This is a genomic window from Vibrio sp. 1F263 (assembly GCF_041439035.1).
GTDB lineage: Bacteria > Pseudomonadota > Gammaproteobacteria > Enterobacterales > Vibrionaceae > Vibrio > Vibrio tasmaniensis_A.
The window spans coordinates 1-115,343 of record NZ_JBGONI010000005.1 but is presented as its reverse complement, the minus strand read 5'-3'; the positions used below and the strand labels follow the sequence as shown (position 1 = coordinate 115,343).

Annotated in this window: 105 protein-coding genes and 2 pseudogenes (1 of these 107 running past the window's edge); 53 read left to right on the top strand and 54 right to left on the bottom strand. The window is 44.0% G+C overall.

The genetic code is table 11. The annotated features are described in order from the left end of the window. A pseudogene (locus ACED25_RS05165) lies at nt 1–674 on the bottom strand (LysR family transcriptional regulator); it reaches 251 nt to the left of the window's first position. Between the two features lie 127 nt (nt 675–801). On the opposite strand from ACED25_RS05165, the gene ACED25_RS05160 reads away from it, so the two are divergent. Beyond that, entirely contained in the window at nt 802–1,239 is a 438-nt protein-coding gene (locus ACED25_RS05160; protein ID WP_135383515.1) for a carboxymuconolactone decarboxylase family protein, read from the top strand. A gap of 105 nt (nt 1,240–1,344) precedes the next feature. On the opposite strand, the gene ACED25_RS05155 is transcribed toward ACED25_RS05160, so the two are convergent. From ACED25_RS05155 to ACED25_RS05145, 3 genes are all read right to left on the bottom strand, one after another. Further along, nucleotides 1,345–2,130 (bottom strand): hypothetical protein, encoded by a 786-nt coding sequence (locus tag ACED25_RS05155; protein ID WP_135383514.1) that lies wholly within the window; start codon nt 2,128–2,130, stop codon nt 1,345–1,347. A gap of 80 nt (nt 2,131–2,210) precedes the next feature. After that, a complete protein-coding gene (locus ACED25_RS05150) occupies nt 2,211–3,785 on the bottom strand; it encodes a hypothetical protein (RefSeq protein ID WP_371694795.1) in 1,575 nt (524 codons plus the stop codon). Nucleotides 3,786–4,005: 220 nt separating this feature from the next. After that, nucleotides 4,006–4,935 carry a LysR family transcriptional regulator gene (locus ACED25_RS05145; protein WP_012601267.1) on the bottom strand — a complete coding sequence of 310 codons (930 nt, stop codon included), beginning with the start codon at nt 4,933–4,935 and terminating at the stop codon, nt 4,006–4,008. 353 nt (nt 4,936–5,288) lie between these two features. Here ACED25_RS05145 and ACED25_RS05140 point away from each other — a divergent pair, with 353 nt between their 5' ends. From ACED25_RS05140 to ACED25_RS05075, 14 genes are all read left to right on the top strand, one after another. After that, nucleotides 5,289–5,969 carry a hypothetical protein gene (locus tag ACED25_RS05140; RefSeq protein WP_371694794.1) on the top strand — a complete coding sequence of 227 codons (681 nt, stop codon included), beginning with the start codon at nt 5,289–5,291 and terminating at the stop codon, nt 5,967–5,969. 67 nt (nt 5,970–6,036) lie between these two features. Beyond that, a complete protein-coding gene (locus ACED25_RS05135) occupies nt 6,037–6,735 on the top strand; it encodes an ABC transporter ATP-binding protein (protein ID WP_371694793.1) in 699 nt (232 codons plus the stop codon). Then, nucleotides 6,723–8,021 carry an ABC transporter permease gene (locus tag ACED25_RS05130; RefSeq protein WP_371694792.1) on the top strand — a complete coding sequence of 433 codons (1,299 nt, stop codon included), beginning with the start codon at nt 6,723–6,725 and terminating at the stop codon, nt 8,019–8,021. Before ACED25_RS05135 ends, ACED25_RS05130 begins: the two co-directional genes overlap by 13 nt. Next, on the top strand, nt 8,014–8,808 hold the full coding sequence (locus ACED25_RS05125) for an outer membrane lipoprotein-sorting protein (protein WP_371694791.1): 795 nt from the start codon (nt 8,014–8,016) through the stop codon (nt 8,806–8,808). Before ACED25_RS05130 ends, ACED25_RS05125 begins: the two co-directional genes overlap by 8 nt. A 9-nt stretch (nt 8,809–8,817) precedes the next feature. Next, nucleotides 8,818–10,110: a hypothetical protein gene (locus tag ACED25_RS05120; RefSeq protein ID WP_371694790.1), complete on the top strand. Its 1,293-nt coding sequence runs from the start codon at nt 8,818–8,820 to the stop codon at nt 10,108–10,110. Further along, nucleotides 10,110–11,144, top strand: coding sequence for a sensor histidine kinase (locus tag ACED25_RS05115; RefSeq protein WP_371694789.1), 1,035 nt, complete (start codon nt 10,110–10,112; stop codon nt 11,142–11,144). The genes ACED25_RS05120 and ACED25_RS05115 overlap by 1 nt, the downstream gene beginning before the upstream one ends. Nucleotides 11,145–11,216: 72 nt before the next feature. Then, nucleotides 11,217–12,059, top strand: a complete 843-nt coding sequence (locus ACED25_RS05110; protein ID WP_371694788.1) for a LytR/AlgR family response regulator transcription factor — start codon at nt 11,217–11,219, stop codon at nt 12,057–12,059. A 212-nt stretch (nt 12,060–12,271) separates the two neighbouring features. After that, entirely contained in the window at nt 12,272–15,034 is a 2,763-nt protein-coding gene (locus ACED25_RS05105) for a M16 family metallopeptidase (protein WP_371694787.1), read from the top strand. 326 nt (nt 15,035–15,360) lie between these two features. Then, nucleotides 15,361–18,141, top strand: coding sequence for an insulinase family protein (locus tag ACED25_RS05100; RefSeq protein ID WP_371694786.1), 2,781 nt, complete (start codon nt 15,361–15,363; stop codon nt 18,139–18,141). A gap of 290 nt (nt 18,142–18,431) precedes the next feature. Beyond that, the gene (locus ACED25_RS05095) at nt 18,432–18,914 is read left to right on the top strand and encodes a hypothetical protein (RefSeq protein WP_371694785.1); all 483 of its coding nucleotides are present in this window, start codon (nt 18,432–18,434) and stop codon (nt 18,912–18,914) included. A gap of 273 nt (nt 18,915–19,187) precedes the next feature. Next, nucleotides 19,188–20,987, top strand: a complete 1,800-nt coding sequence (secD, locus tag ACED25_RS05090; RefSeq protein ID WP_371694784.1) for a protein translocase subunit SecD — start codon at nt 19,188–19,190, stop codon at nt 20,985–20,987. 2 nt (nt 20,988–20,989) lie between these two features. Continuing rightward, nucleotides 20,990–21,928: a protein translocase subunit SecF gene (secF, locus tag ACED25_RS05085; protein ID WP_017102207.1), complete on the top strand. Its 939-nt coding sequence runs from the start codon at nt 20,990–20,992 to the stop codon at nt 21,926–21,928. A 232-nt stretch (nt 21,929–22,160) separates the two neighbouring features. Next, nucleotides 22,161–23,027: a 23S rRNA (adenine(2030)-N(6))-methyltransferase RlmJ gene (gene rlmJ, locus ACED25_RS05080; protein ID WP_012601255.1), complete on the top strand. Its 867-nt coding sequence runs from the start codon at nt 22,161–22,163 to the stop codon at nt 23,025–23,027. Nucleotides 23,028–23,629: 602 nt separating this feature from the next. Continuing rightward, on the top strand, nt 23,630–23,974 hold the full coding sequence (locus tag ACED25_RS05075) for a type II restriction endonuclease (RefSeq protein WP_371694783.1): 345 nt from the start codon (nt 23,630–23,632) through the stop codon (nt 23,972–23,974). 48 nt (nt 23,975–24,022) lie between these two features. Here ACED25_RS05075 and dcm read toward each other — a convergent pair whose 3' ends face one another. Beyond that, a complete protein-coding gene (gene dcm / locus ACED25_RS05070; protein WP_371694782.1) occupies nt 24,023–25,405 on the bottom strand; it encodes a DNA (cytosine-5-)-methyltransferase in 1,383 nt (460 codons plus the stop codon). 52 nt (nt 25,406–25,457) lie between these two features. Here dcm and ACED25_RS05065 point away from each other — a divergent pair, with 52 nt between their 5' ends. The 5 genes from ACED25_RS05065 to ACED25_RS05045 all read left to right on the top strand — a co-directional run bounded on the left by ACED25_RS05065 (nt 25,458) and on the right by ACED25_RS05045 (nt 33,079). Further along, nucleotides 25,458–27,308, top strand: a complete 1,851-nt coding sequence (locus ACED25_RS05065) for a DEAD/DEAH box helicase (protein ID WP_371694781.1) — start codon at nt 25,458–25,460, stop codon at nt 27,306–27,308. Next, nucleotides 27,305–28,894: an ATP-binding protein gene (locus ACED25_RS05060; RefSeq protein ID WP_269335351.1), complete on the top strand. Its 1,590-nt coding sequence runs from the start codon at nt 27,305–27,307 to the stop codon at nt 28,892–28,894. Before ACED25_RS05065 ends, ACED25_RS05060 begins: the two co-directional genes overlap by 4 nt. Further along, nucleotides 28,891–29,814 carry a hypothetical protein gene (locus ACED25_RS05055; RefSeq protein WP_371694780.1) on the top strand — a complete coding sequence of 308 codons (924 nt, stop codon included), beginning with the start codon at nt 28,891–28,893 and terminating at the stop codon, nt 29,812–29,814. Before ACED25_RS05060 ends, ACED25_RS05055 begins: the two co-directional genes overlap by 4 nt. A 303-nt stretch (nt 29,815–30,117) precedes the next feature. Beyond that, the gene (locus tag ACED25_RS05050; protein ID WP_371694779.1) at nt 30,118–31,815 is read left to right on the top strand and encodes an AAA family ATPase; all 1,698 of its coding nucleotides are present in this window, start codon (nt 30,118–30,120) and stop codon (nt 31,813–31,815) included. After that, nucleotides 31,802–33,079 (top strand): LlaJI family restriction endonuclease, encoded by a 1,278-nt coding sequence (locus ACED25_RS05045; protein ID WP_371694778.1) that lies wholly within the window; start codon nt 31,802–31,804, stop codon nt 33,077–33,079. Before ACED25_RS05050 ends, ACED25_RS05045 begins: the two co-directional genes overlap by 14 nt. Before the next feature lie 127 nt (nt 33,080–33,206). On the opposite strand, the gene ACED25_RS05040 is transcribed toward ACED25_RS05045, so the two are convergent. From ACED25_RS05040 to ACED25_RS05030, 3 genes are all read right to left on the bottom strand, one after another. Continuing rightward, complete coding sequence (locus tag ACED25_RS05040) at nt 33,207–34,316, bottom strand: alkene reductase (RefSeq protein ID WP_371694777.1); 1,110 nt, start codon at nt 34,314–34,316, stop codon at nt 33,207–33,209. A 52-nt stretch (nt 34,317–34,368) separates the two neighbouring features. Next, complete coding sequence (locus ACED25_RS05035; RefSeq protein ID WP_371694776.1) at nt 34,369–35,577, bottom strand: MFS transporter; 1,209 nt, start codon at nt 35,575–35,577, stop codon at nt 34,369–34,371. Between the two features lie 91 nt (nt 35,578–35,668). Continuing rightward, entirely contained in the window at nt 35,669–36,352 is a 684-nt protein-coding gene (locus ACED25_RS05030; RefSeq protein WP_135383502.1) for an SDR family oxidoreductase, read from the bottom strand. 116 nt (nt 36,353–36,468) lie between these two features. Between ACED25_RS05030 and ACED25_RS05025 the strand changes: the two genes are divergently transcribed. From ACED25_RS05025 to ACED25_RS05015, 3 genes are all read left to right on the top strand, one after another. Next, a complete protein-coding gene (locus ACED25_RS05025) occupies nt 36,469–37,392 on the top strand; it encodes a LysR family transcriptional regulator (RefSeq protein ID WP_371694775.1) in 924 nt (307 codons plus the stop codon). Between the two features lie 218 nt (nt 37,393–37,610). After that, the gene (locus tag ACED25_RS05020) at nt 37,611–38,285 is read left to right on the top strand and encodes a response regulator transcription factor (protein WP_139683619.1); all 675 of its coding nucleotides are present in this window, start codon (nt 37,611–37,613) and stop codon (nt 38,283–38,285) included. Then, nucleotides 38,269–39,555 (top strand): sensor histidine kinase, encoded by a 1,287-nt coding sequence (locus ACED25_RS05015; protein WP_371694774.1) that lies wholly within the window; start codon nt 38,269–38,271, stop codon nt 39,553–39,555. The genes ACED25_RS05020 and ACED25_RS05015 overlap by 17 nt, the downstream gene beginning before the upstream one ends. Nucleotides 39,556–39,601: 46 nt before the next feature. Here ACED25_RS05015 and ACED25_RS05010 read toward each other — a convergent pair whose 3' ends face one another. The 5 genes from ACED25_RS05010 to nagE all read right to left on the bottom strand — a co-directional run bounded on the left by ACED25_RS05010 (nt 39,602) and on the right by nagE (nt 44,591). Continuing rightward, nucleotides 39,602–40,120, bottom strand: a complete 519-nt coding sequence (locus ACED25_RS05010; RefSeq protein WP_371694773.1) for a hypothetical protein — start codon at nt 40,118–40,120, stop codon at nt 39,602–39,604. A gap of 555 nt (nt 40,121–40,675) precedes the next feature. Then, nucleotides 40,676–41,134 (bottom strand): GNAT family N-acetyltransferase, encoded by a 459-nt coding sequence (locus ACED25_RS05005; RefSeq protein WP_162924253.1) that lies wholly within the window; start codon nt 41,132–41,134, stop codon nt 40,676–40,678. A gap of 461 nt (nt 41,135–41,595) precedes the next feature. Then, nucleotides 41,596–42,036 (bottom strand): hypothetical protein, encoded by a 441-nt coding sequence (locus ACED25_RS05000; protein WP_371694772.1) that lies wholly within the window; start codon nt 42,034–42,036, stop codon nt 41,596–41,598. Nucleotides 42,037–42,180: 144 nt separating this feature from the next. Continuing rightward, a complete protein-coding gene (locus ACED25_RS04995; protein WP_122046522.1) occupies nt 42,181–42,666 on the bottom strand; it encodes a lecithin retinol acyltransferase family protein in 486 nt (161 codons plus the stop codon). A 446-nt stretch (nt 42,667–43,112) separates the two neighbouring features. Next, nucleotides 43,113–44,591, bottom strand: coding sequence for an N-acetylglucosamine-specific PTS transporter subunit IIBC (nagE, locus tag ACED25_RS04990; protein ID WP_371694771.1), 1,479 nt, complete (start codon nt 44,589–44,591; stop codon nt 43,113–43,115). Between the two features lie 238 nt (nt 44,592–44,829). Between nagE and ACED25_RS04985 the strand changes: the two genes are divergently transcribed. The 4 genes from ACED25_RS04985 (at nt 44,830) to ACED25_RS04970 (ending at nt 47,627) form a co-directional block, all read left to right on the top strand. Then, entirely contained in the window at nt 44,830–45,222 is a 393-nt protein-coding gene (locus ACED25_RS04985) for a GFA family protein (RefSeq protein WP_371694770.1), read from the top strand. 29 nt (nt 45,223–45,251) lie between these two features. Continuing rightward, entirely contained in the window at nt 45,252–45,719 is a 468-nt protein-coding gene (locus tag ACED25_RS04980) for an OsmC family protein (RefSeq protein ID WP_371694769.1), read from the top strand. A 122-nt stretch (nt 45,720–45,841) separates the two neighbouring features. Next, entirely contained in the window at nt 45,842–47,074 is a 1,233-nt protein-coding gene (locus ACED25_RS04975) for a MalY/PatB family protein (RefSeq protein ID WP_371694768.1), read from the top strand. Nucleotides 47,075–47,282: 208 nt separating this feature from the next. After that, nucleotides 47,283–47,627 carry a ribosome recycling factor family protein gene (locus ACED25_RS04970; RefSeq protein WP_371694767.1) on the top strand — a complete coding sequence of 115 codons (345 nt, stop codon included), beginning with the start codon at nt 47,283–47,285 and terminating at the stop codon, nt 47,625–47,627. 144 nt (nt 47,628–47,771) lie between these two features. Here ACED25_RS04970 and ACED25_RS04965 read toward each other — a convergent pair whose 3' ends face one another. The 16 genes from ACED25_RS04965 to ACED25_RS04890 all read right to left on the bottom strand — a co-directional run bounded on the left by ACED25_RS04965 (nt 47,772) and on the right by ACED25_RS04890 (nt 60,467). Next, nucleotides 47,772–48,011: an RNA-binding protein gene (locus tag ACED25_RS04965; RefSeq protein ID WP_004732698.1), complete on the bottom strand. Its 240-nt coding sequence runs from the start codon at nt 48,009–48,011 to the stop codon at nt 47,772–47,774. Between the two features lie 112 nt (nt 48,012–48,123). Next, a complete protein-coding gene (locus ACED25_RS04960) occupies nt 48,124–48,798 on the bottom strand; it encodes an SDR family NAD(P)-dependent oxidoreductase (protein WP_371694766.1) in 675 nt (224 codons plus the stop codon). A 268-nt stretch (nt 48,799–49,066) separates the two neighbouring features. After that, the gene (locus ACED25_RS04955; RefSeq protein WP_017061275.1) at nt 49,067–49,330 is read right to left on the bottom strand and encodes a hypothetical protein; all 264 of its coding nucleotides are present in this window, start codon (nt 49,328–49,330) and stop codon (nt 49,067–49,069) included. A 252-nt stretch (nt 49,331–49,582) separates the two neighbouring features. After that, on the bottom strand, nt 49,583–50,125 hold the full coding sequence (locus ACED25_RS04950) for a DUF3833 domain-containing protein (RefSeq protein WP_371694765.1): 543 nt from the start codon (nt 50,123–50,125) through the stop codon (nt 49,583–49,585). Beyond that, on the bottom strand, nt 50,122–50,709 hold the full coding sequence (locus ACED25_RS04945; protein WP_171314214.1) for a chalcone isomerase family protein: 588 nt from the start codon (nt 50,707–50,709) through the stop codon (nt 50,122–50,124). Before ACED25_RS04945 ends, ACED25_RS04950 begins: the two co-directional genes overlap by 4 nt. A 3-nt stretch (nt 50,710–50,712) precedes the next feature. Next, the gene (locus tag ACED25_RS04940) at nt 50,713–51,234 is read right to left on the bottom strand and encodes a DUF2878 domain-containing protein (RefSeq protein ID WP_017082959.1); all 522 of its coding nucleotides are present in this window, start codon (nt 51,232–51,234) and stop codon (nt 50,713–50,715) included. Next, complete coding sequence (locus tag ACED25_RS04935) at nt 51,212–52,492, bottom strand: class I SAM-dependent methyltransferase (RefSeq protein ID WP_371694764.1); 1,281 nt, start codon at nt 52,490–52,492, stop codon at nt 51,212–51,214. Before ACED25_RS04935 ends, ACED25_RS04940 begins: the two co-directional genes overlap by 23 nt. Before the next feature lie 105 nt (nt 52,493–52,597). Beyond that, complete coding sequence (locus ACED25_RS04930) at nt 52,598–53,404, bottom strand: DUF1365 domain-containing protein (protein WP_371694763.1); 807 nt, start codon at nt 53,402–53,404, stop codon at nt 52,598–52,600. After that, complete coding sequence (locus ACED25_RS04925; RefSeq protein WP_371694762.1) at nt 53,401–54,672, bottom strand: NAD(P)/FAD-dependent oxidoreductase; 1,272 nt, start codon at nt 54,670–54,672, stop codon at nt 53,401–53,403. Before ACED25_RS04925 ends, ACED25_RS04930 begins: the two co-directional genes overlap by 4 nt. Before the next feature lie 2 nt (nt 54,673–54,674). Beyond that, a complete protein-coding gene (locus ACED25_RS04920) occupies nt 54,675–55,406 on the bottom strand; it encodes an SDR family NAD(P)-dependent oxidoreductase (protein WP_371694761.1) in 732 nt (243 codons plus the stop codon). Then, nucleotides 55,406–55,837 (bottom strand): nuclear transport factor 2 family protein, encoded by a 432-nt coding sequence (locus ACED25_RS04915; protein ID WP_371694760.1) that lies wholly within the window; start codon nt 55,835–55,837, stop codon nt 55,406–55,408. Before ACED25_RS04915 ends, ACED25_RS04920 begins: the two co-directional genes overlap by 1 nt. Nucleotides 55,838–55,851: 14 nt before the next feature. Next, complete coding sequence (gene phrB, locus ACED25_RS04910; RefSeq protein ID WP_371694759.1) at nt 55,852–57,297, bottom strand: deoxyribodipyrimidine photo-lyase; 1,446 nt, start codon at nt 57,295–57,297, stop codon at nt 55,852–55,854. Further along, entirely contained in the window at nt 57,294–58,241 is a 948-nt protein-coding gene (locus ACED25_RS04905) for a DUF523 and DUF1722 domain-containing protein (RefSeq protein ID WP_004732716.1), read from the bottom strand. The genes phrB and ACED25_RS04905 overlap by 4 nt, the downstream gene beginning before the upstream one ends. A gap of 144 nt (nt 58,242–58,385) precedes the next feature. Beyond that, entirely contained in the window at nt 58,386–59,096 is a 711-nt protein-coding gene (locus ACED25_RS04900; protein ID WP_102561835.1) for a ChrR family anti-sigma-E factor, read from the bottom strand. Further along, nucleotides 59,089–59,736, bottom strand: a complete 648-nt coding sequence (locus tag ACED25_RS04895; RefSeq protein ID WP_017077063.1) for a sigma-70 family RNA polymerase sigma factor — start codon at nt 59,734–59,736, stop codon at nt 59,089–59,091. The genes ACED25_RS04900 and ACED25_RS04895 overlap by 8 nt, the downstream gene beginning before the upstream one ends. Nucleotides 59,737–59,846: 110 nt before the next feature. Next, nucleotides 59,847–60,467: an LON peptidase substrate-binding domain-containing protein gene (locus tag ACED25_RS04890; protein ID WP_269335382.1), complete on the bottom strand. Its 621-nt coding sequence runs from the start codon at nt 60,465–60,467 to the stop codon at nt 59,847–59,849. Between the two features lie 310 nt (nt 60,468–60,777). Here ACED25_RS04890 and ACED25_RS04885 point away from each other — a divergent pair, with 310 nt between their 5' ends. The 5 genes from ACED25_RS04885 to gltS all read left to right on the top strand — a co-directional run bounded on the left by ACED25_RS04885 (nt 60,778) and on the right by gltS (nt 66,732). Next, the gene (locus ACED25_RS04885) at nt 60,778–61,164 is read left to right on the top strand and encodes a tautomerase family protein (RefSeq protein ID WP_029223927.1); all 387 of its coding nucleotides are present in this window, start codon (nt 60,778–60,780) and stop codon (nt 61,162–61,164) included. A gap of 259 nt (nt 61,165–61,423) precedes the next feature. Next, the gene (locus ACED25_RS04880; RefSeq protein ID WP_371694758.1) at nt 61,424–62,602 is read left to right on the top strand and encodes an O-antigen ligase family protein; all 1,179 of its coding nucleotides are present in this window, start codon (nt 61,424–61,426) and stop codon (nt 62,600–62,602) included. Nucleotides 62,603–62,680: 78 nt separating this feature from the next. Continuing rightward, on the top strand, nt 62,681–64,645 hold the full coding sequence (locus tag ACED25_RS04875) for an acyltransferase family protein (protein ID WP_371694757.1): 1,965 nt from the start codon (nt 62,681–62,683) through the stop codon (nt 64,643–64,645). A 187-nt stretch (nt 64,646–64,832) separates the two neighbouring features. Then, nucleotides 64,833–65,189: a YibL family ribosome-associated protein gene (locus ACED25_RS04870; protein WP_009846095.1), complete on the top strand. Its 357-nt coding sequence runs from the start codon at nt 64,833–64,835 to the stop codon at nt 65,187–65,189. Between the two features lie 316 nt (nt 65,190–65,505). Then, entirely contained in the window at nt 65,506–66,732 is a 1,227-nt protein-coding gene (gene gltS, locus ACED25_RS04865; protein ID WP_371694756.1) for a sodium/glutamate symporter, read from the top strand. A gap of 99 nt (nt 66,733–66,831) precedes the next feature. On the opposite strand, the gene norW is transcribed toward gltS, so the two are convergent. The 4 genes from norW to ACED25_RS04845 form a co-directional block, all read right to left on the bottom strand. Next, a complete protein-coding gene (norW, locus tag ACED25_RS04860) occupies nt 66,832–68,001 on the bottom strand; it encodes an NADH:flavorubredoxin reductase NorW (protein WP_017085007.1) in 1,170 nt (389 codons plus the stop codon). Nucleotide 68,002: 1 nt separating this feature from the next. Then, complete coding sequence (norV, locus tag ACED25_RS04855) at nt 68,003–69,508, bottom strand: anaerobic nitric oxide reductase flavorubredoxin (RefSeq protein ID WP_371694755.1); 1,506 nt, start codon at nt 69,506–69,508, stop codon at nt 68,003–68,005. A 475-nt stretch (nt 69,509–69,983) separates the two neighbouring features. Next, on the bottom strand, nt 69,984–70,640 hold the full coding sequence (locus ACED25_RS04850) for an NAD(P)H-dependent oxidoreductase (protein ID WP_017107057.1): 657 nt from the start codon (nt 70,638–70,640) through the stop codon (nt 69,984–69,986). A 324-nt stretch (nt 70,641–70,964) separates the two neighbouring features. Continuing rightward, nucleotides 70,965–71,831 (bottom strand): hypothetical protein, encoded by an 867-nt coding sequence (locus tag ACED25_RS04845; protein WP_009846100.1) that lies wholly within the window; start codon nt 71,829–71,831, stop codon nt 70,965–70,967. 565 nt (nt 71,832–72,396) lie between these two features. Between ACED25_RS04845 and ACED25_RS04840 the strand changes: the two genes are divergently transcribed. From ACED25_RS04840 to ACED25_RS04830, 3 genes are all read left to right on the top strand, one after another. Continuing rightward, a complete protein-coding gene (locus ACED25_RS04840; RefSeq protein ID WP_371694754.1) occupies nt 72,397–74,289 on the top strand; it encodes a PTS mannitol transporter subunit IICBA in 1,893 nt (630 codons plus the stop codon). A gap of 191 nt (nt 74,290–74,480) precedes the next feature. Next, nucleotides 74,481–75,629, top strand: coding sequence for a mannitol-1-phosphate 5-dehydrogenase (locus ACED25_RS04835; RefSeq protein WP_065679363.1), 1,149 nt, complete (start codon nt 74,481–74,483; stop codon nt 75,627–75,629). Between the two features lie 50 nt (nt 75,630–75,679). Next, on the top strand, nt 75,680–76,216 hold the full coding sequence (locus tag ACED25_RS04830; protein ID WP_017100724.1) for an MltR family transcriptional regulator: 537 nt from the start codon (nt 75,680–75,682) through the stop codon (nt 76,214–76,216). Nucleotides 76,217–76,248: 32 nt separating this feature from the next. Here the strand turns inward: ACED25_RS04830 and ACED25_RS04825 are convergent, their stop codons facing one another. The 4 genes from ACED25_RS04825 to ACED25_RS04810 all read right to left on the bottom strand — a co-directional run bounded on the left by ACED25_RS04825 (nt 76,249) and on the right by ACED25_RS04810 (nt 78,772). Continuing rightward, nucleotides 76,249–76,665 (bottom strand): hypothetical protein, encoded by a 417-nt coding sequence (locus tag ACED25_RS04825; protein WP_009846104.1) that lies wholly within the window; start codon nt 76,663–76,665, stop codon nt 76,249–76,251. A 32-nt stretch (nt 76,666–76,697) separates the two neighbouring features. Then, nucleotides 76,698–76,973: a hypothetical protein gene (locus ACED25_RS04820; protein ID WP_009846105.1), complete on the bottom strand. Its 276-nt coding sequence runs from the start codon at nt 76,971–76,973 to the stop codon at nt 76,698–76,700. Between the two features lie 103 nt (nt 76,974–77,076). Beyond that, nucleotides 77,077–77,877, bottom strand: a complete 801-nt coding sequence (nagB, locus tag ACED25_RS04815) for a glucosamine-6-phosphate deaminase (protein ID WP_102248809.1) — start codon at nt 77,875–77,877, stop codon at nt 77,077–77,079. Between the two features lie 541 nt (nt 77,878–78,418). Further along, the gene (locus tag ACED25_RS04810; RefSeq protein WP_017097795.1) at nt 78,419–78,772 is read right to left on the bottom strand and encodes a DUF413 domain-containing protein; all 354 of its coding nucleotides are present in this window, start codon (nt 78,770–78,772) and stop codon (nt 78,419–78,421) included. A gap of 156 nt (nt 78,773–78,928) precedes the next feature. Here ACED25_RS04810 and ACED25_RS04805 point away from each other — a divergent pair, with 156 nt between their 5' ends. Continuing rightward, a complete protein-coding gene (locus tag ACED25_RS04805; protein ID WP_102248810.1) occupies nt 78,929–79,819 on the top strand; it encodes a LysR family transcriptional regulator in 891 nt (296 codons plus the stop codon). Between the two features lie 214 nt (nt 79,820–80,033). Here the strand turns inward: ACED25_RS04805 and ACED25_RS04800 are convergent, their stop codons facing one another. Beyond that, on the bottom strand, nt 80,034–80,237 hold the full coding sequence (locus tag ACED25_RS04800) for a hypothetical protein (RefSeq protein ID WP_017082971.1): 204 nt from the start codon (nt 80,235–80,237) through the stop codon (nt 80,034–80,036). A 236-nt stretch (nt 80,238–80,473) separates the two neighbouring features. Here ACED25_RS04800 and ACED25_RS04795 point away from each other — a divergent pair, with 236 nt between their 5' ends. The 3 genes from ACED25_RS04795 (at nt 80,474) to ACED25_RS04785 (ending at nt 83,012) form a co-directional block, all read left to right on the top strand. Then, nucleotides 80,474–81,922, top strand: coding sequence for an AlkA N-terminal domain-containing protein (locus ACED25_RS04795; RefSeq protein ID WP_371694753.1), 1,449 nt, complete (start codon nt 80,474–80,476; stop codon nt 81,920–81,922). A 25-nt stretch (nt 81,923–81,947) separates the two neighbouring features. Further along, complete coding sequence (locus ACED25_RS04790) at nt 81,948–82,430, top strand: methylated-DNA--[protein]-cysteine S-methyltransferase (RefSeq protein WP_017100726.1); 483 nt, start codon at nt 81,948–81,950, stop codon at nt 82,428–82,430. A 198-nt stretch (nt 82,431–82,628) separates the two neighbouring features. Continuing rightward, the gene (locus ACED25_RS04785; RefSeq protein ID WP_065679366.1) at nt 82,629–83,012 is read left to right on the top strand and encodes a hypothetical protein; all 384 of its coding nucleotides are present in this window, start codon (nt 82,629–82,631) and stop codon (nt 83,010–83,012) included. Nucleotide 83,013: 1 nt separating this feature from the next. On the opposite strand, the gene nhaD is transcribed toward ACED25_RS04785, so the two are convergent. After that, nucleotides 83,014–84,453 (bottom strand): sodium:proton antiporter NhaD, encoded by a 1,440-nt coding sequence (gene nhaD / locus ACED25_RS04780; RefSeq protein ID WP_012601208.1) that lies wholly within the window; start codon nt 84,451–84,453, stop codon nt 83,014–83,016. Nucleotides 84,454–84,878: 425 nt separating this feature from the next. Here nhaD and ACED25_RS04775 point away from each other — a divergent pair, with 425 nt between their 5' ends. From ACED25_RS04775 to ACED25_RS04760, 4 genes are all read left to right on the top strand, one after another. Next, the gene (locus tag ACED25_RS04775) at nt 84,879–85,616 is read left to right on the top strand and encodes a nucleoside recognition domain-containing protein (RefSeq protein ID WP_009846112.1); all 738 of its coding nucleotides are present in this window, start codon (nt 84,879–84,881) and stop codon (nt 85,614–85,616) included. Then, nucleotides 85,616–86,083 carry a YjiG family protein gene (locus tag ACED25_RS04770; RefSeq protein WP_004737023.1) on the top strand — a complete coding sequence of 156 codons (468 nt, stop codon included), beginning with the start codon at nt 85,616–85,618 and terminating at the stop codon, nt 86,081–86,083. Before ACED25_RS04775 ends, ACED25_RS04770 begins: the two co-directional genes overlap by 1 nt. A 666-nt stretch (nt 86,084–86,749) precedes the next feature. Then, a complete protein-coding gene (locus ACED25_RS04765) occupies nt 86,750–87,136 on the top strand; it encodes an MAPEG family protein (protein ID WP_009846114.1) in 387 nt (128 codons plus the stop codon). A gap of 8 nt (nt 87,137–87,144) precedes the next feature. Next, nucleotides 87,145–87,675: a hypothetical protein gene (locus tag ACED25_RS04760; RefSeq protein ID WP_017100729.1), complete on the top strand. Its 531-nt coding sequence runs from the start codon at nt 87,145–87,147 to the stop codon at nt 87,673–87,675. 107 nt (nt 87,676–87,782) lie between these two features. On the opposite strand, the gene ACED25_RS04755 is transcribed toward ACED25_RS04760, so the two are convergent. Further along, nucleotides 87,783–88,418 (bottom strand): START domain-containing protein, encoded by a 636-nt coding sequence (locus ACED25_RS04755; protein WP_009846116.1) that lies wholly within the window; start codon nt 88,416–88,418, stop codon nt 87,783–87,785. A 245-nt stretch (nt 88,419–88,663) separates the two neighbouring features. Further along, entirely contained in the window at nt 88,664–89,140 is a 477-nt protein-coding gene (locus tag ACED25_RS04750; protein ID WP_371694752.1) for a YHS domain-containing (seleno)protein, read from the bottom strand. Nucleotides 89,141–89,250: 110 nt separating this feature from the next. Here ACED25_RS04750 and ACED25_RS04745 point away from each other — a divergent pair, with 110 nt between their 5' ends. Continuing rightward, the gene (locus ACED25_RS04745) at nt 89,251–90,090 is read left to right on the top strand and encodes a cupin domain-containing protein (RefSeq protein ID WP_371694751.1); all 840 of its coding nucleotides are present in this window, start codon (nt 89,251–89,253) and stop codon (nt 90,088–90,090) included. Nucleotides 90,091–90,251: 161 nt separating this feature from the next. Here the strand turns inward: ACED25_RS04745 and ACED25_RS04740 are convergent, their stop codons facing one another. After that, complete coding sequence (locus ACED25_RS04740; protein ID WP_371694750.1) at nt 90,252–91,292, bottom strand: acyltransferase; 1,041 nt, start codon at nt 91,290–91,292, stop codon at nt 90,252–90,254. Nucleotides 91,293–91,415: 123 nt separating this feature from the next. Next, a complete protein-coding gene (locus ACED25_RS04735) occupies nt 91,416–92,372 on the bottom strand; it encodes an AEC family transporter (protein ID WP_009846120.1) in 957 nt (318 codons plus the stop codon). Nucleotides 92,373–92,534: 162 nt separating this feature from the next. Here ACED25_RS04735 and ACED25_RS04730 point away from each other — a divergent pair, with 162 nt between their 5' ends. Both ACED25_RS04730 and ACED25_RS04725 read left to right on the top strand, forming a co-directional pair. Beyond that, nucleotides 92,535–93,128 (top strand): TetR/AcrR family transcriptional regulator, encoded by a 594-nt coding sequence (locus ACED25_RS04730; RefSeq protein WP_004732750.1) that lies wholly within the window; start codon nt 92,535–92,537, stop codon nt 93,126–93,128. A 239-nt stretch (nt 93,129–93,367) separates the two neighbouring features. After that, nucleotides 93,368–94,216, top strand: a complete 849-nt coding sequence (locus ACED25_RS04725; RefSeq protein WP_371694749.1) for an alpha/beta hydrolase — start codon at nt 93,368–93,370, stop codon at nt 94,214–94,216. Between the two features lie 137 nt (nt 94,217–94,353). On the opposite strand, the gene ACED25_RS04720 is transcribed toward ACED25_RS04725, so the two are convergent. After that, the gene (locus tag ACED25_RS04720; RefSeq protein ID WP_371694748.1) at nt 94,354–96,888 is read right to left on the bottom strand and encodes a glycosyl hydrolase family 18 protein; all 2,535 of its coding nucleotides are present in this window, start codon (nt 96,886–96,888) and stop codon (nt 94,354–94,356) included. 400 nt (nt 96,889–97,288) lie between these two features. Continuing rightward, entirely contained in the window at nt 97,289–97,753 is a 465-nt protein-coding gene (locus ACED25_RS04715; protein WP_065679371.1) for a DUF2850 domain-containing protein, read from the bottom strand. 383 nt (nt 97,754–98,136) lie between these two features. Here ACED25_RS04715 and ACED25_RS04710 point away from each other — a divergent pair, with 383 nt between their 5' ends. Continuing rightward, nucleotides 98,137–98,418: a pyrimidine/purine nucleoside phosphorylase gene (locus tag ACED25_RS04710; protein ID WP_009846125.1), complete on the top strand. Its 282-nt coding sequence runs from the start codon at nt 98,137–98,139 to the stop codon at nt 98,416–98,418. A 217-nt stretch (nt 98,419–98,635) separates the two neighbouring features. On the opposite strand, the gene ACED25_RS04705 is transcribed toward ACED25_RS04710, so the two are convergent. Continuing rightward, nucleotides 98,636–99,508: a pirin family protein gene (locus ACED25_RS04705; protein WP_102257670.1), complete on the bottom strand. Its 873-nt coding sequence runs from the start codon at nt 99,506–99,508 to the stop codon at nt 98,636–98,638. Between the two features lie 158 nt (nt 99,509–99,666). Here ACED25_RS04705 and ACED25_RS04700 point away from each other — a divergent pair, with 158 nt between their 5' ends. Then, on the top strand, nt 99,667–99,948 hold the full coding sequence (locus tag ACED25_RS04700; protein WP_009846127.1) for a hypothetical protein: 282 nt from the start codon (nt 99,667–99,669) through the stop codon (nt 99,946–99,948). Here the strand turns inward: ACED25_RS04700 and ACED25_RS04695 are convergent. Further along, nucleotides 99,945–101,135, bottom strand: a complete 1,191-nt coding sequence (locus ACED25_RS04695; protein WP_102257705.1) for a GGDEF domain-containing protein — start codon at nt 101,133–101,135, stop codon at nt 99,945–99,947. The two genes, ACED25_RS04700 and ACED25_RS04695, sit on opposite strands and share 4 nt — an antisense overlap. A 334-nt stretch (nt 101,136–101,469) precedes the next feature. Here ACED25_RS04695 and ACED25_RS04690 point away from each other — a divergent pair, with 334 nt between their 5' ends. Continuing rightward, entirely contained in the window at nt 101,470–101,808 is a 339-nt protein-coding gene (locus ACED25_RS04690; RefSeq protein WP_135383472.1) for a DUF1840 domain-containing protein, read from the top strand. 113 nt (nt 101,809–101,921) lie between these two features. Continuing rightward, complete coding sequence (locus ACED25_RS04685; protein ID WP_371694747.1) at nt 101,922–104,837, top strand: alkaline phosphatase family protein; 2,916 nt, start codon at nt 101,922–101,924, stop codon at nt 104,835–104,837. Between the two features lie 44 nt (nt 104,838–104,881). Here the strand turns inward: ACED25_RS04685 and ACED25_RS04680 are convergent, their stop codons facing one another. The 4 genes from ACED25_RS04680 to ACED25_RS04665 all read right to left on the bottom strand — a co-directional run bounded on the left by ACED25_RS04680 (nt 104,882) and on the right by ACED25_RS04665 (nt 108,633). Next, on the bottom strand, nt 104,882–105,406 hold the full coding sequence (locus tag ACED25_RS04680) for a GNAT family N-acetyltransferase (protein WP_269336855.1): 525 nt from the start codon (nt 105,404–105,406) through the stop codon (nt 104,882–104,884). Nucleotides 105,407–105,502: 96 nt separating this feature from the next. Then, a complete protein-coding gene (locus ACED25_RS04675) occupies nt 105,503–105,760 on the bottom strand; it encodes a YdcH family protein (protein ID WP_009846137.1) in 258 nt (85 codons plus the stop codon). 422 nt (nt 105,761–106,182) lie between these two features. Then, nucleotides 106,183–107,172 (bottom strand): rhodanese-related sulfurtransferase, encoded by a 990-nt coding sequence (locus tag ACED25_RS04670; protein ID WP_371694746.1) that lies wholly within the window; start codon nt 107,170–107,172, stop codon nt 106,183–106,185. A gap of 312 nt (nt 107,173–107,484) precedes the next feature. Beyond that, nucleotides 107,485–108,633, bottom strand: a complete 1,149-nt coding sequence (locus ACED25_RS04665) for a PLP-dependent aminotransferase family protein (protein WP_371694745.1) — start codon at nt 108,631–108,633, stop codon at nt 107,485–107,487. Nucleotides 108,634–108,748: 115 nt separating this feature from the next. Here ACED25_RS04665 and ACED25_RS04660 point away from each other — a divergent pair, with 115 nt between their 5' ends. Both ACED25_RS04660 and ACED25_RS04655 read left to right on the top strand, forming a co-directional pair. Next, nucleotides 108,749–109,618: a GyrI-like domain-containing protein gene (locus tag ACED25_RS04660; RefSeq protein WP_017085035.1), complete on the top strand. Its 870-nt coding sequence runs from the start codon at nt 108,749–108,751 to the stop codon at nt 109,616–109,618. Nucleotides 109,619–109,641: 23 nt separating this feature from the next. Beyond that, the gene (locus tag ACED25_RS04655; RefSeq protein ID WP_371694744.1) at nt 109,642–109,884 is read left to right on the top strand and encodes a hypothetical protein; all 243 of its coding nucleotides are present in this window, start codon (nt 109,642–109,644) and stop codon (nt 109,882–109,884) included. A gap of 130 nt (nt 109,885–110,014) precedes the next feature. Here the strand turns inward: ACED25_RS04655 and ACED25_RS04650 are convergent, their stop codons facing one another. The 3 genes and pseudogenes from ACED25_RS04650 to ACED25_RS04640 form a co-directional block, all read right to left on the bottom strand. Next, nucleotides 110,015–112,870 (bottom strand): FAD-binding and (Fe-S)-binding domain-containing protein, encoded by a 2,856-nt coding sequence (locus ACED25_RS04650; RefSeq protein ID WP_371694743.1) that lies wholly within the window; start codon nt 112,868–112,870, stop codon nt 110,015–110,017. Between the two features lie 168 nt (nt 112,871–113,038). Then, a complete protein-coding gene (lldD, locus tag ACED25_RS04645) occupies nt 113,039–114,178 on the bottom strand; it encodes an FMN-dependent L-lactate dehydrogenase LldD (protein WP_017083007.1) in 1,140 nt (379 codons plus the stop codon). A gap of 249 nt (nt 114,179–114,427) precedes the next feature. Then, nucleotides 114,428–115,081: pseudogene (locus tag ACED25_RS04640) on the bottom strand (L-lactate permease); the annotation flags it as partial. An 83-nt stretch (nt 115,082–115,164) separates the two neighbouring features. Here ACED25_RS04640 and ACED25_RS04635 point away from each other — a divergent pair. Next, nucleotides 115,165–115,343, top strand: a 179-nt coding sequence (locus tag ACED25_RS04635; protein WP_371694838.1) for a transposase domain-containing protein, incomplete at its 3' end; no start/stop codon positions are given.

Sequence of the window (115,343 nt, the reverse complement as noted above, 5' to 3'; positions counted from 1 at the left end):
AAAAGAGGTGAGCCGCCTTTTGATATCAAATTGCCTGTCACTAACACTTTTTTGTTAACTGCATTTTTCTTAAAGTACCAATAGTTTTTTTGCCGTTCATGGCTTATCAGCAAACAGTTGTGATCTTGCAACTCTTCGGGTTTATCGATAGTTCCGTACTTTTCAATATACGACGGGGCTGCGACCAATGATGCGTTATTGGTCAGTAGATTACGAGCCTTGAGTCGACTGTCTTGTGGTGTACCAATACGGATAGCGACATCAATATTTTCACTGTTTAGATCGACCACGTTGTTATCCAGCTCTAACTCAACTTGTATTTTAGGGTACCGCTCAAGGAACTCTGGAATTAATGGAGTAAGGCACAGGTTACCAAAGCTTTCAAAAACGGAAACTCGCAGTACCCCTTCAGGGGGGCCTTGATCACCTTGCATTTCTTCTAACAATCTATTGCTATCTTGTAATATTTTGGCCGATTGTTGGTGAAAATATTGACCTTCTTCAGTCAGCATTAGTTGTCGTGTACTGCGTTTAAAAAGCGAAGATTTAATCTTACTTTCCAAGTTATCTATATTTCGTGCGACCGAAGAAGGAGCCATATTGAGAGCTCGGCCTGCCTGAGAAAAGCTTCCAGACTCCACGACTTGGTCAAATATTTTGATTAGCTCTAACATATGCCCACCTTTGCGTTTTGCGCATAACTAATTCGCATAATATGTGTATTCTGCTTATATTTCGAATTGTGCACAATGGCTCCGTCGCATTGATAGCGATATTCATTAATCAAATATAGGTGCCAAAATGTTAAAACGTATCGACCTCGCTCAAGTTCAACCTGACGCTTTAAGTGCAATGCTGTCTATCGAAGGCTATTTATCTGACGTGGCGTTATCGAGTGAACTAAAAGAGATGATTAAAATCAGAGCGTCAATCATCAACAAATGTGCTTACTGTATTCAAATGCACACAGCTGAAGCGTTGAAGACCGATACCTCTCAGCAAAAACTGTTTGCTCTCGCAGCATGGCAAGAGTCGCCACTCTTCAATGACACTGAGCGCGCAATTTTGACTCTAACGGATGAAATGACGCTGATTTCGAATTCGGGTGTTTCGGATGCGACTTATCAGCAATGTCTAAGCTTATTAGGAGATGAATTACTCGCACAGTCTATGATGCAAGTAATCATGATTAATGCTTGGAATCGCTTTGCACTTGCCACAAAAATGACTCACGGATAAAAATTAAAATCAGAACAAGTCCATGTAACTGAAGATCAAAAAAGGTTACAGGCTCTTGTGAGCTTGTAGCCTTCTAAATTAATTAGTTCTAGTGCTTTTTGTATATTAGAAATCAAAAGAAAGGCTGAAATCCCAGTAATTCCAATCTGAATTATTTAAATCAAAATGATGCGATAGATACGGTTTTACACCCCATAGATTGAGTGTGAAACCAAGGTTAATGTAGCTATCGGCCTGACTCTGTGTTTCACGATAATCATAGTCAATGTTTTTGAATGATAACTTATTGTAGTGCTGTTTATCATGGCCATATGAAGTTGATAAATTTAGCCAGTTATTAACTTCGTAGCTCGCACCAACTAACTTGTTCAAATAGATACGCTCGTGCCTGATTCGCGTATCCCAATTTGAACTTGAGAGATCTTGTCGATCGATGTATTGAGCGTCAAAGTTTGAGAAGAAAACGGTGTTTTGGTATTTGAAAGCTGAAAATATACCCGTGGTGTACACTCCCGTTTTATCTGTATTTCCACCAATGGAAGCTGATACCTCATTGTAGACTTCATCAAATAAGAAGAACGAATACCCGAGTCCTATATCACCAAATTGGTCGGAGTCGACGGAACCAAATAAACGCCATTCATCATTGATATTGTGGGATGCATTAAGTGTAAAGACGTATTGGTTTGAATAGTCGCCTAAGAAGTTACTTTGGCTCATGGTGACGTCGAATGTTTGATTTACAAATTCGACATAGTCAAACGTGTCATCGGTATTTGATGCTATGTGGGTAGCAGTATAGGGTTCGGCACTGTAGGCGATGTTACTCGCGACTAAAATAGAAAGTGGAATAGTGAAAAAAATTACGTTGCGAAAGGCTTGTATAAGCAAAACAAATGTCTCGGTAAATGATGTCCCTATTATGGATAGAAGTAAGCCCTGTATCGGTCAGGGCTTACTGTTCATTTAAATTAGCCGCGAGCGTTCATTACGCGGTTTTTAAGTTGTTGAATGTTTTTCTTAAAGTTAGGGTTTGAACCAATGTGGCTCTTGATGTTGTCGACGGTTTGTTGAGCTACATCATTCAAGTAAATACCATCAATTCGACCTGACTCTCTGTCGACTGTAATGTGAATTTCACCGCCTTTAGTTGATTCGATGTAACCACCATCTGTACTGATGTCACCAGTGATGTGATTGACTAGCTTTCCGTTTTCGTCGTAAACCTTCACACCATCGTTATGGTGACGCTCATCAATGACGTAACCATCGATTGCATCGTGTGTTGTAATCATCCAAACGTTGTCACCTACTTTAGCTAACTGACGGCCATTGTCAGCGTCTGGCGTTGCTTCAATTGGGTTTGTTGGGTCGATTTGAATCGGGTGACCTAGTGTTGGTTTCCATTCAGTTACAAGGTTGTGGTCGCTATCACGAACGTAAACCGTGCCGTTTTCAATGCTCAAGTAGCCATCGACTTCACCGTGAGTCGATACTTGCCACATGTTGTCTGCAATTTGGTCAACTTGACGGCCATTGTCAGCATCTGGCGTTGCTTCAATTGGGTTTGTTGGGTCGATTTGAATCGGGTGACCTAGTGTTGGTTTCCATTCAGTTACAAGGTTGTGGTCGCTATCACGAACGTAAACCGTGCCGTTTTCAATGCTCAAGTAGCCATCGACTTCACCGTGAGTCGATACTTGCCACATGTTGTCTGCAATTTGGTCAACTTGACGGCCATTGTCAGCATCTGGTGTTGCTTCAATTGGGTTTGCTGGGTCGATTTGAATCGGGTGACCTAGTGTTGGTTTCCATTCCTTCACAAGGTTGTGGTCGCTGTCGCGAACGTAAACAGTTCCGTTTACAATGCTTAGGTAGCCATCGACTTCACCGTGAGTCGATACTTGCCACATGTTGTCTGCAACTTGGTCAACTTGACGGCCATTGTCAGCATCTGGTGTTGCTTCAATTGGGTTTGCTGGGTCGATTTGAATCGGGTGACCTAGTGTTGGTTTCCATTCCTTCACAAGGTTGTGGTCGCTGTCGCGAACGTAAACAGTTCCGTTTACAATGCGTAGGTAGCCATCGACTTCACCGTGAGTCGATACTTGCCACATGTTGTCTGCAATTTGGTCAACTTGACGGCCATTGTCAGCGTCTGGCGTTGCTTCAATTGGGTTTGCTGGTGTATTTTCTACTGGGTTAACAGCGTCAATATTAGGTAAGTTACCAGGTAAGTCTGAACCGTTCGAGCCCGATGTGTTGCTTGAAGAACCACTGAATAATCCTGCAACTAATGCCGCAGAGGTCGCGCCAACCATTGCCCAACCGCCTTCACTGTCTTTCTGATATAAGTTGCCATCGACAACAGCGACAGAGCTTTCTTGTGCTTCAAGCTGAGCTAGAACCGATGCGTCAATTGCTGAAATTTGATTTTCGATCAAAGCATTAGTTTGCTTATTTGCTTCAACAACATTTACTTGCTGTGCCAATGTTCCGAATGAAATCATTGAAAGAATAGTTGTGGCTAGTATGGTTTTTTTCATTAATTAGCTTCTCAAAGAGTTTGAACGTTAGTTACGCGTCTATGCGGTTAAGTTGGCGTTCTTGCCGTTGATGAAGAGAATAATGGGTGCCGGATTTTAGTGCTAATTGCCAAAAGGAACATCGCTATTAACCAATGGTTAATAGCGATGTTTTGATTTTAAGGTGGTTCACAGAGGCATCTTTCCCTAAGAGGTTACTTACACAGATACCGTAAATAGGTTATTTATCCCAATCTTCGAGAAGTTGGGTAATGATACTTAGCAGCCATTGTTGCGTTGGGTCATTTTTATCTTTTATTGGGTAATAGACCAGTATGTCTTTTACTAAGTTCTGCTCTGTATCTATAGGGCTCAAGGCTTTAAGGTTTGGGTATCGTTCGATATGAATATACCCTGTTGAAGGGAATAAAATGTTGGTTTCAGAAATGGTTTCCAAGATCGCAGATGGGAGCTCCGAACGGAAAACGATGTTCGGTTGAAGTGTTATGTCAACCTCTCGAATAATCTTTTCAGCAAAGGATTCTTTTAAGTTCCAATCGGCAGCGATAAGCGTCGCAATTGGGTAGTTTTGAACATCGGAAAACTCAATGCGATCTTGTATGGGGTGATCTTTCCTCACATAGACTCGAAACTGGTCTTTAGTGATAAACTGGCACGCAATATCTTTCCTAGATAATGGAAGGTCGTAATTGATGCCGAGTTTACTTGTGCCTATAGAAATATCTTCTAGAGAACTCTTTGACCAGTTAACTAAATGAAGTTCAACGTTAGGAGCTTGTTGATGAATTTCAGTAAAGAGATCTTTCCCTATTGCGTGTAATAGAAATGGAGAGATCGCAATTGTGAGTTTTCCATTAAGATCACTCGGTGCAAATTCTTGAAGTGACTTGATGTTATTATTTAAAGTGTCGAAGGTTGGGGCGATCTTTTGTGCCAGGTTGTCAGAGAATGGTGTCGGGCTTAACCCTCTAGGTACTTTTAAAAATAATTGGTCATCAAAATGATGACGTAGTCGATTGAGTGACTTACTTAGTGCAGGGGCCGATACATGAAGGCGTGTTGATGCTTTTTGAAGGTTTTTTTCTTGGTAAATAACTAGGAAAGTGCGTAACAGGTTCAAATCCAAATTATTGTAAAAGTCTTTGGCCATTCTTGCCCCTTAATATTTGTATAAAACGAAATGGCAATTGAACATAACGAGGGCGTGTTGTGAGTATTATCTGTTAAACGCGTTATTGTCAATTAAGTAGTTAAGATAGCTGAAAAGCAGTTTGATTAATAATTTAATCGAGCTAAATTCGTTATGCACTTCGCTTAAAATCGCCCGCAGCATTTTTTAAGTTAATTGAAAATGCGAGATACTGGCCTTTTCATTTTTCTCTGCCCACTCACACCGCCTCTCAACCATTCACTCCTCGTAATTACCATTCGTCGCATTGATAAAACTGCATGACAAATTCTAGTTAACCTTTCAACGTCAACATTTGAAAGGGATTAGAAATCATGACTACTTCACACTCATTTAATTCAGGCTCTACCACTTCTCTGCTTAAGCGTTCATTACTGATTGCACTTGTTTCATTCGCACCCACTTTGGCGCAGGCTAACCCAAGTTCAGACGTTCTTGATATCTACAATCAAGCCGCGCAAGGCAATGAAGACTTGGTTGAGGTGGCTTACGAACGCCTGAATGACACGTTACAACAAGATGGTGCTACGCCACTGACTTTAGTTTATTTAGGAAGCACAGAAACCCTGATGGGGCGTGATGCGTTCTTACCTTGGAACAAGATGAAGTATGTGGAAAAGGGTTTGTCGACCATTGATAAATCACTGGTGCTGCTTAAAGACGAAGACCAACCGATTCATGAGCAACCTCGTGTTCAAGGGCTGCCAGATTCTTACCTGACTCGCGCTATGGCTGCGGTGACTTACACTTCTCTACCAGACATGTTTAACCATTTTGATCGTGGTTATGACTTGTTCCTCTCGTTACTCGCGGAAGATGATTTCCAACAACAACATTTCGCTGCGACCTCGTGGATTTACCGTTACGCCATTACCGCATCGATTCGTGCTGAAGACTTCGAGCAAGCACAGATGTGGCTTGAAAAAATGGAAAGTACCGATGCCGGAAACATCGAGACCATGACAGCGAAGGCCCTAATAGCCAAAGCCAAATAACAGCTGTGAAAGCTCAATTGCGGCTTGCGATAGCTTGAGAATGGATTGGTAATCAGAGGACAACGAAATGATTGAATTTAAAGATATCGGCAAAGCATATGTCACGGGCGGTCAACGTGTTGATGCATTAAACGGGGTCGATGGACATATCCAACGCGGTGAAATGGTGGCGTTATGTGGCCCGTCGGGTTCAGGGAAAAGCACACTTTTGAATATTTTGGCTTTGTTGGACATGGACTACCGAGGGCAGATCAATATTGATGGCCAACCGTATCCAGCAGAGCAAATCGCTGCTGCACGTTTTCGTCGTCAGTCGTTGGGTTTTGTGTTTCAACGCTTCAATCTGGTTCCTGTGATGACCGCGCTAGAAAACGTCGCTTATCCATTGATGTTGAACCAATGCTCGAAACAAGAACAACAGACCAGAGCTCAAGAGATGTTAGAGCGTGTTGGGCTAGGAGATTACGTTCATCACCGTCCAGACAACCTTTCAGGCGGTCAGCAGCAACGTGTTGCGATAGCCAGAGCGTTGATTCACAACCCAAGCTTGGTGATTGCCGATGAGCCGACTGCGAGCCTAGACAGTCACACTGCGAACCTTGTGATCGATATCATGAAAGAGCTCGGCCACGAAATGGGCACGACTTTTATTGTCGCAACGCACGACCCAAGAATGGCACAGCGCTGCGATCGAGTGATTGAACTTATCGATGGCCAACTGGCGCCACAAGCCGCAACTACGGAGGCGATCTCATGGGCAAGTTAACGCAAAGAATGAGCACGTTTTTACTTCCAACTTCGGTGCGTTTGGCGTGGCTTAATTTATTAAGAAACGGTCGACGCAGCCTGCTTTCGGTATTGATCATCGCGATTGCGGTATTTGCGCTGACCAGTGCGGGCGGCTATGGGCTTTACACCTATGAATCTCTGCGTGAATCGACAGCGCGAGATACTGGTCATCTTACTTTGAGCACGCCGGGATATTTTGAACAAGACGAAGACATGCCGTTGAGCAATGGTCTGGACAACGTTCAAGCGCTAACCAAGAGCATTATTGGCGACAGCGACGTGCGTGGTGTGCAGCCGCGAGTCTATTTTAGTGGCTTGGTTTCTAACGGCAGTAAGTCGACCATTTTTATGGGGACGGGTGTGAATGAGCGTGAGTTCGATATGAAAGGTCCTTTCTTAGATGTGCGCAGCGGACAAACCCTGTCGGATGTGAAATCTCCAAGATACGACAGCCAAGAGCCACAAGTAATGCTGGGAACTGACCTTGCTCGTAACCTCAAAGTTGCGGTTGGTGATTGGGTTACACTGCTTGCGACTACTAGTGATGGCGCTTTGAATGCCTTTGATTTTAAGGTGCAGGGCATCTACTCGACTGGGGTTCCTGAGCTGGATAAGCGTCAGCTGTATGTTCACATCACCACTGCTCAAGAGCTTTTGGCCTCAGACAAAGTCAGTACCTTGTCGGTGTTCCTATTTGAAACAAGCAAGACCTCGACAGTTCAACAGCGCATCCAAACTGCTTTAGATCGAAATAGTGCAAGTCAAAGCGATCAAGGCACAGAGATCGAGATTACCCCATGGCAAGATCGCGCGTTTTTCTACACCAAGGTTAAAGATCTTTACGACCGGATCTTCGGCATCATGGGCGCAGTGATGGCGTTGGTGGTGTTCGTGTCGCTGTTTAATACTATGACCATGTCGGTGACGGAACGAACTCGTGAAATTGGCACCTTGTCAGCACTCGGCAGTTACCCTTCTGAAATCGTGGCAGGCTTCTTAAAAGAGGCGGGATTGCTGGCGGTGATTGGCAGCGCGATTGGCGCTTTAGTGAGTGGTTTAGTGTCGCTGTTATTGCTGGTCGTTGATATACAGATGCCGCCACCTCCCGGCAGAACCGAAGGTTACCCACTCAACATTTACTTCTCACTGGAATTAGTTGGTTACGCCACTTTAGGTGTGCTGACGATATGTTTGCTGGCTGCTTATTTCTCTGCTCGTAAAGGTGTGAATAAGCCAATCACGGAGGCACTGGTTTATGTGTAAATTGACTCGTTCATTCAATACCTTGGGTTTGGCTTTCGCGTTGGGCTCTGTGTTGGTTCTAGCATCAACACCTAGCTGGGCCGTCGATTCACAACAAGTCACAGAGATGATCGCCAAGGCTGATAGTTACCGGTTGAACAGCGCACAAGCCTCTAAGGTAGTGTCTTTGGTGGCGTTGTATCAAGACGAGCAACTGGACAAAACCCGTGAATACAACGTCTATACAAGACCAAATCGAGAGTCGTTGGTGGTGTTCAAATCAGCCGTCGAGGCAGGTCAAAAGATGCTGATGATAGAAGATAATTATTGGCTGTTGATGCCGAAATCTCGCCGACCAATTCGTATCACACCGATGCAAAAACTGTTGGGTGAAGCTTCGGTCGGGGATATCTCGACGCTGACGTGGAGCGAAGACTACCAAGGGGAGTGGGTTGCCGAGCAACAGGTTGAGATGCCGACTGGCGAGACACTAAATACCCATCACCTAAAGCTCGCGGCGAAAACCAAGGGTGCCAGCTATCAATCGATTGATCTGTGGTTAACGGCAGATCGAGCATTCCCAGTTAAAGCGGATATGTATCTGCGTTCGGGAAAACTGGCGAAGCAAGCGTGGTTTACCGAAGGCGTGCGAGATGGATTACCAACCGTTGTGTCGATGACCTTGCTCGATAAGATTCAACCAAGCAAGAAAACCGTGATTGAGTATCGCGAAGTGATTGAACAAAGCTTGGAAGACAAATACTACAACCCTGCTTACTTATCGCGTAACAGTGTGTCTGGGCTTTAGGTGGGTGTCATGAAAGCTTCCAATCGCCGATTCCACATCAAGTCTTCAATCGCTACTTTGCTTGCTTTGTCTTGTGTGAGTAACACGATTCAAGCGGACGATCTGAGCTTGGCGTGGGATTGGCAACTCAGTGCAGAAGCGATTGAATCGCGAGAGTCGCCATTTAGCCCTTTACCATCTGATAATCGTCAGTCTTTGAATGGCTTGTTGGATCTTGAGGTTGGATATGACAATTGGCTTGGTCTGTTCGCAGTGAAAGCCAATGATATTCTAAGCAATAACCCTCAACAACAAGACGCGAGCTTTGAATCGGAATTCATTGTGCGTGAGTTGTTTTGGCAAGGTGGTGTTGAGCTGTCTAATTCTATAGTCGGTGATCACTACCTCGATGTCACTCTTGGCAAGGTTCGCCTAGATTGGGGCGTGGGTTATGGCTACCGACCTTTAGACATCATCAAGCCTTATCGCCAGAACCCAGTCGGTATTGTCGCAGAAGAGGGTGCAGGAGTGGCCTCGGCGTCACTGTTCGATATGACGGGCGAGTGGACACTGCTTTACAGTGATTCTTCGTGGACTTCTCAGGACGTGAATGAGTTCGAAAAGCAGAACCAGCAACAAGGCTTTGGGGTGCGTCGTTACAATTTAGTGGGTGATCATGAATATCAATGGATCGCCTATTATGACGATGTACGCCACGGCTTGCTTGGTGCGAGTTTGGTTTCGGTATTAAACCTCGCGTGGGAGTTTCATGGTTCGGTGGTCTATCAACGACAAAGCCTTGGCTACAGTCAACCAGACTCAATGCTTAAACCGGTTTATCTTAAAGAGCAGGGCGAGGCCTATCAAGCGTTAGCCGGATTAACATGGGCCAATGACACTGGCCATAATGTCGTTCTGGAATACTGGTTTGATAGCCGAGCGTGGAGCAACTCTGAATGGCAAAGCGCAATAGAAAGTGCAGAGTCTTTGTCGGTTAATCCAATGACAGCATCACTGGCTGGTTCTTATGCGCAAGGCTATCAACACGCCAATTTGGTTCAACACAACATCATGTTTCATTGGTCTCTGGATTCGACACATGGCTGGCTTGAAGATATCACGCCAACATTCGATGTGATGTTGTCTCCTCAAGATGGCGGTTTTATTGCGACTCAGTGGCTCAATTATCAGGCTTTAGATAATGGCAATTCATCGTTGGATTTGGAACTTGCTGCACGCTTTCTAGGTGGTAAAAGTGATTCTGCTTACGCCAGCTTACCCGATAGTCATATGATTCTCTTAAATATCAAAGGACGATTTTAATGGACACTTCTTCAAACAGTCGATTTTCATGGATTAAGAGTTTCGCGTTCACCACGCTATTTTGTGTTCTTATTGCGATTACAACCCATACGATTTGGGGCGGCGGATTAACGGTTAACCTGGCAATCAGTTTTGGCTTTGGCTACAGCGCCGTGGGTTCTTCTTTCATCTTGGTTAAGTTGTTTAAGAGGACATCCCGAACGCTTGAAGTGGGTATCTCAATGGTGATCGCGATGACCTTTGGTACCTTGAACGCGCACTATTGGTTGAATGGGTATTTCGGGGCCAATATTTCGGACCTTAAATCTGTGGTGTTGCTCGGTGTGATCTTCTGTTCGGTTTGCTATTACTATTTCTACACACGAGAGCAGCAGTTACGTGCCGATAACGAATTAGAAGTGGCCAAGCGTCGCCAAGCTGATCAAGAAAAGGTGGTGGTGCTGAGTCAGCTTAAGCAACTGCAGAGCCAAATTGAACCGCACTTCTTGTTCAACACGCTTGCGACCATCAATGTATTGATTGAGAGTGACAGCGCGAAAGCCAAGTTGATGCTCGAAAAACTGACTGACTTATTACGTGTAACTCTGAAAAACAGCCGCACTGAGCAATCGACCATCGCACAAGAGGTCGACTTGTTAGACGCTTATCTTAATATCCAAAAGATACGCTTGGGTGAGCGCTTAACGTTCTCGATTGAAACACACGAGATTAGTGATTTGCAGGTGATTCCACCGTTCTTGATTCAACCTTTGGTCGAGAATGCACTCACGCACGGCATCGAGCCCAAAGCGGCGGGTGGCCAAGTGAATATCCGTATTACTCAACAAGCCGAGCAGTTGAAGATTGAAGTGTCAGACAGTGGTGCAGGGTTGAAAATACCTTCTGCGAATACGGGGCATGGTGTTGGGTTAAGCAATATTCGTCAAAGAATCGAAACCCTTTATGGTGATCAGGCGAGCCTAACGATTACTGAACAAGCTGAGGGTGGGGTAGTCTCTACGATCTTGTTACCACTGACTGACGCAGCCGCTTAGAATTACAGACCAGAAAGCACAGAACAGTGACGAAAAATAGACGATTTACAGTGTGAATTTAAAGGACTAACCATGAACAACCCAGCAATACAGCCGAGCGTAACGGCGATTATCGCAGACGATGAAGCACTGTTAAGGCACCACCTAGACAAGAGCCTTGCTGAGGTTTGGCCGGAGCTGGAGATCGTCAGCAAGGCACAAAACGGTTTGGAGGCGATGCAGAGTATTCAGCAGCTTAAGCCCGACGTGGCGTTTCTCGATATTCGTATGCCTGAGCTGGATGGAATCTCGCTGGCGAAACAATTGAACAAGCTAGATTCGCCGCCATTGATTGTGTTCATTACGGCTTATGACGAATACGCAGTTAAAGCCTTTGAACATAATGCGATGGATTACCTGCTTAAGCCAATCAATGAAGAGCGCTTACTGGCGACATGCCAGAAGGTGCAAGCGCGTCTGTCGAGCAATCAAACACAATCAGGTATTACGCCAGAACAGCCCGATATCACGGCGTTAATGGCTCAGCTTCAACAGTTATCAAAATCGACTTCACAACAACCTCCCTATCGATCGCAGCAAAAGCACCTCACATGGCTCAAAGCCAGTGTCGGGGAAGACATCCACCTTATCGCCGTCGATGATGTTGCTTACTTCAAAGCGGAAGACAAGTACGTGTCTATATTCAAAAAAGGCCAAGGCGGTTTGCTAGAGGAGTTTATTCTTCGCGTGTCGCTAAAAGAGCTGATTGCGCAGCTTAACCCAGATGAGTTTTGGCAGATCCACCGCTCGGTGGTGGTGAAAGTGTCAGCCATTGATAAAGTGAAGAAAGGGCTTTCAGGCCAGATGTCTGCTTATGTGTCAGGAGAGAAGTTACCGATCAGCCGCGCTTCGCAAGCTCTTTTTAAAGGGATGTGAGAAACCTGTTTAAGGGAATTTAATAAATCAGTTTTAAGGGATGTGAAATCACCCGATCTATAACCTATGACTATCAGATTGTGTAATTTATAAAGTTGACAGTTTCATGCATGTTTAGATTGTCTCTCAAAATTTAAATGACTGAATTTATATGAAATTATTATGCTATTGCGATCGGATATATTGGAGGAAAGCCCTTCAAAGAGATCGTTATGAAAGCATACTATTTAGTCGTCGTATTGAGCTCCACATTGCTAGGTTGCAGCTCTACTCCTCAACAACAAACGTTATTGAAATCCGATCCATACTGGGTCAAAGGAGAGTTAGATAACGGATTAACCTACCATGTCTACCCTGACCAAGAACAACCTGTCTCGGTACGCTTACTCGTGCATGCCGGATCTTTGCAAGAGAGCGAACAACAGAAAGGGTACGCCCACTTTGTTGAGCATATGGCGTTTAATGGCAGCAAGAACTTTTCAGGAAATGAGGTGGTCGAGCTATTTGAGCAATCTGGTGCCAGCTTTGGTGCAGACTTAAATGCTTACACCTCTTACCAAGAAACCCTCTATAAGTTAGATCTACCTGACAATAAGAATTTAGATAAAGCGCTGGCTTGGTTTAGAGACATTGGCGATGGTTTATTGCTGTCCGAAGCTGAAATCGAAAAAGAGAAAGGTGTGATACTTGGAGAGTTTCGATACACGCGAGTTGAAGATAAACCTCTCTCGTTTAAGTTCTACGATCATCTGGTTGAAGGGACGACTTACCAAAGTAACGATCCTATTGGCAATAAAGAATCCGTTTCTAAAGCGAATGTTCAAGAATTAAAGAACTATTACCAAACCTGGTATCAACCTCAGTTAACCGAAGTGATTGTCTCTGGTGATATCACATTGGCAGAAGTGATCCCTTTGATTGAAGATACTTTCTCTGATTGGCAAAGAGGCACAACACCGGTTCCCGTGAAGAACACGTCAGTGGATTACAATACTCAAGATTTTGTGGCGTATGGATCTGGTGTCGAGCCACCGAGCATCGGGATAGTCATTGACCGTGGGGAAAGAGTGATACAGAGCCATGAGCAACAACATCAGCTTTGGTTAGATGATATTGCTCAACAACTTATCCAACAAAGGTTGAATTCTGACTTTGTTGACGCTGCGTTACCTGTGCAGTGGGCTGCTTCAACACCCTACTTATTAGAATACCAAAGGTATTCGATTACTACCGTCGGTTTTCCTGTTAATAGCCGAGAGCAAAGTCAGCAGCAGTTTGTTTCTACTCTCGCCTCTTTGCGTGATTATGGCGTAAGTGAATATGAGTTGGCGAGTGTGCTTCAGCAATACCAAGCGAACCTCGATGACATTCAATTAAACTGGGATCAAATGGATGCTGTGGCTCATGCTGATGGTAAATCGACAGCATTGGTGATTAACCAACCCGTTCAATCACAGCTTGATTATAAGTCGAGCTTGAAAACGTTTCTTGCGAATACGGATCTCGAGGCCGTGAATGATAACTTAGATGATTTGCTTTCCAGCCCTTATATTTTGGGGTTAGGTTTATCGTCTAAGGAAGACATGCTAGCAATGGATAACGAGCTAAAAGATGTCAGAAAAGCCTATGAAAAGAATGGTAACAAGCCACTGCTCGTTACCGCAAGTTCTGCGTTTAGCGTGCCAGAATCTCAAGGCGACATTGTGAAACAAATTCAGGTGAGTGAGGATCCTAACTTACAACAATGGACATTGAGCAATGGTATCGAGGTTTGGTATTTACGAAACCCTGAGGTGGGTAATAATGTTGGTGTTTATTATGCGAGTGAAGGTGGAAAAGCAGCCCTAGATTCTTCTTTATTTCCTGCGTCAGAGGTGGCGATTTCAGCATCGATCCGTAGTGGTGTTGGTAAATTCAGTGGATCGGAATTAAATACCCATTTGAAACGCAAAGACATCCAAATTTATTCCTTCATCAACTTTACTCATCATGGGCTGGAAATAAGCACTAAGAAAAAGACGCTCGCAGAAGGCTTAGCTGCGCTGTATACCATTGTGACCGCACCTAAAATTGACAGCGATCAGCTTGAGGCTGTGAAATCTGAATTTGCACAAGATCGCACGGCTTATCTAGAAACCCCAGTGGGTCAGTTTATGAAAATGGTTAACCATAATAGCTATCAAGATAGCAGTCGTCATATCATGCTGGAAAGTGAAGATATTGAAGCCGTGACATCTCAAGATATACTTGACGTTCAGCACCAACTCTTTCAGAAGTTAAGAGACAATACGCTTGTCATCGTTGCTGATATTAAGCCATCTGAAATTAAGCCTCTCGTACGCCAATATGTTGCTTCATTGCCATTGGAAGCCGTTGTGTCTCCTGATTATCAAGTTGCCTATAGCACTGATTCGAAAGAACGAATCGATATATCGATCAATAATGAAGACAGCAGCCAGTACTTATTGCGTATTATTTCTCAGCAAGCTCGAGAGAAAACAGCAAAGGATGTGTTCATGGACGATATGCTGCAGCGCGTGTTGTCGAGCCGCCTAACGGCTTATGTTCGCGAAGAATTAGGCTTGGATTATGCGCCTTTTGTGTATTCGGTATCTCAAGACAGTGAGCCAAGTTATGACTGGTTGGTCGGCTCTTTAGCTGCGCCTGAGAACTCAGATAAGATAGAACAGGCGATTGATAAAGTTATTGCTGAAGCCGTTAAAGGCATTTCTGAAGATGAGACTCGAACCGCTGCTAAACAGCTAGTGGCTGACCTCACGCCACTTCAATATAAGCCTACTCAACAAGCTTGGTTTATTTCACGTTACTTAATTCATGACTATGGTGTTGAGGCACTGTTTGACTTACAGGGAACGACAGATTCAATTTCTAGTAAAGATATGACGGAGTATGCTAAAGAAATTTTTGGAGATAACAGCTACCAGTTGAAGAACTTGTTAAGGCCAAAAAGTTAAGCCCATTGAGAGAGTGACCTTGTAGAAAAGTCGCTTTCAACCTTAAATCTAAGATATCGAACCTAAGCCAAATGCACCGTCATTTGGCTTTTTTATTTGGGTTAGGGTTAGTCTTTAAACTCGTTACTTTTTAATTCATCACTTTCAAGCTTGTCACTTTTAAACTAGTTACTGACTTTTAAATGCTCGTAATTTGCGCCTTATATAACTGAGTGCAATTTATAAAATAAAGATCTAGATCACAAAGATACTCATCCGGTTCAATATTAAATAATAATCGTTAACTCAAGCTGTATATTGTCGATGAATGACATTAAGAGGTTGTTATGAAAACATATTATTTAGCGACGGCAGTATGCCTTACCCTGGTTGGCTGTAGTTCAACATCAAAAACGACTGACACCTTCATCCAACCGGACCCGGCTTGGACTTCAGGCCAACTAGAGAATGGCTTTACCTACCATGTTTATCCTGATCATGAAGCGCCAGTTTCTGTTCGCTTAGTCGTACATGCAGGCTCTATTCAAGAAACTCGTCAACAAGAAGGTTATGCGCATTTTGTCGAACACATGGCATTTAATGGCAGTAAGAACTTCTCGCAAAACGATGTGATTCGCCTATTTGAAGATGCAGGTGCTAGTTTTGGGGCTGATATTAATGCCTACACCTCTTATGAAGAGACGGTATATCAGCTAGATTTACCCGATAACGTCCAATTACAGTCTGCCCTAACGTGGATGCGAGACATCGGTGATGGATTGGATCTCGCCAGTTCAGAAGTTGAAAAAGAAAAAGGTGTGGTTCTTGGGGAGTTTCGTATGGCTCACCTTGATGATAAGTCATTCCCTGAAGTGTTTTATGACCACTTTATTGAAGGTGGACCGTATCAATCTCAAGACGCATTGGGAACTAAAGAATCGGTTGTAAATGCTACTTCTCAAACCCTAAACAACTTTTACCAGACTTGGTATCAACCACAAATCGTAGAGCTTGTTGTTTCAGGTGATGTGGATATCGAAACCGTGATCCCATTAATTGAAGCGAAGTTTTCTAGTTGGCAGCGTGGTGAAACGCCTAAACCAATGAAACAGACAGTCACCACTTTCAACGAAGGTGACTATGTTGAGTATACGAAGAGAGAAGCCCCAAGTATTTCACTGACGTTTAACCGAGGTTCAAACATCATTGAAACTCACGATCAACAGCACCAACGTTGGTTGGATGAAACCTCCCAGTTATTGATTCAGCAACGACTTGAGGCGGTATTTAATGATGCGGCTTTGCCGACTCAATGGATAGCGTCAGACAGTCTTGAAATGGGTGCTCTGCTTTATTCATCTACAAGTATTGGATTCCCTGTTGGAAGTCGTGAAGTGACTCAGCAAAAGATGCTCTCGACGTTGGCATCATTGCGGGATTACGGCGTGTCGAAAGCGGAGATCGTCGGTGAGCAGCACTATTACCAAAACTTACTCGATAATATTGAGGATGACTGGGATAAAGAAGACGGTGTTGATCACGCGAACAATAAAGCAAGTGCGTTAGTGACTGGTCGAATCGTTCAATCACAGAAAGATTATCAGACCAGCATGGGAGATTTCATTTCCAACTTCAGTCTTGAAGTGATTAATGACAACATAAAAAGCATACTTTCTGGTGATTATTTCATGATCATTGGCATGAATAAGACTGAAAATAGAGCCGCAATCAATAACTCGTTAGAGAGCTTAAAAGCCACTTATAGCGACATGGGCACCGCGCCGTTGGTTGCTGCGGCGGGCGGTGCTTTTGCGGTACCGAGTTCGCAAGGCGATGTTGTGTTGGTTGAACAAGTATCTGTCGACCCATACATTCAAAAATGGACGTTAAGTAATGGCATTGATATGTGGTACTTACGTGACTCACTGGCGAATGATGATGTTGGCGTGATGTACATGAGTTTGGGTGGGAAGGCTGCTTTGGAGCCAAGCTTATACCCAGCGGTTGAGGTTGCATTGCCTACTTTTGCTCGAAGTGGTGTGGGTGATTTGACCGGTTCTGAACTTCAAGCGTACCTTGACCGTGAAAATATTCAAGCCGATTCTTTTATAGGCAATACTCGTCATGGTGTTGAATTTAATATCAAAAAAGATGGGCTAAAAGATACGTTTGCTGCGCTTTATACTTTCATAACCGCGCCTAAAATAAGTCCCGAGCAGCTAGAAGCTGTGAAGCAGGAGTTTGTACAAGGTCAAGAATCGTTCTTGAGCAGCCCTGTTGGCCAGTTTGAACGTGCAATAAACCAAAATATTTATCGTCAAGAAAGCCGTCACCTCTTTGTTAATAAAGACCGTGTTGAAGTGGTTTCTGTGGAAGATATCAGCCACCTTCATCAGCAACTGTTTGGTCAAATGAGGCATAACCAATTGGTGATCGTTGGTGATATTAATCCAAGCGTATTGAAGCCTTTGGTTCAGCAATATTTGGCTTCTATTCCATTAGAAAAAGCTCTAGTCCCTGACTTTAAGGTGGCTTACAAGCAACCATCAGAACCACGCATTGATTTAGCCATCAACAACGTGAATAGCGCGGAGTACGTCTTAAGAGTCATTGCTGAACCTAGTACTGTAACCACGGTTGAAAAAGTTGTTACGTCAAAAGATATCTTCATGGAAAGCATACTGGAACGTTTGTTAGCGACTCGCTTAGATACCTATATTCGTGAAGAGTTGAGCTTAGATTACTCGCCTTATACATTCTCAGCGTCAGCAGACAGTGAGTTGAGTAACGAGTGGGTTGTCGGTGCGATGATAGCGCCAGAGAACGTTGATAAAGTGGAAGTGGCGATTGATAAAGTGATTGCAGACCTTCTACAAGGCGTTTCTGAAGAGGAAATGCGAGCGGTTGTGAAACAGTTTGAAGCAGACTTCACGCCTCTTGAGATGAGCTCTATTGACCAAGCGTGGTATGTGTCTCGTTATCTACTTCATGGTTACGATATCGAAGCCTTGTCTCAAGTTGAGCGCGTGGCGAGATCGATATCCACTGAAGATATGAATGATCTAATACAGCGTATTTTTGGTGAGAACAGCCGTAAGGTTAAGAACATCATGCGTCCTAAAGCCTAAAGCCTAAAGCCTAAAGCCTAAAGCCTAACGTAGAGCGTGAAAACGATAGCCAAAAGTGCTTTGACAAATACCCCATTAAAGCCAAGCATTCATTGCTTGGCTTTTTGTTTTTTGACGACTTTGTATGCGTGAATACAGCGCTAGGAGGTCAGCAATTGTCAGCGTAGTGTCAAATGTGTTCGGTTGTGTTTCTAAATCAATTGTAACTTTCATAGCTGTTATATATTGTCGCAGTGTTTACCATTCAGGATTATTGTTAATTGCTTAAACTAGGTACCCGATTAGTCTTAATGTTGTTTTTACTGAGCTTTGGCTTAGTGAATTCTAACGGCTATTCGTTTCCTTCTAAGCCATTCCAAGTTCATTCGGCTCAAGAGCAATCTTCGCAGAATGAACAATCTTCCTCGATAAAACAGTGTAAACAAGCCACTACGGATAATCCGTCGAGCTACTTAGAGTGCGATAAGGTTCCGTTTGGTACCGTGCCTTATGGTGACAGTTCCAACTATCATGACACCGAGTCGAGCCTCCAAGCTGCAAACTTCAGACGTATGCTCAGTAACGAGCAAGAAAGCGTGGCCGACCTTGAGCCTGCTTATCATCTACTGATCGACTTCTCTCCCCCTTCAATACTGGCTTCTCTGCTCTTCAACACGCCGTTGTTGGATTCCAAGCAGCACTGGACCAGTATTGTGAGTTCTCCGTCCTCCCGGCTTTCTGGGTGGAAAGAGGGCAACATTCAATACTCGCATTTCCGAGAACTTCTTAGCTAATCGTTTGACCTTAAGTTGGTCGTATCGATGATCGCCTCGCGCTCATTGAACTCGCCAATTAACTCAATATAGCGACACACAATTATTAGCCTCACTATGACTCAATCAGCTTGTTTTGGTTGTGACTAGTTGTCGTTCGTGTTCGCAAAACATTAGTTATACCAATCGCAGTAAATAACTGGCCATCCTAGCTGGTTAAAACGCTCGATCACTGCTTTTTCCCGGCGCTATTTTTGAGCACGTGTTTACGGTGATTGGTAAAAAGAAGAGATCTTGACTGTGAAAAAACGCATTCCAAGAAAACAAATTAACCACTACTCAAAGTGGAAATACGTGGTGCTTATCGCCACCATCATCATCATGATTCTAAGCGCTCTACCTTCTTGGTTTGGTGAAGACGCCTCGGTTCAAATCAGTAACCGCTCTGAGCAGACGATCGACGCCACTCAAATTACTCAATACCTTGCGAGCGAAGGCATCCAAGCCAAATCAGCCTTTCAAAAAGACAAACGTTTAGTGGTGATCTTAGAAGACGCTGAGCAACAAGCGAAAGCCAAAGAAGTGCTTAATGAGCGCTTCCTCGACAACGCGACGGTTGCGCTTGCTATGGAGCCAGCAGCACCTAAATGGCTGACTGACATGGGCTTTGCACCGATTCAGTTAGGTCTTGATTTACGTGGTGGTGTGCAGTTCTTATTAGAAGTGGACATGGAACCGGTTTACCACGCACAAGCGCAAGCGATGGTCGATGAGGTGACCAGTCAGGTGCGTTATGCACGTGGTAAAGTGGTCAACAACCAAGTTCAGTTTGATTTCCGTACCGACGCCGATTTCGAAAAAGCACAAAAGCTGATTCGTGAAGAGTTCCCACATTGGCTACGTGATCGTTCAGATAAGTCACTGACGTTAACTCAGTCTGAAGAAGAGCAAAGAACGCTACGCAACCTAACCGTTCAACAAAACCTGCAAATCATGCGCAGCCGTATTGAAGAATTAGGCATCACAGAAGCATCGATTCAACGCCAAGGTGAAAGCCGTATTCGTATTGAATTGCCAGGTGTTCAAGACCCTGCAGCAGCAAAAGACGTGATTGGTGCAACCGCATCTTTGGCGTTTTACTCTGTTTACGACAATGCAACTCGTAATACTCAAACGCTAAAAGATACAGATGGTAACCGTGTCGTTGTCGCTCGCAAAGCAGTACTGAGCGGTGAACACATTATCGATGCTCGTAGTGGCATTGGTGAGATGGGCAGCGCAGAAGTAAACATTACCCTAGATTCTTCTGGTGGTAAGAAAATGTCTGAGTTTTCACGCCATAACATCGGTAAGCCAATGGCAACCGTGTACAGCGAATACAGTCGTGATAGAGCGGGCAACAGCAAGCAAGACAGTGAAGTGATCAGTGTGGCAAACATCCAGTCTCAACTGGGTAGTCGTTTCAGAATTACTGGTGCTGGCAGCTTGGCTGAAGCGCAAGAGCTTGCGTTACTGCTGCGTGCGGGTTCATTGACTGCGCCAGTGACCATCATTGAAGAACGTACTATTGGCCCATCTTTGGGTGCTGAAAACGTAACTAACGGCTTTGCTGCTTTGGCACTTGGCCTTGGCCTTACGCTAACGTTTATGGCGCTATGGTACCGCCGTCTTGGTTGGGTCGCGAACTGCGCATTGGTGGTTAACATGACCACATTGTTTGGTTTGATTGCGCTGCTACCGGGTGCGGTATTAACTCTGCCGGGTATTGCGGGTTTAGTACTGACCGTCGGTATGGCGGTAGATACCAATGTGCTTATCTTCGAGCGTATTCGAGACAAGATGAAAGAAGGGCGCAGCTTTGCTAGCTCTATCGACCGTGGTTTCGATAGCGCATTCTCGTCAATTTTCGATGCTAACGTCACCACCATGATCGTTGCTGTGGCTCTATATACCATTGGTAATGGACCGATTCAGGGCTTCGCTCTGACACTGGGCTTAGGTCTTCTAACCAGTATGTTCACAGGCATTTTTGCTTCACGAGCGATCATCAATTTGGTTTGGGGGCGTGACCAACGCCACGACGTAAGGATTTAAGCATGAGTACTTCAAAAATGACTATTTCAGACCGCTATATTTCAGATAAAAACATGACTCGCCTTCGTAAGGTGATGTCTGTGATTTCTATTGTGCTGTTCATGAGCTCTGTGATGCTGGTGGCAGTGAAAGGTTTTAACTGGGGTTTGGACTTTACTGGCGGTGTGGTTGCCGAGGTTCAACTCTCTGATCAAGTAACCAAAGATGCGTTAAAAACCAAGCTCGACACTGCTTTTCAACAAGACGTTCAAGTGGTTGGTATGGCAGAACAGGATCGCTGGACAATTCGTTACAGCCAACTGACAGACGCTCCACAGCCAAACTTAGTTGATGCTTTGTCTTCTGTGAGCGACCAAGTAAAAGTGCTTAACAGCAGCGTGGTTGGCCCTCAAGTGGGTCAAGACATGGTTGACCAAGGTGGCTTGGCGGTATTGGTGTGTTTCCTAATGATTATGCTGTACCTGAGTGTACGTTTTGAATGGCGTTTGGCACTTGGTGCTCTTGCTGCAATCATTTACGACGTGACGCTTATTTTAGGTTTGTTCGCCTTTACTCAGTTTGAGTTCAACCTGACTGTATTAGCGGCCGTGTTGGCGATTTTGGGTTACTCATTGAATGACTCGATCATCATTGCTGACCGTGTTCGTGAAATGCTGCGCGGCAATCCAAACGGTGATACTGACAACCTGCTTAACGAATCAGTTAAAGCGACCTTCTCACGCACCATGGTGACTTCAGGAACAACTCTAATTACCGTCTCTGCGCTTTGGCTACTGGGTGGCGCGGCACTGCAAGGTTTCGCTATTGCACTCGTTGTGGGTATTGTCAGCGGTACGTGGTCCTCCATTTCAGTAGGCATCACCCTACCTAAATTACTTGGATTGCAGCCTTGTCACTATCAGGTGAAACCAGTAATCGAAGTTGAGGGTGAGTATCCTTAGTTTCCTGATTGCTTAAGTTTTCTAATTAGATAGCGCTCAGCCTTAGTCCTCATTGACTAACGAGTGAGTTCAGCAAAGCCTTTCGTTTGTAGCAAGACGAAGGGCTTTATTTTTTATAAGAGTCAGTCAGTTAGTTAAAAGAGAGGCTATTTCAAAAAACAATGGATTGAGCAGGCAAGCCCTCATTATATGAAGTATGTTTATATGACGTCAGTAGAAATGAGGCAAGGTAATGGAATATCGACATCAATGTCATGTAGGCGACCACGGTGATGCACTCAAGCATCCAGTATTGAGTGCACTGGTTCAATCATTAATGCAGCAACACTCTCGCCTCAATGTTATCGACACGCATTCAGGCACAGGGTGTTATGACCTCACCACAGCGCCAAGCAATCACGCGGGTGAGTTCGCTGAAGGGGTCGGGTACTTGTGGCGAAACAAAGCTTATCTTCCTCCAGCATTCGCTTCTTTTATGTCGGTGCTGGAATACTACAATCCGAATCAACTTATCTCTCTCTATCCGGGCTCAGCAGCCATCACTTACCAACAAGGCCGCAGCCAAGATAGTTTCTATTTTTCAGACATTCAGCAAGATGAAGCTGATTTACTGCAAACTAATATTGAGACGTTACAACGTGACCTTGATGTTTCAAGCAAGCTCACTATTACTGCAGGTGATGGGCTCAAAGCGCTGCCTGATGATGTAGCAAAACACGATAATCATCACCTGATTGTTATCGATCCTCCCTATGAAACCGATTCTGAATATCTCGCAGTGATTGATGCCTTGGTTAAAGCGTATCAACAATCAGAAAAGGTATCTGCACTGATTTGGTACCCGCTTTACACGGATGACAAGAGCTCACTGATTCTGAATCACTGTGTTACTGCAGTGAAAGATGGTTTGCTGCCAAGTCCAATTAAGTCGGAGCTTCGCCTTCGAGACCCGAAAGGGGATGATCGCCTAATCGGCAGTGGTTTGTTGTTATTCAATCCACCACAAGGCATTTCAGGAATAGTCGCAGATACGCTTGATTATTTACACTGCCAACTCTCGACCAATGGTGAAGGCTATTGGCAAATGAGAAGCCTATAGATCTGATTTTTATGGGTTTTATGATGATTTTCGAGATGTAGATCGCTAAATCATTTCAATCTGTATGGTTTAAATTGACCAAACTCTAACTTTTATCGATTGATTTATCGCGATGAATCATATAAAAATAGTACATCAATGCGCACAGGTGCATACTGGCTCATAAGTTAAATAATTACCCCAATTAATATCAGATTGTGGTTTACCCCCTAAACTGCATAAGGCTCGCACTAGTCACGCGAGCCTTTCTTTTGCCTGTCGAAAATGTTTACAACAGATTCTTTTCTATTTTTATAATGACGACAATCGTAGTCATGTTAGCTCCCACTTATCGCAAACACGAAGAAAATGAAAAATGCAGGAACGTCCTTCAGTTCACTTTTTTGAAAGATGCTTACTCAGTGCTTGAGATCATTTAAGTGTTTTTAACTTTTCTCCCAGAAGCTGTAGGCTGTTTCGACAAGAGGTGCCTCAGAGTAATGCATCGAGTTCAGTGTATTAGGTTATAGAAAGAACGTTAATAAAGCATGAGGAGATGACTCTTGATATTTGCTTTAATAACCCCATCTATATGAAGGATAAAGATAAAAGGAATGATTCTAATGATAAAAGCCCTTAGCCTGAACCCTGCATGTATTAAGACACTATCAGCTGTAGAAGCTGAGCCAAACCGCTCGAATCAGCACGAGCTTAATGGTGTAGTACAGCTAAAGAGTATATTGGGTTTGTCTCGACAATCTTTTGATGCCCGTTTTTCTATTCGAGGCCAAGATGGATACGTAGCAAGCAGTGTTACTTGGTATGATGCTCGAGAAAGTCACCCGACACGTTCAGAGTACCGCCTTTACTTCCAAACTAATGAGGTTATGAACCGTGCTCAAGAAGGGAGCACTCTAATCTTAGGTTTGGATGCATCTGGGGGGTTTTGGATAGAGTTAATTGTGTAATGACCAATAAAAAAAGGTAAGCCCCTTTGGGGCTTATCTTTAATTGGCTTAGCTAGCTTGGCGTTGCTCGCCCACCAACTTTTCAGCTGCCGTTAGTGTCTTGATCATTTGCTCAGCTACGGCATGGATTACATTCATACAAACTGAGTTACCAAACTGCTGATACACTTGGTTTTGTGAAACGGCATCAACCTTAAAGCTTTCAGGAAAACCTTGTAACCTAGCGCACTCGCGTGGCGTTAGCTTGCGTGGGTTTTTATTGAGCTGGGCTTGGTCAATGAGTATCTCTGAACCATCTTTATAGTATCGAGCACTGATGGTATTCGTGTACTCACTCTCTGCATTGAAAAGTGAATAACCAAACCCGTTGCCTTTGGTCTTATGTCCTTCCTTTCGCTTTTGATGTCCTTCCCATAGTCTATCTGAAATAGTAAAACGGTCTTTACCATGCTCTGCATGATCAGCAGCCAATTCCTCTGGTGTTTGTAGGATGTCTCCAACACGTGTTGGTGTCTTTGGCGGCTCAGGCCAATTGAACATATCGCCGAAATTTACGCCTGGGAACTGGTCCTTATCAAAACCAATTATGAACACTCGCTCTCGGTTCTGAGGTGCACCAAAGTCACCTGCTCGTAATACGCGTACATCAACCCAGTAGTTCAACTCATCTTGCAACGCACGTCGTGCTTCTTCACTCATAGGCACATCTTCTGGGATCTGTTGTTCATGTTTCCCTTGTAAGATATCCATGATCGTTTTTAGTGTACGACCTTTGTCATGCCCTCTGAGCTGTTTGACGTTTTCAAGTAAAAAAGCTTTGGGTCTCTTTAATGCCAAAATTTTCTGGACCTCAAAGAACATCGTACCTCGTGTATCACTGAATCCTTGTTTTAGACCTGCTTGAGAGAAGGCTTGGCATGGAAAACCACCTAAAAGGATTTCATGATCATCGATCTCTTCAGCTGAGATCTTAGTGATATCACCATTTGGCATGTCGCCATAGTTAGCTAAGTAAGTTTTTTGGGCGAATTTATCCCATTCTGAGGTGAAAACACAATGACCGCCTAACTGCTGAAATGGGTAGCGGATACCACCAATACCAGCAAAAAGATCGATAAAACGAAAGCTTGCGTCTTCTATTTTTCCTTGTTTTAAAGGGGCATTATCGTAGAACCTTTTCATTTCATCTTCTAGGTCGATAATTTTACCCCACTTAAGAGGTGAAGGTTTATGCTCTCCAGCTTCCCAACCACGAATTGTTCGTTCGCCGTCTTTGCCTAGACCTATCAAATTTGCTAGCTCGCGCTGCCCTAAACCAAGTCTATCTCTTAACTCTTTGATATAATGGGAGGTATTCAATTTGTGCACCATATTTCTCAATTGATATCCGGTTTTTGCCCCGGTGATAGTGTGCACTGTATATTTAGACATACATAATTGCAAGTGGTTATCCGGTTTTTAACCCTGTAAACAGGAAGTGAGAATGGCTTATATAATTAAAAATGGGATGGTTGAGCACAATGATGTTTTTTTGGAAGCTGAACACCTATTTAAGCTGGGGAGAATATCAGCCAACTCTGACGGTGTTGAGGTTGGGTTAGTTATTTCTAAGCGCCCGGCTCAAATCCATTTTAAATTTGAAACAGAACCAGCCCCTAATTTTGTTTTGTTTTTTCGTGGAAAACCATTAGATAAAGAACAAACACATTCGTTGGTTAAGTATGGCTACTTCATATCTGATGGTAAAAGAGTGCATTTTGTTAGCTCCCGCATCAATGAGCACCTAGCTATCGCTTTTGGTGACTTACCGCTACCTAAGTTGATGAAACTTCTTCGTTCCTTACATTTAGAAGCGTTGATTGATGAGTTCCCAGCTCACTTAATTGAAATGCTGAGAGATAATCAGAAGAAACAAGCTCATCATGAAAAGCTATTCGTGCAATCGTTGTATCCGTATCAAGAAGAAGGGGTCAACTGGCTAAGTTTTTGTTCTGAAAACGGCGTGGGAACTATTCTTGCCGATGATATGGGATTAGGCAAGACAGCCCAAGTGATTGCGCTGTGTTGCGATGTCTTAGAGAAGAATCCTAACAGTAAAATTTTAATCGTCGTTCCAAATCCCTTACTCGACAACTGGGTTAGAGAGTTCCAGTTTTTTGCCCCAAGTATTGTTCCATACCTTCATTATGGAAAACATCGTCGTGGTGTCGCTTCCGCTTTTGATGAGCATAATGTCGTGGTTACTCCTTACACGACAATGTCTTCAGATATTACTATGTTTGAAGACATGTATTTTGACCTCGCTCTGTTTGACGAAGCGAGTATGTTAAAAAAACCTAAATCGAGCCGTTCCTTGTCTGCTCGTCGATTGAATGTTGGTGTAACCGTTGCTATGTCTGGGACCCCAGTTGAAAACAGCTTAATGGATGCATGGGCGTTAACGGACCTAGTATTTGAAGGCTTTTTAGGGGTGCAAGATAGCTTTAAGAGTCGATATGTTCATTCTGATTTGTCTGAGACACTCAATAAGAATTTAGAAGAGCTTGAGAGTAGTTTGCGTCAAATTACTTTACGCAGAATGAAAAAAGATGTGTTGGAGCAATTACCAGAAAAGCTTGATATACACACCGCCGTTTCTATGGGAGAAGTTGAAAAAGCACAGTATGAATCGTTGATTGATGAGATGCAGAGAGATAATCAAAACGGTGGTGGTGGGATCCTTCCATTAATAAATAAACTCCAGCAATTTACAGCTCACCCAGCACTTATCAACCCTACAATACCTAATGATGTTAGATCTCTTATTAAGCATAGCGCTAAGTTCGAGTTACTTATGATCCAATTGGATAAAATTGTACAAGCTGGTGAGAAGGTTATTATTTTTGCAACTTTCCAAAAGGCTATTGACTTAATACAAGGTGCGATACGCGAAAGGTATGGCATATTGCCTGGGGTTATTGATGGTCGCACACCCAATGATGAGCGTCAGCCACTTATTGATACCTTCTCTTCCTCAAAAGGCTTTGACGTTTTGTTACTGCACCCTCGAACGGCAGGTATGGGGCTCAATATTACAGCCGCAACTAATGTGATTCACTACTGCCGTCAGTGGAACCCTGCACTTGAAGAGCAAGCGACGGCAAGGGCTTGGCGAAATGGTCAAAAATTCATAGTGAATGTTTATTACATGTACTACGCAGGTACTATTGAAGAAAAGATCGATGAACGCATCCGTCTAAAGCAGCAGCTCAGTGAACGTGTTGTTTCAGTTACCGATGATAAAGAAACAGACAAGCAGATAATGCTAGAGTATTTGGAAACGTTAGGTTTATGAATCAAAAAATAGAACTACCAGAAGAAGATGATTTTCGCCCGTCAGCGGCTCGATTAGTCGAAAGTTTACGTGATACCGGTTATAGCAAAGAGGCTGCATTTTCGGACATTATTGACAATTCAATAGCGGCTAATGCAACTCAAATTGAAGTCGAACTCCAGTATATGTATGGAGAGTTCAGAGTCATCATTAGCGATAATGGTGATGGGATGTCAGAAGAACAACTACGAAATGCAATGCGTTATGGTTCGCCACGCCGTGACAATCCTAAATCGTTAGGTAAGTTCGGTATGGGGCTAAAGACAGCATCGACAGCATTTTGTCGCCGTCTTGTAGTGCTATCCCATCAGAATGGTAACAACGTCGGTCGAGCGTGGGATATAGATAAAATTATCGCTTCGGATCGCTGGGAGTTAGAAACTCCAGATGAAGATGATTATTACGATGATTTTGAGGTATTGAGTAGTTTTTCAAATACTAGCGGCACCATGATTATTTGGGAGAATATAGACCGTTTAGTTAAGTCTGGCAGTGAAAAGCAAATGCGAGAGCAGATTAAGTCTCTTGGTAAAGACCTTTCTTTAGAGCTAAGCGCAGTATTCTTCAAGTTTTTGAACTCTGGTGAAGTCACCATTTCAATGAAAGTTGGAGATAGCCCAGCCGTAAACTTAAAGGGTTGGGATCCTCTCTGCTCCCAATTTGTAACTAAGGACGGTGTGCGTTCTCGTATATTGAAAGAGAGGTCCGTACAAATTGAGGGCGATAAAAATCTTAGCTTTACCGTAAAAGGCGGTGTTATTCCTTCTCTAAATGAATTGAATTCTGATGAGCAAGACTACGTCCGTTATGGCCTCGATAATCAAGGGCTTTACATCTATCGAGAAGGTCGCCTTATCTGGCACGATGGCTGGCCACATCGTATGTATAAAAAAGAAAGTAAGATCACACGTCTTCGAGTTGAGTTGAATTTCAGCCACGAATTAGATGAAGTGTTCAGCATCGACTTTCGCAAGAGTCGTGTCATTATCCCTGCCGAAATCAGAAAAGAGTTACAGCAGCTCATTTCTCCTTGGCGTCAAGAGTTGACTAAAGGGCAAGAACGCTTAACTTCTGCAAATACTAAGCGGGCGCACGGCCCTGCCGATAAAGCGATTGATAAACATAAAAAGTACACCAAGAACTCTGAAATTAAAGTTGATGGTGACACGGTAACGATCCGCAATCAAAATCAGATGAAACCGATCGTGATTCAGGGGATTCGTGTCTATGATGACAAAGCCGTTCGTGTACATGAGGAAGATTCATTACTGGGTGATTGCTTATGGGAGCCTTCATGTGATGACGAAGGAAATACATGCGTCACCCTTGGCAAGTCACACCCTTACTTCCATAAGATGTATAACGTTTGCAAAGATAATGCCGAGGCCATGAAAGCCTTGGATATGCTGCTGTGGAGTTTATCAAATGCTGAGCACGGTGAGTTCTCTGATGCTAACAAGCATACGTTGAATGGATTTCGCCAAAAGGTAAGTCAAACACTACGCCATTTGAGTATCGAGCTTCCAGATGTGGAGGAGGATGAATGAGTTACCAATATGATCTATTCGACTTTAAACGTTATTTGAATGATAAAAACCCAAAGTATCGAGTGGACGGTCTGATTTTTTGGAAGACAACAATTCCTATTCCTATAGATTTGTTCAACCGGATTTTTAATGAATCAGATCATATTGTTACCGATTACGTTTACCAGCTAGCGGCAAGTGCTGTGGCATTTAGCCACCAAGAGCAATTTGAAAGCATCTTTGAGGTTGCAGTTACAGACCTACCTAAAGGCGACTTAAAGAAAAAGCATGTCGCCTTGCTAGATTGGCTCAATGAGCAATTACCAGAACGATCCGAAATTACCCGTATGGCTTACGAGGTCGCAGATACCTTAGGACTTGAAGCGTTCATATTCTCTACAGAAAAAGTGGCAGAAGCACTTCAACACCAAGGAAAAAAATATGCTCGTATCTTTATGCCTGAAGCGGTAAAAGCACATTACACTTTGATACTAGGTTGCGAGAGTGTTGGTACCGCTAACATGGATATGTTTGGCAATATTATTGCGGATCGTTATGGTATTTACAGAGCTGGATTTGGTGATGCTTTAGTAGCTATTTTTAATGGGTTGTTGGACTTCCGTATCCTTTGCTCTGGTCGAGGAGAGCATTTGAGCAACTACAGAATAGTTGCTCCTCTGATCGAAGATATTGATGTTCGCCTAGCTAAAACAAGTGATGGTTCGCTATGGGAACCTGGATATGAAGATGACCACTATATTACTCTAAATAATGAACACCCTCTTATACGTAACCTGTCGGAAGAGCAATCAAGGCCGTTAGCCGAGTGTCTGTTTTTTATGGGGGAGTTTGAGAACGGCCAGTTTTCAGACACCAACAAGAAACTGATAGAAAACTTACGTCAAGAGGTCTCGCGTAGCCTTTGGATTAAGCACGATTAACTTCAATGCAGCTGCCTTAGGGTAGCTGTATTTTTATTTAGGAATTAGAAAGTAATGCTTTCAAAAATTAACACGGTTGGTGAATGGTATAAGAGTGAGTCGGAGTCAAGCTGGCATTTTGATGAGTTTTCGTTTACAGAAGAGGTCAAGAGTGCTTTTAGTAACCTCGACTTGGATCTTGAGATCTTCGAGCATTCAGCTCGAATTAAGATTACAAACAATAAAAACCATTGCTATATTCCTAGCCACTACTTCCTATATGCACTAAAGCTCCAACCTTTAGTTTCTCTGCTTAGTAACTACATGGCTGTCTTTGACCAAGTAAAAAGCTCGGTAAAGACAGCAGTTGATTTTCATAATTTAATTAATAGCTCTTCACCATCAAACCCAGTATTAACCTCGTTAGATCCTTATAGCCGAGATAATTTTTTAAATGCATTCCGTTTGAAAGCTAATCGATTGGGCGGGAAAGATATTATTAACGATGACAAAACTAAAGGGAAAAAATATCGTTCACAAGATGATTTTATGAGCTCAATCTTGCTGAAAGCGTTGCCTGTCCCAGATGCAAGCTCTGGTGTACTTGGTGATTTGCTTTATGCGTTCTCCAAATCCCCATCAGCTTACCAAGCTCTTATGGATAACTACTCTCCAGCTATTCCATACCTCTTTAGGTCAACAAGTGGCGATGAGTTGATGTTTAGGATCTTATCGACACTTGGATGGCAAGGTAAATTGGATGCTGAATTAACTCCATCCTCATCAGGGTTTGCTGATTGGGGATCAATCGATAAAGCATTTTTGTTTAGACCTACCTCTATATTGGGTCACGCAGAATATGTTGAAGAGCCGATTCACTATCATTTACCTTCACACCAGTATGTATATGTTAAAACAGGCTTACTTGATACTGATGAATTAAGAGCAAGTGTCTCTGATCTTATCTCTAGGCTGTGGAACAACATGTCTATTCAGAAAGATGATGATGTGTTTTTCTTTAAGTCTTTTCTTCGCTTTGACTTGAAAGCCCCTGCATTTACCGGTGCGAGCAATAAAATCTTTTATGGTGCGCCTGGAACAGGTAAGAGCCATCACATTCATAATGTAGAGTGTGATGGTGCTAATAAAATCGTGACGGTTTTTCACCCTGACACTCAGTACAGTGACTTTGTTGGTGCCCTTAAACCTAACATGGCAACAGATGAAAACGGAAAACCCTACGTTGCTTACCAATTCCGACCAGGGCCGTTTACTAAAGCACTAATAGAAGCGAAATCTCACCCGTCTAAACATGTCTGCTTAGTAATTGAAGAGTTGAACCGAGCACCGGCAGCTGCTGTCTTTGGGGAGCTATTCCAACTATTGGATAGAGAGGATGATGGTGAAAGTACTTACAAGATTGATGCGTCAGACCCTGACATGTTGTCTTACATCAACCAATCTCTTGATAAGGTCGGTATAGCAAATATTAAACAGTTGGAAATACCGGCTAACCTTTCCTTATTAGCCACTATGAACAGTAGTGATCAGGCAGTAATGCCTTTAGATACAGCATTCAAACGACGCTGGCGTTTCAAGTTTATTGATATTGATTTTTCTCATGTCGATGTCCCAAACTACGACTTTCACTTATCAACTCAAAGTGGTGTATATAGAATTTCTTGGCCAAATTTTGCTTCAATCATTAATGATGTATTGGTTGAAGCTCACGTTGCTGAAGATCGCCTACTAGGTCCTTTCTTTGTGAAAAAAGATGAAATAGAAACAGCTGAATCGGCAAAAGAAACCCTTAGCAGTAAGGTGTTTGTTTATCTTTGGGATGATGTACTTCGTCATTTAGGGCATACAAAAATTTTCTCTTCTAAATATAAAACGTTCGGTAAATTATCAAGCGAATTCAAAAAAAATATGGCTGTATTTAATTTGTTAATTGAAGAGAAAATTGAAAAGGAAGGCCGAAAAATTGAGGTGGCTGAGGCACTAGAAAATGCAGTTGAATAATATATTGTACTTATCTGATCGTAGTTTCCTTGAAGACCCATCGATTCCTCGAAGCGTATTGGATGAGTTGCAAAATCAGGGGCTGATTGCCCCTGATATGAGGAGGATACATTTTTGTGGAGTAGTGCCTTACAGCGATGGTATAGCTGTTTTTTTACCGCGTAACCATCTTGTATCAATAGAAGATGGTGGCATTGCTGGCTATTATCTGGTCCAAGCTCTACTAAAATATTATCAAGATAAAGATAGTGGCATTTATGCTCAAGAGAACGGTACTGAAGTGATAGGTGGTCGTGCCTTATCTTTAGCGATCTCGCTCATTGATGACTATCGATCGAATGGCTTATATGTACGTCGAGTGAAAGAGAATACAGTTAATTCTGGGAAAGTTAATTGGTCGCGTACTATTGCACGTAGTTCATCATATCCGGCTAATAGTGGATCTGTTTATTTGGAATTACACTCATCTCGTGCTAAGTACCTTACACACTGTGAAACAGCGAAGATACATGCAGAGGTTGTCAAAGAATTACTATCAGATTATGGATCTTTATGGTTTGGTACTTTTTCTCATTCCGACCTGAAAGTGGAGTCTCTTGTTAGTTCCATTGGGAGTACTGAAGCCAAACTCTTATATCTTGAACAGCAATTGCAGCTTAGTTATTCTGAAAGAGATATGTTTTTGATAAAAGCCCTAATCAAATATCTTAGAGTAAAAAAGGGCAATGAGGTTAACTGTGTATTAATTGGTGTGCGTAAATTTCACAACTTATGGGAGTCAATGCTCGATCAGTGTTTGATTGGTAAATATCCAGTAAATAGCAAGTTACCTGTTCCTATCTACCAGACGAATGAAGGTGATTTTATTACCGTAGCTCAAAAAGGTCAGAGGACAGATACCGTTCTGAAGCATGAACAAGAGAACAAATTTGCAGTCGTCGACGCAAAATACTACGGCGCGACTTCACCATCGACTGCTCCTGGCTGGTCGGATTTAGTTAAACAGTTTTTCTACCAGCAGGCAATTCATGAGCTTGAAGGAAAAGATACTCCTGTATCTAATCACTTCATATTTCCAGGTAGCACGCAAAAACTAAAGTCAGCACATGTTGCAAAAAGAGGCGTTGATGTTCGTTCTGTAGATGAATGTATTCCTCGATATGCGACGATTCACTGCCACTATCAGGACCCTGTTCGATTATTAGAAGCTTATGTGAAATGTGAGAAGTTGACTCAATTAACTCAGGAAATATTCAATTCATAATAAAAAAGCCACATGACGTGGCTTTTTGTCTAGCTGCAAGAGCTAGATTTACTTTAATTTGGCAGAATTAGTCTATCATAGTTTTCAAGGGTTCGCTTTCAGTGAATATTACTCTCTAAGCATTCTTCTACGATGTAGTGTGAGACTCCGCCAGCGCTGGGTAATCGGTATAGCCTTTTTCGTTGCCGCCGAACAGAGTGGCGCCATCAAGATCGGATAGTTCACTGCCGTTTTGTAGGCGTGATACGAGATCTGGGTTAGCTACGAATGGGCGACCAAATGCGACGAGGTCGGCGTAGCCTTTGCTTAACACTTCTTCGGCGCGTTCTGGTGTGTAGCTGCCAGCGACGATGATTGTGTTAGAGAATAGTTCTCTTAGCTCTACACGGAAGCTTTCAGGTATCACAGGCGCGTCATCCCAGTCTGCTTCTGATAGGTGCAAGTAAGCGATATCACGTGCTTGCAGTTCCTTTGACGCTTCTAAAATCGTTGGCACGATGTCTGGACAATTCATGTCTTTGAAGGTGATAAACGGGGCTAAACGTACACCCACTTTATCGGCACCAATCGCATCAATGACTGCATCCACTACTTCGATTAGAAAACGAAGTCGGTTCTCGCGGCTGCCGCCATAGTTGTCGGTGCGCTTGTTTGAATTTGTTCTTAAGAATTGATCGATAAGGTAGCCATTACCACCGTGGATCTCGACGCCATTGAACCCTGCCTCGACCGCTTTTTTTGCTGATTCCGCAAAATCTTGAACCACACGATCGATATCGGCTTGGGTCATTTCTCTTGGTTGAATGCAATCCACCATGTTGCCATTTCCATTCTCATCAGAAATCCAAACTTGAGTTTCTACCGGAGCCAGTGCCGAAGGCGCGATTGGCAGTTCACCTTTTTGGAAGGTTGGATGAGATACGCGCCCCACATGCCATAGTTGGCAGAATATCGCTGCGCCTTGTTTTTTAGCGGCAGAGGTGACACCTTGCCAGCCTTTCACTTGTTCGCTTGTGTAAACGCCGGGTGTGAATGAGTACCCTTGAGAGTCATCTGAGATTTGTGTCGCTTCAGTGATGATTAGCCCTGCACTGGCACGTTGTTGGTAGTAAGTCGCCATCATTTCATTTGGCACGTTTCCAGGTTGGCTAGTGCGAGCGCGTGTCATGGGCGCCATAACCACACGGTTTTGTAGTTCTAGATCTTTGAGTTCTGCTGTTTCGAATAATTTGCTCATGGTATTTACCTTGTGTCGGTCATGTGTTGATTGATTTAGCGTGCGGTGGTCACTATTTCGATTCCGCAGGGTTGAAGATAGAGTCGTTTTGTGGCTTTTCAGCTCGGTTGGCTTTTGCAATAAGCAACAAACCAATCACTGGGACAACAACGGCTGCGAATGGAATCATTCCTGCGCCTAGTTGGCTGTCGAGTACCATGCCGCCTAAGAAGCCACCGAAGGCATTGGCCAAGTTAAACGCTGAGATATTCGCGGTTGCTGCTAGCTCTTGGCCTTCGCCACCGTGGTTCATTACTCGAAGCTGCATAGCAGGAACGTTCGCAAATGATGCAATACCAAAGACAAATGCAGCTGCAACGAATAGGATTTTGTTGTCTACCACAAGGCCAACCACCACCAATGACACGATCATCGCGATAGCCCAAAACATCGATGCTTTGCCTAAATCTTTGTCAGAAGAGCGTCCGCCCAAGGTGTTACCGATGATTAAGCCGACGCCAACAATCACTAAGATCCAAGTTACTGATTCTTGACCGTAACCCGTGATGTGCATAGCGATAGGCGCAAGGTAGCCGTAAAGCGTCATGAAGCCAGACCAAGCAAAAGCGGTGATCGCCAAGCTGATAAGCAGCATTGGATTTTTGAACGCCAACAGCTGAGTTTTGATGTCTCTCGCTTCGCTGTGACCCGTTGATTTGATAGATGTCAGGATAGAAATCATCGCAATCGTGCCAAGTGCCGCCACAGTATAGAAGGTGGTGTGCCAACCGAATTGCAAGCTCACCCAAGTACCTGCGGGAACCCCAAGAACGTTAGCGAGCGTTAAGCCAGCAAACATCTGACCAACAGCACGACCTGCCATTTTCTCAGACACTAAATTGGTCGCGACAACGGCACCTATGCCATAGAAAGGACCTTGCACTAAGCCTGCGATAACGCGGCTTGCAAGTAGAAGTGGGTAGCTAGGAGCTAAGGCTGACAAGATATTACCGATGATGAACAAAGCCATTAAGCCAATCAGTACCATCTTCTTGTTAAAACGTGCGAGGTAGATGGTTAAGATCGGGCCACCAATAACGATAGCCAATGCGTAAGCACTGATTAGGTATCCGGCTTGACCTTCGGTGATCGAAAGGGATGTGGCAATTTGTGGAAGGATGCCTGCAATAACAAACTCAGCGGTGCCGATGGCAAAAGCTGCGAGTGTCAGTATCCAAACTTGGAATGGGATCTTTTCTTTATGGATCGCTTCTGATTTCATAGTGAAGTACCTGTGTTAATTCTTGTTTGTTAGGACGTTTACATACACGCCCTAACGATTGTTCTTTGCTTCTTTGCTTCTTTGCGGAGTGTTAGCCGAGTAGAGCACCGCCATCGATGTCGATGATTGACCCCGTTACGTATGGGTTGTTAATCGCGAATAGATAACCCATTGCGATATCTTTAGCCTCTCCGACTTTGCCTGCTGGTAGGTTGTTTTTCGCGTTGTCGTACATGGTTGAACGAGCTGAGTCATCCATATTTTTGTAGGCTTCAGTCATGGTAAGGCCGGGGCTGACGGCGTTGACTCGAATCGGTGATAGCTCTTTGGCAAGCACCTTAGTTACGCTCTCTAGCGCGGCATTAATCGCGGTTTTTACGTAAGTACCAGCAACCACTTTGCGTGACAGCATGCCCGTGGTTAGTGTGATTGAGCCGTTTGGAGTCATGTAACGTGCGGCGTGCTTGGCTACGTTTAAGCTTCCCCAAAACTTGGTATCAAATGCTGCTTTTGCGTCTGCGATAGCAAGGTCTGTCACTTTTCCTGCGGGAGCGTATGAACCCGCGGTTATCACTAAGTGATCAAATGCACCGATCGATTCGAAGTATTCACAAACCGATTTCTCATTGCTGATATCAACGCCTGTGTGTCGGCTGGCAATGTGTACTGTGTTGTCTTCGTTTCTCAATTGCATTGCTAATGCTTTGCCGATACCTGATGTTCCACCAATGATGACGAATGTGTGCTTTTCTTGGTTTGTAAGTTCGTTGTTCATGTTCTGAATTCCTGCGTGTTCTGCTGATGGTTGCCATTATATTTATTCGACTAAATTTGATAATTGGTTAAAATATAAAATCATTATTCGGATTAACTGAATAGTAGGAGAGGTGGATGGACAAGTTTTCAGATATGGCGATGTTCGTGAGCATTGTTAAGCATCATGGGTTAGCTGCGGCGGGGCGAGAGTTAGGGCTTTCTCCTGCGACCATGACAGCAAGGCTTCAGGCGTTGGAAGAGCGTTATGGTGTGAAGCTGCTGAACCGAAGCACAAGACACGTGTCTTTAACTGACTCTGGGGAGCTGTATCACAAGGCGTGTCTGGAGATATTGGATAACGTCAGCGAGGCTGAAAACCTGATTCAAAATGGCGTTAAAGAGGTTAAAGGCCCACTAAAGATTGCAGCACCTAAAGACATCGGAAAGCAGTACATCCTTCCTATTCTGTCGGAATTTTGTCAGCAGTACCCAGACGTTATTCCCTATCTGTATTTGAACGATAACCTATCGAATATCGCTGAATCAGGCATGGACATCGTGATCCGTTATGGGGAATTGGTCGACAGTAGCTTGATCTCTAGACGCTTATCGCCAAGCCGACGTGTGTTGTGTGCTTCACCAGAATATCTTGCCAAGCATGGAACGCCGCTAACACCACCAGATTTGGTCGAGCACGATTGTTTGGCGATGCTGCGCAGCAATGAAGAACTTAAGACATGGCATTTCCAAGACCACGACATGAAGAAGTCGATTACCGTTGTTCCAAAGCGATTCTCAGACGATGGTGAAGTGATTCGTTACTGGGCATTAAAAGGAGAGGGCATTGCTCTTAAGTCGGTACTGGATGTACAAGACGACATCAATAACCAACGCCTTGTGACGCTACTTAATGGCTACATGAAGAACTTCAATACCTCGACGTCAGTATCGAGTGCCGACTTGAATGTGGTGTACATCAGCAAGAAGTATCAGCCTAAGCGTATCCGGTTGTTTTTGGATTATCTGTTTGATAATTTTAATGACTTGGTCGAGAAATAAGGCAGAGATTAATTATCGTTAATCTATTGAAAATGAAACCTCAATGACGATAGATCTATAGTGACTTTGAAGCTTTATTGATCAAATAAACTTTATTAACGAATTGCAGTTTACCCCCTAAGTTGCATCTGGCTCGCATTAGTCACGCGAGCCTTTCTTTTTTTGGGCGATAAGTGTTTGGTTTACGATAATATTTATCTCCGATAAAGGGGGAAGTAGTGAAAATACTAATTATCGAAGATGACACCACCACAAGAGAATTTGTGGCCAAAGGTCTTGAAGAACATGGTTATGCGGTCGACCAAGCAGAAGATGGCAAAAAAGGCTTAATGATGGCGTTAAGCTCCGAGTATCAACTGGTGATTCTTGATCGCATGTTACCGTATTTGGATGGAATGAAAGTTCTCTCTGCAATCAAAGCGACAGAAGAAAATTTACCGGTATTAATTTTGAGTGCCATGGACAGCGTGGAAGATCGCGTGAATGGCCTTCAAGCAGGAAGTGATGATTATCTGATAAAACCTTTTGCTCTGGCTGAGCTTGTTGCACGAGTAGACATCATTATCAATAGAACTAAACGTCAACCCGTTACTGAGACAAATTTGATATATGACTGCTTAGAAATCGATTTACGCGCTCATAGAGTAGTGTGTAAAAACCAAGATCTCCAATTGCAGCCGAAAGAGTTTCAACTGATTCAGTATTTCGTTGAGCACAGTGAGCAAGTTGTTTCAAGAATGCGCTTGTTTGAGGCTATTTGGAGCTACCACTTTGACCCGAAAACCAATGTCATTGATGTTCATGTCGCCAATTTAAGAAGGAAGCTTGAAGAGGCAGGTTGCCCTGATTTGCTTCATACAGTGAGAGGGGCTGGTTATGTCCTTCGTCGATGATTACTCCCTTACTCGTTCCTCTGTATTTAAGACTCTAGCCGGTTTGTTTGTGTTGGTGACAGTGATTAATGTCATCGTGATTAGGCAGGTATACAAAGACTCAGATGCGTTCCATCGGGCACAACTCATTCGACAGCTGCAAGATGAGTCATCCGAATTCAGTTATGCAGCCAATCAAAGTAAAGAGGACGTTGAAAGGTTACTTGCCGTAAAGCAAACATCCGACACTAATTTTTACTATCGCCTTTCTGAGCGAACAAGCCCTTTACTAACCACGTCTTATCCTGTTGTTTCGCTTATGTCTGAAACCGCCAACATTAGCATTGGAGATACGCATCGCTTGGTTATTGGTATTGATAGACAGGCGGTAGAAGAGTATCGAAAAACTCTAATCCCGATTGTATTTTCGGGCATTGTACTTCCTATTGCCGTTATGCTGATCGCGGCTCTGTTTTTTACGGTTCTGATCTTAAAGCGTTTAGAAAGAGTCAACCAAGCGATGAATCGAGTGCTGTGTGGTGAAAAAAGCGTAAAAATCCCTGTTTCCAAACAAGACGATGAATTTGATATTTTGGCGATCCATCTCAACTTCATGATTGAGCAAATGGCTAAAAATGAAGAGTCATTGAAGTCGTTAACAGTAGGCATGGCTCACGATATGCGCACTCCCATGGCTCGGCTAAAGTTACGCTTAGAAGAGGTATTATCGGATTCAACATTGACCGACGAACATCAAGAACAATTCTCGGCTTGCCATGATGAGTTGGAACTCATTCTATCGCTATTCAATAGCATGTTAGAGATCACTAAGCTGAATAGCGGTCAAACGTTGATCGCCACAGAGCGTGTAGATCTTGGGAAAATAGCTCAAGATGCGATCGAGTTTATCAGCCCTATTGCTGAAATGAAGCAACAGAGTTTGGTTTGTCGGCTAGACCAAGAGTGCGAAGTATTGGGTGATAAAAGCCTACTGTTTAGGGCTGTCTTCAACTTGGTTGAAAATGCAGTGAAATACACACCGGAAAAGGGCGAAATTGAAGTGGTGGTTGATTACTTTGGTGTCACGGTGGCGGACAACGGTATCGGGATATCAGATAAAGACAAGATGAATGTGTGTCGGCCTATGTTCCGTGCTGATAAAAGTAGAACGGAATTTGGCAATGGCCTTGGCTTGTCTCTGGTTGATGCCGTAGTAAAGCGTCACCATGCCCATCTTATTTTAAGAGATAACACCCCAGGGTTAAGGGCTCGTCTCTATTTTGAACGTTAACCTTAGTGGACTTTTGTAGGTTGCCCAACACCTTAATCCTTATTCGTTAGTTAAAGGCTTCCAAGGTAGCAGGTCTAAATCTCCCGTTTTTTCTACTAATGTAGATAGAGTTTATATAACTTGTCGAAATGGGGCATAAACTAGTTGATTCGAGTTTTGGCATATACTGTCGGTTCATACCGGACTCTCTCCAACGTATTCTCGTTTCATCGGCAGACAAAAACGAATCACTTAACCTTGATACATCAATTTCAAACCAAACTGTTTGTGCGCAACCACTCTTACATGGGATGAAACTATATAAAATTTCACTTACATGAGAGTTTGGTAAACGAAAATCGAATAAGCTAATTCCACCAATACTTCTTACAAACGGATGGACACGTTCCGCTTTTCCTCCCCAGCACTTTGTTTGGTCAATATCAGGTTCAGCAAGGATGACCCCTTGTCTGACTATGCTCATCGCATTCTCAATACTTGTCGAATGCCAAACTTTACCTTTTAGCTCAGTTGGTACTTTGGTTGACAATTTATAGCCTCTGTTTAGCTCAAAACCCATGTTCATTATGAACGGCTGAATACGAGTAGTACCATTCCCCTAACGAATGATATGGGCTTCTATTTCCGAGGAGCTGCCACACTTATATGGTACTTAATTGCACCGGAGGCACCATGTTAGATCATTCTTATTTCTGCGGTATCGACCTAGCTAAAAATCACTTTAGTATTCATGCAGCCGCCAACAGCACCGATCAAGGCCAACGCGATAAGAGTATCCGGATCGTATAGCTCTTTTTTTTAATACATCTAAAGCAGCAAATTGACTCATATTTACTCCTTGTACGCCGCTATTAGGTATTTTTCAAATATGCTTTGAGGTGTAGCTCAGCTGCTGACTCACAATCTAGACCTCTCAACTCAGTTATTCGAGTACTACCGTCAGGAAGGTACACTTTGAGAGTATCTCCAAAAACAGAATATGATGCAGTTACAGACTTACCGTTATGCTCGATAGTTATTTCTTCATTCATATTGCTTACCTTTAATTTTCAAATACTAAGAAGTTAAATTTTAAAAATTTACGTCATAGAGTGACACATAAAGCTCTGTTAAGTGCATGCTAATTGAGGTACTTCTGCCAATGTTGCTGACCTTTCAAAACTACCCTGTAATCTTCGTAGTCCAAAGAACTATAGAGATTTTTAGCTGCAACATTATCATTACTGACCTCTAGTGTGATTTTGAGGTAATCATTATCACGACAATACTGTTCGATACCATTCAGTTGCGCCTTGCCAACACCTTTACCACGAAAGCTATCCGACACCATAAAGTCATGGATATTCATCACCCTTTGCGCACGATAAGTTGAGAACGACTCAAAACAAACCGCAAAACCGGCAGGCTTGTTGTCGACAAAACTGATGAATCCGTGGAAATAAGGCAATGCAAACAGCTGAGCAATTACGGAGGGATCTAGTTCAACTGAGAATCCAGATAGATACTCTCTGAATAAAGTTTCGAATATACCTTTATCCCCAATGCTTTCTGTTTCGATACGACTCGTTGTGATTTTCATATTTATTTCCACCAAAGCACATAACACCTGCATAAAACGAGAACAAGCCATACTCTTGTAACAATGGTCACTCACTGGAGTAACCCCATGACTTAAAATGCCACAAACCCTTTAAAAACAACATTTACCAACTTGAGGCAGCAAGGTGAACGACCCGAGACAAATTGATGCTGATTCTAGTGCAGTTCGGCGCTTCACCACCTATGAACTCTAGTCGTTATCATGAGATACCACGTGTCGGAGTAACTCGTCCCACATAGCCGAAAGAAACGAAAAATAACTAGCTGGTTGATAAGATTGCTATCGCAACCTCATCTTGGCCTCGCTCGCCTTGAGAAAAGCCTCAAAGCGATGTGCCCTTCAAATGCAATTGTACAATTTACTTAATAAAGTGGCTTCGGGCTTGTTCAACACTCGGGATTTAGTGTTGGCTGCGCAACACCCTAATCCTTATTTATTAGCTATGTAGTCAATTTTTTCAATTTAGCCTCTTTAACTAGCCTTTTACTTTCTAGTTTAGCAATCGCCTCTTGATAGTTTTTAAGGTTGTCATACCTTTTCCACCAACGATATGCGACGCCGACAAACGCAGACCAAAGAGTAAGTAAAGCGATTTGTGGAATGCGTAAAAGGTTTCCTAGACCAGCCAGATCAAATGCAAGTGGTATTAAGTTAGCCAAGCCGAAAAGAAAAAACATGGCAAAGATTCCTTTGAAAGACGAGCGGCTCATTTCAACACTAGACTTTCTGATTTTTCCAAGATGTTCGATTTCAAAGTCGATAAGATCAATGTCATCTTTGAGGCTCTTAGCTCTCGACTTTTTAAATACTGCAACAACAAACATCACTATTACAGTCCCTAAAATACCAATAAGCAGACTCTTAACATCCGTCTCGTTCATACTATCATTTTTCCTTAAATAGCTAACGCTCGCCATAATACGCCACAACACATTACGACAATGTTGATAGACCACCAAAAACACCAAAGCCAATTAATACCTAAAATGCCGAGCGTTGGTGGTGTTTTAATAGACTTGTTAGTCCTATTTTGATGCTAAGAATGCAATGCCCGCAGCAAGGCACGTAGCTATAGCCACATTTTTAACAGGACTTTGCTCTGTTGGGGTAAGCATTGAAGCCAGAGCAGCAGCACCGCCAGCAGCTTGGACAACTGAATTGTCTGATTTCAGTAATGCACCAACACCAATTGCTGAGATTAAATATTTTTGTACTTGAGTGCTTTCTTTCTCTAGGCCACACGACGTCCTTACAAAGTGCTCACAGTTCTCTGAGAATAGGTTGTAAGGGATACCTAAGTATTTTCTCGCTGTTTGTACCGCTAACGTTGGATTGTCCGGTTTTATAGAGCTTATTTGGATACTTTTATTATCAGCGAAAGAGGTTAATTCTATTTCTTCAACTCGGTGGAATGTTTTAGAATTATGGATAACAGTATCATTACCAACGTAAATGCCGTAATGCTTAAAACCTGTATATTGAATTTTTAATACTTGCCCTAGTTCATACATCGTTGACTTCCTTATATTCACACAACATATATGAACATGAGGTCGTATTGGTGTGATTCAAGGCTGGAGTTCAAAAATAGGGCTAACATTTTAATATCGCGCGGGCACGAATCCATCCGCTCAGCATATCAAGATTGTTGCTTATTGCCAGTTGGGTGCTACGTCTATGACATAAAGCAGTTCTATTGTTTAAGTACTAAACCGTGACCGTGCAAGCACATAATACCGCTGTCGTAAGGCATGTCATCACTCCGAAATGGTCTTTGAATTAGCGATTAATCAACGCCTTAAAAGCGGTTGTTCGTGCTTACACGTTGTTAAGACCCTGTCTGTTTCTTTCCCATAATATCTTTACGCTGAGAGTGCAAAAAAGCCAAAGCGAATCGCTTTGGCCTGAGTGCTTTAATGTGAATCGCAACGTGTGCTGTGTTTTAGTGACGCTGGGTTTAACTCGGAAGTGGGACCGATGTTAGGTCTTGGCTTTTAGGGATTTGAGTCATCGCATGAGCAATCTCCTCTGCCTCTGTGCCAATAATAACCTGAAGGTTGTTAGCCCCAATCTTTACCACGCCCATTGCGCCAATCGCTTTCAGTGTCGCTTCATCAACAATACTGATGTCTTTAAGTGTTAAACGCAGTCTTGTGATGCATGAATCAATACTGGTTAGGTTGGCATGCCCCCCTAGCGCTTTTAAGTATTGCGCCGCTTTCTCATTCGATGAAACTTGGTTTACTTCTGCTACGCCTACATCTTCACGTCCCGGTGTTTTTAAATCGAACTTTAGGATAGCGAAGCGGAATATTGAGTAGTAAATCGAGGCAAAGAACAGGCCTTGAAGTATCAACATGTAAGGTTTTACTGCGAGCGGAAGATTGTAAGACAACACGAAGTCAATTAACCCACCACTGAAGGTAAATCCGGCGATCCACTGCATACTAGCAGCAATGTATAGCGACATAGCGGCAAGAAGCGCGTGGATAACATAAAGCACAGGTGCCACAAACATGAAGGCAAACTCAATCGGTTCTGTTACGCCGGTTAAGATAGCGGTTAATGCTGAAGCACCTAGAATACCGCCGACTTTCTTTTTGTTTTCTGGTTTAGCACAGTGGTACATCGCTAAACATGCCGCTGGTAAGCCATAACCCATAACAGGGAAGAAGCCACCTTGATAAATACCCGTTACACCGAGTTCGCCAGTGCCCGACCAGAATTTAGAAATGTCATTGATGCCCACTAAATCGAATAGGAAAACTTGGTTAAGTGCGTGGTGCAAGCCAACAGGTATAAGTAAGCGGTTAAAGAAACCATAGAGGCCAGCGCCTGTCGCACCCATCTCAGAAATAGAGATGCCGAACTCGACCAGTGCTCCGTAGACGACAGGCCACACATAAACCATGACTAAGCTAATACTAATCGCGGCCAGAGAAGTGATGATTGGAACGAAGCGCTTGCCACCAAAGAACCCGAGAGCCGCAGGCAGTTTTATGGTGTGGAATCGGTTATATAGAGTGGCGGCGACAATACCTATCATGATGCCAGTGAATGCACTCACTGCTGCATTGGAGGCGATAAGTTCAGATGCGCCCATTTGGTCAACAGGGACACCGGTGATTTGTGAGATAACATTCACGTTACCCACGATCATTTCCACGATGAGCAGACCTAATAGGCCAGAGAGAGCGGCAGCGCCGTTATTGTCTTTTGCTAAACCATAAGCGACACCAACCGCGAATAACCACGCTTGGTTATCCATAATGCCTTTACCACCGTATACGAGTATGGTGGCTAAGGCGCTGTTAGCTCCCCAACCTGATGGGTCAAGGGCATAACCTAGCCCTAGCATCAAACCACCGGCAGGCAGTACGGCGATCGGCACCATCAGTGCTTTACCGATTTTTTGTAAGTATCCAAGTATGTTCACGTTTTTTCTCTCTCTATTTTTATTGATAGAGAGAGCTTACTTGCATAAGGATTAAGGATCGGTTGTGCTTAGATTAACGATTATTAATGTAGGGCGATGTCGTTGTAAGACTGAGAATTATTGAAGATTTTATGGATAATCTGATTGTTCTAAAAGTGCTAAATTCAAAGCTTGGTTACGGACAAGGTAAATGGTTCTCGTTAAGATAGTTCGATACAAGGACTTGATGGAGAGAGAAATGAAAGTAGTCGGTAACACGGTTATCCAACCTTTTCACAAGGCAACCTGCCATTGTGGTGCAGTTGAGTTAGAACTCAGCCTACCTAACGGGATAGAAAAGCCACGTCGTTGTGATTGTTCTCTCTGCCGTCGTAGAGGGGCGGTTGTTGGCTCTGTGGCGCTGGATGGTATTAAGATTTTGAAAGGTGCAGAGCATCTCAAGCTTTATCAATTCAACACCAATACCGCGAAGCATTACTTCTGCTCAAACTGCGGCATCTATACCCATCACCAACGCCGCTCAAGCCCAAATGAATATGGTTTTAATATCGGTTGCTTGGAAGGGGTGAATCCTTTTGATATTGGTGATGTGGTGACCAATGATGGCGTTAATCATCCTGCTGACCGCTAAGTCGTTACACAATATAAAAGGAATTAATTATGTCTGAATATGGAGCGGTCATTCGCTGGCAAAAAGCGGAAGATGAAGCCTTTAGCGACAACCAATACAGTCGCGGTCATACGTGGGAGTTCGATGGTGGTATCACTGTGCCAGCTTCATCTTCTCCTCATGTTGTGCCACTGCCGTTTTCGGTGGAAGCGAATGTCGACCCAGAAGAAGCGTTTATCGCGGCACTTTCTAGCTGCCATATGCTGACGTTTTTGGGCATTGCCGCAAAGCAGAAGTACGTGATCGACTCTTATGTGGATGATGCTGTTGGTGTGTTGGAAGAAGATGAATCAGGCTGCTCATCGGTCACTAAGGTGACTCTGCGACCTGATATTGTGTTCTTAGGCACTAAGAAGCCAACTGCCAAACAGCTCGACAAACTGCATCATTTAGCGCACAAAAACTGCTTTATCGCGAATTCGGTCAAGACTGAAATTGTGGTCGAGATGCGAGATTAATCTTAATTAATCACAAGATTTCTTTAAAAGCTTCGTCCTTTTTATCTCGCTATCGTCTTAAGGGTATTCAGGCAATCCAGTTGATTGCAAAAGAACCAAACACACTATTTGAGGAACCCTCCATGACAGCGTTTAACAGTGCATCGAATTACGGTGAACATGCGTTTATCAAAAGCAAACCAGAGATGCTAGAGAGCATTTACAACACTGTCGATGTATTTCCTTACTGGATTGCCGACATGGACTTTAAGGTAGCAGAGCCGATCACTCAAGAGCTAAACCGCTTAGTTGAGCGTGGAGTGTACTCGTATGAGTTCAATGAAAAGGCGGTGTTTGAGGCGCTATCTCAATGGTATTCAAAGCGTCATGGTTTAAATCTGTCTTCAGACAAATTCGTTCAGGTTCCGGGAGTGTTACCAGGCATCGCGTTGTTACTGCGCCAGTTTACCAATGAGGGTGATGGTGTGCTTATTCATACGCCGGCGTATCATCAGTTTGCTAATTTGGTAAATAAGGCAGGTCGTCAGGTCGTGAATAGCCCGTTGATTAATGACGGACAGCGTTATCAGATTGATTTCGATGGTATGGAGCAACAGATCATCGAACAGCAAGTGAAGACGATGATTTTCTGCAATCCGCATAATCCGACTGGGCGAGTGTGGACACCTCAAGAAATTGAACAAGTCATCGAGATCGCTAAGCGCCACGATGTGCTGATTATCAGCGACGAAGTTCATTCCGACATTATTTTTGAAGGTCATTCTTTTACGAGCTTAACCAGCTTTGATTACGAAAAAGTCATTGCCTTGATTGGCTCTCCGGCGAAAACCTTCGGCATGCACAGCATCTCAAATGGTTATGTGTACACCAACAATCATGAGTTATTTGAAGCGTTCAAAACCAATGTGGTGGCGATGTATCTTGACCATGGTAATGCGTTCAGTACGTTTGCAACCGTGGCTGCCTTTGAGAAAGGTGGAGAGTGGCTCGATGGCATGTTGGTGTATTTGCAAGACACGGTGAAATGGATTACTGAATTTGCGGAGCAGCGCATTCCTCAGTTAAAAGTCTTCCAGCCGCAAGGTACTTACCAAGTGTGGTTTGATTTTTCTGAGTTAGGTTTCTCGGAAGAAGATTTAAAGAACGTGGTGTTTGAACAAGCTAAAATGGGATTAACACCGGGCGGCTGGTTTGGCGCTGAGAGTTATCATTTTATGCGAATGAACATCGCCACCTCGCGTAACAATATTGAGCAATCATTTACTGCGTTGGCTGATGGGATTGAGGGCTTTGAGCGAGGAAGTCAGGAGAGTTCAAACTGCTGTGATAAAGGCAATTCAAAAAGCTGCTGCTGATTATCCATGTTGAATTGAAAATGCTTAGCCGCTGATGCTGATCATTAGGCTCTAAAGAACGAAAAACCGCGAGGCTGCTTAGCGCATGACTGGCGGTTTTTTTGTGTCTGTGTAATCCTAAGCATGATTTTATTGAGATGAAATTGAAGTGTTGAGTGGTAGTTCGAGAGCACTTGAATGATTGGTAGAGATTGGTTGGCAGAGAGTTATGTTTAGTGTCCCACTGAATAGTTTTGTACATCGTGTGAGTGATAAAAGCCAAGTGATGGCGAATGCGACTGAGTGTGGATGCCAGTTGAAGCGAGTGCGACGTTCGCGCAATTGGCTGTTGGTCGCTCAAGAGCATCAACTCGTTGAATTTAAAACCATGTTAACTCACGAAAAAGACGATTGGATAGCAATCGCAATCGACAAAGTGCTGCCTAAACCGGTGGTGTGTTTGGCATCTCTGTTGGCCGCGACACCTTCAATGACCGTCGCTCAATTGGTGATGGAATCTGGATGTTCAATGGTAGAAGCAAGGCGTGCCATTGATGAACATGAAGGGCTGTAGGCGTATTCGAATCGTGTGAAAAGAGAATCGCGAGCAGCAAAAAGCCCGTAACGATATTACGTTTTTCAGCGCAATATCGTTACGGGCTTTATCATCTGTGCTGTTGTTAAGCTAAGCCATGCGGCTTATAAAGCGTTTACTCGATTAAGAGTTAGCTACTTTTACACGAATCGTGTTTTTGCCAAGTTTTGACAAGTTCAGCTTGTTTAGTGCCGCTTTAGCTTCTTCGTGCTCTGGCATTTCAACAAAAGCAAAGCCTTTAGATTCGCCAGTTTCTTGGTCTAAAACTAGGCTGCACTCTTTTACTGAGCCGAACTCAGAAAATAGAACACGGATGTCTTGCTCTGCAGTAGAGCGCGATAGGTTACGAACTAGAAGTTTCATAATAAACCTTGAATATGAATTTACGCTGAGCATTGTCGCACACTTTCGTGCTCACCCTCACAAATAATTAGCGGAATAGCTCGGTTTACCTGTTCGCTGCTCTCATTAGCCGTTAACCGCGGTTTATCGTGATATCTGACACATATCCATGCTCGGTACTGGTTAACGCCTGCTGCAGCATTTGAGCGGCTTCTTGTGCGGTCATAAAGCTTGAGGTATCCATTGCTTTGCCGCTGGTTCCCCAAAACTCGGTTGCCATTCCGCCGGGATAAACCGCAACGATTTTCATCGGGTGACCTTTGAGCTCTAACCTTACCGATTCGATAAAGCCTTTTACTGCCCATTTTGCTGCGCAGTAGGTGGACTCTTCTGCTTTAGCGCCTTGAGCCGCGGTCGACATCACGACCGCAATGGTGACGGGTTGATCTTTGTAACGCTGAACCAGCTCGCGAATCAGAAATATCGAGGACTCGATATTGTTTTTTAGCATGTCACTGATCGCCGCTGGATCTTGCTGTTCTATCTTACCGAAGTATCCACTGCCAGTGCTGTGAACCACCAGTTTTGGTGTTTCTGGCAATGCATCAAGCAGTTCGCTTACGGAGTGCGGGTCACATAGATCACACGCTTGGCTAATGGTATTCGCTGGTAGGTCTTGCGCCACTTCTGCTAAACGTTGTGCGTTGCGACCTGTAATGGCTACACGCTGAGCGTCGGTTGCGGCGTTAGCATATTGCTTCGCGAGAGCTGCGCCTAAACCGCTGCTTGATCCGGTAATTAAAATCATACTGTCTTAAGTTTGTAGAGTTGATTCGAGATAGTAAGGGGCTAGGCTAAGATTTTCTGAGATCTATGGCTAAAGTTGATCGATAGCCTGGTTGATAGGTTGATAGGTTGATAGGTTGATAGGTTGAGCGGTAGGGGGGGGGAATAAGAGTGTGTGGAAAGTCGTTAAGAATCGACTGGTTTGGTAAGAAATAACAGCGTTAAAAAATAACGAACTAACAAGTAAAAGCGCCGGCATAGTGCCAGCGCTTTTGAGTCATCATAAGTGATTATTCGTCGTCGAACTGTTTGATCGTGAACGCGTCTTCGATTCGGTTAAGCTCTTCTTGTTCTTTAACTCGCTTCTCTTCTTGCAGAGTCGCTCTCGTTTCGTTGAAACGTTTTTTCTCTGACTTAGTCAGGAATTTTACAGCTTTTTTGTTGGTCAGTGCGTAAGCAACTACGTCTTCACCTTTTTCTCTGCGGTCGTTTACGCGTTGTGAGAAACGTTCATTGTCGCGAGCTTTACGCTCCGCTGAGGTCAACTTGCTCATGCTTTAAAGCCTTTTCAATTATTCATGGTAGGGAATCTACGCTTAGCGAAACAAATGGGGACTGCTTAGTGTCAGTCTAGTCCATTTGTATGCTGGTGGCGCATCTTAGCACAGTGGCTTGAGCATGCAGGTATGCTATTCGAGGGATTAAACAAAACAGCCCACAATTTTCGTTGTGGGCTGTTTTGTTACGTACTGTAGTTATCGATGAAGTTAACGATTGGAAACTGACAATTAGAAACGGCAGTTACATCAAATCTTCTCGATGTATAAGATGACCTCTCCGACTTTAAAGCCAAACTTAGACATCTCAGTCTTGTTGAACAAGCGTTTATCGTCCATTAAGAACATCCAATCGTCTAACACCACTTCATAGGTGCTACCGTCGACTTCGATTTCTAAGTCATATTTCCAATAAAGCGCTGAACCTAGAGTCTCGCCATAAGCGGTACCGACTACATCATTGGCGGTGCCAGAATAGGTGTTTTCGCCGGTTTTTATTAGGTTCCAAACACGTGTTGAGCGCTCACCATCAGCAAAGGAGAACCACTCTTTGATTTCTCCGTTGTCTCCGTCCCAAGTAGCGATGAGCTTAGCGTCAAAACGGCGTAGTAGGTTACCAGAGCGGTCTAGTACCATGCCGTATGCCATTAGCTCGCCGTTGAAAAAGGTTTCTAGCTTGAGCTCTGGCGTAGTGTCTACGTGGTTTTCTAAACTTGCAGAGCCACAACCCGCTAGCCAAGTGAGTGAAAACAGTGCCAAAGCAAATTTTGTTATTGTTGTTTTTGGATTCATTTGTTCAAACCTAATAGTTGTTTGCGCAGACCGGGCTCAGATGTGTTCTCAGATAACCAAATCGCGAGAAAGGCTTCACCAAATTGCTTGTCTTGGATGGTGCCGATGGGTTGCTCATCGAAATAGAAGCGACTTACGTTGTCTTCAGCAACTCGGATAGTCAGCGTGCTGCCTTCCTCAACGTTGGGCCACATTGCGTATAAAGGCTTCAACCAACGTTGGATATTGTTGCTGGAGTAACCAAGTTTGCTCCACTGGTCTTTGGTTGCGTCTACAAGGTCTTTGCTGTCAATTGCTCGGTAGTACTCAAGTTTCAAAGCACGCTCAGAGTTAGATGGCGTGGTGTAGAACTCTGCAGAATACAAAGTCCAAAATAAGTAACTCATCTCACCTTGGCCACGCTTGTTTAAATCATCGACAGCAGAAGCTTTGGCATTCCCGGTAAATAGGAGTGCTGCGCAAATGAGGGTTAGGGTGACTAAGCTAAATAGTCGGTTTCTTGATTGCTCGCTTGTTTGAGTGCGAACGCGACTAACATCGCTCTCAGATTTGAACGCTTGCGTAGGGTTGCGTGGAAAAGCCATAAGTCACCTCGTTGTTGCCATTTTGGGTTGTACTAAGTTGGAGTAAGCGGCCACCAGTAAGGGCAACAAAATCCCCCAACTTATTGCAAGGGCAGCTAACACCGATGCGTCTGGCCAAGTAGTCAGAAGGGCGCCTGCTTTGATGCCTCCCCAATAACTACTAGTACCTGCTACGAACCCTATGACAAACAAGATCACTTTCGAGCATTTTAAAAGCCAATTTAGGCTGTGGTTAAAACTGATTAAGAACATGATCCACAGGCAGACTAGCCACACTGGGAACCAAGATTGATTTGCAATTTCAGAATCGACGGCAAACACGCCGAAGTGAAGTAAGAGGCTATCAAGCAACAGCCCCAAAGGTAATAAAATGAGTATTTTCAGATCGCTACTGCGAGTAGGGGAGAGAAGGAAGTGAACGGCCACAATCAGTGGCGCCACGAACGGGGCTTGCGCGGTAAAGAACGCGCTGCAAACCCAGGTCGCTTGAAACAGAACGAGATTAATAATCCAAAACCGTTTCATCTTTTGCTCCAAAGTAACGAGGTTTTCTAGCAACTAAGTGATGAGTACTGATCACGCGCTCTTTGAATGCACCTTCACAGTAGCAGAAATAAAAGATCCACAAGCGCTTAAACTCTTCTGAATAGCCGAGAGACTCTAACTCTTCCCAACTGTTTTCAAAGGCAACATTCCAATCGTTAAGCGTTCGAGCGTAGTGCAGGCCAATGTCATCGATTTCTTGGACAACAAGGTCTGTACTGGTCGCAAGGTGTTGGGTCATCACTGAAACCGAAGGGAGACAGCCGCCAGGGAAGATGTACTTCTGAATAAAGTCGACGCCTTTGCGATATTTGTCGTAACGACTGTCGGCAATAGTGATCGCTTGAATCAGCATTTTGCCTGATGGTTTCAACAGTGAAGAACATTTCTCAAAGAAGGTCTGTAGATATTCATGTCCGACCGCCTCAATCATCTCGATAGAGACCAACTTGTCATACTCACCAGTGAGGTTGCGATAGTCCTCTTTAAGCAGGGTGATTTTGTCGGTTAAGCCAAGCGCTTTTACTCTCTGTTCTGCAAGCGCGTGTTGGGCATCTGAGATTGTGGTTGTGGTGACATGGCATCCGTAGTGTTGCGCCATGAATATCGCTAAGCCACCCCAGCCGGTACCTATCTCGACCACGCTGTCTTTCTCTGACAACTCTAATCGCTCACAGATGGTTTTCATTTTGTTTTGCTGAGCTTTGGATAGAGTTTCTGCTTCTCCGCTGTAGATAGCGGAAGAGTATTGCATCGAGCTGTCTAAGAAGCGTTCATACAACTCATTGCCAATGTCGTAGTGCGCAAGAATATTACGTTTAGAGCCTTGCTCTGTGTTGGCATTCTTACGACGCAGCAATAGGTTTTTGATGCGAGAAATCCATTGTGTCTTGTCATCAAGCTCGTCGAGTTGAGATTGATTTCGAGCCATGATTTGAATCACTTTGGTGAGAGCTGGGCTTGTCCATTTTCCATCAATGTAGGCCTCAGATGCGCCAATACTGCCGTCAATCACGACATCTCTAAAAAATGTTGCATCGTGAATCACGATTCTACCTTTCAAGTCTGCTTCTCGATCGCCGAACACCGAATGTTGGTCGCGCTCAATGATCTCGAGCGTCGCGAATTGCAGGCTTTCTAAAACCTTGAAGATTAAAGCTCGATATTTACAGTTGCTTGAAACAGCAACGGCTTTAGCTTGTTGTTCAATATTGTTGTTTTGTTTGGCAAGCTGTTCCATGTAAACCTCGCTGATAACTCATTCTAATATTTTGTGCCAACTAAGCTGAGTTTTGCTCCTTGGTTGGAGCGAACCCAAGCTTCAATTGATTTCTGTTTTAAGCGCTTAAGATGTTGAGTCTGGATGCGCCACAAACGGTACTTTTTTCAGGAATAATTTGAGAGCCTGATAATAAATGCCCATCACGACTTTTATCGTCATCGCCGGAATCTTGAATACCGTTCGTCTAATGTTTGCCTTGGTTACTGACTGCTTCGTCAGGGCTAGTGTCGCATCGAAAAGCTTGTCGTCTCGGCGGCTTTCGATGTGGACTAACGTGCGTTTCGCTGGTGGCTTAATCTTCCAAAAGTAAGTCATGTTCAAATCCATGAACGGCGAAACGTGAAACTCTTTTTTTACCTTCAATTCTTGGTGCATGTCGATGAGATAGTAGTGTCTTTCTCGCCAAGGGGTGTTACTCACCTCAGCCAACATGTACTTACAATCTCCTGTTTCGTCGTAACAGAAGAAACAGTTGATTGGGCTGAAGTAGATGCCTAAACAGCGGCACTGAGCCAGCATCGTCACACGGTTTGAATCAGACCAAACCCCACCAAGTTGTTGCACTTTGGAAGCTATACGTTGCTTAAGTGATTTTGGTTCATCCGTGGTGAGATTTTCTTTTTTTTCAGCGAGATAATCCGATTCGACAAAGCGAATCGGGTTGAACCAACGAGTTCCGAACAGCGCACTGCGCGCTGTGGTTTGGGGCAGCTCATCAAGATCTAACCCCATCATATACAGCTGATAGCTGAACTCATGAGTGATGTCGCCAAAGCGGCGGTGTCTGACGTTGCCCCAATAGATCCCGCTGAGCTCTTCACTCTTTTCGGATGCGATCTCCATTTCGGATGTTAGGGTTTGACTGTTCATAGCGCTGAACTCGTACTCAAATCTAAACCGAAGCGTTTGGTCACATCGAGTGCACTGTGGACACCGTCTTCATGGAAGCCGTTGTACCAGTATGCGCCGGCGAAGTGCGTCTGTTTTTTGCCACAGATCTGTTCGCGCTTGTGCTGAGCTTCTACCGTGTTCGAGTTAAGTACCGGGTGATGATAAACAAAGCTGCGAATGATTTTTTCTGGGTCGATGGCTTCGCTCTGATTCAAGGTGACACAGAAGGTGTCTTGGCTTTCGATGCCTTGCAGAATGTTCATGTTGTAAGTCACACAGGCAGGTCGTTTACTGTCGCCATCCAACATGTAGTTCCAACTTGCCCATGCCAGCTTCCTGTCTGGTAACAATCGGGTATCAGTGTGCAGAACCACTTCATTACGACTGTATGGGATCTCGCCTAGAACCTGTTGCTCTTGCTCTGTCGCATCGCCGAGTAAACGTAACGCTTGGTCTGAGTGACAAGCAAATATCACTTCGTCGAAGTCTTGTGTAGCGCCATCTTCAAATTCAATCGTGACGCCCGCTTCATTGCGAGTGACTTGTTTGATCGATGTGTTCAAAGCGACGGATTTGTTCAAGCGTGAAAGGATGATTTCAACGTAAGAGCGCGACCCTTTAGGAATTACATACCATTGTGGACGGTTCGCGATGTCGAGTAGCCCGTGGTTGTAGAAGAATTGAATGAAGAATTTAAGCTCAAATTCTTCCATTTCCTCTAAGCTTGTCGACCAAATTGCTGCGCCCATCGGTAGGATGTAATGCTGGCTGAAAAAGTCGGAAAACTGGTTTTCACGTAGGAAGTTGCCCAAGGTAACATCCGGTGTGAACTCGTTACTTTCGAATTGAGCCTTACACAGTTTGTTGAACTTGAGAATGTCTGACACTAAAGACCAGAACTGAGGTTTGAAGATGTTACTCCTCTGCGCGAATAACGAATTGATGCTATGGCCGTTGTATTCGAATTTAGTTGTGGTGTTGTGTACGCTGAAGCTCATTTCGGTCGGTTGCCTTTCAACACCGAGTTGTACGAGTAGCTGATTGAAATTCGGGTAGGTTCGATCGTTGAATACTATGAAACCTGTATCTATCGAAAACGCCGAGCCTTGATGTTCAATATCAACGGTAGCGGTGTGGCCCCCAACATAATCGTTCTTTTCGAATACGGTCACGTCGTGGTGCTTATCTAATATGTGTGCGCAAGTCAGTCCAGAGATGCCTGAACCTATAATGGCGATTTTCTTCATTGTTATACCATCCTTGAAGCGAGTTTTTGCCAAACTGGAGTTGGAAGCATTCTTAGTAGCTTCATCAACATGATGAATCGTCTTGGGAAATCGATTTCACTCTTTCCTTGAGCAATACCATTTACGATTCGCTGAGTTGCGGCCTCACTACTAATAATCATAGGCATAGAGAAGGTATTTCGCTCGGTTAATGGCGTTTCAACAAAGCCTGGGTGCACAATTGAGACATGAATATTGTGCTCGGCCAGATCAACCGACAGTGTTCTGCCTAAGTAGGTGAGGGCTGCCTTTGAAGCGCCATAAGCCTCGGCTCTTGGCAAAGGTAAAAAGCTGGCGCTGGAGCTTACTAAAACCAAACGGCCGCCCGGCTTAATGTTTTTTAACCAGGCTTTAAGGGCGTAGCCAATTGAAATTAGATTGATGTTGATGACGCGCTCGAAAAGCTCGGCATCAAAATTCACGGGGTCGTTGATGTACTCACAATCACCCGCGTTCAAGATCAGTAGGTCGAGCTGCTTATCTTGTTCGAGTGCAGGGAAATTGTGGTAATCGGTCAAATCAAAACAGAGTGGGTCAATTGACGAGTGCGATAGGTCTGTCTCGTGAGAATCAACTAAAGCTTGCAGTTTGTCTTGATTACGGCCGCAAGCAATCACCTCATGCCCTTGTTGAGCATAATCTATAGCGAGTGATTGGCCGATACCTGAGGTCGCGCCTGTGATCATAATACGCATTATTGGCTCGCTCTCTTTTTGATGGATTTGATGGCGCAGCCCAGAACAGGAATGTGTTCGTACAACATAGAGCCGACATCAAGATAGTCTCTGTGATAAACCACTTGGCCGTCGAGCATCTTGAGGTGGCTGTGTCCTTGTACTTCGATTGGCCTTTGCCCATTTAATTGCTTGTGAGCAAACTGCATTGTCCAATACACCGAAGCTTCGTCGTTCACTTCGAAAGTGTGTTCGATATGGAAGTAACAGCTCGTTACCTGGGTGTAGAGGTTCTCGAAGTAGTGCGTAAGCGCCGAAATGCCGCTGACATGATGCAGCGGGTCTTGGAATTCAATATCAGGGTGATAAACCGTCTTAAGCACGTCGAAATTGTCGGTTCCGAGTTCTCGATACATGTTGAGAAAGTTATCAAGCCATAGAGAGTTATCCATAATATTCACTCTAATTATTTGAAGAAGGCTAAGGCTCTCAATCGTGCTTCTTTATGCTCAACGATGGGTTGCCAGTATTCGCTGTCTATTCCGTTTTTAGCGATAAAGTCATGTGGGAAGTGCACATGCTTATCTGGGATATTTTGCAGCTCTGGTATGTACTTACGAATAAAAATTCCTTTTGGATCAAACTTTTCACTCTGAGTGATTGGATTGAAAATTCGGAAGTAAGGTTGAGCATCACAGCCCGTACTTGAAGCCCACTGCCAGCCACCATTGTTGGCACTAAAGTCTCCGTCGATAAGGTGCGACATAAAGAAACGTTCGCCCCAACGCCAATCGATCAGCAGGTTCTTGGTTAGGAAGCTTGCCACCACCATTCTTAGCCTGTTGTGCATCCAGCCTGTCTCAACTAATTGACGCATTGCTGCATCAACCAATGGATATCCGGTTTTTCCTTCGCACCACGCCTTGAAGCTAGGGTTGTCGTGATACCAATCTAAGCCGTTGTATTTCTGCTGAAAGTTCGCACCTTTAACCAGTTTAGGATGATGGAACATCAAATGCTTATAAAAATCTCGCCAAATCAATTCATTAAGCCAAGAAAAGGCTGGCAGTTGTGTGTCAAACAACAAATCGGGTTGTTGCTGTATCAACTGAATCGCTAACCAACGTGGGCTTACAGCGCCAATCGCCAAATAAGAGGAAAGGCCAGACGTGCCTTTTATCGAGGGAATGTCTCTAAAGCGAGAATAGTCATTAACTTTATTGCTTAAGAAATTGGGAATCACGCTCTCAAGGACGTCTTGGCTTAGTGGCCAACGGCTTGAATCAACACGCGGAAAGTCAAAATCGTACTCGCCAGAAAAACCACTTAACGATTGTTTCAGTTGTGATGGATTCTGAATCGAATCCGTTTCAGATGAACCTGCTTGCGCTGATCCTGTTGAATGCACTGGAGCGTGGCTGCAAATGATGCCTTTCGCTTGCACTTCTTTTAACCATGCGTTTTTGAAAGGTGTGAAAACCTTGAACATCTCACCTTGTTTATTCAGCACGCTACCTAATGGCAGAATCGTATCGCAGTCGGTTATCTTCAGTTTTATACCGCTAGCGATTAAGCGTTTGTCACGTAACTGCTCGTCTACTTCAGGCTCAGAATTTGCGTAAACACACGTCGCATCAAGCTGTTTGTATAGATGAGTGAGTTGTACGGCTTGGTCGTCAAAATCGCGGGCTTTGAGGTGTAGAAGATCGATCCCAAATTCAGCGAGTTGGGATTCAAGTTGCTGCAGGTGACGATAGATTAAATCGGCTTTGATTGGCGCAAGGTGGTGTTGCTGCCATTGCTGTGGCGTTGAAATAAAAACGGCGATAGAGACGCCGTTTTCAACTGCAGAGACGAGCGCTGGATTATCGTGAATCCTTAGGTCTCGTCTTATCCATAGAATGTCGCTCAATATCCGTATCTCAGCTTAAGTTCTTGTGGGTGCGGGTTTAGATAAACCTGTGATTCAAGGTACTCGTTTGGGTATTCCATCAAGTAGTGGTTAATCAGTGTTAGTGGAACTAACAGAGGAACTAGCCCTTCTCTGAATGATGAAATCTGATTGGTAAGCTCTTGCTTGTGCGCGCTACTCAATTGTTTCTTAAAGTAACCTTGCAAATGATGCAGAGTATTGGCGTGGCTACCACGGTTCGCGTGGTGAGATAATGCCGTCATCAAGCCTTCAATATATTGTTTTGCCAACTCATCGATTTCAAGCTCGTTGCTTGCTAATAATTTCCCAAGTTTCTTATAGCCTTCAATGTGGTGACACATTACCAGGTACTTGTGAGCGCTGTGGAATTGAATCAGCTTGTGTTTAGTTACGCCTTCGTCAACAAGGTTGAGCCACTTTTGATAAGTGAAGACACGTGTCATGAAGTTTTCGCGTAAAATAGGGTCATTGAGGCGACCATTTTCTTCAACAGGAAGTAATGGGTTGCCTTCCATCACTTGTTTGGTGAACAAGCCAACGCCTGTCGATTCAGAGCCACGCCCATGGTGGTGGTAAATTTTTACTCGCTCCATGCCACAGGTTGGGCTTTTCTGACACACAATAAAGCCAGCGATGTGTTGGTTGTTCATTGAATAATTTTGACCGAACTCGATCAGTTCATCGGTGACATCGCCAGAACCATCTGGGCGAGAAACATGGATGATGTCGTCTAACATTCTTGTCTGACGGATGGTTGGTCGAGGCGTTGGAAGCCCAATGCCCATCTCTGGGCAAACAGGTTCCAACTCTACGTAATCTGCAAGATCGTCGGTGCAGAAGCGCGAACGTTTATGACCAGTATCGAACCGAACTTTATGACCGGCGACACATGCACTAATGCCTATTTTTATTTTTTTATCCATTGGTCAATTCCTTACGCTCATTGCTCGTTGTTATTCTTATATTGTGTGTTTTGTTGCTTATTAAACATTACTTTAGTTCGGTTTTTACTTTGCTTACTAGCCAACTCTATGAGTCTTGTGACGTACCTGGTAAATCTTTTCAATCTAATAGATATATTTACCGAGTGGATTGAATAACTGGCTCACACCTTTTGTGAAGTAAAGCGCATCACTTGAAACAGTTAAACACACACAACCTTCTTTGGTGGCTGGTTGGTGAGTGTGGTCACCATCTAACCAGATGAAGTCGCCTTTGTTGTAGACGCCCATTTCATCTTCGAAACTGCCTTCTAAAAGAAGCGTAATCTCAAAGCCTTTGTGGGTGTGGCATGGCACTTGTCCATCTTTGTCGATGTGCAGCAAACTGGTGTGGTGTGCTTCGTCGTCAAAATCGAGTCGCGCTCGCGAAATTTTGCCTAAGTTCATCCAGTCTTTTCTCGCCACTGAGTTCAACGCGCGAGGAATAGTGAACGTGGTGTCTGCAACCGTAACTTGCTGAACTTCGGGTGTCACTTCGATAGCTTGAGATGAATCAGCAGTGATTTGAGCAATCGCATCAAAATCAAATTCCTCATCATCGGATAGGAACGCATCCATTTCGCTGTCAGAAAGTTGAAGCCCTGAGGTATCACTTTCAAAGGCAGATGTATCGCTTTCAAAGACAGTGTCAGCAGCTTGCGCCGTCAGCATGCTTACTTGTTGTTGGCAGTGTTCACACAGTTCTACATGGCTAGAGACAATCAAAGAAACTGAGTCTGCGAGTGTGCCATCGACAAAATCTTTCAAAATTGCGGCATTTGGGTGGTGTTTAATCATGATCTTGTTCCCCCATGTGAACCTTAAGTTTGGCTAAAGCGAGTCTTAGACGTGATTTCACGGTTCCAAGTGGGACGCCAAGTTGTTGAGCGAGTTGCTCTTGTGACAACTCCTGAAAGTAAACGCCTTTAACAATCGTTTTCTGAGCCAAAGGCAACTTCTCTATTTGAGTCATTACATGGCGGCTCATCAAATGATCACCAAACGGTAATTCATCACTTTGAGATTCCGCGACCATTGCATCTATTGGCCAAATGTCGTCAGCGATGGTTTGCTCTGCTTTAGCTTTTACCTTTCTTAGCATGTCGAAAGCAGCGTTTCGCATCACGGTGTAGACCCAAGTAGTCCCAGCGCCTTTCTCTTCGTTGTAGAGATGCGCTTTCTTCCAAACGTTAGTCATTGTGTCTTGAACTAGCTCGTTTGCAGCAGCCTCGCTGCCCAATTTGCTGATTCCAAAACGCTTGATCTTAGGTGCGAAGAACTTGAACAAACAGGTGAAGGCTTGTTTGTCTCGGTCTGAACCAACCAAAATCAACCAGCTTGAGAGCTCTGTAGGTACCTTATTTTCATTAGGTAGTTTGTTGTCGGGGATAATGACATGCTCCTTGCCGTTCCCTGAACTTCTGCTTTCGACTTGCATAGTACTTAACCATCATGCGAATTTGAGTGGCACTACGTGAAAGGAGAAGGTCGGGATCACTTTAATTTAAATTAATTTCCACTATACAAAATTATAGTGAAGAAAAGTGCTTATTGCCCCGTAATGATTTGATTTAAAAAAGGAACTAAAGAAGGAAAGCTAGCGGGTTCGGTAAATTCTGTTTTCTTTTCCAATGGGATAGGCATCATTTCGAGTAATCGCGCACAGATCCATCGTGGACTTTCGAAGTCTGGAGTGGGGTAGAGCGTTCTGATTGAATCGTGGTCTCGAAACAGCTGTATCAAGAATGCAGTAAATACGTTCGGTACTTTGCATTCTAGATCTGGCCAATGAGGTAATAACCTGAATTGGCTTTTTATCAGGTCATCGTCGTCTCGAAATGATCCCTGAAGCTGAACCAGTTGTTGACCTTCGACATCGATTTCCAAAATTTGGTCGTCAGACATGTTGAAATCAACGATGGACACTTTGGTTCCCCAAGAACTGAGATGTTCAGAGTTGGTGCTGTCTTGGGTGGCAATAATGAACCCATCTCCTTGGGCCGCATGTACAACCATAGCAAGATATTTTGGTTCAAAGATGCGTAGCCTCTGACGACCTCCGGGCAGAAGGAATATCGGAAGGGGAAATATGGCGAGCTCGAGAGAAGACTCTACGAGTGCCTCTGGTTCGGTTTCTATCCGTGTGATCTTCTCAGCTGAATTCGGCACATAGCACTCCTTAGTTCATACATGGTTGAGTCTGTACGGATTTGATTCGTACGTAATTCAGAGATGTATACGCGTGCTCGTTGAAGTTCGATCAATGTGGGGTGATGTATTGAACAGGAAGTTAGAGAGAGGGAGACATGGTTTTTTGTCGCGTTTATTCGCAATTTAATCGGTTTAACCTTTTTTAACTTACGTCATTAGGTAATATGGGTTAAGAATTAGTCAATGGATAGATAATAAGTGACACGCTTATCTTACGTTGCTTATCTCTTAGTTCTTCTTTACCTGACATCACATCAAAGGAATGGTCATGATCGTTATTTATGGTATCAAAGAGTGCTTAAATCCGATTAAGTTACAGCTTTCTAATGTCTTACAACAATGTTTGAACAGTGAGATGGGGTTACCTGATGACAAACGAGCGCATCGGTTTGTACCATTAGAAAGAGATGATTTCTTTTATCCCGAAGGGCGAACAGAAGCTTACACCGTCATAGAGATCAATATAATGGAAGGGCGAGCGGTGAACACCAAAAAGCGCCTGATTAAGAAGATATTTTCTGAAATAGAAAAGCAGCTGGCCATCTCTCCCATTGATATCGAGATCACCATCAAGGAGCAGCCATCGCATTGCTGGGGCTTTCGAGGCATGACTGGCGATGAAGCCCAAGATCTTAAGTATAAAGTAAAGGTCTAGGGTTTAAGCTCCTAACTCCTAACTCCTAATACGTAAGACAGAAGACTTAAGCTAACCTATCTAGTCGTGGTTTTGGAGTTTGATGCCAAAGCCGTTAGATGGGCTGAGTTTGGACATATGAATTATAGGTAAATGATTCATGGACAATGCCCTAAAGGGACTAGTTTCTTTGTTTTCCGCTGTATGTCACTACAGTTCATTTGCGACAGTGGCAAGTTTGTTTTAGAGTGCAACTCTTTTCAGCATTTTTAGATTAGTTATGGTTAGAATCAACACGAATTTAATTCAAAAGATACTCATTACACTGCCTTTGTTTTGGATTGTTACCGTTCAGGTGTGGTTAGGTCAGGGGAGTAAGCCTCTTGCGGGTATCACTTTATTGATTGCGGCCTGTTGTGCTCTTTTGTACCGAAAAAACAAGGAGAAGCATGACTGGTTTGAAGATGGCTGGGTGTGGATACTGCTCTTGCTCTCTATTTTTTCCACTATATCTTACGAGTTGCATGGCTTCAGTAGTCAAGAGCTGAGGGCAACTTTGATTGCTCTCGTATTTTTCCTTTTTTATCGAAATGGCTTTGTTAAGTTATCGGACATACAGAATCTATGTATCACGTCTGTTGTCAGCTCTACTATCCTCGTTATTTATCATATCTTCTTTCTCTCTGTGGATCGGATGAGTTTACCATCTAATGCTCTTGTAATTGCTTCGATTCAAGGCTTCTCCGTTATTATGTTGCTCGCACTTGGCTGTATTTCGTATGAAGGGAAAATGCCCCAAGCAATAGCTACCTCGGCATTTATAGGCTTTCTATCCATGTTTTTTGTGGGCTCAAGAGGACCTCTACTAGCCGTTATTATTATTGGTTTAGTTGTCCTATTCAAAATGATGATAGAGAATCGCCAGTACAAGACGCTGCTTGGTAGTAGTGTCATGGTTGTTTTCTCTGTGTTTTTGATGTCGAAATATGACGTGGTAAGTGAACGTATTGACTATAGCTTGCATGAGTACCATCAGATATCACAAGGCAACATGGATACTTCCATTGGCTTGAGATTACAAATGTATCAAGCAGGGTTCGATTTCTTTGTGGATAGCCCCTTGTTAGGCATTGGAGGAGATAAAGAAGCGCAATTAGATAAACTCTCATTTACTCCAACAAATTCAGGAAAGAGGTTTATCGTTAATGCGCATCTTCATAACAACTATATTGATAAAGCTGCTTCATCCGGTTTGGTAGGCATTGCCCTGCTCATGCTTAGCTTGATGTACCCTTTGTTTAATTCAAGATACAAGCTATCTCCTATTGTATTGTTACCGGTCATTTACTTTTCTTTGATGTGTCTATTCGATTCACCTTTCAGGAATGGTGATTTAGCTGTCATGTACTTTGTGTTTATTGGAGTACTACTAAAACTGCAAGTGAGAACAGAAGCGTAATGAAACCAGCGTATTACGCTAATGTCATTGTGGGTAGTTTTAGTGTGTTTATTGATTTAAGGTTATAACGAACAAATAATGAATAAAAATTTCAGGTATGACATCAATGCATTACGTGCATTAGCTGTCTCAATCGTCGTCATTTTCCATTTTTTTCCGGGTTTTATCACTGGCGGCTTTTTAGGTGTGGATGTGTTTTTTGTCATTTCAGGTTTCCTGATGACAAAAATTATCATGTCGAGTTTGGAAACTAGTACCTTCTCATTAAAGGACTTTTATTTAGCGAGAGCAAAACGCATTATTCCTGCTTTAGCGGTCATGTGCCTTGTTGTGTTACTCGTTGGCATTATTTACCTAGACCCTTGGGCGTTAAGAAAACTAGGTAAGCATATTCTCACCAGTGTCGGGTTTGTTTCTAACCATACCTATTTAAAAGAGTCGGGATACTTTGATGTGGCCGCGCAAAGCAAGTGGTTGCTTCACACTTGGTCTTTATCCGTAGAATGGCAATTCTATATATTATATCCTCTTGTTTTAATGGCGACCTACAAGTTATTCGGAGCTAAAGGTGCGGCCGTTGCTATTGGAACAACTCTGATAGGAAGTCTAGCTTATAACTATGCGTATTTGGGGAGCTCAGCTTCTTATTACACATTACCGTCTCGTGCATGGGAACTGCTCGCAGGTTCGGTAGTTGCTTTGAAAAGAGAGCCCATTGAATTCAAAAAATCTAATGTTCAGTTATTGCTGTTAGTTGCTATTGCTTCATTGTTTATTTCCCCTTTCCTGATAGACAGCAGCACACTTTGGCCGAGTCATGTGACGCTTATTCCAGTCATTGCTACCGCGATAATTCTGCTTTTAAATTTGGACCTCAATTTTACCGTTCATAAATCACGGCTGATACAAGGGGTTGGGTTATGTTCCTACTCAATTTATCTCTGGCATTGGCCTATTAATGTTTTCATTAAGAACCTCACGAGCAACACTATTACTCACAATATAGTTGGAGTAATTGTATCGGTATTGATGGGGATCCTTTCATTTAAGTTCATTGAAAGTTACCGACCTAAGGAGACACCCAAAGGCGGTAAGTTCTTTTTGAACTATTACCCTCTCATTCTTGCTTCCTTTATTGCCTTGATAGGGCAGGTTATTTATGAAAGTGAAGGATTACTTTGGCGCCTGGATAAAACACAGCTAGTCATTGCACAAAGTGTCTATGACCGGAATCCACGAAGCGGAGAGTGTCACGTCGAATTTGGACCGTCTCCTGAGTGTCACTATGGATCGGGACCCGTATCCGCGATTGTCTTAGGCGATAGTCATGGCGCATCGATAGTGAGAAGTGTTGAAGCGTCAGCACCTAACGATACATCGGTCATCGACTGGACGAGAAGCGCATGTCCAACGATTTCAGGTATTAAAAGAGTGCTCTCTAGTGGTGAGTTATCAGAAGAATGTGGGGATTTTGTCTCAGTATCGTTGATTAAAGCTAAAACTAACTACCTTAACGTTCCTGTTGTTGTCATTAACAGAATGGGTGGCTATCTATATGGTTCGAATGAAGATGGATGGCAAAGTGACAACGAAAAGATCAGTTTAATAGCAGGAGATAAAAGGTTTCAGACCAGATCGGAGGAGTACCTAAACTCAATCTTATCCAGTTTTGAAAAGACCATGTGCGAGCTTAGTCAATCTAACCCTGTTTATTTGGTCAAGCCAGTCCCTGAATTGAAGAAAGATGTACCCAAAACTATGTATAAGTATTCGATTTTAAATCAATCTGATATTTCGGTTTCTATTCCTCTTGAAGAGTACCGACAAAGAACCGCATTGATTACGAAATCTTATGAAAAAATCAGCCAAAACTGTCGAGTTACTCTTATAGACCCTGAACCGATATTTTGTGATGATCAGCAGTGCCGAGGGGATATCAACAATCACCCAACATACGTTGATGACGATCACCTGAATGAATTTGGTGCTAGCCAACTTATTCCTCAATTTCGCGAAAAAATATGGGGTCAATCAGCTCCGTAGGAAATGCTCATTCGCCCTTATTGTTTACACGAAAGAATAAGGGCGTTTCTGTGTTTGGACCTATTGTGTTGGTCTTAAATGGTTCTTTTAGGTAGCGATGTTTAAGATAAATTTCGGTTCAAGTGAACCCTTGTGCTATACTCCGCGCCCCAATCCGAATTGGCTTGTTAAATCTTAGGAAATTATTATGAGTGTTAAAAACGAACTTCAACAAATTAACAACCGTCTAGACAAGTGTCGCAACAAGTTAGCGGCTGCTAAAACTCGTAATGATCGTCCTGTTGTTCGTCAATTTGAAGATGAGATTAAGAAGCTAACCAAGAAAATCGCTCAGCTGAAACATAAAGAAAGCTACGATGTGAACCAAGAGCGTAAGTCTCTGGTTGATATGCCATTTAAGCGTGAGATTACTAAGGCTGAACAAGCGGATATGGGTAAACTTAAAAAGTCTGTTAAAGGATTAGTAATTGTTCACCCAATGACCAAGATCGGTAAAGAGCTTCGCATTGAGGTTATGACGGGTTACGCACCGAAAAAATTCTAATTGCCAGTGATGGTGATGAAAAAGGAGCTAGCAATAGCTCCTTTTTGCTTTTTTAGGTATTAAAAAAGCAGAGTCAGCGGTAAGAATACTCACGCCGTTTTCAACTTTTTAGAGGTGATTGTTGTCACAAATCCTTTTATCTCCTATAAAAGTTAACGTGCCACTAACATGGCACCAAGTGAACGCAGTAATGTGTTCGCTTTTCGAATCTACAATTTCTCTCCAGTTTGTATAAATATAGGTAGAGCAGCACAGATAATTACAGATAAAACTAGACTCGTTAAGGAAGATGAGAACGTAAAAAAATAGAGGTTATATGAATCAATTAATTTCAATTGGACCACTAGAATCCTTCCTAATCGCGATTAGTGTTTTGTTTCTAGGTCATTTCGTCAATGCAAAGCTTCCTGTTCTCAAAAAGTACAATATCCCAGAGCCCATTGTCGGCGGCTTGATTGTCGCTTTTGCTATTACAGCCCTGCACTTTAACGGCCTTGATCTTGAGTTTTCTTTGCCCTTGCAGAACACATTTATGTTGATGTTCTTTGCAACGGTCGGCCTTGCAGCTAACTACACACAGCTGATGAAAGGTGGTGCCAAGGTATTCCTATTCTTAGGGGTGGCTTCGGTTTACATCATTATCCAAAACGGTGTAGGCGTAACCTTAGCAACGACACTAGGCCTTGAGCCCTTGATGGGTTTGATTGCTGGCTCTATCACCCTTTCGGGTGGTCACGGTACAGGCGCGGCTTGGTCTCAAACTTTTGCAGACACGTTTGGCATTGCAAATACGTTAGAAATCGCAATGGCTTCAGCGACCTTTGGTTTGATCATCGGTGGTATTATCGGTAGCCCAGTGGCGCAAAAGCTGATTGATAAAAACCAGCTTGAATCTGAGTACGGTACTGGCACGCAAACGCACGAACGCTTCCCTGAACTTGTTACTTATAACGAGTATGAAGAAGACAAAGTGACGGCGAAGAAGGTGATTGAGGTGTTGTTCATCCTTCTTATCTGTATCTCGGGGGCGAAATACCTAGAAGAGTGGGTGGCGACTTTTGAAATTTCTTGGTTGATGATTCCTGACTTCGTTTACGCGTTGTTTATCGGTGTGTTCATCACTAATGTTTTTGAAGTGACTAAGCTGCATAAAACCGACAGTGAAACGGTCGATATTCTTGGTACGGTGTCATTGTCACTGTTCCTAGCGATGGCGCTAATGAGCCTTAAGCTTTGGAATATCTTTGACCTTGCGATTCCGTTCTTGGTTATCCTTGCGGTTCAGGCTGTGGTGTTGGGTATCTTCTCTTACTTTGTGACGTTCAAAGTAATGGGTTCTAACTACGACGCAGCGGTTATGGCGGGTGGTCACTGTGGTTTCGGCCTAGGTGCAACACCAACAGCGGTAATGAATATGGGTTCTTTGGTGAACCGATTCGGTCCGTCGCCACAAGCCTTCATGGTTGTGCCAATCGTTGGTGCCTTCTTTATCGATATCGTTAACCTGATCATCCTTCAAGGTTACATCTCGTTTATCGGTTAATGTTCGCCTGTGCTTAAATGCGATGAGCTAATCGCACTAAGATGAATACAAGAAAGCCAGTCTGTTGACTGGCTTTTTTTGTATTAGCGCCTCTAGAACTTATGCGGGTGAGCTTGCTTGTAGCTCTTTAAGAAGAGGGAACGCGGCTTTGGTGTGTTCTCCAGTGACAATGAATCCAACCAACTGATCATCTTCATTGAAGCCTTTAGCGACAATGCCTTTAGGATCGAATCGAGTTTCCCAGCTCTGAGCAGTGTGAATATCGCGCCCTGCGAGCTGAATAGGATAACTCGGTGTTTTCACCTTGGTGATCATATGAGGCAAGCTGAGCTTCCCTTCGCCCACTTTGATGTCTCCTTTATCCTTAGTCAGCTGCTTCGCCAACACGTTTGCCGACAAAATGGCTGGCTGCAAATAGGCCATTACACGTCCTTCAATTTCAGCGCAATCACCAATCGCATACACATTGTTAGCACTGGTTTTCAGGGTGTCATCGACCACAACGCCTCTGTTTACTTCTATTCCCGCTTGCGTGGCTAACTGCGCGTTTGGTCTTAGCCCTGCTGCGGCAATCACGATATCTGCTCGTATTAGCCGAGAAGAGGTGGTTTGTAGCCTAACTCCATCAGACAGGTAAGTCGCTCGGCAAATCGCAGAGTCGGTTTCGACGGTAACCCCCGCTTTTGTCAGTTCTCTTTCCAACTCAAGCGAAACGAAAGGTGGCACAAGGCTATTCAACAGATAACTTGCAGGTTCGATAATCGTGACATCTTTGCCCGCAGTTTGAAGGTCGAACGCGAGCTCGACCCCAATCAAGCCTCCACCCATCACGGTGATGCGCTGAGCGTCATCGATCTGAGCTTTGTGTTTCTTGAACTCTTCCAAACTATTTAACGTAATGGTCGCGCTGCGTTTAAGCCCTTCCGCTGGTGGTATAAAAGGCGTCGCGCCCGTTGCTAATACCAACTTCGAATAATGGATAGTTTGTCCATCAACACGAACACACTGCTGCTTGGTATCGATTTCGCTGACTAAAGCCTTGGTTTTGACGACTACGTTGTACTGCTCTGCTAATTGCTGAGCGTTATTAACGGCTAAAGCTTGCGGTGTTTGAGCCTGGCTGAATACGTGTGAAAGATTCGGCTTACTGTACTCAACCCCTGCATCTGCCGTGATCATGGTTATCGCGATATCTTGGTCAATTTTACGTACCATCTTTATGGTTTGTAGGGCGGCGAAACCACCACCCACAATCACAATGTTCGACATGCTACTTCTCCACAAATACTTCTTTGCCTAAATGGCATTCTGGGCAAAGGAAGTCATCCGGCACTTGTGCCCAAGGTGTTCCTGGCTCAACGCCTTGGTAGGGTTCACCCAACTGTGGGTCATATACCCATTCACACACTGTGCAGCGCCAGCAAGTGCAATCTGCAGTGTGTACTGACTTATCTTGAGCTACTTCTGTTTCCTGCTCTGTCGTGTCTTTGAGCTCGGCAGTGGTGTTTGCCGGTGCTGGTGTGGCTTCAAGCGGTGTTACATTACGTGATACTTGTTTCGGTGTGCTCACTTCATCTGCTTCTACACGCCAAACCTCGGCCAGTGTCATGCCGTAATCGATACATTGGCGAAGCGCGTCTGTGTCTGGTTTCCAATGGATGTGTTGTGGCGCACTGACTTCGAAGTTAGCTTCATGTAAACGAGCGTCGATACGTTTTACTGCGCCACCTGTCCAACCTGAAGAACCAAATGCCGCGGCTCTTTTACCAGCAAAGCGCAGTCCGTGTATTTCTTCTAGTAGCGCTGCGATTTGCGGCATCATCACATTGTTCATGGTCGATGAACCGACTAGAACCCCTTTTGAACGGAAGATATTGGCAAGGATGTCATTCTTATCGTGCTTAGAGATATTGAAGACCTTGATTGCTGTTTCCGGGCTGCCTTTACGAATACCTTTTGCGATTGCGTCAGCCATCATGCGAGTGTTGTTCGACATGGTGTCGTAAACAATGGTGATACGATCTTCTTTGTAGGCTTTAGACCACTCGTAGTATTGCTCAACAATTTGCGTCGCGTTGTCGCGCCAAATACAGCCATGAGAGGTTGCGATAACATCGATAGGCACACCTAAGCTCAATACTTCTTCTATCTTCGCTTTCACCAGAGGCGCGAAAGGTGTGAGGATGTTCGAGAAGTAACGCAGACATTGATCATGAAGCTCGACTTGGTCTAGCTGATCGTTGAATAGGTTTTCATCACAGTAGTGCTGACCGAACGCATCGTTACTGAACAGGATCTCGTCACCAGTGAGGTATGTTGCCATTGAGTCTGGCCAGTGCAGCATTTTCATCTCAACAAAGATGAGTTGCTTACCGTTACCGACATCGAGCGTGTCGCCTGTTTTAACGGTTCGGAAGTTCCAGTCAGGCTGATGGTGATGGCCAACAATCGAGTTAACGCCAGCTTCTGTGCAGTAGACGGGTGTGTTTGGAATTTTGGCTAATAGTGCTGAAAGGGCACCTGAGTGGTCTTCTTCAGCATGCTGACAAATGATGTAGTCGATCTCGTTGATGTCGATTTCCATCTCAAGGTTTGCAAGGAATTGTTCAGTAAAGCGATGATCAACGGTATCAACAAGCACCGTTTTCTCTTCACGAATCAGGTACGAGTTATAACTGGTACCTTTGTTCATGTGGTATTCCTTACCATGGAAGTGTTCTGTTTCCCAATCGTGGACGCCAACCCAATGAACATTTGATTTAACGTGAATAGTCATAATGATAATACCTTATTTAAATATCTAAGGTCATCATTGCACTAGTTGTGCCATGTTTATAAGCGTCTGTTTTTAATGTGTTCGTTTGGTGTTTGTGTTGTTTTGTGAGTCATTTTGACGTGCTAAATTTTGTGGTTAAAATGAATCTTAGGTGTCTTTATGACTTTGTGAATTTATAGCGGCTTGGCAAGAAAATTAATGATGTTTGCTCAGAAAGAGCAGGGTGAGGAACCTGTTTCAACAAAGGGGATTATAGCGCAACTCCTGCGCTTCGCGAATTAGAACACGCGGATTGATCAAGTATTGGTGGTCTAAAAAGCGGCTGGGATGGCTAAAGCTGAGATAGAAAAGATGGATGCGAAATACAGAAATGAAAAAGGCCAGACTAGTGTCTGGCCAAAACAAGGCAGTGTAATTTAACAGTCTGAAGTGCTGTTGAAACTATATTTTGTAAAACGAAAAAGCGTTTTAAAAATTAAAGCGTCGTCACGATTTCATCAAGAGCTAGACGTGCTTTTGGTTTACCGTGGTTATAGTCTTCGCCGTCTTTGTGGTAGCCGATTGCTAGCGCTACATCAACAACGTGACCTTCCAGTTCGTCAGCAAACTCTTCGCCGATCATAGCGGCATCTACGCCTTCCATCGGTGTTGATGCAATACCAAGACGAGCCAGTGTGTGCATTGTGTTACCTAGCGCGATGTACACCTGAGACTTAGTCCAGTTTCCGTTGAAACCTGTTTCGTCTGTGTTCATTTCTGCGAATGCGTAAGCCCCTAAGAACTGCTCGTACATTTCAGCGGGTAGGTGACCAGAGCTTACTTCTGTGTCAGCACGCTTTGCGAATTTCTCTTTAGTGTACTTAGGATCGTGAGCAAACAGGATCGTATGTGACGCTTCTTTCGCATGCGGTTGGTTAAACTGGAACATGTTCTCGAAAGTATTGTGGAAGCGTTGTTTTGCTGCGTCACTCTCAATGATGATGAATTTCCAAGGCTGAGAGTTGATAGAAGAAGCTGACAAACGAAGTGCTTCTTTGATTACTTCCATGTCTTCCGCAGAGATGCGCTTTTCTGCATCGTATTTTTTAGCTGTGTAGCGAGTGTTTAGATCTGAAATGATTGGATGAGTCATGTTGAATCCTAATATCTATCAATAATAAATGTTGTAGGGTTTTATGTTCGGTAACGTCAACAATAAACGGATAACGCATTTAGGCTATATCTCTATAGAAGTCGTTTCTAGAACAGTCAGCCTCTAAAAGGCTGAACGCTTAAATGGTTATCGAACATGCCCCAATAAATCGAGTATCTGCGGTAGCTCAAGTCGATGGGTGTAAGATAATAGAAGATTGGCTTGGGAAAAATAGCGAACACATCAAATCACTATGGTTAATAATGTCCATAATGATTTGATTAGTGTGATCTGGATGTGTGTTGGTTTTCGAAAATCAGCCAGTTAGTACGCTTTGATTCCATATTGGCGTAATAAAGAGGGAAGTACACTGTCGAGGTTTGGGATATCTTCAGGGTTAAGTTCAATCAAGCTAAAACCGTGCTCTTGGTAAACTTTCTTGGTCGCATTTCGTTTGTCTTCTTCTATAGGGCCTGAATCTGTTCCCCAGAATTGAATGTATACCTTGCCGCTTGGCAGGTAGAAATCGCTCATTACTTCTTTTGATATCGGGAGCGGACGTTCATAGGCATGAACCACTCCCGCCATATAAAGCCAGTTATCGATGATCAGCTCTCCCTTTGAACGTACATAATGTCCGTCTAAGGTTCGGTGTTTCGCCTCAAATTTCTGACGAAAGCTAGAAAACGAGACATCGGTAGAGTGGCTTTCAGCATCATGCCCTAGAAATTCGACAACAGACTGCTTCAAACGTTTATTGCGAACCAACGAATCGTGCCATACCACAAATAGGTTTTGAGTCGCTTTATCTTCCCTTTGCTCACCGCCTGCTTTTAAGCCTGTTGAGGTGACATGCCAACCATCTTCTTCACGTGTTATCCAACCAAGCTCGCTGAGCAACAGGTTAATTTTTTTTGCGCTAAGTTGAAAGGCACTGCCTAGTTGAGTTGCCGTTAGCGTTTTTCCAGAGAAAGAATCTAGGTCGATGAGTAGTTTTTCTGGCCAGACAATAAAGACACCAAACTTCTTGTGTTCGACATACTCCCCACCAAAGCTTTCGCCTCGTTCTGTGAGTACCCAACGCTCCTGTGAACGCACGATATAGCCAGCTGTTTTCAAATCACTGAATAGAGCCTTCGCTTCTATCCCTTTTTGTTTGGCTAGTGCTGATGTGGAAATCTTGTCTGGCATAGTCTGTTTCTCAATTAGCAGTAGAACTGCTGATTAATGTTGAGGGGCTGTTGTATAGAATAGGGAAATACAATAACACAACTGTTGATACTAACTGCAGTTCACTGGTCCATGTTTTTAGTGAGTATTCGCTCTCATTTTGAATGTTAAGCAAAATGCGGTCTAACTTGTAATTAAATTACAGCTTTAGGTTTTTTTCTCATCTTGGTGCATATTTATCATTCGTAATACGATGTTCTTTTATACGGTTTATATGGTTTCTAGATGCTATCTTTTATTAAGTGTGATTTACATCACTATTTATTTTTAAGTATTACAAAATAAAGTGTGATCTGGATCTCTATTGAATGAGTGTTATTCTCGATAATTTGTCTTTGTAATTTTAATTCATGGTGTTTTTGTGATCCGAATTGCTCTTGTTAACCCTAAAGTGTTTTTTGAGTGTGATACTCATCACTAAAATTGGGTCGGGGTGCATTTTAGAAATGTTGTGATACATTTTAAATGACTTTTGAGTACACACTTTCGGTCATTTGACCAACCAATACATTACGGGGTTCTACCTATGTTATCACCAGAAGCTAAGATTAAGGTTCAAAACTTTGGTCGTTTCTTATCCAATATGGTAATGCCAAACATCGGCGCATTTATTGCGTGGGGTTTCATTACTGCACTATTTATCCCAACAGGTTGGTGGCCTAACGAAACGTTAGCATCAATGGTTGGTCCTATGATCACATACCTACTACCGCTATTGATCGGTTACACCGGTGGTAAAATGGTTGGCGGCGACCGTGGAGCGGTTGTTGGTGCAATTACAACGATGGGTGTCATCGTTGGTACAGATATCCCTATGTTTATGGGTGCAATGATTGTTGGCCCTCTAGGTGGTATCGCAATTAAGAAATTCGATGAAGCTGTTCACGGTAAAGTGAAGAGCGGTTTCGAAATGCTAGTGAACAATTTCTCTGCTGGTATCATCGGCATGATCTGTGCGATCATCGCGTTCATCGTGATTGGTCCTGCGGTTAAGATTCTGTCTGGCGGACTTGCTGCTGGCGTAAACGCAATGGTGGAAGCGGGTGCACTACCTCTAGCATCTATCTTTGTTGAACCTGCGAAAATTTTATTCCTAAATAACGCAATCAACCACGGTATCTTCTCTCCACTCGGTATCCAGCAATCTGAAGAGATTGGTCGCTCAATCTTCTTCCTAATCGAAGCAAATCCAGGTCCTGGTTTTGGTCTTCTACTGGCTTACATGGTGTTTGGTAAAGGTAGCGCAAAGCAATCTGCGGCTGGTGCATCTATCATCCACTTTTTAGGTGGTATCCACGAAATTTACTTCCCTTACGTTCTAATGAACCCACGTCTAATTCTTGCGGTAATCGCAGGTGGTATGGCTGGTGTATTCACTAACGTAATGTTCGATTCTGGCCTTATTTCTCCAGCATCACCAGGTTCTATCTTCGCAGTCTTACTGATGACGCCAAAAGGCTCTTACATCGGCGTGATTCTATCGGTTATCGCAGCAACGGCAGTATCGTTTGTTGTAGCGTCAATCCTTCTTAAAACATCAGCGCAAGATGATGAGGAAGATTCACTAGAGAAAGCTTCAGCACAAATGAAAGACATGAAAGCGTCTTCTAAAGTTGCAGCAATGGGGGCAGATATCAACCTAGCTGACGTGAAAGCAGTATACGTAGCGTGTGATGCGGGTATGGGTTCAAGTGCAATGGGTGCAGGTCTACTTCGTAAGAAAGTTGAGGCAGCGGGCCTAAATATCACGGTAACTAACTACGCAATCAACAACTTACCAGCTGATTCACAAATTGTTATTACGCATAAAGATTTAACAGACCGTGCACGTAAAACCATTCCTGGTGCAATGCACATGTCTCTGAACAACTTCTTAGATGGCGCAGTATACGACAACCTAGTAGCAGAACTTGTTGAAGCACAAAGTGGTGAAGCGAAGGTAGAAGATCCGGCTCCTACGGCAGCACCAGCTCAAGAAGGCAACAAGCTTGCACTGACTAATGACAGCATCTTCCTTGGCCTTAAAGCGACTCAGAAAGAAGACGCAATCAAGTTTGCTGGCGAACAATTAGTAAAACTTGGCAACGTATCACCAGAATATGTAGACGGCATGTTTGCTCGTGAAGAGCTTGTGTCTACTTACCTAGGTGAGTCTATCGCAGTACCACACGGCACAATCGAAGCGAAACAGTACGTACAAAAAACCGGCATTGTTTTCTGTCAGTACCCTCAAGGTATTCAATGGGGCGAAGATGAAGATGATATCGCGAAGATGGTTATCGGTATTGCCGCACAAGGCGATGAGCACAACATGGTGCTGATGGCTATTACCAATTCACTCGATGATGAAGACGCTGTGGAATGCCTACAGAATACAACAAACCCTGCTGATGTTCTACGTATTCTCAACGGAAACTAACAAGCTCTAGTCAAGCTCCTGAGTGAAGGAGGCCAGTATCCCCCTACTGGCCTCATTTCCGGTCTCAATCTTTATCTGTAGATAAAGGTTCGGTCTGAATAGGTCACTGCTTAATGCCTAGGACGTGATTGAAAGCGGCATGTGTTTGAGTGGTTAGCTATTTAGATTCAAATATTTATAAGGTCAAAATTATGAAAGCGTTACATTTTGGTGCAGGTAATATCGGTCGTGGTTTCATTGGTAAGCTTCTTTCTGATGCTGGTATGAAGGTTACGTTTGCTGACGTAAATGAAACGGTTGTAAATGCGTTAATTGAACGCCAAGAATACCCAGTTAAGATTGTTGGCGAAGAGTGTGTTGTCGAAGTTGTTAAGAACGTGTCAGCAGTAAACTCAGCGACAAGCGCAGTAGTAGATTGCATTGCTGAGTCTGATCTTGTGACGACAGCAGTGGGCCCTACGGTTCTTAAAATCATCTCTAAGTCTATCGCTCAAGGCATTGAAAAGCGTGCAGCTGCAAACAACACTGCACCAATGAACATCATCGCGGCAGAGAACATGGTTCGCGGTACTAGCCAATTAAAAGCAGCCGTGTTAGAGCACCTTTCTGATGAAATGAAAGCGTTCACTGAAGAGCACATTGGCTTTGTTGATTCAGCGGTTGACCGTATTGTTCCACCGGCAGAAGCGGGCGAAACAGACCCTCTAGCGGTAACGGTTGAAACGTTCAGCGAGTGGATCGTAGACCAAACACAATTCAAAGGTGAGATTCCAAATATCCCAGGTATGGAATGCACTGACAACCTAATGGCTTTCGTTGAGCGTAAACTGTTCACGCTAAACACAGGTCACTTAGTAACGGCATACCTTGGTGTGCTTGCCGGTCATGAGACTATTAAAGATTCTATCGAAGACGACGTAATCCGCGCTGAAGTAACAGCGACGATGGAAGAGAGTGGTGCGGTTCTGATTAAGCGTTACGGCTTTGATCCAGAAGCACACGCTGCCTACATCCAAAAGATTCTAGGTCGTTTTGCTAACCCGTTCCTACGTGATGAAGTAGACCGCGTTGGTCGTCAGCCAATTCGTAAACTGAGCCCGCAAGACCGCCTAGTTAAGCCTCTAAACGGTACATTAGAGTACGGCCTACCGAATGCTCACCTAGTAAAAGCAATCGCTGCTGCGTTCCATTACAAGAACGAAGACGACCCTCAAGCGGTTGAACTTCAAGCAATGTTCGCAGAAAAAGGCTTTGCTGAGACATTAGCGCATTATTCTGAGCTGAATAGTGACTCAGAAGTTGTTAAACTAGCGGAAGAAGCTTATCTAGCATTGAAATGATAAACCATCAAAGTGCCACACCAGTGGCACTTTATTCTTTTAGAGCAACCATGCCCATACATACAACACACGAATCAGATTTACTTGAAGAACTAGCCGAATCAGCTAATGCTGCGGAGTGCCTGTTGTGCGCCTACGATGTCTTAGAAGACATGCTGGACGCTTTGTTGAAAAGTATCTTCTATAAAGATGACTACGCAGTAAAATTTGTTGTTGACCCTCTCCTTACCACTGATGGCCCTTTAGGCGAAATTCTTGTTCGAACAAAACTATTGTTAGGGCTAGGCGTGATCAGTAAAGAGGTGTATGACGATATTGAAGTTTTCGTTACTCTAAAAGAGTGGGTAAATATTCAAGAAGGTCAGGTAAATTTCTGGGACCAAGATGTCGTTTTTGAACTTAATCGTATAAATGCTATTCAAAAAATGATGCCAATCGACTATGACCCGGAGTTGGTCGAAGGCATGTCTGATGATATGAAGCGGATGTTTTTAGAGCGTCACTTTCAAAAAGTGCGCTCTACGATAGTGCTAGCGGTTAATGATATACATCAGCAGTTAGCGAAAGAGAATGTGCTGACCTCTTAAGCTATCTCTAGGTAGTGAAAGTAAGCTCGGTGCTATTTATGATCTACTTTTGTCAACCACAGATCACACTGATCGATGAGCTCTTGCAAAAATTGTGTTGGGTTCGCAAGTTTCTCATTTCCTTTTACACTTGTTGTCGTTACCTGCCAAAAACTCAGTGAGACTAGGTTTCTTTTGTATAGGAACTCATTTAACTCTGCTGATGAAAGCGCAAGGGTCTCCCCAAACACATCATATAACTGTTGTATAACTGGCTTTAGCTCTGTGATAGTGCCTTTCAGAAACTGCTCTGAAGTCAGGTTTTCAATGGCTTGGGTATCACTAGAACTGTTTTGTTTACAAAGTGCTCTAATCGACTGGTAGAGTGAGTTTTCCAATCTTTGTACTGAAAGCAGAGCTTTTCCAAGTAGAGATAGTTGTTCATTGCTTAGGTTAGTTGTGTCTGTCATTTAAGTCAGTTCCTAATAAATTGAAGTCTGTTTTACCTGAATTTTGAGCTAGCTTGTTCGGGCGTATAGGTGTCTGCATTGAAAATAATATAGTCACCGCTTATCAATTTTTCACATTGAATTTGTCCTTTAAAGCCAATGCTGCACAGTTTTTTTAGCAAGTGTGGCTTGGCGTTATCGTAGACAATATTTAAAAAAGGAAGGTGGTTAGAGTGAACTACGTTATGTAGATTAAACTCTTCTAATGCCTCTGAGAGGTGATCACTGTCAGTCAGTTCGATGACCTCGACAATTTCATTCAACAACATGTCTATTTCCATATTTTTTAGTTGATAGCGATTGTGACATAAAAAAAAAACCACTTCCGATAGAAGAAGTGGTTTTAATTCTACAATCAAGATCTACATCAAATTATAGGTCTTGAATGTTCTCAGCTTCTAGCTCTTGGAAGTAGCGAAGAGTCTTAACTTTTAGCTCTTGTTGAGCTAGCTCATCAGCAACGATGATAGCTTTACGGTGCATCTGTAGAGCGGTAACAGTCCACATGTGGTTTACAGAACCTTCGATAGCCATTTGAAGCGCTTGCGCTTTGTTGTGGCCTAGAGAAAGGATCATTACTTCTTCAGAATCTAGAAGAGTAGCAACACCGATAGTTAGTGCGTATTTAGGAACTTGGTTGATGTCGCCATCGAAGAAACGAGAGTTCGCGATACGAGTGTCTTCAGTCAACGTTTTGATACGAGTGCGTGAAGATAGAGAAGAACCTGGCTCATTGAACGCGATGTGACCGTCGATGCCTACGCCGCCCATGAACAGGTTGATTTTTCCGTATGAACGGATTTTTTCTTCGTATGCTGCACAGTGAGCATCGATGTCTTCAGCTTTGCCGTCTAGCAGGTTGATGTTTTCTGCTTGAATATCAACGTGGTTGAAGAAGTTTTCGTGCATAAATGTGCGGTAAGACTCTGGGTGGTTTGGTTCGATACCAACGTACTCATCCATGTTGAATGTTACAACGTGCTTGAAGCTTACTTCGCCAGCTTTGTAAAGTTCAATTAGCTCAGCGTAAGTAGTTAGAGGTGTGCTACCAGTAGGAAGACCTAGTACAAATGGACGCTCAGCAGTTGGAGCGAATTTGTTGATCGAATCTGCGATATGACGAGCAGCCCATTTACCTACTTTTGCTTTGTTGCTTAATGGAATAAGTCTCATTGATTTTGCCCCTAGAAATTAAATATTATAGTGTTCTGAAACATTAATTCGCATTATAAAATAAGTTATCAGATTCCGCTATTGTTTTAGGTCAAGTTTTTGCCTTTTTGATCATATCTGTGATTGGAATTCTCAAAATTGCACAATTATTGTATGGATATTTGGTGGCGTTAAACAAGATTAATACGTTTGTCATATATCGTCGGATGGATTTGATTCAGGGGCTGAAGGATCAACAAACTTTATTGGATGAAGAGTAAGGGGGCAATGAAAATGCGATCAAAGTATGGTGGCTATGTGGCACTGCCGTACAAAAAATAAGGAAGTTTCGCCGACAGGCGTGAATTATCATTGGGTATATTTAAGAATAGTGATTATTCAAAGGTATCACTATGAATTTTATATAAATATTGGTAAAACTGGACAGGTTGGCTAAACTTATTAATTACGAAGAAGATGCGAGTTTATTTTAAGTTCCCGCTAATCCGAGATGAACCCAAAAAAAGCTCAAAGTGATGAGGTATCACTTTGAGCTGTTTTACTAATCTTCTAACACTAACTCTCTTTCGTATTCTTCCCGAGAAACTTCGCTGCGTTTGCAGCCGTTTAGGGTATGAAAGCGACGGCGTCCACGAGCCAGTTGAATGTACTTCAACCAAACACGCTCTAACTTGGACTTCGCCTTATGAGGGTGAGACAACACTTTGATGAAATGTTTTTCTTCTGAGTTGCTTGGCGAAAGTTCGCCAGTCTCAAGTGCAAGCATAGTGTCACCAAACAAGGTTAGGATTTCCTCTTCTGAAAGAGTAAAATCACCCGACTTAGCAAACCCTCGTGGGAATTTAATGGTGTCATAAAAACGTTTTTTTCCGTGTCGGAATTCGGTCTCAGACATATCAGCCTCAGTAATGTGGTTAGATAGAAATTAGTGTTTATTGCTCACGCGAAAATATTGTTAAAAGGCTAAAATAGGAAACAAAACGTTTTTGCCTTTACGATAAACAATCCTAGATCGGCTAGTTAGCAGATTTATTACAGAGATGTATTTTTGATGGATGTGAAAGTATTTAGAACCTTTCTTGAGGTTGCAAGGGTGCGCCACTTTGGGCGTGCAGCTGAAAACTTGTATTTAACACAAGCAGCGGTGAGTGCGCGGATTAAACAGCTTGAAGGCTATTTTGATACTCAGCTCTTCATTCGTGACCGCAATAACATCAAGCTGACCTCTTCTGGTGAGCGTTTGATTGGTTATGCTGAAGTGATGGTATCCACCTTACAACAAGCCAAATTTGAGCTGTCGTTAGAAAGTGGAAAAGCGTTGCAGTTAACACTGGGTGGCACACCGAATATCTGGGATGCGTATCTACAAAACTGCTTAAGTGTGGTGACCGACTCTTTCGGTGGCTACGGCTTTATGGCCGAGGTGATGGGGCGCGAGCAACTGAACCGTAATTTGTTAGAACGAACCTTAGATATGGCTTTCGCTTTTGATCAGATCAAAGCGGAAGAGCTGAACTGTAAAAAAGTCGCTGATTTGGTTTTGGTGTTGGTATCAACACAACAAGATGATCTGGAATCTGTATTCCAACATAAATACGTTTATGTCGATTGGGGAACGCGCTTCGGTTCTGAACATGCCGAGCGTCACCCAAAAGTGCCCGCGCCGTATTTACGTACCTCTACTGCACGTATTGCGCTCGATTTTATTTTAGAGAAAGGTGGCAGTGCGTATTTACCTGTTTCTATGGTTGAACCTTTTATCGAGTCGGGTCAATTGCACAAGGTCAAAGGGGTTGAAGACTGGTATCGCCCAATTTACCTGAGCTACCGTAAAAGCAGTACTTCGGTTGATGCGATCATTCAGGTTGAGAAGTTGGTTAATGAAATTGACCCATCGACTGCCTACACGTTGCAACAAGCCGCTGAACAAGCACCAGAGTAGCGGCATTCGCGGTAAGCAACGGCTTTGTTGATTAGATTCAATAAAAAATGGCTCCTAACTAGTTATATAGTTGGGAGCCATTTTCGTTTTAAACCAGAGATGATCTTCATTGCCAAGTCAGAGATAACCCTAACTCGGATAAATCAGTTTAAGCCTGGTATGCGTAACCTTTTTTAAAAGCCCTATCACTTCAAAGCACTATTCTTCGAAAATTCTAGAGATTCATTAGATTCTCAATAGACTCTTCAAGAGAGTGTGACAGGTATGAATGGATTTGATTGCCATCCGTTGCGTCAATCTCAATTTTAGAAATCCCCTTACTCGCTTCTTCTTCAAGAAAGCTGAGAGACTGCTCTACTGATTGACTGGTGAGAACCTGTTGGTTTGATAAAACAATACGACACGTGTGAAGAACCATAGCCTTTTCCTTTTTATATTCGACAGGTCTCTGCATCTTAGTGTGCTAAGTACCTATCGTTGACGTTGTGAGAAGAGTTTCTTCTCAAGGTTAAATTTAGTCGAATTGCGTAAAAAGAAAACCCTTTTTTGTGATTTATCTAACCTTCAGTTCCGAAAGTGGCTAGCGACAATGACAGTTCACGGTAAACTTTTAGGTATCGGAGTAAAAGTTATGGCAAATGGGAAGAGCACAGCATGTCGAGAAATATTCATCACAACAGTACGTTAACGAGTGAGCAGTGCCATTTGGCTCGATATGCGCGAGACGCTCGCTTTGATGGGATGTTTTTTACGGCAGTAAAAACCACCGGAATTTTTTGTCGCCCGATTTGCCCAGCAAGCCCGCCCAAAGAAGAAAATGTCGAGTATTTCTCTCATCAAGCTCAAGCCTTGAAGGCTGGGTATCGCCCATGCTTACGTTGCCGGCCAGACAGCGCACCTTTTTCTCCAGCTTGGAAAGGTGTTGAAACGACTTTCTTGCGTGCTTTACAGTTGATTGATCATGGTGCGCTGAACTCAGGGTCAATCGTCGACCTTGCCACTCGATTAGGTATTTCCGATCGTTATTTACGAACCTTATTCGACAATTACATCGGCGTGTCGCCGAAGCAATATAGCCTTTATAGCCAATTGATGTTTGCCAAGCAGTTGCTGCACACCAGTAGCATGAGCATTACCGATGTTGGCTTTGCGAGTGGTTTTAATAGCACGCGTCGTTTCAATGATGCTTTTCTAAAGGAGCTGCAGCTCTCGCCAAGTCAAATCCGAAGAGCTAAGCCAAGTAACAATCTAAGTAATCATATCCAACTCAGTTTCCATGGCCCGTTGGACTGGGATCATTTGCTGGATTTCTATCGACGAAGAATGATTGAAGGCGTAGAGGACGTTGGCGAAGATTATTATAAGCGCACGGTAAATGTGAACGGCTCAAAGGGTTGGTTCAAGGCGACTTTAGCCAAAGAAAACCGCTTGGATATTGAATTTGAGTTGGACGATATAAGTCAATTAAGAAGCTTGATTGCTAACATTCGACGCATATTCGACCTTGATGTCGATATTGCCCAGGTCGAGGCATTTTTTACAACCATTGACCCTAACTTGGTGGCTAAGAGTGGCATCCGCATACCTGGTGTGTGGAGCGCTTGGGAAGCTGGGGTAAGAGCGATTCTCGGGCAGCAAGTCTCGGTAACAGCGGCCATTGGTCAGCTTAACTTGTTGGTGCGAGAGCTCTCTGGTTCATATCAGGTTTCTGATTTACAAGAGCAGGCTAATTCACAAGAGTGCTCTGACTTACAGCAAATAGCTGATGCATCAGAGAAAGCGTATTTCCCTACACCTAAACAAATAGCTGATGCTGATGTGAGCTTTCTAAGGATGCCGGGAAGTCGTAAGGAAACCTTAAAGCGTTTTTCCCAATACATGGTCGACAACGAATCCGAGCATCCTTCTAAGTGGATTGACCTCAAAGGCATTGGGCCTTGGACGATCCAATATGCGCTGCTGCGCGGGCTCAGTGAACCTAACCATTTGCTAGTAGGCGATTTGGTGGTGAAGAAGTTCATTGAGCATCGCCCTGCCATTAATGCAGAGAGCGTTTCACCTTGGGGAAGCTACGCCACATTCCATTGTTGGAATAAATCTTAATCGGAATACCAAGCTAGGAGATATCATGGCTAACCGTTTTACTTACTACGAGAGCCCTCTGGGCACCGTGACGTTACAGGCGAACGATGAAGGGCTACTCGGCCTTTGGTTTGAAACTCACACGACCAAGCCTGAACAGTTAGGTGTTCAAGATGATAGCTTTCCGATCTTCGCGTTGGCTATCAAACAGCTCAATCGTTATTTTGCTGGAGAAGCTATCCAGTTTTCTGTGCCGATCGCAGCCAAGGGCACTCCGTTTCAGCAGTCGGTTTGGCAGGCTCTTACTGCCATTCCTTATGGAGAAACATGGAGCTATGCACAATTGGCCGATGCAATTGGTAACCCAAAAGCGGTGCGTGCAGTGGGTTTGGCGAATGGCAAAAATCCGGTGTCTGTGATTGTTCCGTGTCATCGTGTGATAGGTAAAAATGGAAAGCTGACGGGTTATGCGGGTGGCGTAGAACGTAAACAACGCTTGTTAGTGATTGAGGGAAGAAAACAAACTTAGAAAGCTACTTAGCTAGCGACTTGAAACTCTGTTCTGTCGGTTAAGGTTGAAGGTTTGTACGACTGAGGAGGAATATTAAGAGGCCTCAAGCGTGATTCTGCAATAAAAACGTGACTTTGCAATAAATTCGCTACTTTCTGGAAAATAATGATTTGGTTGCATATTATTTAGCCATGTTTTTTAGGCAAGGATGCCCAAATGAATAACCATCATTTTCTGATAATAGCTTTCACTAGTGTGTTATTGCTGACCGGTTGTTTAACTGATACTAGTCGCCCCTTTGAAGTACCGCAGCTTGTTTTGTTCAAAGGGATGTATGAGAACGCGGACGATAACAGCTATCTACTTTTTGAGTCAGGACAAATGACCTATCAAACAATCGGTAACACGGTCACTAGAACTTATCGTATTGAAAATGATTTGATTAACATCGAGTTGAATTCAGGAAATAGCCGAGTGGATTCTGGGTTGATGATGCGCATTCAACAAGAAGGAGCGGTGTTAACCTGCAACCAGTGTCCAGCAGTGCAGTTAAGCAACGTCTGGACACGTGTTGATAAGCCTTTAGTTGATATGCCTTAGGCTAGAACATATCACCGTTCAGCCATAGGTGAGCGGCGATACTGACCCCATAACCAATCATGATTACTGGCATCCATTTTAAGTGGCCAAAGAAGGTGTACTTACCATGTGCTGCCCCCATTAATGCCACACCTGCTGCACTACCTATAGATAACAAGCTGCCGCCAACCCCAGCAGTTAAAGTGATCAGTAGCCAGTTGCCCATCGACATTTGTGGCTCCATGGACAACACGGCAAACATCACCGGAATGTTATCGACAATAGCCGATAAGATCCCCACCATGACGTTGGCCCAAATTGGATCCCACTGGCTATACATCACGCCCGAAGCTAATTCCAAGTAACCAAGTAGACTCAAGCCACCTACACACATTACTACGCCGTAGAAGAACAAAAGCGTGTCCCATTCGGCATGAGAAACTCTTCGAAATACATCGAACGGCACAACAGAACCGAGTCGCTTCAGGGCGCCTTCATCGTTATTGGCGATCGCCACTGCCTTTTTCTTGGCGAGTGAGTTGGGTAAGGTCTTGCGTAAGTAATAGCCAAAGAACTGCAGATAGGCGAGCCCCATCATCATGCCCATTACTGGAGGGAAGTGGAGTACGGCATGGAAAGCAACAGCGGTCGCGATTGTCATAATAAACAAGAATACGATGCGTCTCGCACCACGTTTTAATTCAACGTGTTGATGGACTGTGTCGGGCTGAGTGGTGGGTACAAAGTAAGACATGATCAACGCAGGGACGAGGTAATTCATCACCGAAGGAATAAACAAAGGAATGAACTCACTAAAACTCACATAACCAGCCTGCCACACCATGAGCGTTGTGATGTCTCCGAATGGACTGAATGCACCGCCAGCATTGGCGGCTATCACGATATTCACGCAGGCTAGGTTGACGAATTTAGGGTTAGAACCTGCCACTTTAAGAACCACAGCGCACATCAGTAGAGCTGTCGTGAGGTTGTCGGCGATAGGTGAGATAAAGAAGGCCAGAATACCGGTTATCCAGAACAAAGAGCGAAAGTTAAAGCCTTTGCCTACCATCCACGCTTGCAGCGCATCAAACAGTCTCCTCTCTTCCATGGCGCTAATGTATGTCATGGCGACGAGTAGAAAGAGTAATAGCTCGGCATATTCCAGCAGGTTGTGTTCGAGCGCTTGTTTAGCGACTTCAACAAGGTTGTGTTCTTGGTAAGTGAAACCAATGATTATCCAGATCAGGCCTGCAGCAAGCAAAACGGGTTTGGACTTTCGGAGCTTTAGGTATTCTTCCATCATCACCACGATGTAGGCGACAACGAAAATGGTCAGCGACAAGTAGCCAGCGAACGAGCTAGTTAGCTTGAGCGGTTCTCCTAACTGAGAAGTGGCAGCGCCTGCTACCGTGGAAAAAAATAACAAAGAGAGAACAGCAGAAAGCTGGATACCTAACATGGATTACGCTCCGAAGTTAATAAGTTATTAACACGGGTAAAAGCGTAGACCTAAATAACCCTGTTCAGTGTGATAGATATCTTAATAATTCAATAGATTATATAGAAAACAGTAGATTGGGTGAAAACGTGAGATCACGATGAAAGATTTTTTGAACTTTCTATTCGAAGCCTGATTATTGTGGCGATTATGTGCGTTTTTGGTTGCGGTGTTGAAGCTAGGTTTGTTTAGTTTTGTATGAGAAAGATTCTAATTTTTTTAGCGTATACCTCCACTTTAAAATTTGAATCACAGTTTTATATGTTGCTTTGGTTCTTTTATTTAAACCGATGCACTATTTGATTTTGGTCATTAACCTTTTGCTCATTAGTTTGCACTATCTATACGTGTTCTGTTCCACATAAACGAGATGTATAGAGGTCCTTATGACTAATCCAACCAAAACCGATCGTAAAGTCACGATCGGCAGCTATATCGCACTCGCGTTCGCGATTGTGTTCTTTTCAGGCTTAATGCAGTCCAATGAATGGTATGGAGTGCTCGATTTTACGACGCTCAACGGTTCATTTGGTAAGGTCGCTTACGATGTGAGTGAGTCGGCTGATGGTATCCAAGCGGCAACGACGTCACTGCGTGGTAAAGGCGGTAGTGGTGCGCGCGACGGTTTCATTTTTGCATTGACACTTATTCCGACCGTGATGTTTGCACTGGGTATGATCAACGTACTTGAGCACTACGGTGCACTGGACGCGGCTCGTAAACTACTAACTCCACTACTTCGTCCTTTAATGGGCATTCCGGGCAACTCAGGCTTGGCACTGATTGCTTCTCTGCAAAGTACCGATGCGGGTGCTGCGATGACACGTCAGCTCAAAGATGAAGGGCATTTGACTAAGCGTGAAACCGATGTGTTCACCATGTTCCAGTTTACTGCGGGTGCGGCGATCGTTAACTTTTTCTCTTCAGGTGCGGTGTTGTTCACTCTAACGGCGATGGATGGTTCTTTGGCAGTGACATCGTCAATAGGTCTTGCTGTTGCGGTGATGTTTATCTTCAAGTTTGTTGGTGCGAACTTATTCCGCCTTTACCTCAATATTACTGAAGGTAAAGAAGACAAAACAAAATCAGACAAAGAACAAAAACTGGAAGAGGAAGTAGCATAATGAGCGAAGTTAAAGCAAAGAAACCAATGGTTACTGATATTTTCGTTGAAGGTGCTAAGAAAGGCTGGGTTATTGCGACAACCTCTACAGTACCTAATGTTCTGATGGCGTTTGTGATTATTAAGGCGTTGCAGATTACTGGTGCACTGGATCTGATGGGTAGTGTGTTTGCACCTATCATGGCGGTATTTGGTTTACCGGGCGAAGCGGCAGCAGTATTGATTGGCGCGTGGATGTCGATGGGTGGTGCAGTCGGTGTGGTTATCACGCTGTTTGACCAAGGCATTCTGAACGGCAACCATATTGCTATCTTGGCGCCAGCTATCTACTTGATGGGTTCTCAGGTGCAATATATGGGACGCATCATGGGACCAATTGGTACTGAAGGTCGTTATATCCCTGTGATGATCGCGATTTCAGTATTGAATGCGTTTGGTGCTATGTTTTTGATGAACATTATTTTGTAACGTGGCTTTGAACGATTAGCTACTATTTGAACGATTAGCTACTATTTGAACGATCAGTTACTAATAGCTTTTCGATGTTGAAAAAAGAAACCCCGTTTGGCTTTCACCAAACGGGGTTTATTCTTTTTCGTAGCCATCCTGCTACTGACGTTGTTACTTATTTTTTAATAAGGTCACGTATGCTCCTTGCATCGTTCCTTGATTTGGCTAAATCCTTTAACCTATCCAATCCATCGCCTTCCTAGCGGTGTCCATGCTAACTCATCATCCTGACAAGTGACTCTATCCTAGAGTAAAACTTCCTTGCTGATCACTCATCCTAAGCCATCAAATCTTCATCCTGAAGATACCTAATCCGTTAGGCTTTTTCCTGTTCCTGCCAACTCCCTGTCGACATGAGTATTAAACACTTTGGAGGCTTTATTCGCAATTAGCCTTAGGAAATAAATATCCTCGCTAACTAAAATAAATATGCGTGGATTCATATAAAACAAGGGGTTGGGTTTGTAATTTTTCTTTTTTCTGCGAAGCTTGACTGTGATCTCTTACGTTCGGTGTGAGAGATCTCTTACAAATGTTCGGGCGCGAATATCATTCGTTGTCGAACTCATCCGTCGATAGGTGAGCGAAATACGCTCAACAAACTCAAAGTAATAGGAAAATATAATGGTTACAGCACTTTACGCAGCCTTGCTGACGGTCGTAATGATTTGGTTGGCGATAGAAGTCATTAAGCAAAGACGAATCAATCTGGTTGCTCATGCAGATGGCGGTGTTGAGTCGCTACAGATAGCACGCTCCGCACAAAGTAATGCAATGGATTACATCCCAATTACGGTTATTTTGATGGGCTTTTTGGAGATGAATGGTGCCAGTGTGTGGCTTATTCATGCCATTGGTGTTGCATTTATTCTGGGGCGTGTGATTCATGCAAAAGGTATTCTGGCAAAAAACTTAAAGGGTAGAAAAGTGGGCATGGTGTTAACGCTTATCTGCATGATCTCTTTGATTGTCCTAAACTTAGCTTACCTACCTTTTGATAAAATGTTCTAGGGAGCATTATGGCATTGCGCCTTCCCCCTGCTTGGGCGATTGTCCTTGCGGGGTTAATACTCAACATCATGGCTATTGTCATGTCGAGCTTGGTGCTCGACAAAATTGAAGCGGAAAAATCGGAATACAACGATCGTAAATACGGTAATGTGTACTCAATACAACTGGCCTGGAATACGATCGAAACCTTAGAGCGCAAGCGTGAAGCCATTCTGATCCACCTAGATAAACCCTCAACAGAAACCGCTCAACCTGCCACCATCCTCGATGAAGCGCTGCGCGGCCAACTCCGGAGTTGGGTGAGTGAGGAGGTGCCAGCCATCTCGTTGGCTAATTTACCCAAGCTTATGATGCTGATAAACAGTGCTCAAGAAGCCCAACGAGCACGAATTGATGACTACTATTTGGATAATCTGACCTTGGTTGAATTAATCCAAAGGCTCGATGAAAAAATGGCTTTCTACAAGAATATTGCCCTGTTTCTTCAGGTGTTTGGTTTAGCACTTATCTTAGCTCGCGACCTCGCTAGAAGGCCTTAGTATCTATTTATCTATTTACCTATTTACCTATTTACCTATTTACCTATTTACCTATTTACCTATTTACCTACTTATCTACCTAGTTATCTACCCATCGACTGGTATCGCTAGCGAGACTCACTTGGCAGGTTAGGGTGCTGCTGGCCTTGGTACTTCTGTAATTGTTCTTTTAGCCCTTTAAACGTGCTCAGTGCACTATCAATCGATAATTTGTTCATTAACCAATTTGGCAGGATGCCACCTGCGTTCGCATACGCGGTGTAGGTAATGTAAGTATTGCCATTGGTGAGCGGTTGCAGAGTCCATAAGGCATCTACATCATAAATTCGAATGTACCCCGACTCTTTCGCCAAATAATCAGACGCATCCTTGATCGACAAGACAAACTGCCCATCCTCGACGCTGTATTTTGAGTAGGTCACCATATCGCGGTCTCTGGCAGGCCAAGGCGCTTTGAACTGGGTATAGACGATATTTTCATCCTCAGATATCTGCATCAAAACACGACTTTCCGATACGTTATCTATCCAGTTTGGCACGTTCGCGCTGTCTTCCAATAACAGCAAAAAACCAGAATAAGTGGTGGGCGTTTGCATTTGTGCTCGTATTTCTACCAAGCCTTCAGTGTGAGGTCTCTTATCAATGATGATGCCATCTTCACTTTTCACGAACTGCCATGGAGCAGCGTAAGTCAGTGTTGATAAAGCATAGAGTCCGATTGCTAAAATCCTAGGTAATATCATTATTCTTCCATGAAAAGAAAAGCTTATCTTTAGGAGTATAGAATAAAAATGGTTTTGATTCGTGCTGAAATCGCACTGATTTCTCTCTGATTTGAGTGTTACATCGCTGTTTATCTTGGTGTTATCAATAATTGGCTGCTTATTTGTATTTGAGCCGTGAAAATAAAAACGGAAGCGTTCGGTCGCTTCCGTTTTGTTAGTGGGCAATGGATAAACGTTGAAGGCTAGAACCTAGAACCTAGAACTTAAAGCTTGTAGGCTTCCACGGTTTTTATAGTGGTCCAGTTGCTGTTGGCGTCTTGGATGAATTCTTGCGTATTCTCCAGCCAACGCTTTTGAACTGACTTATCTAAGTTCAAGTACAGCTTCCCACCTTCTACTTTCCAAGCTAGTGGGTCCGTTTCAAATTTCTTACCCATTGCCACACCAAAGGCACAATAGCCACCATATTGAGGTGCATAAGCCGATGGGTTAGATCGGAATTCATCTCGGTTTTCACTGCTCACAAAGTTATAAATCGCATTCTTATAAGTCGCTGTGAATTCAGATGTGCCTTTAGCTGGCCCCTCATTGGCAAAGTAAGCAACAGGGTCATAACCTTTAATGGCGAGGTCATTGTTGTCGACACTCATATCAAGGTCTGCTGCCATTAACGAAACGCTGGTTCCTAGTAACGCGGCCAATAGAGTGATTTTTTGACTGGTCGATTTCATGTGTGACATCTCAAGTTCCTTGTCAGTGTGGGTTATTTTGTTTGAAGTAATTTAGCCCACTTGTCCGGTCTATAGAGGGACAAAAGAACTAAAAACTAAGCGAATCGTTCGGAGGGTGCATGGATCTGCTGTCACAATTAATGGAACACTTCTCGATACGCACTGGCGTTTTCTATTCTGGAAACCTGTGTGGGGTGTCGTCATTTAACGCGCAACAAGGCAAAGAAGGGCACCTTCATGTATTAAGCTCGGGGGAGTTGACCTTGTCTGGTGCTCATACGGAATGCCGGCAGCTTTCTCAGCCCTGTATTATTTACCTGCCGAATAGCACACCACATGCAATTGAAGGTGTGGGAGAGGGTGCAGAGCTTGTGTGTGCGAACGTGGAGTATCGTTCAGGGCAGATGAATCCTTTATTATCGGCTCTGCCCGACATGATAGTGATTCCGTTTGAAGATGCACCGAACTTAATGCCTGTGATTGAGGTGCTGTTTCGAGAGTCGGGGCAAGCATCTTCAGGACAACAATCGTCAGGGCAGCAATACCTAATGGACAAGTTGAGTGATGCGTTGATGGCGTTGATTTTTCGTCATCTCATTGAACAACAAAAAATCGATAGCGGCGTTTTCTCTGCTCTTGCACACCCAAGGCTTGCTGCTGTGGTGACGGCTATTCACCGGTTGCCTGCTCGTCACTTTTCGGTTGCAGAAATGGCGTCATTGGCCGCGATGTCTCGAACTCAGTTTATAGAAGCGTTCAAGCGTGAGGTGGGTGAAACGCCGGGAGATTACGTGCAAAAGTGGCGTGTTTCCGTTGCTCAATCTCTGTTACTGCAAAATAAGCCCATCAACTGGGTTGCCGATGAAGTCGGTTACAACAGTTATTCAGGTTTCTCACGCGCATTTCAGCATGTATCGGGTGTGTCGCCACGTCAGTGGTTAAAAGAGAGTAACGCATAAGAGGGAAAGGGATCTTGAAGTTTAAAGTTGCCAGTGAAAGCGAGTTAGTGCTTTCACTGGCAAGGCGAACCTCATTGCAGAAAAGAATGTTACATCATCAAGGCAAATTACAGACTGAGGGGTTTCACTAGGCCTGTAATACGTCGTTGGCTAGATGAGCACTAACGAAGTAACCAGTGGCGCAGTGGCGTTTTTTCTATACCAGCGATCAATATAAAGCTCAGGGTAAAGGTGCCGAAGAACACGGTGATGTCTTTAGCTAGCTCAGTGATGCCCAATACTCCGCAGACATTGAACAGTATGATAATGATCAGTAAATGGCTGACGTAGATACCCAGCATGCGATTTGAAATGGCACGAACCCAAGCGTAGTTACCCATGTTTGGATTAGCCAAAAGCCACATAAACACGCCCATCCCCCATAGCGCCGTGCCAAACAAGAAATCATTCATGTTGAATCCGACGTCGAACGTGGTGAGCCATGCCGCCTCAGCAAAGTGAATCAACATGCCTAACGCTAATAGCCCCAACGCTTTAGTTGATGACACTTTCCATTGATTCTGACGAATAAGGAAACCTAAGGTCACCATTAACGTGCTAAAGAACGGGCCATTACGCGTGAAGAAGGGTGCTTCTAACCCGGTTAGCGTTGCGTAGCTGCCCGCTAAAACACCATAAACGTAAAGTACAATAGCCGCTGGTAATTGCAGTTTGTCGAGTTTCATTTCGACGATCAAAGCAATGATCAAAACGGCACATACGAGAGCGGGAATAAACCATAAATGAACCAATCCACCCTCTAAGAAAGAGTTAAGTGGCGTGTTCATTAAGAAACCCCAATAGCCTTGGCGCTCACCTAGGTAGCCAAACTCTTCTACCTTCGCGAGGTTGAATGGCATCACTAAGCAAATGATGCTCCATGCCAACCATACTTTAAGCAGTGGTTTAGAATAATTAATGACGGTTTGCCACGGGGATGCAGTCAACTTGGGCTGAATAAGATAACCGGAAATTAGGAAAAACAGAGGCACGGCAAAACGAGCGGTTTGGTTGAGCACATAACCGATCCAAGGCACTTCATCTATTTGCCAATAAGTGAGTGCCATTTGGCCGTGCAAACCAATGATCGCCAAGATAGCAATCACTCTGCCTAACTCGATACTGGCGATGTGTTGTGAAGGCGTATGTTGAACGGAAGACATATCAGATCTCTCAGTAAAATTTTTACGAAATCTAGCAGCCTTTATGCCCAACCAGTTAGTCCTAAATCAAGGCTTATGACCTTTGTTTCAAGGCTTGTGTCGGTTTTTTGAAGCTTGTCGCAGCTATATTAAATCCATTGCAGTGAGTGCAAATATACCTAGTGTGCAAGTGATAAGAGAAACAACAGTAGTAAGAGCGATGATGTTAGCCGCGAGTGTTGAGTTTCCTCCCATCGCACGCGCCATAACATAGCTTGCCGCTGCTGTTGGTGCTGCGCTCATCAAGAAGATAAGTCCGAGATCGAGCCCTTCAAATCCTAAGTACCAACCAGCCAGTGTAGTCAGTAAAGGTGAGGCGATTAACTTGTAACTAGAGGCGAACCACGTAGACAACTTTTCTTGTTTAAGCGAACTAATATCTAGAGAACCACCAGTACAAAGTAGAGCCAAAGGCAAAGTCATGTTGGCAAAGTATTGCCCAGCATCAGTCACCATTTTTGGAATGGGAATTGAAAGTGCATAGAAGACGACTGCTAAGAAAATAGCGATGATTAACGGGTTTTTGGTGATGGACTTGGCGATCACTTTAATGGCTTTAGCGCCGGTGTCTTTGCCTTTGGGTGTCAGTGCTATCACGGCTTGAATGTTATACAGCACGGTCAGAGATGCGACATAGATAGCAGCCAATGCCACGCCTTGGTTGCCATAAATATTAGCCACATAGGCGAGGCCGATGATCGCGGTATTAGCGCGGAATCCCCCTTGGATGATCACACCTTGATCTTTAGAGCTTTTGAATACCAACTTGGTTGAGAAAATCGTGAACAAGAAAAAGACAAAGTTAGCGATGACGCCAAAAGCAACTAACGCGCTACTGGCTGAAAAATTGTGATTTGATTGAACAATACTAAGAAATAGCATCGCGGGTAGGGTGACTTGAAATACCACCTTGGACGCGACATCAATGAAATTATCATTGATCAAGCCAATTCGCTTGAGCATCACACCAAGAAACAGCATTAAACAGATAGGGCCTGTTACCGACGCCGAAAACGCAAACTGTTCCCAAAGTGTGTTCATTGTTTTTCCTTTAGTTAGTCGATTTCAATTTCCCTTGAATACTGTCGCATTTTTCCACAGTTTCTGACATCAGAGAAAACAAAATAAGTGTTTTGCAAATAAAAATTGCAAAAAAGAACGAACGTGCTAAAAATAAAGCATGAGATTTATTATTGGTGAATAATGAGCAAGGGAAAGATAACCAAAGAGTATATTTTGAGCCATGCATTTGCACTTGCGAGTGAGAATGGGCTTGAGAGTTTGACGATTGGCGAGTTAGCCAAGCAGTGTGGCATGTCTAAGAGTGGATTGTTTGCGCACTTCAACTCTAAAGAAAACCTGCAACTCTCTGTACTCGAGTACTCCAACGCCATATTCACTGAAAGAGTCATTATTCCCGCAAGAGAGCTAGGGGATGGTGATATCGAAGCGAAATTGAAACAGTTGCTCGACAATTGGTTGGGTTGGAATCATTCATTCCAAGGCAGCTGTATGTTTATTGATGCTTGGAAAGATGCAGGCAGCGAAACGTCTGTGATTCAGAAGGCACTGCAGAAAACCATTTCAGTGTGGATTGATTACTTGACGATTCAGGTAGCAAAAGCGGTTGAGAGCAAACAGTTCAGGGCCGATTTAGATCCAAAACAGGCAACCTTTGAGTTATATGGCCTTTATTTGAGTGCTAATTTGTTCTACTCATTGCGAGGTCAACAAGCGAGCCACACCCATTTTTGGAGTGGTGTAGAACGCTTGGTAGCCAGTTGGAAAGCGGTTTAATACATACAGCAGGTTAACTCGTAAGCCACTTAGCTCGCAAATCATGAAGTTCGAAAATCATGGAATTCGCAAAGCATGTGACCTAGCTTAATTAAGGTTTGCAAAAGATTTTAAGAGAAGTGGCGGCAAGCAGTCATAAACAGCGCTAGCGCCATTTTTTATACTAACAAATAGCACGGTCGTTCGATTTTAGGGCCGAGCTCGATCCGCCAACAATGATGGCGATACAAGGAACGGTCATGAGTGACAAAATCTATTTCAATACATCGAACAAATTTAGCTTCAAGCGTAGCTTGATTGGCGCTACAACCAATCTGCACTACATTTTAGCGCCAAGTCATGCGAAGAAAACGGCACGTAAGCTGCTGCTCACTCCAATGCGTACTGAGCAGAAAAATGCCGATCCGCAAGGGCTGGTCAAGAGTGAAATCAATGGTCGTGATGGTGTTTTAAAAACCTACTCTTTGGGTACCGGTCCAGTTTGGGTGTTAACTCATGGTTGGTCAGGCACCGCGAGTCAGTTCTTTCCTTTAATGGAACATATCGCAGCTAAAGGTTTTACGGCTCTAGCTTACGATCATCCTGCTCATGGTGGCAGTGATGGGGTACATGGTCATATCCCTGCGTTTGTGAACGGTCTTGAAGCCATTCTCGATTCAGTGGGAGAGGTAGCAGGTTTGGTCGGTCATAGCATGGGTACCGCTTCTGCATTGGAATGTAAGCACGTTAAATTGGAAAACAAGCCGTTATTGCTGATTGCACCTGTACTGGATTATCTAGAAAACCTATTTGGCAGTGTTGCTCGTTCTGGTTACTCAATGAAACTGTTTGAGGCGGTAGTCGGAGAAGTAGAAGAGCAGTTTAACTACCCAATTCAGTCTGTGGATCCCTATGGAAAGCTAGCGCTTCGTGAGTCTCAAACTATCATTGTTCATGATGAACAAGATAAGTTTACTAAGTTTGATGTGTCGAAGCGTGCAGCCTATGAAATGGATCGTGTCACCTTAATCGCGACTCAAGGTCAAGGCCACGGACGAGTGATGAAGTGCCCGCAAGTGTTCGAGAGCTTTGATAACTTGATTGGCTAAGCTTAACGAGCGCAAGTCAGTAGAACGCCAGTTAAGAAAACAAATAATAAAAAGGCCAACCAGATATTCTCTGGTTGGCCTTTGATTTAGGGATTTAGTTGATGCTTAGTCAGTATTTAACTAAGCACTATTTTTAGTTAGCAGCTTGCTGGACCGATCTCTTTCCACACGCCCCATTGGCCTGTCGTTGTTGGATCTTCACCTGTTGTCCACCACTTCGCTTCCCAAACTTTACCGCCTTGAGTCACTTGATCACCGCCATTGTAGACCGCGCCTGAATCCCAAGCGTTAGTACACGTACCGCCGCCTGTGGTTTTCTTCAGGACTTTCACTGAAGTAGCCGCGACTGATGTATCTGTACCATCACTCACTGTCACAGAGAAGTTCAGTACCGTGTCTTGCGTGTATTCCGCCGCCACAAAGCTTACTGAAGCGCCTTGAACTGTTGCATCAATACCAGCAGGTACATCCCATGTGAAGGTCAGTGTGTCTTGATCCGCATCGCTCGAAGCCGAAGCATCAACGACAACTACATCACCTGCACTCACTTCAGCCGGAGCAGAAACAACTGCGATCGGAGCTGTGTTTACTGGACCTGTGTCTTTAGGGTTTACCGTTACCACAACGGTGTCTGTTGACGTTGCGCCTTCGTTGTCTGTTACGGTTAGGCTGAATGTCAGAGTCTCTTGTTGTGTGACTTCCACTACATCGAAACTCGCAACAGCCGCATTCGCGCTGGCTAGCGTTACCGCCGTTCCGCTTACTTGTGACCAAGCGTAGCTCGCAATTGTACCGTCGCTGTCTTTTGAAGCGCTGCCATCTAGAGAAACAGAAGCAGGGCCTTCAACCGATTGATCTGCGCCCGCTGCTGCGGTTGGTTTACGGTTTACAGGGTCAGTAGTTCCACCTGCTAGACCTTCATGCATCGCATTTAGGATATCGCCGTTATCCGCATCAATTTCCCAAGAGAATAGACCCGCAAGGCCAAGGCTACGAACGTATGCGCCTTTTGCTTTCACTGAGCGGTCATCATCAAATGTGATCAACTTGCCTGAAGTACGGTTCCAAACGTAAGGCGCTTCTGCCATTTCGTCGTAGCCATATTCAAAGCCGTTGATGCCTTGGTTGTTTGCACCAAGCATGTTCGCTTTTATGCCTTTGTAGTCAATAACGCCATCTTCCCATACGCCTTGCGCAGAGCTGCCGGTTAGTTTGCCATTACCCACGCCTGTCATTGGATCGCTAGGATCTGAAAGTGATGACGGTAATACACCCTCCCAACCACGACCGTACATCGCTGTACCAACCACAAGTTTGTTCGCTGGAACACCTTGCGCAAGAAGCAATTGGATGCCGTTGTCTGTGGTGTAAGCAGGGCCAGTGTACTGTTCGCCATTTTCATCAAGGCCTGTGCCATCACATTGACCAGGGCGCATGAAGTTACCGCAGTTGAGTGCTGTTTGGTGACCTAAAACGTTGTTCCAACCGCCGTAGAAGTCGTAAGTCATTGCAAAGATGTAATCCATGTACTGGATAGCCTCGCCGTAGTTCACGTCTTCAATCTTATCGTGACCAACACCGATCGCTGATGTTAGCTCGTAAGTACGACCGTTTTCCGCTTCTAGTTGATCAAGCATAGTGCGCAGTTCTGCCATCAGTGCAATGTAAGCTGGGCCATCATTCACAGGGTCACCAAGGTCTGGCGCCGCACCGCCTCCACCAGGGAACTCCCAGTCAATATCTACACCATCGTAGAATTTCCACGTGTTAAGGAATTTCTTAACCGATGCAATGAAGGTGTCTCGGTTAGCTTTAGTTGTGAAGTCGAAGAATGGGTCAGACAGCGTCCAACCACCAATCGATGGGATGATCTTCAAATCAGGGTTACGCTGTTTTAGCGCCATCAACATTGCGTAGTTGCCCTTGATAGGGGAGCTGTATTCATGACCCGCTTGCGGGAAGCTCTTTTGGAAAGCCGCCCAAGGGTCGTGAATCACCACTTCGTAATCGTTAACGCCCTGACATGCTGTCATGAGTGCGTTGTAACTGTTGCCGCCCACTGATTTTACTGATTCGTTAGGACCACAAATTGGGATGAAGCCATAAAGGATATGGGTCAAATTGTCAGCAGGTAGGTTATCGACTGTGTAATCACGGCCATAGATGCCCCACTCAACAAAGTAAGTACCGACTACCGTGTTTGGGTCTGTGTTGTATGACTTGTTGTTTGGATCCACATTCATCGCAAGTGGTGCTAGGTGTGATCCATCGGTATCGGCAATCGTGATTTTAGCGGGTGCGCTTTTGCTACAACCTGTTTCGTCACACGCTTCGATTTCCATATCGAATAAGCCGCCTTGGCCGTATTCGAATGAAGCTGTGGTTTGGCTGCCAGTGATTGGGCCTGTGGCTACTTTAACGCCATCAAAGTAGATGTTGTACGTGTTTCCTGACGTTCCGCTCCATTGGTTGAACTTAACGTCGACTTTTGCTTTATCGTGATATTTAACCATCTGGTTGTAGCCAGAGGTGGTTTCCATCGCGAGTTCAATTTTAGAAAACTGTAGGTTGTTGGAACCGTACATATCAATGCTAGGTGCTGTTGGCGCGGCCAATGCTGTACCAGATAGCGCTAGAGCAATACTCGCAGCACAGGTGTTTATACGAATCATACTATTTCTCTCATTCCTTGAAGGTTTAGAACCAAGTGGTCCTAGAATCGGCTCCCGTCAGTTTTGAAGGAGCTTCCCCGTCAGTATTCGAGAGAGTTTTAATTTCATGACTGAAAATAAATCCGTTTTCGATGGACAACTAAAAAATTGTATCTTGTTACAATTCTGTTGCTTAATGAATGAGAGGCTGAGTCCATGTTTTATAAAATAAACCGCACTCAGAAGGAAAGTCTCATAAGTGAAATTACACGACATGAAGTTATGAAAAAGTGCGGTAAGCTATTATTAAATATCGCAAACTGAAGCGGCATCACAATCTTAAGCTCGTCATACCGGTGCTTGTAAGGGGCAGGTAGTATTGATGTAAGAGGGGTTACTAAACAAAGCGCTGTTGAAAGTATTATTTTTTGAATTGTTCAGCTAATACTGAGCGTCGTTGCTGCATGAGTCCTTGAGTCTCACCCGCTACAGTATCTTCATACCCTTCTTTTATGAATTGTTTGGATGGTGTGTTCGGCACTAGCCGCTTTAAACGAGGTGAATTGTAGGTACCGCTAATGGTATAAATCGTTGGGCCTGAACCTGTATTGATCGTGACATCGTTACCATCAAAATCAAACGAGGTACTGATGAAACGATAGTTCATCATCACACCATCATCGGAAAGTGTAAGAATATCTGTTTTGTAAGGTGGAGCACCAATCTCGATCCATGTGCCATGGACGTTACTTGGGCTTACAGATTTTTGGTAGGCTTGGTAGCCAAAATAGCCGACGGAGAGGGCAATCATAAAGCCAGCCATTAAGAAGGCGTAGAGTAACGAATTGGCCAATATATCGCTGCTTTTCGTGGTATTTTTAGCCATTATCTCTTCATTTTAGTTACTCATACTGGTGATGATTCTATAAAATAAAACGATAGGTTGCAAAGGTTCTTATAAGAGTTAGAAGCAGGATCGAATGTTCTTTTGAATCAAACTGCCTCAGTGATTTTTTACCCACACATTCAGTCTTCATGCTTTGTTAAGGAATATTTACTTAGAATGATTAGGTTGTATACCCAATGCCACGCCTAAAATGATTTCATCTCGAACGAAATTTAACTTCGAAAGGTCAACAGATCCTAAGCTATATTCATTTATTTCTTGTAGGACAGTCTCGAATTGGTTAAAACAATTAGCACCTAAATTTACGCATAGGCTTATTCGTTGAGCCTAGTAATGCAATTTTGAGATAACAAGGAAGTACAATGATTAAAGAAAATACATACTTTGAAGGCGGTGTTAAGTCGTTAGCGTTTAACCAGTCTGGTGCTGATGTGAGTGTTGGTGTGATGGCCGCTGGTGAATACACATTCGGTACTGCAGCTCCGGAAAAGATGACTGTTGTTAAAGGTGCTTTAATTGTAAAGCGTGTTGGCGATGACGATTGGACTACATTCCAATCTGGTGAGTCTTTTGACGTTGCGGGTGACTCTTCATTCGATTTACAGGTTAAAGAAGCGACAGCTTACCTGTGTGAATACTTGTAGGAAGGCCTGAGTTCGTTCAACCAGAGTATCGTTTATCTATGGCTTAATAGAAAAAAACCACGCTCTAGGAGCGTGGTTAAATAAGTGATAATAACCGGCAGTGGATAGTGTCACTTGTTTTTACAGTCATCAAATGGATGACCAAATTGTTGTTCGTTGCAAAATCTCTTCAATCTTTAACTTCAATTCAAAGCTAAAAGCGCAAAGACGTCGTCAATTAGTAAGTCTCAAAAACGCCATTGTTGAAGTCCTGAATCGTCTGTTCAATTTCTTCCATCGAGTTCATGACAAACGGACCATAGTGCACAACAGGTTCATTAATCGGCTCACCAGAAAAAATCAGTACACCTGAATCTTCTAAACTACTCAAAGACAGCAAGTCAGCTTTAGTGAGTAACGCAAGTTGACCTTGGTTGATGACTTTATCACCGATCTTAATACTGCCTCGGTACACGTAAGTCATGGCATTGTGATTAACATTTGTCCCTAATGTTATTTTTTGCCCAGAATGAGATCGCCAATCCGCTACGCTTAACGGCACACCAGTTTGTTGCAGTGGGCCTTGCGTTCGTAAAGCCTCTACATCATGGTCAGCTAGGTTATGCAGTTCGAATCCACCCGCAATAACTCTCAATAAACCACTTTGCTCACTTTGGTGCTCTGTAACGCTTTCATTTTGGAAATCGTGATACTGAGCTAGCAGCATCTTGTGTGTTGCAGGTTGGTTTATCCAAATCTGAAATCCATGCAGTGCACCTTCTTCCATCATTGGCATTTCGCTGTGAATCACACCACGACCCGCGGCCATCCACTGTGCACCACCGCTGCGAAGCTCTCCAACATTCCCCATGTGGTCTTTGTGCTGGAAGTGACCTTGCAGCATGTAAGTGAGCGTTTCTATCCCACGGTGAGGATGTGGAGGAAAGCCGCCAACATAATCTTTGCTTTCATCCGACTTAAGTTCATCAATCATTAAAAATGGAGAGAAACGCGTGTTATTGAAACCAGCGAGTCTTTGTATTTTTACGCCGTCACCATCGGAGGTAGCGTGTGCTGCAATCACATGATCTACTGCTCTTACACTCGTCATTTTGAAATCCTCATAAACTTGAATAGCTGTAGTTTATGTAATTTGATTTAAAAAGAAGATGGCACAGTGTTGAGTGACTTATTCGAAAATTTTGAACAGGTAAGAATATGAAATTATGTCTATACTTGAATAGAGAGCAGACCGCCAAGGAGGCCGCTATGGCAGTACAGCAAAAACATGGCGAAAGGCAAGGTCGGATGGGCTTTGATAACGATTTTACAACGGAGCAAGGTCAGCGTTTTACAGAGGTTGCGAATAAAGCGGTTAAGCGCCGTGTTAGAAAGCACCAGGCAGATGGGCCTTTTATACACTCGGCTAAGCAAGCCGCTTTTAAAACCGTTGCTAAATCTAAGAACGAAAATCGAAATTTAGTACGACAAGTCGTTTGGATTATTGTTATTGGCTTAGTGAGTTTATGGGCCATGTATATGGCAGGCTAGCGTGGACGCGTTTTTAATAACGTAACATTGCTCCCTTCGACCTTCGCTTCAAGACAACCTTCAAGCTCAGATGATTCCGATTCTGAGAAGGGGAGGTTCGTTGGTAGCTCTTCTATCAAGGTCGATACGGGATTATCGTGATAATAAGCGTATCGATTTTTTCCTGAATGTTTGGCAACATACATCGCTTTATCAGCACATCTCGTCAGCTCATGTAATTCTTGAGCATCTTGCGGGTACAACGAAACCCCAACACTGAGTGTCAATTCCTTGATTCTCTCGTTTGTCTGGCAACCACTTTCGAATAGCCCACAAATCCGATCTAAAATACCGTCTAGATCTTTGCGAGTTGGTACATCGTAGAGCATCAAAACAAACTCATCTCCAGCAAAGCGCGCAATCGAATAATCGTATTCATGACTTACCCTGTCTCTGGTTCGGATGTTGTTGCTTAAACGATTCGCAAAATGCTGCAAAACACTGTCTCCGACGTCGTGCCCGTAGCTATCATTAATGCCTTTGAAGTCATCTATGTCCAAAAAAACTAATGCAGTCAGTGAGCGTTCACTATCCACTGTCGCAAGTTTTTCTGTCGCCCAACGTTCAAAGCTCCAACGGTTTGCCAAGCCTGTTAGTTGATCTCTATAGGCCAAATCTTCAATCCCCTCTTTATATAGGCGTTGAATATAACTGACGGCTTTTGTGTAGTAATAAGCTGATGTGTGACATACCAAGCTCATTGTAAATAAGCTAAGAATAAATCGGTGTGAGCTGCTAAAAGGTAAAGAAAAGCTGCTAGGCATCGCTGTAATCAAGGTGCTGATAAATACACAAAATGAGGTACTGAATATAATGCCAATTCTAAAATCGTTTATGAAAATAACGGCAGCCAAAATCGGGTAGAGCCAAAGTGTCCGCTCGGGAATGGCGTGACTGTACAAGAATAGGATGACTCCTTGAACGAGCAGAACACCACTTAGAATCAATTCTGAATACTCAGCGGCAGTGACTTTTTTTACGTAAAATGCATTTGAGATAGCAATAAGTGCAAAACACAGTTCGAAAATTGACAGCGTGTAATGCTGACCTTGGAAGTAAGCCCAAGTGTAGAATGTGAATAACGCAGCGGCAGCCAGTGAAAAGGAGTGGACAATTTTTTGCTTGCGAGTGGACCGTATGTCCGCCATTTCTTCTAGGTGTCTGCCGACGAGCCTTTTCATGTGATTTGTGCCAAAGATTTTGATGATTGATGTTAATAGTAGATGAAATAAAAGTCATAGCAGAGTGTTAGTGACCTTTTTAGTGTGACTACTATCAAGGTTTCATATTTAAATGATGAGTGACTCACAATAAATAGTGATGAGCGTCACTAACGGTGCAGATGTATCCGTTAGTGAAACAATCACGGTTCTAGTTGCAGGAAGTTACTTGGCTATTATCTACTTGCTTTCCAATACGTTACTCAACATAGTTTGTAGATAGCTAATGTTTATAGATACCTAAATTTGATAGAGGCTCATAATGTTAATTACCTTTAGTTGCAAAGCTCATGCTAGCGTCACGATGTTTGGTGAAGTCGGTCTTCAGTTCATAAAGATGCTTGGACATAGTGGCACTATCCCAGGAGCAATTGATGCTTCAGAGGTTTCTCAAGCGTTAAGCAATTTGCGTGCTGCGATCGCCGCTGAGCAGAGCAAGCAGGTAGAACAAGAAAATACCGATGATGACAGTGAAGAAGCGGTTGTTGAAGCGCCTGTTAATATCGGTAGCCGAGCTTTCCCGTTAGTTGAACTATTGAAAGCGGCCATTAAAGACGAATGCGAAGTGATGTGGGAAGACGGTAGCGGTAAGCGATTGTAAGAGTATTCGAGCTCTTCGAATCAGAAAACAAACGTTTTCATAGGTTGACTAATAAATGCAAACTGAAACAATACGCTGCATTTATAGAAGTGTGTTGATCTAAAGGAAATTTGATGAGCTCTTATTCTCACGTTCGCAGTTACGCCAGTTTATTCAGTGCCTTATCGTTGGCACTTGCATCAGCTCCGAGTGCCGCTGATATATCAACAACGCCCGTCATTGGTGGCGTGTTTAGCTCCAGTGAAGTGTTGAAAAATCAGGTGCTTTCAAGCCTAAGTTATTCTGCCAAACTCACTCGTGATGCAGCTCTTTTCACCATTGGTGGCGTTACATTAGATGCGTACATTCTCGCTCTCCCTTTAGATGTCAAAACCAAAGCCAGAGTCGTTGCTCAGTTATCTAACCCGACGTACTCAATTCCTTTGGGTTATTTTCTCTATAGTTATTACGACCGCTATTCAGGCTTGGGCAGTGAAGATGTGTTCAAATATTACTTGTCGACGGTTTATGATAAGCAGGCGCTAAAGGGCTTTGAACATAGCCTCTATCATGTTGGAGATAAGCCAACCTCAGAGCATCACGAGCCAGATACCTCGACTGAAGCAACGGGACATCATGAAGGTATTCGTATCGATGAACAGTTCATTGCCAAAATGGTGGTTGTCTACGATGCGTTATTCGAAATTGGTGTTTGGCAGGATATGGACACGCTCCCTGCGAATTACACATACTTAACCAATAGCCCTGAAGATCTAGCTATCATCGCTCAAATTCAACCGATCATCGTTGATTTGATCGGTAAAGCGGCATTGGGAATGGATGACGGCGACATGAAATCTGCAATGTTGGCGATTGCAGAAGATGGTAAACCAGAAAACGCTGATAAGCCGAATAACAAAGCACAAGCTCTTACCATCACGCTTATTGATTTTGTACGCTTAAACTTGCTGAAAGCTTACCGACAATTTGTGTTTAAAGAAGAACGTGCAGAAGCGCTCGATGATTGGATGCAACAAGCGTTCAGTGACCAGCCTGATGCGCTAATACAATTCTTAGAATCCCAACAGCACAAACGTTTTGCGGTCCAAGTGACCGTCGACGGTTTACAGCAGGGGTTGATCGAAGGCTTGGTCGATGAAGATTCACCTTTCATTTCTGTTGCTTACCAAAATCATAAAAACCGAGCGCAATACAAACCTAAGCTAGAAACGGTTATTGAACCTGAACATCAACAGCAGGTGAGGTTCATGGAAGTTATGTCTGAACAAACCTACCGTGATCCGAATTATCTTCCGTTCTTCAAAAAACTCTATCAAGAGAATCGAAATAATATAAGCCGAGTGGGTATCTCTTCTACTCCGACGATCAGCGTACGTAATCTACCGATCATCAAAACGGGCGCAAAAGTGTCTGGTAACGGTGGTACGGGTATCCCTAATTTCCACTTTGTTGACCGAGAGATCGACCGAGCTTATTACTTCTTCGGCAATGACGCCCTGCAGTTGGATGTGTTGATGGCAAACAACAAGGTGCAGACCATGTTTGATCGCCTTGATTACCTCAAAACGCTGAACTGCAACGCTCAATACGATTGGAATGCTCACACCACTTACGATGGGCTAGTAAACCTAGGTTTGGGTGAGTCACTGCGGGATTATGGTGAGAAACGTTGCGTTAAAGAGCTTCAAGAACGTTCAGAAGTCGAAGTGGTTTTGCAAGAAAAGCGTCAAGCCTTGATTGAAGATATTGAAGCGTATCAGTCTATATCTGGCTTTGATTTTTTCACTAAGTTTTCAAAGAGAGCTCTGGTTAAACAGTCGATCACTCAGTTTGCCGTGTTAGATGGAAAAGGGATGCCAGACTACACCTTGGTTTATAACCCATGGCCGGATCACTTCGCACACTTTACCGGTCCTTTTAGTGACGAAATTCTGATGCCGACGGGAGAGCTTAACCGACTGGACTATTGGATTCGCCAGATTGAAGCGACCTACCGCAGTGCAGGCGTTTACGATAAAACGCTATGGGGCATGGCAGGAGATCATGGTTTAACGCCAGTGTTCTACGCGCTCAACCCCGAAAAGCAGGTATTCGAAGGCTTACAAGCAGAGCTAGATTATCCAATTGTGGTTAAGAAAATATCTTCAGACGAGGGGGAAGGGCCTAAAATCACCAATGCGCTAAGCTACCCAAGCTCGAAGGAATTGGATGTGGTGGTTGCCTCGACTGCTGGTGGTAACTTCATGATGGACTTCTTTAATTCGGCTCAAGGGTGGCAGGTTCAGCCTGTTTACCAAGAACTCACGCAGTGGTCTCCGATTGCAGCGCCAGCTGGTCAGAACATAGACATCATTAATCAGATAGCGCAACGCTTGCCTGAGAGTCTTGATTATATGGTCGTAAGAGAAAGCACATGTGATCAACAACGTTGCGCTGTTCGTGTGATTGGCAACCGTGATTTAAAACGGGTCGATGAATTGATCACACGTGAAGGTGACAAGCTTTTCTACGAGTCGTTGGAAGACAATCGAGCGCCGATTTTACTCAATACGCAAAGGTTAAATCCATACCTAGTATCACCAAGCGAAGCTGGTTTTTCACAATATTCTCAATTGGTCGACAAGTGTATTAACCGAGCGGTTAAAGCGGATGTGACAACGTGGTGTAGCAGTGCTGAGTGGACTTCATTAACGCAACCCACACCTCGACCAGATTCAGTGAATCAACTAGTTAATATCTACCTTGAAGATAGGGCTGGCACGGTTAACTTGTTCCCTAAAGCGGGAATTGGCTACAACACCAAGGTGCCAGGGCGTCATGCTGGTGAGGATTACTTAGAGAAAGATGCCTTCATCGGATTCTGGGGAGCGCCAATTGGCGATAACTCTCAGCAATTGAAAATCGAAGCTAACGGATCTTTAGCGCCAACGCTGTTTGAGTATTTGACCGGAGAACCTGTGGTCGAAGGCGAGAACGGTTGGGGTTTTCCGTCGTTGATTGAGAAATTAGATATTTCAAGCGCGCGCTAAAGTAAACGCTCTCTACCTACTCGCTATCTGTATTTTCTCTATGGTTAGCGAGGCTGAGAGTTAGCTAGGTTGAGAGTCATCCCTACAAAATCCTCATCGCTGTCATCAACAACTTGGTAGCCAAGCGCCTGATAAAAGCTGATGGCGCGGGTGTTACTTCTAAAGCTCGACAGAGTGACTTGGTTTCGTTGCTCTTGATGGGCTTTTTCGTGGATGCGTGACATGACTTTTTTACCAAGAGACTGATCTTGGTATTGATGGGAAATGATCAGAAGGTGAACATGGTATGCGTTGTCATAAGGCTTAAAACACACAAGTCCAACCCTTTGTTTTCCTAGATATACCCAATGAAACCAAGAGGGATTGTACTCGTTTAAAAGTCGTTGACGTTGGAAGTCGTCATCCCATCCGAAAACGCTATCAACGTGTATGAAAAGCCCTTGCTTAACACACGCAAACAGTTCTTCGAATTCGAGATTTGAAACGAGCTGGAATTGTATGTTCTCTTCTTCTATTGTCACTCTGCTCACTTCCTTATCAAACGCTTTCGAATAAGCAAACAGTAACATAATTGAAGAAGCCGAATTAGCTTAGATTTGCGCTGTTATGAAACCAAAAAGCCATGCGTAGTGCATGGCTTAGAATAAAGTATTGGATTGATTTTTCTATACGATCTTAAGCGCGTGATGGCGCGTGAGCTGTTTGTGCAGCGAGTCTTTTAGCTCCATTCGTTCTACTTTGAGGTTGTGCATGCTGTCGTCATCGATAGGGCTGCCAGAGATTTCTAGCTGACGGATGTCGTAGTCGAGTTGGTGGTATTTTTGCATGTCTGCTTTGAATTTTTCGTCGTCGTGGTTGAGCTGAACAATGTCTAATTTAAGATCTGGGAAATCTAAGATAAAGGCATGGTTTTCATTGAGCATTGGCACTTCCTCTCTAGTCGGATTTTTAGGGCGTGTTGATCTTTCGAGCTTGTTTTTGCGGCGAATTGCTGGGTATTTCTACAAGGCAGAGGCTTTGATGTGTAGCTAGCCTACATGAGAGGCCGATAACGTAGTAGAAATAACCAGCAAACGCTGCCCGTAGGGTTCGGCTAAAAGCGTTTTACTCTTTGTTAAGGGAGATTTGCTTAGAATGACTAGGCTACTTCTCCCTCGCCGCGATTAAAACGCTTTTATCTCGAACAAAATCCAACCGCGGAAGGTCAACACGCCCTGACAGTATAGAAGCAATTTTTCGAAAGAAATGTGGCTCAAAACACAAAGCCGTAAAGCGATCAAAAAAGGGCATTAACGTTCCATTGTGGATTCGTTGATGCCCTTTGTTATTTTCGTAATATTATAAACTACTTCGCTTTCTTACCAGAACGTTGCTGCTCTTTGTGTGCAAGCTTTTCTCTCTTACGTTGATCGATAAGGTGAGCAGCATCGCCGCCTACGTGGGTTTCGCCACGAGCATTCGACAATTGAACTTGCTTTTCACGTTCACGGAAACGCGCTTTCTGCTCGTCGCTGTGCTTATCAACACACTTAGGGCAGCTTACGCCTTTTTCGAAGTGCTCAGAGGCTTTGTCTTCGTCTGTGATTGGCAGGCGACAAGCGTTACACACGTCGTAGCCGCTCTTCTCTAGCTTGTGGTTAACTGCAACACGACCATCAAATACGTAGCAGTCGCCTTCCCACATGCTCTCTTCTTCTGGTACTTCTTCTAGGTACTTAAGAATGCCGCCTTCAAGGTGGTAAACCTCATCAAAGCCTTGCTCTTTCATGTAGGCTGTTGATTTTTCGCAACGAATACCGCCAGTACAGAACATTGCGACTTTCTTGTGCTTCTTAGGATCGAGATTTTCTTCAACGTACTGAGGGAATTCACGGAAGGTTTCTGTGTTTGGGTTTACAGCATTTTTGAATGTGCCGATGTCCACTTCGTAGTCGTTACGGGTATCAACCAGAATTACATCAGGATCAGAAATCAGAGCGTTCCACTCGTTTGGTTTCACGTAAGTGCCAACAACGTGGCGTGGGTCGATACCCTCAACGCCCATGGTTACGATCTCTTTCTTAAGCTTAACCTTGGTGCGGTTGAATGGTTGTTCTTCGTTGAACGACTCTTTGTAAACAACATCAGCCAAACGAGAATCTTGTTTGAACCATTGAAGAAGAGCGTCGATAGATTCGCGCTTACCTGCAACGGTGCCGTTGATACCTTCACTCGCAAGTAGCAAAGTACCGCGGATTTGGTTGGTTTCTAACACGTCAGTGAGTGGTTGGCGAATTTCTTGGTAATCATCAAGTGCTACGAATTTATACAGAGCACATACAACATATTGAGACATGGTTTTTCCTTTCTGCGAGCTGGAACGTAAATCCAGAGCGGTTGCCTTTTATGATACAGACTGAGTTTAATTTACTCAGGTTTGCCCATATTGGCTTATTAAAATCCGCCGCAGTATAACCAAGCCAAGGATGGACAAAAACCAACCAAAAGTAGGGCTATTTATCATTTCTATTTATGTGGTTTATGGGCTAGGAAATTCAACAAAACTGTTTTATCAGGTTCGAATTACAACATGTATTCCCAAACCCAAAAGGCCCTGCTGTAAAAACAGCAGGGCCTTGGTATTGAATCTGTCTGACTTAATCAGCGATTACGCTTGGTTAAGTACTTCCGCTAAGCGTTTTACCGCTTCGGTTAATTCTTCTGGGTTGGCGTTGGTGAAGTTTAAGCGCAGTGCAGCTTTAGCTTCATCGGCTTTTGGATAAAATACTGGGCTTGGTACAACAGCCACACCATTCGATAATAGAGTTTTAGCCAATTCGAAGGTGTCGCACTCTGGGATTTCAACCCAAATGAACATTCCGCCATCAACGGATTTTAATACACAGTCAGTAGGCAGCTGTTTTTCTAGCTCTGAAAACAGCACTTCATAACGAGACTTGTAAAGGGTGCGAATGTTTTCCATATGTACGTTGAAGTCTTCATGCTTTAGAAGACCAACAAGCAGCGCTTGCATAGGTACACTTGAGTGTAAGTCCGCGCCTTGTTTTACTTTGATTAATGGCTCAAGGTAGCTGCGTTTACCTGTTACCGCGCCAATACGTAAACCTGGCGATGCAATTTTAGAGAATGAACGAAGAACGATAGAGTTGTCAGGGCAAAACGAAGAAACCAACGGTAGTTCTGTACCGGTGAAACGTAGCTCACGGTATGGTGCATCTTCAATGAATGCCACGTTGTATTTGATGCACAGTTCAGCGACTTTTTGACGAGTTTCTGTTGCCCAGCACACACCTGTTGGGTTGTGGAAATCAGGCACGGCATAGAACATTTTCGGTGATTGCTGTGCAAAGCACGTCTCTAGTTCGTCTAGGTTCGGGCCAAATTCTGTTTGAGACACAGTCACAATGTTTGCTTGAACTAGGCCAAACACCTGCATCGCACCCAAGTAGCTTGGCGCTTCCATCACAACCACATCATTCGGATCAACATATGCTCGTGCAATTAAGTCGAGACCTTGCTGAGAACCGGTACAAATCATTGCCGTGTGTGATTCTGGCAATTGGTAGCTTTGTGTTAGGTGGTCAAGCAACGGGCCGTAACCCGCGGTAGAACCGTATTGGAAAACTTCAGGCATGTTCGCTAGGTTTTCTAGCGTTGGCTTCATTAAATCGATAGGGAATGTTTTCGCATCGGGTAAACCACCGGCCAATGAAATAACATTTGGATCGCTTGCGGCTGCGAGGATCTCTCGAATGTATGAAGATTGAATCTGTTGTAATGACTGTGCGATTTCCATGTGTTGTGTCTCGTCGTTTATCGTTTTTATTCTATCGCTTGATATTACACGGCAATTGTAAAAACTAGCGTGTCCGTTTATGCTCTTAAACATGTCCATTTATGCTATTTGAACGATGTCACGACAACACATATCCCGAATCAATGATGTTTTGTTCCATATTCACCAAGACATCAGTCAGCCTTTGTCGGCAAAAGCGCTCTCTGAGATTGCTGCGTATTCAGAGCAACACTTTCATCGCACGTTCAAAAGTGTGGTTGGGGAGTCGTTGCATCAATACATTAGACGCACTCGAATGGAGTATGCGGCTAATCAATTGATGTTCGATACCAGCTCGTCTGTGGTTGAGATCGCCCATAAATGTGGCTTTAGCTCTGTGTCTTCGTTTAGCCGAGCATTTAAAGCGACCTTTAATATGTCGCCCGGAGAATGGCGTAAGCATGATTTACAGATTGCAGAAAAACCTTACCTGAAAGATCCCGAAGTGGCGGCAGGCTATTTGAATGTGTCGCAGCGGGAGTTACCGGAACCTAAAATTGTTGAAGTATCAGACCGAATGGCAGCTTATGTTCGACATACTGGCTATAACCGATCCATTCGTAATGCGTGGTTGATATTGAAAGCGTGGGCGAACTCAGAACAGCGCGACTTTTCGAGCCAATTTGGTTTGCATCACTCAAACCCTGCTTGGGTTGAAATGGACCAGTGCCGCTATGTGGCGTGTATCGCGATTGATGAGCCGATTAAGTATCGCAGTGTCGTGAACCAGATGGTGATTCCGGGTGGTTTACATGCGGTATTTCGACTGAATGGCCGTTATGGTGAACTGCTACCACAGATCAGTATGGTATTAGAAAAATGGTTACCGGCTTCTGGTTTCAAACAGCGCTCGACTCCCGCGTATGTGCATTATCATCGGAACCATTTTCTCAACAGTGATGAAGTGTTTGAGCTTGATTTCTATCTCCCTGTGAGTTTTTATTAGTAACCCCATTTTGAGGAAAAATTATGTATCTCGTTTTGTATTGCCACAATATTGGTATGACCGACTTTTCTTTCTTTGAGACGGAAGATTTTGATAAAGAAGATGGCTATATCGTGCGAGGTAAGTGGCCGAATGAGAAAGCGTTTCGTGATTACTTAACCAAAGAGTTTGGTGACATGAGCGAATTCCAAGTGATCGACTTAATCGCCAAAGGCGCAGAAGCAGAACACTACTCACCAGAAGAGTTGATGTGCCTAGCTCAGTAGCCGTTAGCTCATCAATATCTAGCTCGGTAATACGTTTTAAATCGAATAAAGAAATGGCAGCCTGATTGGGCTGCCATTTTTCGTTTTAGGTTTAAGCTAATTGCTCGATACCTTAAGTGGGGAGGCTCCGCTATTGCGCGACTTCGTCCACCAAGTACAAGATTGATTGATACGGAATGCCACTGTGATGTGACAAACCGATCTCACAGGTTCGACTGTTACTGAACCCACGAGTACAGTTGCTCGGCACTTGCTCTTCGAGTGGGTGTACCGCCGCTTCATTCAGCTCTGGAGTGGTAAAACCTTTATCACCCGCCCAACCACAGCATTGAATATGCTCAGGAACAATCACCTCTTCGGTACAGGCTTTAGCAAGGCTCAACATCGCGCCTTCCAAACCCATTCGACGAGAGCTACAAGTCATATGCAGCATCACGGTTTCTTGCAGCGGCTCAAGTGTCAGGTGCTCAAGCAAGTATTGATTCACAAACCCTGTCGGCTCTAATACTTCTAACGGTTTGGTGAACTGTTCAATACTGCGTTTAGCACATGGGCTGGTGTCCATTAAGACTGGGTATTCACCCTGACGACTCGCTTGCCACAACACTTCTTCGAGCTGTTGCGCTTTAGATTGGGCTAAATCGGTCATCCCTTTGCTGTCGTAAGGCATGCCACAACATTGGTCGTCTAGCTTCTTCGGAAGAATCACCTCAAATCCGGCTTTGTTAAGCAAAGACATGGTCACTTCCGTTAGAGGACGTTGATCGCCCGCATCGCTTTGTTGACCCATGGTTCGACTCGCACACGAAGGGAGGTAAACCACCTTCTTGTGATTGCTTGAGGATTCTGCTGTCACTGGTGATGAGACTAGCGAGTGGCTATTGGATTGTGGCATCTCAGGCATCCAAACCGGCGTCGCGCCTTTGGTGATAGAGCGCAAGCCGTTGGTTAGCTTGCCGACTGTATTCGCTCCTAGAACCTTGCTTGCCACTTGGTTGGTTTTGAGCCCAGCTTTGGTCAGCTTGGTGGTGGTCGAGAAATGATCCGCTGTCCACTTAGCGATTGGCGTAAATTTCTCGTACTTGGCAATACGAAGCTTCTTGATCAAATCGCCGGTGTTGATTCCCACTGGGCAACGCTCGGCACACAGGCCTGTTGCGGCGCAGGTATCAATGCCTTGGTATTCGAAGGTTTTCTCTAGTTCGCTTGCTTCCATCTCCTCGCCCGCAGCGCGTCGGCGTTGTAACTCGCGGTACAGCACGATACGTTGGCGTGGCGATAGAGTTAAGGTACGAGACGGACAAACAGGCTCACAGAAGCCACACTCGATACAGCGGTCGACAAGGTCGTCGGCAGCAGGCATTGGCTTCAAATTCGTGATGTGGGAGTTTGGATTGTCGTTGATGATAACGCCGGGGTTAAGCAGCCTTTCTGGGTCAAACAGCGCTTTGATCTGTTGCATCAAGGCATAGCCATCTTTGCCCCATTCTAATTCCACATAAGGTGCCATGTTTCGGCCCGTGCCGTGTTCCGCTTTCAGTGAACCTTGATATTTCACGGCGACGAGCTCGGCTACGTCATCCATGAAACCGCCGTAACGGTCGATCTCTTCTTGGCTATCGAAGCCTTGGGTAAACACAAAGTGCAGGTTGCCTTCGAGTGCGTGACCGAAAATGATCGCCTCGCTGTAGTCGTATTTGTCGAACAGCTCTTGCAGCTCTCGAATGCCGTTAGCGAGGTTTTCAACAGGGAAAGCAACGTCTTCGATGATAACGGTTGTGCCAACTTCACGAACGGCTCCAACCGCAGGGAACATGCCTTTTCGGATGCCCCAAAGAGTCGCGACTGTCTTTGGATCGGAAGTGAAAGGCACCGATTCAACAATCGTGTACTCAGTCAATGCGTCCAAAATTGATTTACATTGTAAATCTAAGTCCTGCTGGGAGCTGGCGTGTGATTCAATCAAAATCGCTGCGGCTTCTAAATCCAAGTTCGGCATGAATGCAGGCATACCTGGCTTATCAGCCACTGAACGCAGCGCTCTGCCGTCCATCAATTCAACCGCAGCAACTGGCGTTTTTGATAGCGTAGTCACGGCTTTACTGGCTTGCTCTATGTCGGCAAACACAAGCAGTGCAGAAGCTTTGTTCGGGTGTTCGATAACCGTGTTGTAGGTGATTTCGGCGATGAAGCCTAGCGTGCCCTCTGAACCGATCATCAGGTGTTTAATGATTTCGATTGGGTCGTGGTAATCGACCAATGCATTCAGAGCGTAGCCCGTAGTGTTTTTGAGGCGGTATTTGTGGCGGATTCTGTCTGCAAGTTCTTGGTTTGACGCTGTCTGTTGATGTAATTCAACAATGCCTTCAAACAGTTCTTTGTGTGATTGCTTGAATGCCTCAACACTTGCGTTATCAGCCGTATCAAGCAGGGAGCCATCACTCAATACGATTTTCATGCTCTCAACGGTGCGGTACGAGTTTTGCGCAGTACCACAACACATGCCACTGGCGTTGTTCGCTGCAATACCACCGATTTTACAGGTATTGATAGAGGCTGGATCTGGGCCGATTTTACGTTGGAAAGGGGCAAGGTATTTGTTGGCATCTGCACCAATCACACCCGGTTGAAGGATGATCTGATTGCCGTTGTCGACGATTTCGTGGCCGCGCCAGTCGTCGGTCAGTGTGATGAGTACCGAGTCTGAAACCGCTTGCCCTGACAGGCTGGTGCCCGCGGCGCGAAAGGTAAAATGAATACCGAGTTCGCGACAACTTTGAATGGTGAATATGACTTCGTCTAAGTTCTTGAGCCTTAGAACCATTTTCGGCACCAAGCGATAGAAACTCGCATCGGTGCCGTAAGCCAATCGCTTTGCCTCTTGCGTGACAATGCGTTGTGTTTCTATTTTTTGAGCCAGTATCGCTTCAAGCTGCTGATAAGCTTGTGCGTCTATTACTCGCTCATGGGATGTGGTTGTCTCCATCTTTGCTTCCTTGTGCTTCTTATTTGGCACTGATTTGTTTTTATTTTATTTTCCAGTGCTTAAACGGTGTCACAACGGCAGTGTAATTGCTGTGACACCGATTGAACTTCAGTCTAAGTAGACCAAAGCATTAGTCTGAATTTGAATCTGAACCGGAGTCGTGGCGGATTAATCTAGCCCCACCAAAGAATCACGAGTTAAGTCTTTGATTGTCTTGGCGCCAGTTAGAGTCATCGCAACGCGCATCTCTTTGTCGTAAAGGTCGAGTAGGTTCTCAACACCTGCTTGTCCTTGCGCTGCTAACGCGTAGACGAAAGAGCGACCAAGCAAGGTACAGTCTGCGCCCATCGCCATCATGCGAACTACATCTAAGCCAGTACGAATGCCAGAGTCGACCAGAATCTTAGTGTCGCCTTTTACTGCATCTGCAATTGCAGGCAGTGCTTTAGCACTTGATAGAACGCCATCAAGCTGACGACCGCCGTGGTTTGAAACTACGATACCGTCTGCACCAAATCTTACGGCGTCTTTTGCATCTTCTTCATCAAGAATGCCTTTGATGACCATCGGGCCGTCCCAGAAATCACGGATCCACTCTAGGTCTTTCCATGAAATCGACGGGTCGAAGTTGTCACCCAACCAACCGATGTAGTCTTCCAGTTTGGTTGGAGAACCTCGGTAAGTAGAGATATTGCCAAGATCGTGTGGTTTACCCAACAGACCAACATCAACCGCCCAACTAGGATGACGCATCGATTGGAATACACGACGAATTGCTGCATTTGGGCCGCTCATTCCTGAGTGCATGTCACGGTAGCGAGCGCCAGGTACTGGCATATCCACCGTGAAGACCAGTGTTGTCACGCCTGCCGCTTTGGCACGTTCCAATACGTTCTTCATGAAGCCGCGATCTTTTAGCACGTAAAGTTGGAACCACATTGGGCGCTCAATCTTAGGTGCGACTTCTTCAATCGGGCATACCGATACGGTCGACATCGTAAAAGGGATGCCTTTATTGTCTGCGGCTTTTGCAGCTTGTACTTCGCCACGTCGTGCGTACATGCCTGTTAGACCAACGGGTGCTAAGGCAATCGGCATCGCGAGCTTTTCACCAAACAACTCGGTTTCTAAATTTAGGTCCGACATGTCATTGAGGACACGCTGTTTGAGCGCGATCTCTGCAAGATCGGCCGTGTTGCGGCGTAGGGTATGTTCACCGTAAGAACCGCCGTCAATATAGTGGAAAAGAAACGGTGGTAATTTCGCTTTTGCTGCGGCGCGGTAATCAGTCGATGCGGATATGATCATAATTTCAGTCCTAAATTCTTGTGATGTTGCCCTTCTATGAGAGCTTGGCTTGGGCTGCTTTAATTCTTGAAAAGTAAGTGTTTGTTGTTTCTTAAACAGTGAAACAGATAAGCAATAAAATGGCGTTAATACCCGGGGGTGTTGATGTGTTTTAGTATCCATTCCGAAACTCATCAACTGTCTTATTAGACGGTGTTGCAGTCGGGGAATTGAGTATTAACGCCAAGTGCTTTTGTACCGACTTATGGTTTACATAAGTGCGTCTGTCATTTTGAAGCCGTAGATAACCACTAGGCCGATGATTCCTGTCATCACCAAGTAGTAGAACGTTGGGATGATTGTCTTACGTAGTGTTGCGCCTTCGCGTCCTAACAAGCCTACGGTCGCTGATGCGGCTACCACGTTGTGAATCGCAATCATGTTACCGGCTGCAGCACCAACGGCTTGCAGAGCAACAACCACAGCACTAGAGATAGAAAGTGTTTGTGCTACTTCGAATTGGAACTGGCTGAACATCATGTTTGAAACGGTGTTCGAACCTGCAATGAAGGCACCTAACGCACCCACCGTTGCACTCAACGCTGGGAATGCGCCGCCAACGAGGTCAGCTGCAAAGTTTGCAGTGGTTACTGGCATACTTGCTAAATCAGCGCCGTTCACGCCAGAGTTAATAAAGATACGAACCATTGGGATGGTGAACACCAACACAAAGCCTGCGCCAATCAGAGTCTTGCTCGATTCACCGAAGGCTTTAGCCAGTGGTGTTGCGCTGCGTGATTGCATTAGAACAGCAACCAGTGCGACGAAGACCAAGATACCGCCAGGTAGATACAGAGGTTGAATCGCTGTGCTTACGCCTGTCTCGCCAAGGATGTTGCTGAAAGAAAGGCTAACGCTCTTAAGCTAATGCCGATCGTTTAAGAAGACTTGAACGATCTTGCAGTTAGCAGATAATCCCCATCAACACCGTTGATGGGGATTTTTTTATGCTTGAACAAGAATTAGCAATGGCACACGAGACCATTGAAGATGCCGACAATTATGAATCTGTCGTCGACGCCATTCAGATTGAGTGGATAGAACAAGCTCTTCTTGAAACCAATAAAGCGAGCATAAGACGACGTCGGCTTCCCGCTCAGCAAGCTGTCTGGTTAGTTATTTGGAT

Coding starts and splice junctions, on each gene's coding strand:
- ACED25_RS04700 (WP_009846127.1), top strand. CDS start 99,667: ATGGCAGTACAGCAAAAACATGGCGAAAGGCAAGGTCGGATGGGCTTT.
- ACED25_RS05160 (WP_135383515.1), top strand. CDS start 802: ATGTTAAAACGTATCGACCTCGCTCAAGTTCAACCTGACGCTTTAAGT.
- ACED25_RS04980 (WP_371694769.1), top strand. CDS start 45,252: ATGTCTGAATATGGAGCGGTCATTCGCTGGCAAAAAGCGGAAGATGAA.
- ACED25_RS04750 (WP_371694752.1), bottom strand. CDS start 89,140: ATGTCACACATGAAATCGACCAGTCAAAAAATCACTCTATTGGCCGCG.
- ACED25_RS04875 (WP_371694757.1), top strand. CDS start 62,681: ATGAATAAAAATTTCAGGTATGACATCAATGCATTACGTGCATTAGCT.
- ACED25_RS04655 (WP_371694744.1), top strand. CDS start 109,642: ATGTATCTCGTTTTGTATTGCCACAATATTGGTATGACCGACTTTTCT.
- ACED25_RS04955 (WP_017061275.1), bottom strand. CDS start 49,330: ATGAGCAAGTTGACCTCAGCGGAGCGTAAAGCTCGCGACAATGAACGT.
- ACED25_RS04735 (WP_009846120.1), bottom strand. CDS start 92,372: ATGAACACACTTTGGGAACAGTTTGCGTTTTCGGCGTCGGTAACAGGC.
- ACED25_RS05135 (WP_371694793.1), top strand. CDS start 6,037: ATGATTGAATTTAAAGATATCGGCAAAGCATATGTCACGGGCGGTCAA.
- ACED25_RS05130 (WP_371694792.1), top strand. CDS start 6,723: ATGGGCAAGTTAACGCAAAGAATGAGCACGTTTTTACTTCCAACTTCG.
- ACED25_RS04840 (WP_371694754.1), top strand. CDS start 72,397: ATGTTATCACCAGAAGCTAAGATTAAGGTTCAAAACTTTGGTCGTTTC.
- rlmJ (WP_012601255.1), top strand. CDS start 22,161: ATGGAATATCGACATCAATGTCATGTAGGCGACCACGGTGATGCACTC.
- ACED25_RS04900 (WP_102561835.1), bottom strand. CDS start 59,096: ATGATTAAACACCACCCAAATGCCGCAATTTTGAAAGATTTTGTCGAT.
- ACED25_RS04665 (WP_371694745.1), bottom strand. CDS start 108,633: ATGGAAATCGCACAGTCATTACAACAGATTCAATCTTCATACATTCGA.
- ACED25_RS05015 (WP_371694774.1), top strand. CDS start 38,269: ATGTCCTTCGTCGATGATTACTCCCTTACTCGTTCCTCTGTATTTAAG.
- ACED25_RS04740 (WP_371694750.1), bottom strand. CDS start 91,292: ATGTCTTCCGTTCAACATACGCCTTCACAACACATCGCCAGTATCGAG.
- ACED25_RS04705 (WP_102257670.1), bottom strand. CDS start 99,508: ATGACGAGTGTAAGAGCAGTAGATCATGTGATTGCAGCACACGCTACC.
- ACED25_RS04970 (WP_371694767.1), top strand. CDS start 47,283: ATGTTTAGTGTCCCACTGAATAGTTTTGTACATCGTGTGAGTGATAAA.
- norW (WP_017085007.1), bottom strand. CDS start 68,001: ATGTCGAACATTGTGATTGTGGGTGGTGGTTTCGCCGCCCTACAAACC.
- ACED25_RS05055 (WP_371694780.1), top strand. CDS start 28,891: ATGAGTTACCAATATGATCTATTCGACTTTAAACGTTATTTGAATGAT.
- ACED25_RS05150 (WP_371694795.1), bottom strand. CDS start 3,785: ATGAAAAAAACCATACTAGCCACAACTATTCTTTCAATGATTTCATTC.
- ACED25_RS04685 (WP_371694747.1), top strand. CDS start 101,922: ATGAGCTCTTATTCTCACGTTCGCAGTTACGCCAGTTTATTCAGTGCC.
- ACED25_RS04660 (WP_017085035.1), top strand. CDS start 108,749: ATGTCACGACAACACATATCCCGAATCAATGATGTTTTGTTCCATATT.
- ACED25_RS04745 (WP_371694751.1), top strand. CDS start 89,251: ATGGATCTGCTGTCACAATTAATGGAACACTTCTCGATACGCACTGGC.
- ACED25_RS04915 (WP_371694760.1), bottom strand. CDS start 55,837: ATGGATAACTCTCTATGGCTTGATAACTTTCTCAACATGTATCGAGAA.
- ACED25_RS04835 (WP_065679363.1), top strand. CDS start 74,481: ATGAAAGCGTTACATTTTGGTGCAGGTAATATCGGTCGTGGTTTCATT.
- ACED25_RS04805 (WP_102248810.1), top strand. CDS start 78,929: ATGGATGTGAAAGTATTTAGAACCTTTCTTGAGGTTGCAAGGGTGCGC.
- ACED25_RS04985 (WP_371694770.1), top strand. CDS start 44,830: ATGAAAGTAGTCGGTAACACGGTTATCCAACCTTTTCACAAGGCAACC.
- ACED25_RS05030 (WP_135383502.1), bottom strand. CDS start 36,352: ATGAACAACGAACTTACAAACCAAGAAAAGCACACATTCGTCATCATT.
- ACED25_RS05095 (WP_371694785.1), top strand. CDS start 18,432: ATGTTGTTTTTACTGAGCTTTGGCTTAGTGAATTCTAACGGCTATTCG.
- ACED25_RS05005 (WP_162924253.1), bottom strand. CDS start 41,134: ATGAAAATCACAACGAGTCGTATCGAAACAGAAAGCATTGGGGATAAA.
- ACED25_RS04870 (WP_009846095.1), top strand. CDS start 64,833: ATGAGTGTTAAAAACGAACTTCAACAAATTAACAACCGTCTAGACAAG.
- ACED25_RS05035 (WP_371694776.1), bottom strand. CDS start 35,577: ATGAAATCAGAAGCGATCCATAAAGAAAAGATCCCATTCCAAGTTTGG.
- ACED25_RS04830 (WP_017100724.1), top strand. CDS start 75,680: ATGCCCATACATACAACACACGAATCAGATTTACTTGAAGAACTAGCC.
- ACED25_RS04675 (WP_009846137.1), bottom strand. CDS start 105,760: ATGCTCAATGAAAACCATGCCTTTATCTTAGATTTCCCAGATCTTAAA.
- ACED25_RS05045 (WP_371694778.1), top strand. CDS start 31,802: ATGCAGTTGAATAATATATTGTACTTATCTGATCGTAGTTTCCTTGAA.
- ACED25_RS04920 (WP_371694761.1), bottom strand. CDS start 55,406: ATGCGTATTATGATCACAGGCGCGACCTCAGGTATCGGCCAATCACTC.
- ACED25_RS04885 (WP_029223927.1), top strand. CDS start 60,778: ATGATCGTTATTTATGGTATCAAAGAGTGCTTAAATCCGATTAAGTTA.
- ACED25_RS05065 (WP_371694781.1), top strand. CDS start 25,458: ATGGCTTATATAATTAAAAATGGGATGGTTGAGCACAATGATGTTTTT.
- ACED25_RS04650 (WP_371694743.1), bottom strand. CDS start 112,870: ATGGAGACAACCACATCCCATGAGCGAGTAATAGACGCACAAGCTTAT.
- ACED25_RS04765 (WP_009846114.1), top strand. CDS start 86,750: ATGGTTACAGCACTTTACGCAGCCTTGCTGACGGTCGTAATGATTTGG.
- ACED25_RS04760 (WP_017100729.1), top strand. CDS start 87,145: ATGGCATTGCGCCTTCCCCCTGCTTGGGCGATTGTCCTTGCGGGGTTA.
- ACED25_RS04730 (WP_004732750.1), top strand. CDS start 92,535: ATGAGCAAGGGAAAGATAACCAAAGAGTATATTTTGAGCCATGCATTT.
- ACED25_RS05125 (WP_371694791.1), top strand. CDS start 8,014: ATGTGTAAATTGACTCGTTCATTCAATACCTTGGGTTTGGCTTTCGCG.
- ACED25_RS04725 (WP_371694749.1), top strand. CDS start 93,368: ATGAGTGACAAAATCTATTTCAATACATCGAACAAATTTAGCTTCAAG.
- ACED25_RS04785 (WP_065679366.1), top strand. CDS start 82,629: ATGAATAACCATCATTTTCTGATAATAGCTTTCACTAGTGTGTTATTG.
- ACED25_RS04825 (WP_009846104.1), bottom strand. CDS start 76,665: ATGACAGACACAACTAACCTAAGCAATGAACAACTATCTCTACTTGGA.
- ACED25_RS04795 (WP_371694753.1), top strand. CDS start 80,474: ATGTCGAGAAATATTCATCACAACAGTACGTTAACGAGTGAGCAGTGC.
- ACED25_RS04820 (WP_009846105.1), bottom strand. CDS start 76,973: ATGTTGTTGAATGAAATTGTCGAGGTCATCGAACTGACTGACAGTGAT.
- ACED25_RS04995 (WP_122046522.1), bottom strand. CDS start 42,666: ATGTATGAACTAGGGCAAGTATTAAAAATTCAATATACAGGTTTTAAG.
- ACED25_RS04800 (WP_017082971.1), bottom strand. CDS start 80,237: ATGGTTCTTCACACGTGTCGTATTGTTTTATCAAACCAACAGGTTCTC.
- ACED25_RS05110 (WP_371694788.1), top strand. CDS start 11,217: ATGAACAACCCAGCAATACAGCCGAGCGTAACGGCGATTATCGCAGAC.
- ACED25_RS04695 (WP_102257705.1), bottom strand. CDS start 101,135: ATGGCGGACATACGGTCCACTCGCAAGCAAAAAATTGTCCACTCCTTT.
- dcm (WP_371694782.1), bottom strand. CDS start 25,405: ATGTCTAAATATACAGTGCACACTATCACCGGGGCAAAAACCGGATAT.
- ACED25_RS04945 (WP_171314214.1), bottom strand. CDS start 50,709: ATGGCTTTTCCACGCAACCCTACGCAAGCGTTCAAATCTGAGAGCGAT.
- ACED25_RS05000 (WP_371694772.1), bottom strand. CDS start 42,036: ATGAACGAGACGGATGTTAAGAGTCTGCTTATTGGTATTTTAGGGACT.
- ACED25_RS05140 (WP_371694794.1), top strand. CDS start 5,289: ATGACTACTTCACACTCATTTAATTCAGGCTCTACCACTTCTCTGCTT.
- ACED25_RS05145 (WP_012601267.1), bottom strand. CDS start 4,935: ATGGCCAAAGACTTTTACAATAATTTGGATTTGAACCTGTTACGCACT.
- ACED25_RS04880 (WP_371694758.1), top strand. CDS start 61,424: ATGGTTAGAATCAACACGAATTTAATTCAAAAGATACTCATTACACTG.
- ACED25_RS04940 (WP_017082959.1), bottom strand. CDS start 51,234: ATGAAACGGTTTTGGATTATTAATCTCGTTCTGTTTCAAGCGACCTGG.
- nagB (WP_102248809.1), bottom strand. CDS start 77,877: ATGAGACTTATTCCATTAAGCAACAAAGCAAAAGTAGGTAAATGGGCT.
- ACED25_RS04935 (WP_371694764.1), bottom strand. CDS start 52,492: ATGGAACAGCTTGCCAAACAAAACAACAATATTGAACAACAAGCTAAA.
- ACED25_RS04810 (WP_017097795.1), bottom strand. CDS start 78,772: ATGTCTGAGACCGAATTCCGACACGGAAAAAAACGTTTTTATGACACC.
- ACED25_RS04690 (WP_135383472.1), top strand. CDS start 101,470: ATGTTAATTACCTTTAGTTGCAAAGCTCATGCTAGCGTCACGATGTTT.
- ACED25_RS04680 (WP_269336855.1), bottom strand. CDS start 105,406: ATGTTACTGTTTGCTTATTCGAAAGCGTTTGATAAGGAAGTGAGCAGA.
- ACED25_RS04965 (WP_004732698.1), bottom strand. CDS start 48,011: ATGAAACTTCTAGTTCGTAACCTATCGCGCTCTACTGCAGAGCAAGAC.
- ACED25_RS05025 (WP_371694775.1), top strand. CDS start 36,469: ATGGACAAGTTTTCAGATATGGCGATGTTCGTGAGCATTGTTAAGCAT.
- ACED25_RS05010 (WP_371694773.1), bottom strand. CDS start 40,120: ATGAACATGGGTTTTGAGCTAAACAGAGGCTATAAATTGTCAACCAAA.
- ACED25_RS04770 (WP_004737023.1), top strand. CDS start 85,616: ATGAGCGAAGTTAAAGCAAAGAAACCAATGGTTACTGATATTTTCGTT.
- ACED25_RS05075 (WP_371694783.1), top strand. CDS start 23,630: ATGATAAAAGCCCTTAGCCTGAACCCTGCATGTATTAAGACACTATCA.
- ACED25_RS04905 (WP_004732716.1), bottom strand. CDS start 58,241: ATGGATAAAAAAATAAAAATAGGCATTAGTGCATGTGTCGCCGGTCAT.
- ACED25_RS04710 (WP_009846125.1), top strand. CDS start 98,137: ATGATTAAAGAAAATACATACTTTGAAGGCGGTGTTAAGTCGTTAGCG.
- ACED25_RS04775 (WP_009846112.1), top strand. CDS start 84,879: ATGACTAATCCAACCAAAACCGATCGTAAAGTCACGATCGGCAGCTAT.
- ACED25_RS04670 (WP_371694746.1), bottom strand. CDS start 107,172: ATGTCTCAATATGTTGTATGTGCTCTGTATAAATTCGTAGCACTTGAT.
- ACED25_RS04975 (WP_371694768.1), top strand. CDS start 45,842: ATGACAGCGTTTAACAGTGCATCGAATTACGGTGAACATGCGTTTATC.
- lldD (WP_017083007.1), bottom strand. CDS start 114,178: ATGATCATATCCGCATCGACTGATTACCGCGCCGCAGCAAAAGCGAAA.
- ACED25_RS04950 (WP_371694765.1), bottom strand. CDS start 50,125: ATGAATCCAAAAACAACAATAACAAAATTTGCTTTGGCACTGTTTTCA.
- gltS (WP_371694756.1), top strand. CDS start 65,506: ATGAATCAATTAATTTCAATTGGACCACTAGAATCCTTCCTAATCGCG.
- norV (WP_371694755.1), bottom strand. CDS start 69,508: ATGACTATTCACGTTAAATCAAATGTTCATTGGGTTGGCGTCCACGAT.
- ACED25_RS04925 (WP_371694762.1), bottom strand. CDS start 54,672: ATGAAGAAAATCGCCATTATAGGTTCAGGCATCTCTGGACTGACTTGC.
- ACED25_RS04720 (WP_371694748.1), bottom strand. CDS start 96,888: ATGATTCGTATAAACACCTGTGCTGCGAGTATTGCTCTAGCGCTATCT.
- ACED25_RS04895 (WP_017077063.1), bottom strand. CDS start 59,736: ATGCAAGTCGAAAGCAGAAGTTCAGGGAACGGCAAGGAGCATGTCATT.
- ACED25_RS05120 (WP_371694790.1), top strand. CDS start 8,818: ATGAAAGCTTCCAATCGCCGATTCCACATCAAGTCTTCAATCGCTACT.
- ACED25_RS04755 (WP_009846116.1), bottom strand. CDS start 88,418: ATGATATTACCTAGGATTTTAGCAATCGGACTCTATGCTTTATCAACA.
- ACED25_RS04930 (WP_371694763.1), bottom strand. CDS start 53,404: ATGAACAGTCAAACCCTAACATCCGAAATGGAGATCGCATCCGAAAAG.
- ACED25_RS04790 (WP_017100726.1), top strand. CDS start 81,948: ATGGCTAACCGTTTTACTTACTACGAGAGCCCTCTGGGCACCGTGACG.
- ACED25_RS04850 (WP_017107057.1), bottom strand. CDS start 70,640: ATGACTCATCCAATCATTTCAGATCTAAACACTCGCTACACAGCTAAA.
- ACED25_RS04845 (WP_009846100.1), bottom strand. CDS start 71,831: ATGCCAGACAAGATTTCCACATCAGCACTAGCCAAACAAAAAGGGATA.
- nhaD (WP_012601208.1), bottom strand. CDS start 84,453: ATGTTAGGTATCCAGCTTTCTGCTGTTCTCTCTTTGTTATTTTTTTCC.
- ACED25_RS04960 (WP_371694766.1), bottom strand. CDS start 48,798: ATGATTTTAATTACCGGATCAAGCAGCGGTTTAGGCGCAGCTCTCGCG.
- ACED25_RS05115 (WP_371694789.1), top strand. CDS start 10,110: ATGGACACTTCTTCAAACAGTCGATTTTCATGGATTAAGAGTTTCGCG.
- ACED25_RS05105 (WP_371694787.1), top strand. CDS start 12,272: ATGAAAGCATACTATTTAGTCGTCGTATTGAGCTCCACATTGCTAGGT.
- ACED25_RS05040 (WP_371694777.1), bottom strand. CDS start 34,316: ATGAGCAAATTATTCGAAACAGCAGAACTCAAAGATCTAGAACTACAA.
- ACED25_RS05050 (WP_371694779.1), top strand. CDS start 30,118: ATGGCTGTCTTTGACCAAGTAAAAAGCTCGGTAAAGACAGCAGTTGAT.
- ACED25_RS05100 (WP_371694786.1), top strand. CDS start 15,361: ATGAAAACATATTATTTAGCGACGGCAGTATGCCTTACCCTGGTTGGC.
- ACED25_RS05060 (WP_269335351.1), top strand. CDS start 27,305: ATGAATCAAAAAATAGAACTACCAGAAGAAGATGATTTTCGCCCGTCA.
- ACED25_RS04715 (WP_065679371.1), bottom strand. CDS start 97,753: ATGGCTAAAAATACCACGAAAAGCAGCGATATATTGGCCAATTCGTTA.
- secF (WP_017102207.1), top strand. CDS start 20,990: ATGAGTACTTCAAAAATGACTATTTCAGACCGCTATATTTCAGATAAA.